A 110,345-nucleotide genomic window follows, 5' to 3' on the forward strand; every position below is an offset into this window, starting at 1 on the left:
GCACCGTCTTCGATGGCCAGTTCCTTGTAGGAACCAAGCGCCTCGCCGACATCGGTGAACTCGACGCCGGTTGCGCCCTGGTAGTCGATATCGGTGCCGGCGGCGACGAGTTCGAGCGCCTTGCCGAGTTCGCCGGGGCCGATCTGTTCGCCCGGCGCATTCGCGATGTCCATGATGTTGCCGGCAAGCGCGCCGCGGTCAGCGGAACCGGCTTTCTGGATCGCGAGGATCATCAGCGCCGCGGCATCGTAGCTCTCACCCTGGTAGGGGCCGCTTCCCGTGACGCCCGCCGCTGCGGCCATCTCGGCGTATTTGCCTGCCGCGTCGGACTCGGAACCAGCGGCGGTGCCGAACACCTTGGCGGCGTCGAGGCCCGGCAGGTCGAGCAGCGAGTCGCCGATCATGCCGTCGCCAAGCGCGAACGTGTCGAATGCGCCGGTGTCGATAGCGGCCTGCATGATGCCACGGCCACCCTGGTCGACATAGCCGAGAACCGCGAGGGCGTCGCCGCCGGCAGACGCCAGAGCGCCGACATCAGCCGAGTAGTCGCCCTTGCCGTCCTCATGGGGAACGGAAATCGTGACTTCGCCGCCAATCGCCTCGAAGGCGGCCTTGAAGGCATCGGACAGGCCCTTGCCGTAGTCGTTGTTGGTGTAGGTGATGGCGATCGACTTGATGCCCTGCTCCATCGCAACATCGGCGAGGACCTCGCCCTGACGGGCATCGGACGGCGCAGTGCGGAAGAACAGGCCATTGTCATCGATCGTCGAAAGCGCCGGCGAGGTCGCGGACGGCGAAATGAGCAACACGCCATTCGGAATGGCGACATTGTTCGCCACGGCGGTGGTCACGCCCGAGCAATCCGGGCCCATCAGCGAGACAACGCCGTCGGAGGTGATGAGGCGCTCGGCAGCGGCGGACGCGGCGGCTGCATCGATGCAGGTGGAGTCGGCACGCACTGCGGTGACCGTCTCACCATCGAGGAACTTGCCGGAATCGGAAGCCTCCTTCATCGCGATTTCCGCGCCGGCGGCCATGTCGGGCGTCAGCGATTCGATCGGCCCGGTGAAACCGAGGATGACGCCCATTTTCACTTCGGCCTGAGCGGTCGCGGACAGAGCCAGAATGCTTGCCGCGGCAAGAAGAGTCTTTCTCATTGTAATATTACTCCCTAACTTTCGCAGTTCCGGCGGTGCGGTGGTTCCGCAACCTTTGCCCGGAAAGCTGACGGGTTTTAAAGCCTACTCCGCAAGCGCGCGCAAGCGGTTTGGAGGCCTGCGGTTAAGTGTCAGGATTAACGCGGCGCCGCCGGTTCGCTGGTGAACTCGAAATCGGGCAAGGAGTTGAGCGCCTGTGTCAGGGCCTCGCCCCAACTGGTCGAAATCGTCTGGTAATAGGGGTCGTCCGCGGTGATGCGCTCACTTTTGCCAAGGCGAAAGCTGCCGGCCTCGTAGACCTGCAAATCGAGCGGCAGGCCAACCGACAGGTTGGCCTTGACGGTGGAATCGAAGGACACGAGAAGCAGCTTGGCGGCGTCCTCGAAGGAGAGATCCGGATCATAGGCGCGAACGAGGATCGGGCGGCCGTATTTGGTCTCGCCGATCTGGAAATACGGCGTGTCGCCATTGGCCTCGATGAAATTGCCTTCCGGGTAGATCATGAACAGGCGCGGTTCAGACCCGCGGATCTGGCCGCCGAGGATCAGCGTGGCGTTGAAGGACGAATCGGCCGTCTGGCCGGTCATCGCATTCGCCTGGATAACCTCGCGCAGCGTCTCACCGACCTGACGCGCGGTCTGGAACATGGACGGCGTTTCGAGGATCGAGGGATTTCGGTCCTGCGGCGCCTTGGACCGCTCGTCGAGCAGGCTGACCACCGACTGCGTCGTGGCCAGATTGCCCGCCGTCATGAGCATCAGCACACGCTCGCCCGGGACTGACCAGGAAAACATCTTCCGAAAAATGGAGACGTTGTCGACGCCCGCATTAGTGCGGGTGTCGGACATGAAGACAAGGCCTTTCGAAAGGCGCAGGCCGACGCAATAGGTCATGTGGCAGGTTCCAGCCCGAATCGACTGAAATCTATTGCTGCACCTGCAGACTTACAACCATGCTTTCATCGCCATGCCCAAGTCTCATGCCCGAAACGGGCGCAGCCTCGAAATAATCGAGGCCCGTGGCGACGCGAACATAGCGTTCGTCGGGCGAAATTCCGTTGGAGATATCGAACCCGACCCAACCCACTCCGTCGATATGCGCCTCTGCCCAGGCGTGGCTGGCGTCCTGGTCGATGCGATCGTCCATCAACAGATATCCGCTGACATAGCGCGCGGGATATCCCATGGAGCGCGCCGCCGCGATGAAGATATGAGCGTGGTCCTGACAGACGCCGTGCCCCGCATCGAGCGATTCTTCCGCCGTGGTGGCGGAATGCGACGTGCCGATCTCGTAGGTCACGGTCTCCGCGATCGTGGACGACAGGGCGTGCAGCCGTTCGATATCACCCTCGAAATCGCCGCCGGCCGCCTTGACCAGCTTGCGCACATTGTTGCCGGCGCGCGTCAGCGGCGTCGGCCGCATGAACAGCCAGAGCGGCGCAAAGCCGCCATGCGTTCCGATGATGCCGGACATGTCCGTGGTCTCGACCACGCCGTTGCAGCGGATGGTTACTTCGGTTCGCCCGTCATCGAAGCCGATCAGCGACACGTGATTGTTGTGCTGGTCGTCATACTCCAGCTGCTTGGTGCCGCCATCGATGTCGATGTCCCACTCCACGATCTTCTGGCCGGCGCGCGATTTGGGCGTCAGGCGCAGTTGCTGGAGCGCATAGTGGACCGGCTCCTCGTAGTAATATCGGGTCGTATGGGAGATCGTCAGCCGCATGGTCTATCCGTAAAAACGGTAATCCTGCTCGATCTGTCCGGCCAGCGCGTTGTTGTCACGGATGAACTCCTCCAGAAATTCGTGCAATCCCTGCTCGAATATCGTTTCGATCGTATGCCCGCGCAGACGCCCCAGGACCTCGTCCGCCTTGACGTGACACTCTTCGCGCACGCCGTAATCCTCGGCGAGATAGGCCAGGTTGTCGACGATCTTCGTATAGCAGAAGACGAGCGAGCGCGGCAGGCGGCGGTCGCTTATCAGGAACTCTGCGATACCGCGCGAATTGATGTCTCCGCCATGCAGCCAGCGATAGGCGCGTTGCGCGGAGACGGATCGCAGGATCGTTTCCCACTGCACATTGTCGAGCGACGAGCCGACATGCATGACCGAGGGCAGCAGGACGTAGTATTTCACGTCCAGAATGCGGGCGGTGTTGTCGGCGCGTTCCAGGAACGTGCCGATACGGGCGAAGTCGTAAATGTCGTTGCGCAGCATCGTGCCATGAAGCGCGGCGCGCACGAGCGCGCTCTGCTGGCGGATGAGGCCAAGGACTTCGGGCAATTCGCGATCGCGAACGGGGCGGGCCAGCGCGTCTTTCAGCGTCAGCCAGCATTCGTTGGTCGCTTCCCAGACCTCCCGCGTCAGCGCGGTGCGCACGAGGCGGGCATTGTTGCGCGATGCTTCGATCACCGAAATGACGCTCGACGGGTTGGTCTTGTCGCGCAGTAGGTAGTCGGTGACGGTCGAGGAGTCGGCCGTATCGTGGCGTTCGAGAAAACCTGTCTGCACACCCGCCGTCTGGATGACGGACATCCATTCGTCCTCGGCGGCCGCCGAGCGGGTCAGCGCGATTCGAAAACCCGCCTCCAAGAGGCGCGCATTGTTTTCGCTGCGCTCCAGGTAGCGGAACATCCAGTACAGTCCGCCAGCGGTCTTACCGAGCATGCTCTCCCTACTCCTCCAACACCCAGGTGTCCTTGGTGCCGCCCCCCTGGCTCGAATTGACGACCAGCGAGCCCTTCTTGAGCGCCACGCGGGTCAACCCGCCGGGCGTGATGTTGATGCCGAGCGGCGATACCAGCACGAAGGGCCGGAGATCGACGTGGCGCGGCGCCAGCCCCTTCTTGGTCAGGATCGGAACCGTCGAGAGAGACAATGTCGGCTGGGCGATATAGTTGCCCGGTTTTGCCTTGAGTTTGTCGCGGAACGCCGCGATCTCGCGTTTCGAGGCCGCCGGACCGACCAGCATGCCGTAGCCGCCCGAACCGTGAACCTCTTTCACGACGAGTTCGTGGAGATGTTCGAGCACATAGGCCAGCGAATCCTCGTCGGAACAGCGCCAGGTCGGCACGTTCTTCAGGATTGCGCTCTCGCCGGTGTAGAACTCGACGATATCGGGCATGTAGGAATAGATCGCCTTGTCGTCGGCGATGCCGGTGCCCGGCGCATTGGCGATGGTGATTCCGCCGGAGCGGTAGACATCCATGATGCCAGGCACGCCGAGAAGCGACTGCGGATTGAAATTCAGCGGATCGAGGAAATCGTCGTCGATGCGTCGATAGATGACGTCGATCGGGGTGTAGCCGCGCGTGGTACGCATCGCGATGCGCCCGTCGATCACGCGCAGATCGTGCCCCTCGACGAGCTCCGCGCCCATCTGGTCGGCGAGGAAGGCGTGTTCGAAATAGGCCGAATTGTGGATGCCGGGCGTCAGGACGGCGATTACCGGCTTGCCGGAACAGGCCGGCGGTGCGCAGGCCGCCAACGAGCGGCGCAGGTTTTTCGGGTAGTCGCTGACCGGCTGGACCCGGATACGGGAGAACAGTTCCGGGAACATCTGCAGCATCGATTCCCGGTTTTCCAGCATGTAGGAGACGCCGGACGGCGTGCGTGCATTGTCTTCCAGCACGTAGAACTGGTCCTCGCCGGTACGCACGATGTCCGTGCCGACGATGTGGGTGTAGATATTCGCCGGCGGCGCGACACCGATCATCTTCGGCAGGAACGCGTCGTTCTGGGCGATCAGTTCGGCCGGAACGCGCCCGGCACGCAGGATCTCCTGGCGGTGATAGATATCGTAGAGAAAGGCGTTGATGGCGCGCACACGCTGCTCGATGCCGCGCGACAGGCGCGCCCATTCGCGCCCCGAAATAATTCGCGGCACGATGTCGAAGGGGATCAGCCGCTCGGCAGCCTCTTCCTGACCGTAAACGTTGAAGGTGATGCCGGTCCGGCGGAAAAACGTCTCAGCTTCCCGGGACTTGTGATGCAGCCGAGTCGGGTCTTCGGCTACAAACCAGTCGTGATATTCGCCATAGGGTGATCGCGCATTGTCGTCACCGAGCAGCATCTCATCGAAGATACTTTCCGCTTTATCCATTCTTCCAAGACTATGTTTTTGCGCATAATACGCAAGTGGGCATCTGCATGGCCAACGGGCAAGGCGCAAAAAAGGTTGCGTAAATTATCGGCAAACCGCTCGTTTGCGCGCCAGAGTGTGGAGGCAGCACACCGAAAGGCACCCGGCGAAACGGGTCCCGCAAACAGGAGGACTTCATGATCTGCGAAATCGTCACCTTTCCGTCGCCGGCAGGCGCGAGCCGGGAGGCGGTCATCGAGGATGCACGCCATGTCGTGGCCCGTTGGCAGGCCGAAAAGGAATTGGTTCGCAAGCACTTCGTATGGAGCGACGACCGCACCACGCTGAAGGGTATCTATTTCTGGACCTCGCGCGCCGCCGCCGAAGCGGCCCATAGCGAAGAGTGGCTGCAGCAGGCGGAAAAGCGCATCGGCACGCGCCCCACGATCGACTATTTCGACGCCTTCATGATCATCGACAACGCGGCGGGCACGGTGACGGAATATCCGGAGGACGGCGCGGGCGCGTGAAACACCTCGGCCGGCGACGCCTTATGCGGCCTGCTGGCAGGCGAGGCAGAGGCCGCGCATCTCGACGGTCGTTTTGCGCGGCTTGAAACCGGCATTTCGCGTGATGGTGTCGAGCGCGCCGGCAAGGGATTCGTCGGTAATTTCGGCGACGGAGCCGCAATTATCGCAGATCGCAAAGGCGACGGTCGCGTGGCCTTCGCAGCCGGGATGGGTGCAGGCCACGAAGGCGTTCAGGCTTTCGAGGCGATGGACAATGCCGAGATCAAGCAGCTTTTCGAGCGCGCGGTAGACCTGAAGCGGCGCGCGCAGGCCCTCGCCGTTGAGGCGGTCGAGAATGTTGTAGGCGGTGAGCGGTCCGTCCGCCGTCTCCAGCGCACCGAAGACAAGCGCCTGATTGCGCGTCAGATCCGGCTTGTCGCCATGATGGTGATGGTGTCCGCTCATTTTCCGCCGCCCCCACGCGTCGCCAGTGTCGCGATCGGCGTCAGGCCCAGGATGAACAGGACCATTGCCGCGACCACGATCGTCGGTCCGGACGGCGTATCCCATTTCAACGAGCCGAACAAACCGCCGATGACCGCAAGGATGCCGAAGACCGCCGAAAGCGCGGCCATCTGTTCGGGTCCGGATGCAAAACGACGGGCCGTGGCGGCCGGCACGATCAGCAGCGCGGTGATCAGCAATACGCCGACGATCTTCATGGCGATCGCCACGACGATCGCCAGCAACAGCATGAAAACCAGATTGGCGCGCGCCGGGTGCATGCCCTCGGCGGCGGCCAGTTCCGGACTGACGGTCGCGGCGAAAAGCGGTTTCCAGATCACGGCCAGCACCGCGAGGACGAACGCCCCGCCGGCATAGATCGCGGCGATGTCCGACCGGGAAACGGCGAGGATGTCGCCGAAGAGCAGCCCCATCAGGTCGATGCGCACCCATGTCATGAAGGCGAGCGCGACGAGTCCGAGCGCCAGCGCCGAGTGCGACAGCAGGCCGAGCAGCGCGTCGGAGGACAGGCCGGCGCGGCGCTGCAGCCACAGAAGCGACAGCGCGACGAGGACAGAGACGACGAAGACCGCGAGCGTGACGTCGATTTCGAGCAGGAAGGCCATGGCGACGCCGAGCAGCGCGGCGTGCGAGAGCGTATCGCCGAAATAGGCGAGCCGCCGCCAGACGATGAAGCAGCCGAGCGGACCCGTGACCAGCGCAACGCCGGCCCCGGCGACAATCGCGCGGACGAAGAAATCATCGAGCATCGGATGCATTTCCTTCATCGCCCGGCTTCGCGTCGCCGTGATCATGCTCGCCGTCGTGATGGTGGTGGCCGTCATCGGGATGGCAATGCGCTGTCACCGTGCCGTCGGAATGGCGGACCCGCCCGTCGGGCAGATGGGTGTGGTCGTGATGGTGCTGGTAAACGGCGAGTTGGGACGCGCCGCGCGCGCCGAACAACTGCCGGTATTCGGCGCTTTCGGCGACGACCTGGGGCGTTCCGTGGCAGCAGACATGCCCATTGAGACAAATCACGCGGTCGGTGGCCGCCATGACGACGTGGAGGTCGTGCGAGATCATCAGGATGCCGCAATGAAGATTGGTGCGGATACTGGAAATCAGTTCGTAAAGCGCGATCTCGCCCGAGAAATCGACACCCTGCACCGGCTCGTCGAGAACCAGCAGGTCGGGCCGCCGCGCGACGGCGCGGGCGAGCATCGTGCGCTGGAATTCGCCGCCCGACAGGTTGCGGATCTCGGCTCTGGCAAGATGGGCGATGCCGGTGCTTTCGAGGGCGGATGCCTTTTCCTCCGCCGTCAGCGGATTGGTGAGCGACAGGAACCGGTCAACGGTCAGCGGCAGTGTCCAGTCGACCGCCAGTTTCTGCGGCACATAGCCGACCTTCAGCCGCGGGGCGCGCCATGCCGTTCCCTCGCTGGGCGCGATGATGCCGAGCGCCATGCGGGCGGTGGTCGATTTGCCGGACCCGTTCGGACCGATCAGCGTAACGATTTCGCCACGCTCCACTTCGAGGTCGATATCGCGCACCAGCCAGCGTCCGGCGCGTTCCACGCCGGCCTCCTGAAGGCGAACCAGGGTTTGCGGTGACTGCAACACGATCGTCTTTCCGTTCGGTCTCTCGTTTCGCCCGGCTTGACGCGCTCGTCAATCTCAGGGTAACGGATATTACGATGTAATGATATAACATCACGCAAACAAGTACCAACCCCGAACTGGATCATCCGATGAAAACCCGCCAGACCCTCCTGCTCGCCTCCGTTGTCCTGCCGGCACTGGCCGTATCCGCCCAAGCCGACGTGAAGGTGATCGCCTCGATCAAACCGGTTCACTCCCTGGTCGCCGCCATCATGGAAGGCGCCGGAGAGCCGTCGCTCATCGTCGAGGGAGCCGGATCTCCCCATACCTACAGCCTGAAGCCGTCGCAGGCCTCCGCCCTCCAGGATGCCGACCTGATCTTCTGGATCGGCGAGGATCTGGAACCCTTCCTCGAAAAGCCGATCGAGACCATCGGCGGCGATGCGAAAGCTGTCGAACTGTTCCATGCGCACGGCTTGGAGACGCTCGATTTCCGCGCCGGCGGCTCGTTCGAGAAACATGTGCATGACGACGACGATCATGATGACGATGACGATCACAACCATGCCGACGATCATGACGATGACGACCATGATGACCATGCAGACGACGATCACGACCATGGGTCCGTCGATATGCATCTGTGGCTCGACCCGATGAACGCGAAAGCGATGGCGCACGAGATCGCGGAAGCGCTGGCCGAGGCCGATCCGGACAATGCAGCGCTCTACGAGAAGAACGAGGCCGCGCTCGAAGATCGCCTCGACGCCTTGACGACGGAGATCGAGGCGCAACTCGAACCGGTCAAGGACAAGGGCTTCATCGTTTTCCACGACGGTTACCAGTATTTCGAACACCGCTTCGGGCTCTCGGCGGCCGGATCGATCACCGTGTCGCCGGAAGTGATGCCGGGCGCAGACCGGCTTCGCGATATCCGCGAGAAGGTGCAGGAACTGAATGCCACCTGTGTCTTCGGCGAACCGCAGTTCGAGCCGAAACTGGTGTCGGTCGTCACCGAAGGCACCGATGCGCGTTCCGGCACGCTCGATCCGCTTGGCGCCGCCATCGAGGCCGGACCGGATCTCTACTTCGAGGTGATCCGCGGTCTCGCCACGTCGTTCAGCACCTGCCTTTCCGACGCGTCCTGATACGGCGCACACGCCGGTTCCGTCGAAGAGCGGTGGCGCCTCCGCCTCGCGCGCACCGCTCTTTGACGCCGACGGGCCCGGCAGACGGCACTCGCAGTCGCCGCACAATTGCGATATGCCACCGGTCTAATCCGGCGGCATGCCGGCTCGAGATACAGAGGCGAGAATGGCGGAACCGGTTGTCCTTAACCCCCAAGATACAGTTGCGATCCTGACTGCAAGGGCCGCAGCGGGCGATACGCCGCTCGGCACCGGATCGCCGCTGGAGGCGATGGTGCCGACCGGTCACAAGATCGCGCGGCGCGACATTGCCGAGGGCGAGGCGATCATCAAGTTCGGCCAGATCATCGGCTATGCGACCGCGCCGATCGCGGCCGGGCAGCATGTCCATACGCAAAATTGCGCAATCGGCGCGCACGACCAGGACTACAAGGCCGGCGCGGACCTCGACCAGGCGCGCGCCGCCATACCCGCGATCGCACCGCGCAGCTTTTCGGGCTATCGGCGCGCCGACGGCAGTGCGGGGACCCGCAATTTCATCGCGCTGTGCGCGACCGTGAACTGCTCGGCCACGGTGGTGCGCCGGGCAGCCGATATTCTCAACAACGATCCCCTGCTCGCGGACTATCCCGAAATCGACGGCGTGGTCGCCTTCAGCCACGGCACCGGCTGCGGCATGGCCTCGGAAGGACCCGGCTGGGAAAATCTCCAGCGTGTGCTCTGGGGCCACGCCACTCACCCCAATGTCGGCGCGGCGATCTTCGTCGGTCTCGGCTGCGAGATGATGCAGGTCGCGCGGATGCGCCAGCGCTTCGGCGCGGACGGCCAGGAGCGTTTTCACGGCCTGACGATCCAGGAAATCGGCGGCACGACGAAGACCGTCGAGACGATCGTCGCGAAAGTGCGCGAATTGCTGCCCGAGGTGAACCGCGTCCGGCGCGAGACGATCCCGGCATCGGCGCTGCGCGTGGCGCTGCAATGCGGCGGATCGGACGGCATGTCCGGCATCACCGCCAACCCTGCGCTCGGCGTGGCGAGCGACATGCTGGCCGGGCTCGGCGCCAGCGCGGTGCTGGCGGAAACGCCCGAAATCTACGGCGCGGAGCAATTGCTGCTGCGCCGCGCCGCCGATGGCGAAACGGCGGACAAGCTGATCGAGCGCATCCGCTGGTGGGAACGCTACACCGAGATGAATGGCGGCTCGATGGACAACAACCCGTCGCCGGGCAACAAGGCCGGCGGGCTGACGACGATCCTCGAAAAGTCGCTCGGCGCGGCGGCCAAGGGCGGCGCGACCCCGCTGACCGACGTGCTGATGTATGGCGAGAGCGTGACCAAGCCGGGGCTGAACTTCATGGATTCGCCGGGCTACGACCCGGTCTCGGTGACCGGCCAGATCGCCAGCGGCTGCCAGGTCGTCGTCTTCACGACCGGGCGCGGTTCGGCCTTCGGATCGAAACCCGCGCCGACGATCAAGCTGGCGACCAACAGCCGGCTCTATGAGACGATGCGCGACGACATGGACATCGATTGCGGCGAGGTCATCGACAAGGGCGTGTCCGTCGCCGCCAAGGGCGAGGAGATCCTCGACGCGATCCTGGCGGTCGCATCCGGGACGAAAACCAAGAGCGAGGCCCTCGGTCTCGGCGACAACGAATTCGTGCCCTGGCAGATCGGCTGCGTGATGTAGATAGCGGCCCGCCGAAGGGGCGTCTGGGGCCTCGAACCGACTGGAATCCCCGGCCGGGCGCATGTTATCCAGTGCCGACGAACGGGACGAATCAATGCCAAACCTGAAGAACGGATTTTTCCTGCCGCTGCTCCTGCTCGCCGGCTGCAGTTCGACCACCGACGGACCGAGCGAGGGACCGACGCTGAAACAGGCCGCGATGGTGCGGATCGTCGATACGGTGCCGGAGAAGACGGAACGCTTCTCCAACCTCTCGTCGACGGTCTGCCGCGACAAGGCCCAACCCGTCCCCGCGACGCGCGACGGCGCGCTTCTGCTCCTTAAGCTGCGGGCGCTCCAGAACGGTTACCTCACCATCCACAGCGTCACCGTCGGCCGCGTCGAAGGCTCGCTCGCCGACGATTGCGCGGGCGGAATCCAGGCACGCGGCATCGGATACACGGCCGCCAAATAGTCCTGTTGCGCTCGATTGACGGGCTTTGACCCGGATCAAATATCCGGGCAGCCTGGCGCGATATCATTTCGGACACGCTGTCATTTTTGGAGAAGTCCATGTCCGATGCGGTCCAGATCGTCTGTCCGTCCTGCAGCGCGGTGAACCGCGTCAAGGCGGACAAGCCGGCCGAAAAGGCGAAATGCGGCGTCTGCCACGCGCCACTCTTCACCGGGCATCCGGTGGAGGCGAAGGGCGGGATGTTCGACAAGCAGATCGCCCGCAGTTCCATTCCGGTCGTCGTCGATGTCTGGGCGCCGTGGTGCGGCCCGTGCCGGATGATGGCGCCCGCCTTCGAGCAGGCCGCGCGCGATCTGGAACCGCGCGTGCGTTTCCTCAAGCTGAATTCCGACGAGGAACAGGCGGTGGCGGGACGGCTCGGCATTCGCGGTATCCCGACGCTGCTGCTCTATCGCGGCGGCCGCGAAATCGCGCGGCAGTCCGGCGCGATGACGGCGGGCCAGATTACCGGATGGATCAACCAGAAGCTGCGATAGTGCATTGTTCACCCGTCGTGCCCAATCCCGGCCATTTTGATGGTCGAGAAAGGTGCAATCTCGACATGGCGACAGCGCCGTTGTCGCCGGGGCCCACAACAGACACACGTCGCGCATGATACAGTTTCGGATCCTCCTGCTTCTCGCGTCGATCGCGCTGGCCGTTCCGGCGACAGCCGACGATACGCCCCCTGTCGAAGGCCCCGGACAGGAAGCACCTGAGCAAGGCCCCGACCTCCGCCAACCGACCGCTGCCGAGAAAGCGCGGATGGACGCGCTCGACCGGTCGATGCGTGACGCCTTCGAGGCGGGTGACTTCGCTTCGGCCGGAGCTGCGGCACGCGACCTGCTGGCCCTCGAAGAGGCGACATGGGGCCCGCGCCATTCCTGGACGGCGGGCACGCATCTGTTTCTCGGGCAAGTGGCCGAGGAGACCGGCGATCTCGACGGCGCCGCCACCGAATACCGGGCGGGTCTGAACATCGCACGGCAGCGCCTTGGCGCGGACGATCCGCTGACGCTGCGGTTCACCGAAGCGCTCGGCTATGTCGGGTTCTTCACCGGCGTCAATGCGCTTCAGCAGGGCGACCTTACGCTGGCGGAACGCAGCCTTTCCGAAGCGCTGTCGTTCAACGAACGGGCGGCGGGCCGTGACAGCGAAATCGCGCTCTACAATCTCGATGCGCTGTCGCTCGTGCTGGCGGACCAGGACAGGCCGGCGGAGGCGCTGCCGCTGCGCCAGCGTGCCTTCGATCTTCAATCACGCATGGCCGGTCCCGACGACGCCACGACACTCAATTTCGGCGAACAGCTCGCCCTGCTCCTGAGAAAAAGCGGCCGGATCGATGACTCCATCGCGCTCTACGAGGATATCGCAAGGCGGCGCGAACAGGCCCTTGGGCGCGACGCTCCGGAGACGCTGATCACGCTGAACGATCTGGCCGTCGCGCTCAACACGGCAGGGCGCTACGCGGAAGCGCTCGCCCTCGACCGCGAGGTCGCCGAGACACGCGCCGAAGTGCTCGGAGCGGACGACCCCGAAACGCTCCGCTCACGCGCCAATATGGCCTCGACACTTTCGAATCTCGGGCGTTACGAGGAAGCCGCCACGATCCATCGGGCGGTGCTGGACCGGCGGATCGACACGCTCGGCGCGGCGCATGAGAGTTCGCTGCACAGCATGAGCCAACTCGGCCTTGCGCTTTCCGCTCTGGGCCGGCTGAGCGAGGCGGAGGCGCTGCAGCGCGACGCCCTGGCCGGGTACCGGGACGTTCGCGGCCCGCGCGCGCCGGAAACGCTGGACGCCCAGCACAACCTGGCGACGACGCTCGACGCCCAAGGACGTTATGACGAGGCCGAACCCCTGTTCCGTGCCACGCTGGATGCGCGGGAGACCGTGCTCGGCAGCAGCGACAGGGAGACTTTGTCGACGGCGGGCAATCTCGCCCTCCTGCTGGCGCGAACCGGCCGCGTCGACGAGGCCATACAGCATCAGAAATCGGTGCTGGCGCTCTCCACGAAATCGCTTGGAAAAGCGCATCCCGAGACACTGACAGCGGCGGGCAACCTGGCCGCGAGCTACCTGCGCGCGGACGATCCCGCTGCCGCCGAACCGCTCAACCGCGAGGTGCTGAGCCTGGCCGAGGCGACATTCGGGCCGGACAACACCTTCACCCTGACCGCGCGCAACAATCTCGCGGTGACGCTGTCCTATCTGGGCGATACCGCCGCCGCGGCCGCGCAATATGATGCAGTGCTCGAAACCCGACGCCGGCAGCTCCCTGCCGATCATCCGCATTTGCTGACCAGCCTCTTCAATGCGGGCGTCGGGCACTACAAGCAAGGCGAGACGAGCATCGGCGCGACCCTGCTCGCACAGGCCGCGCGGGAACGCGAAGCGGTGCTGGGCCCGCTCAATCGCGAAACGCTGCTCAGCTACGCGACGCTTTCGGCCGCGCGGCTGGCGAACGGCGAACCGGGTCTGGCACTTGCCGCGGCGCGAAAGGCGCTTGCGGGCGAACGGGACGTGTTGAGCGCGCGGGCAGGCGCGGCGGGTAGCGGCCGCGAGACGGCGGCGGAAAGCTCAGCCAAGGCCGGCGCAATGGTCGCCTTCGCGGCACATGCGCTCGCACAGGACCGGGCAAACACCGAGAACGCGGAAAAATTGCGCGCGGAAGCCTTCGCGGCCATCCAGTCGCGCAGCATGGACGGCGCGGCGGAAGCGATGGCGCGCGCGCAGGCCCGCATTGCCGCCGGGCGCGCAGGGCTCAAGGGCGAAGTGTCCGACTGGGACGCGGCGCGCGCCGAACGCGACCAGATCGACGTGCAGCTCGCATCCGCGGGGATGCTCGGCGATGCCGCCCTGCGCCGGCAATTGTTCAAGGCGCGCGACGCGGCCGACGACAGGGTGCAGGCAAGCGAAAGCCGCATCCGCAGCGACTTCCCCGATTTTTACGACCTCGTCGCCCCGCCGCCGCTCGAACTCTCCGAAGTCCAGGACCTTCTCGGACCGACCGAGGCGCTGGTGCTGCTGTTTCCCGGACAAGGCAACGAGACCGGGCTGGCGTGGGCTGTCACGCGAGACGGCGCGGCGTGGGCATCGCTTCAACTGACCGCCGACGAGATATCCCGGATGATCGCGACGCTGCACGCGCAACTGGATGGCGGCAGCGGGACGCGGGCCGCCGCATCGCGTCAGAAACGACGCGTGCCCGGCTATGACCGGGCGATGGCCCACAGGCTCTACGAGGCGCTGTTCGGCGCGGAGGAAATTGCCGCGCTGATCGATGGCAAGGAAGACTGGATCGTCTCGCCGCAGGGTTCGCTTCTGAGCCTGCCGCTGAATGCGCTGGTTACAGAACCACCCAGCGGCGACAATACGGAACCGGAAGACCTCCGCCGGACATCATGGCTCGGTCTGGAACACTCGATTTCCATCCTGCCGACGCTTTCCATGTTGCGCAGCGAACGCGCCGACAAGGAAGCCGTGCAGCCTTCGAGCGGCACGCTGTTCGCGCTTGGCGATCCGGAGTTTTCCGGTTCGGCGGACGCTTCGCTGCCGGACGCCCGCCTTACGCTGCGCGCCGCTCCCGACAGCCGGGCGGCCGGAGTGAACTCGCTGGCGCGCCTGCCCGGCACGCGCGCCGAGGTGGAGACACTCGCCGATCTCTACGGACCGGAGAAAAGCACCGTGCTGCTCGGCGGGGCCGCAAGCGAGGCGCGGCTGCGCGCGGAAGCGGAAAACGGCAGGTTGGAACAGGCCGACACGATCCTGCTTGCGACCCACGGATTGATCGCCGGCACCTTCGGCACGCTGGCGGAACCCGCCCTCGCCCTGACACCGCCGGATACGCCGGAAGGCCCGTTGAATGACGGATTGCTGACCGCATCGGAGGCGGCACAGCTGAGGCTTTCGGCGGACTGGGTGATCCTGTCGGCCTGCGACACGGCGGCCGGCGGAACGCCTGACGCCGGCGGCCTGACCGGTCTGGCGCGCGGCTTCTTCTACGCCGGGGCGCAGAGCCTTTTGGTTTCCTACTGGAAGGTTCAGGACAACGCGACGGCACGGCTGACGACCGGAACCCTGGCGGCGATGCGCGACGGACAGACACGCGCGCAGGCTTTCCGCTCGGCCATGCGGAACATCGTGGAGGACACCGGACAGGACGGCGGCCGCCTGTCATTCGCCCATCCCTCGGCCTGGGCGCCGTTTCAGATCATCGGGATAGACCGGGAGCCGCCCCAGGACTGAGGCGGCGCGGACCCCGACAGCCTGCTGTCCCTCGCATTGCGCAGAATAAAAATGTTGCGCGCGCCCCCTGAAACGGGGGGACGTCTCCGAAGCCGAAATAGCCGACGATCCACCCCGGTTTCGAGCTGATGCGAAAACGCGCGCGCAAGCATATGGGAAGTTCTTGGAGCGCGGTTCGAATAATGAAACCCGAGTAAGATCGCGCGATACAAAGTGTAACGCGCGAGATACGATATGCGCGCCTGCCCTATGCGCATTCACTCGAACTTATTGTAATTTCTAATCTATTTTCCGCTCAGCTACTCTGCGGCAACTTGCCGAGCACATCGATAGAAAACATACTGACGAATATTTTAAGTGATTCGCATCGTTGGATGCTTGGGGATGACGGGCCGAAAAGTATGACAATTCCAGCTGGATTGCCGCGCTGCAATTTCTTCGAAGAAAACTGCGTACGCATTCGGTCCGCGCAAACGGACTACGACCTGATCAAGGCCTTCAAGGACATCCTTCCCGGATACGGGCTCGAAACCTTTCTCTTCTCCAGCTTCGTATTCGGCGACGTGACAGGCGAAACCGTTCGCTTCGGAATCAACAACTGGGATGCCGAGCTCTTTTACCGCTATTGCCGTAACGGAGCGATCCGGAGAAATTCGCTTCTTCAGCAATTGCGCATGGCAGTCGTCCCGCAGATGACAAGGCAGTTCATCATCGCCGAAGCGGAAGAGAACGAAGACTACAAAGAGGTTCACCTGTCGCTGGTCAGCGCGGGATATGACAGGATCGCATATTTCCCCGTGCGCAGCAGCGACGGTTCGGCCGGCGGCGTGCGGTTCAGCGGCGAGCGGGAGACGCTGGCCGATTGCGAGATGATGCAGCTCAGCTATCTCGCCCAGCAGGCCTTCGAGATCCATGCGAACGACGTCACCATCCACACCACGGACCGAAGCATCCTGACGGATCGCGAGAAACAGTGCCTGATTCTCATTTCGGCGGGTCTGTCGGCCAGCGAGATCGGCGAAGCGCTCGACATCTCGTCGCATACGGTCAACTACCATACGTCGAACATGTGCAAGAAACTCGGCGCACGGAACAAGACCCACGCCTTGGCCATCGCGATCAAGGCCGGCTACATCTCCATCTGACCCCGACCGCGCAGACAGCACAAAGGCGCTGATCTTCCTTTTGCGCGGAGAATGATCCGAATTTTCCCGCACATTCGTCGCGACCTAGCCGAAAGTGTAACGCTGCGGCAGGATTCGCGGTTGAATTCGTAGTCCGATTTGTCGCCTTGTGCGTAGTCTGACTCCTGGTGGAGAGACTCATGACGACGGATCTTGTGGAAGAGCTCGCACTTCACGCGGCTGAAATGAAGCCGCTTGGTTTGCCGATCGAAGCCTATCTGGAACTGCCGGCGCGCGTGATCGAGGTAAGCGCGTCCGATTTCGATCCTCATGCGGCTTACGACGATCACGTGGAAATCGTCACCCGATGCGAGGGTTGCGGGCGGCCTGTCGCCTATGTGGGAAAGGTCGAGGACGGATGCATCATCGCCGAAGGCGAACTCGACCACGCGCCGCCGCTGGCCGAGACCTGCGGATCGCATCCAGCCCGCGAGATGTCGGCATTCCGGAAGCTCGTTTTCACGGTGGCGGACGCGGTGCGGCACTGACCGACAGCCTTGCATGTCTGCGCGCCGGAAGAGGCGACCCTGGTCGTTCCGATACCGGAAACAAGATCAAGGTCGCCTTCCAGGCATTTGACCGCCAGACACAGGCTACGACGGGAACACGCCTTCGATTGTGACGATCAGGCCGATGGCCACCCGCTGATCGCCTTGACCTCGAGATATTCCTCGAACCCCCAAGGCCCGCCTTCGCGGCCGTTGCCGGACTGTTTGTAGCCGCCGAAGGGGCTTCCAGAGGGGCGGTTGGCTCCATTGAGCTGAACCATGCCCGCCCGCAATTTCCGGGCGACACGCATCGCGCGTTCCTCGTCAAGCGACTGGACGTAAGCCGCAAGACCGTAGGGCGTGTCATTGGCGATCTTCACCGCATCGTCCTCGCTGTCGAACGGCATCATCACCAGCACCGGACCGAAAATCTCCTCACGCGCGATCGTCATGTCGTTGGTCACGTCGGCGAATACAGTCGGTCGCGCGAAGAAACCGCGATTGAACCCTTCCGGCCGACCCGGGCCGCCGGCGACCAGCCGGGCGCCTTCCCTGATACCCGTGTCAATCAGGCTCTGGACCTTGTCGTACTGGGCCTTCGAGGCAAGCGGACCGATATGGCGCCCCTCTTCGGACGGGTTGCCGACGGACGTCTTGGCGGCGATTTCGGCGGCGATCCCGACCGCTTTTTCATAGGCCGATCGCTCGACGAGCATGCGCGTGGGCGCATTGCAGGATTGACCGGTATTCAGGAAGCATTGGCGAACGCCACGCTTGACCGCGTCGGCCAGCGCATCGTCGTCGAAGACGATGTTCGGCGATTTTCCGCCCAGTTCAAGCGACACGCGCTTGACCGTGTCAGCCGCGGCCTTCTGCACCGCAATCCCGGCGCGGGCCGATCCCGTAAAGGACATCATGTCGATGTCCGGATGGCTCGACATCGCCGCACCCACACCGGCCCCATCACCGTTGACGAGGTTGAACACGCCCGCTGGGAAGCCGGCCTCGTCAATCATTTCGGCGAGAAGCATCGACGACAGGGGCGAGATTTCCGATGGCTTCAGCACGACGGCGCAGCCGGCCAGGAGCGCCGGAACGACCTTCAAGGCGACCTGGTTCATCGGCCAGTTCCATGGCGTGATCAGCCCGCACACACCGACCGGTTCATGAACGATCCACTCCTGCGGATTGCGCTCGTCGAGCGCATGCTCGTAATCGTAGCTGGCGGCCGTCCGGGTAAACGCCTTGATGTGGCCGAGACCCGCCATGGCCTGGCCGTTGAGCGCCAGCGAGATCGGCGCTCCCATCTCTTTGGAGATCGCCTCTGCCATATCGTCGATCCGCGCCTCGTAAACCGAACGCAGCTTTTTCATCAAGTCGATCCGTTCGGACAGCGGCGTCGTGCTCCAGCCTTCGAATGCACGGCGCGCCGCCGCGACGGCGCGATCGACCTCCTCGGCGTCCCCAAGCGAAATGACGGCGAAGGCCTGTTCATCGGACGGATTGACCACTTCGAGCTGGCGGGCATCGGCGGGCGCGCTCCACGCGCCGTCAATGTAGAATTCGAGCTTCTCAAGCACTGTTGCGATCCTTTCGTGTGTGTCGGTACGGCCGGTCAGCGCGTCTGCGCCAGAAGGGCCTCGTCCTCGTCGCCAAACCACAGCGACAACGCCAGGAGACGTTTGAAGTAGGCGCCGAGCGGGGTTTCGCTCGCCATTCCGATTGCGCCATGCATCTGCATGGCTTCCTGCGAAACCGCCCAGGCCGAGCGGATGACGATGTATCGGCATTTGTCGACGAGCGCCTCGTCGGCGCCCCCTGCCCCATTGTCCACGGCGGCCGAAGCAAGTGCCGCCATCGTCTCGGCCTTCGTCAAGGCGATCTCCATGTCGATGAAGCGATGACGCAATGCCTGAAAATCCGACAGCACCTGGCCGAACTGGCGGCGCATACCGAGATATTCGCGTGTCGCGGTCACCATTGCGCGCATCGCGCCCACCGCCTCGGCGCAGAGTGCTGCGCACAGCATGTTGCGCATTTCGCGCAGGGCGGCATCGGCTTCCTTGCCGAAAAGCAGAATGCTCTCGTCGGAAAGCGCAAGCGCGGTCATGTCGAGATCAGCCGCCGGCGTTCCGTCGATGAGGTCATAAGGGCGCAGCGCGTCGGAGAAAGCATCGCGGCCAAGCACCACGAGCGCGGTCGCCCCGGATTCCGTGGTTGCCGGCACGAACAACCAGTCGGCCTGTGCGGCAAATGGGATCATGCGTTTGCAAATGTCGATTTCCCAGCGCTCGCCAACGTGTCGGAGGCGCGTTTCGAAATCGCGCGAGGCCGGCAGGGCATCGGTTTCGTGCATGGCGAGCGTCGCCAGCGCCGACCCTTCGTTCAGCCCCGCGGCGATCTCGTCGAGACGCGGGCCGCTACCCTCGATCGTGTTGAGAAAGCGCCCGATCGCGGCCCATGAGACTGCGAAGGGTGTCGCGAGCCCCGCTTCGCCGAGACGGTCGCAGACGAGGCTTGCCAACCGGGCACCGCCATAGCCGCCCCTGGATGCGGGCAGCAATGCCTCGAACAGACCGAGCTCCTTCAACACCGCAGATACGGCGGACCAGTCCGCCTGCCCGAGATCGCCAAGCGCGCGCCCGACCATGTCCTCGAACATGTCCAGCGTATCGTCGGGTTCGAACAGGACAGGCAGGCCGTCGCCCGCGTCAATTTCGGCTGCGAGACTCATCCGAGGATTCCCTTGGCGGCAATGTTGCGCTGGATTTCGTTCGAGCCCGCATAGATCGTCGTCTTGCGCATGTTGCAGTAGTTCTCCGCCGCATAGTGATGCGGTTTGTTCGACGCGGTGCCCCGCGGATTGAACGCCAGCGCCCGCGAACCGAGCGCCCGCGTCTGCAGTTCCGAAATCGTCTGCTGGATCTCGGAGCTTATGATCTTGAGCACCGGCGCCTGCAGCGCGTTCTCGCGCCCGGCAGCGACCTCGCGCAGGAAACGCAGATTGGTCATGTCGACGGCCAGCAACTCGGCCTCGAGCGCCTCGAGCCGCAGCTTGAAGCCGGGATCGTCGAGAACCGGCCGGCCACCGCGCATCGTTTCCGCGGCCATTGCCTTGAGCCGCGCCAGTTCGCGCTTGCAAAAACCCATGCCGCCGAAATTCAGCCGCTCGTGCTCCAAGAGATACTTTGCATAGGTCCAGCCCTTGCCTTCCTCGCCGACCCGGTTTTCGACCGGCACCTCGACACCCTCGAACCAGACCTCGTTGATCTCGTGCTTGCCGTCGAGCGTGATGATCGGGCGTATCGTGATGCCCTGCGATCTCAGATCGATCAGCAGAAAGGTGATGCCGTTTTGCCGCTTGTCCTCTTTCGAGGTCCGCACCAGGCAGAAGATCCAGTCCGCCTCATGCGCAGAGGTCGTCCAGACTTTCTGGCCATCGACAATGTATCGGTCGCCCTCAAGAACAGCCCGCGTCTTCAGCGAGGCCAGATCCGAGCCCGAGCCGGGCTCCGAATAGCCCTGGCACCAGAAGTCATCGAGCCGGGCAATCCGCGGCAGGTAATGCGCCGTCTGTCGGTCGTCGCCATATTTCATGATGACCGGCGCGACCATCTTCAGCCCGAAAGGCACGAGTTCCGGCGCGCCGGCGCGCGCGCATTCATCCTCGAAAATATACCGTTCCACCGGGGAAAAGCCCGGACCTCCATGCTCTTCCGGCCAGCTATACGCCGCCCAACCGCGCTCGTGCAGGATCCGGGTCCAGGTTTCGACATCCGCGCGGCCCGGATGCAGACCACCCATGAGTTTCGAGGCGATCTCGGACGGCAGGTTGGCGGCCACAAATGCCCGCACTTCCTGTCGGAACGACATCTCCTCGGCGGTGAAGAGCGCGCGCATGCCGTCGGACGCAAATTGCGACATGGCTCAGCGTCCCGTGAAACGAGGCGCGCGCTTTTCGATGAAATGCGCGACACCTTCCTTGAAATCCTCGCTCTGCACACTCAGCGCCATCTCGTGATTGGCGGTGATCGTTGCTTCGGCGAGGGTCTGGAACGGCACCTCGTATTGTTGACGCTTGATGACGCCCATGGCGCGCGGCGAAACCATGTCCACCAGATCGCGCAGATAGGCCATGGTCGCCTCCTCGAGTTCCTCGGGCGGGTAGATCCGGTTGACGAGACCCATGCGGTAGGCCTCCGGCGCGTGGAATTTCCGCGCGGACAACAGGAGCTCCAGCGCGTTAACGTGGCCGACGAGCAGCGGAAGCATCCAGCTCAACCCGTGTTCGGCGATCAGCCCCCGCCGGGCGAACGACGTCGAGAACGCGGCATTGTCGGCGGAAAAGCGGATATCGCAGTAGAGCGCGTGAACGAGACCAATCCCCGCCGCCGCACCGTTGAGCATGGCGACGATCGGCTTTTCGATTGCCGGATAGAAGGAATAGCGCGTCTGCCAGTCGGGGCGCCTGTTCATGTCGAACGGACGCATCCATTCTTCTGCGCGGATGTCATTGGGGTCGAGTTCCGCGAGCTCCTCCATGTCGGCCCCGGCGCAGAAGGCCCGTCCCTCGCCGGTCAGGAGGATGGCGCGAACATCGTCGTCGCCCGCCGCCGACTCCATCGCCAGGCGCACTTCGCGCTCCATTGTCGCCGTCCAGGCGTTCATCCGTTCCGGCCGGTTCAGCGTGATCCGGGCGATCTTGTCCTCGACCGCGTATTTGATGTGCTCATAGGCCATGGATTAACCTTTCACGATCGCCTGCAGGCGTTCTTTCGCGAACTCGCCGCGCGGACGGGCGAGATAGTCTTTCGTCTCGTCGCGATCCTGCAGCCAACCGATCCAGCGATCGAAGACCTTGCCCATCCGGGCCGGTTCGACGCCGAGCTGTTTCATCGCGACGCCGCCATTGACGGATTCACGATACTCGGCGATCAGCCCGTCGCGCATGACGAAGCGGGACATGCCGTCGATGACAACCTTGTTGCCCTTGAATTTCGGAATGTCCGACGAAAAGCTCGAAAGCGACCACGCATAGCCAATATCGCCATCGATGACGCCGTCGAACATCTCCCAGCGATAATCCTCGCCGGCATCGCGGTGAAACAGGTTCTGCATCATGTGGGCGATCTGGTCACGGCCCTGATGCACACCGTAGATGTAGTCGTAATACACGCCGTCGGGCGTGAAGCATTCGGCAAAGCGCTGACCGTCACCGCTTTCGGCCGCCAAGGTGAACCTGGCGAGAAACCGGTTGAATTCGCTGCTGTCCATTGTCTTATCCATAATCCAGATTCATGTCGCGAAGGCGCATTCGATCGACCTTGCCGGTCGCATTCCGGGGCAAGGCGTCGAGCACACGAACGGCGCGTGGAACTTTGTAACGGGCGAGATTTGCGCCCCATTCGGCGATCATCGCCTCCGGGTCGACGAGCTTTCCGTTTTCGGGAACAACGTAAGCGATGATGCGTTCGCCGAGCCGTTCATCGGGCTCACCGATCGCCGCCACTTCGAGCACGCCCTCCATACGGTGGGCCATCTCCTCGATTTCGCGGGGGTAGACGTTGTAGCCGCCGGAGATGATCATCTCTTTCTTGCGATCGACGACGTAGAGAAATCCATCCTCGTCGAGCAACCCGACATCACCGGTATGCAACCGACCATCGCGAAAGGCTTCCGCCGTCAAATCGGGACGACGGTAATAGCCTTTCGCGAGGCCGGGAGATGTCACGGCGATCTCGCCCCGCTCGCCGACGGGCAGTTCATTTCCGGCTTCGTCCACGATATCGACGCGAACGCCCCAATAAGGTCTACCTGAGGAGCCGGCCCGACGTTCCTCGTCGAAAATGCGAACCCCGCAAACGGACGGCGAGGCCTCGGTCATGCCGTAGCCCTCAGAGATCGGCACGCCGAACCTCTCTTCGAAACGCACGTGCACCTCTTCGGGCAGCGCCTGGCCGCCGGAAACGCAGGCCCGCCAGGACGACAGGTCGATGCCTTCCGGCAGTTCGGCCTTGCCGAGCGTCCAGTACATCGTCGGAACACCCATGAAGATGGTGATCCGGTGGCGCGACATCGCCTCGAATGTCTCGACCGGATCGAAACGCGGGCTCAGCACGATCGACGCGCCGGTCATCAGGAAAGTGGTGAAGAGGCAGGTGTGGCCAAACACGTGGCTCATGGGCAGGACGCCGTAGCCACGGTCTTCCGGCGTCAGCCGCAAGAGGTCGAGCGCGAAGGCCTGGGAATTCCAGAACAGATTGTGGTGGCTCAGCTCGACGCCCTTCGGCCGCCCGGTCGAGCCGGACGAATACAGGATGACCGCTGTATCGGTCGGCGCGCAGGGCGCGCACTCGACCACAGGCCCGGTCGTCGAGACGATGCCGCCGTCATCCGCTTCGATATCGAAGACCGGACAAGGCGGGGTCTGCCCGCCGAAATAGACATGCGCGCCCCGCGAGACGACCGCTGCGGGTTCGCAATCGGCGAGAATCGTGGTGATTTCCGCATCGGCGAGCAAGGGATTGAGCGGCACCGGAATCGCGCCGATGCGCATCGCCCCCTGATAGGCGACGACCCAGGCCACCGAGTTCGGCAGGATCACCGCCACCCGGTCTCCAGCTTGAACACCGCTGGCTGTCAGTTGCGCGGCACACCCCGAGACAAGCGCATCGAGTTCGCTGTAGCTGATCTCCCGGTCTCCCTCGATCAGGGCAACGGCATCCGGACGGAGGCGCGCATGATGACGGATGGAATTGGCCATGCTGGTCATCGATGCGCCTCCGTACCGTTGCCGTCCTTCCGCCCGAAAAGGCCACGAGACAGGTCAGCCAACCAGGGATAGAGCCCGCGGGGCAGGAAGATGACCACGATGACCAGTCCGACGCCGTAGATGATCAGCCGGTAGGTCTCAGCGACGCGAAGCACTTCCGGCAAGGCGACCGTGAGCGCAGCGCCAACCAGCGGACCGAACAGCGTGCCGCTGCCACCGAGAATGACGGCAAGGATCGCGTTCAGGGAATGGTCCACGGAGAATGGCGCCGGGCTGATAAAGGCCTGGTAGTGGGCATAGAGCGCACCGGCGAAACCGGCCAGCGACGCGCTGAACACGAAGGAGAACAGCTTGTAGCGCCAGCAGGCGACACCAGCGGCTTCGGCCAAAGTCTCGTTCTGGCGGATCGCCTGAAGGACGAGTCCAACCCGAGAGCGCACCACGGCCACCACCAGAAGCATCACCAGCGCGAGAGCTGCGAGAACCAGATAGTAGTAGGTGTTCCGTCGCAAGAAGTTCAGTTCGAAATCGCCGATGACGATCGGTTCCGGCGCGGGAATGCCGGGCAGGCCGGATTCGCCGCCGGTGACCGGAATCCAGTTCACCAGCACGATGAAGATCACCATGTTCATCGCCAGCGTGACGATGGCGAAATAGTGCCCTTTCAAGGATCACTCCGAGCAGCGCGCCCGCGACCATCGCCAGCGCCATGGACGGGAAAAGTCCGATGCCGAGCGATTGTATGAAGAAGAAGGTCAGGTAGCCCCCGAACATCGCTACGCTGCCGTGAGCGAAATGCGCGATACCGAGGATACCGAAGATGATCGTGAGCCCCAACGCGACCAGCGTATAGATGCTGCCAATCACCAAACCGTTGAAGAGCTGTTGAATGAGGTCAACAAGCATGACGCGCTCCGGGATGGTGTGGCGCGACATATGTCGCGCCACTGTTCTGAGACCGGTTGAACACCGGGCCTGTTACTTTCTGATCGTCTGGAAGTAAGCCGAATAGCCGGCCGCATCCGAGGGAAGCTTGGTCTTGAACTCCCAGTCACCGTCATGGAACTGGAAGGCGCCGTTGGAGATGTAGGCCTGACCCTTCGGGTCGAACATTTGACCGTCCACCGGCAGGTATTCCAGGACGACTTCCGAAGGCACCGTCAGATTACGCAGTGCTTCCTTGACGGCCCCGAGTTCGGTGGTGCCGGCATTTTCCAGCGCATGCTTCAGGACCCAGACCTGGTCATGGGCGAACGCGCTGTTGGGGGTCGGATATCCGTAGCGGCATGCTGACGGGCAAAGCCGCGAACATTCTCGCCCGCCTGTTCGGATCGGGCGAAGCTGCCGCGACCAACGCCGCGGTCGGTGGTGCTGCGGGCGGTGGGGCGGTCGCCGCTTCCGAAGCCGCGCCGGAAGGATGGGAAGCGACGGCTGGAGTGGGCGGAGGCCTTGCGGCGGGCGGGATTGCTGCGGGTACGATTGTCGGCGGCACGCGATTGGCGAAGGCGGGCGGGCGCGTTATCAAAGATGCTGCCGCGCCATTGACCGAGGGCGGGCGTACACGCCTTGCTGGCGAGCGATTCCGCGACAACGCCTCCGATTTCTATGCTTTGCGCGAGAGCCTCGATGATGGGGCGCCAGAGCTTGTCCCCGGATCTGACCCGACGACTTTTCAGGCCACTGGCGACATGGGTGTTGGCGCAATGGAACGCGGGGCTGCGGCGCGCAATCCTGACCTGTTCGGAGACCGTCGCGCCACGCAGAACGCGGCCCGAGTGCAAGCGATCATTGCCCTCCAGTCCGAAGGCGCTCCGGAGACCGTAGCCGCAGCCGTTCGCCAGCAGATCAAACAGATCGACGATGCGGCCCAGGCGATGGTTGATGATGCCGCTACCGCAGCCCGAGGAAGCGCGGAACGTGTCGGGCAGGGTGCAACGCCGGAAACTGCCGGCACGACGCTCCGGAGCGCGCTGGAGGACGCCAGAGCCACTGCCAAGGCCACCGAGCGGAAATTGTGGAATGCCGTTGATCCTGACGGGTCTCTCGCTCTACCGGCGACCAATGCCAAGACTCGGGCCGCCCAGCTTGTCACGGACATGCCCGCCTCGGCAAAGACGCCTTCGGGTGAGGAAAAGGCGATCTACGACACGCTTGCTCAATATGACGACGTGGTTCCGTTCTCGGAAGTCACCGCTCTTGATAGCCGCCTGAAGGCCGAGATGCGCGCCGAGCGGCTTGCGAACGGCGAAAGCCCTGCCTATCGTAGAATGTCGATACTGAAGGGCGAATTTGAAAAAGACCTTGAAACGGCCATCGCCGGCAAGGTCGCGGACGAAGCCCGGGCAGTGAAGTCCGGCGCCATCGATGCCGAGCAGACTGTCATCGCTCGGCTGTGGCACGAATTCGAAAGTTGGCGGACTCAACGTGAAGCAACGGCCCGGCAAGTTGGTGGAACGAGTGCTCCAGGAACTGGACGAAGCGGAACATCAACCGTTTCTGGCTCATATCGAACAGAAGGCCAAACGCGAAGCCGATTTGGAAATGCTCCGCGCGATCCGCGACTATCGGCAGATGCTGCAAACTTCGACCAAGCCGCCCTCGAACGACTGAACGCAGCGCGGACGGCGACCCGAGAACGCGTTGAGACGTTCGACAATCGCACGCTTGGTCCGCTTCGTCGTCGCCCGTCCACAGTCTCCAATTACGACATGCCCGCGTCTGCGGTTCCCGAGAAGGTATTCGTCGCTGGGCCCAAGGGAGCGGAGACGGTCCAGACCTTCCGAAACGCCGTTGGTGATCAGGAGGCGCTGGACGCGCTTCAGGGCTTCGCGGTTGACCGCCTCAGGAATACCGCCTTGCGAGCGGACGGCACACTCGACCCGCTAAAGGTCAAGGCGTTCAGGACTCGTTATTCCGAAGCCCTTCGTGCCTTCCCGGAACTGGACGCCAAGTTCGCCGACGCCGCATCCGCCTCGCAGGTCATGGACGACGCCATCCGCCAGCAAAGGCAGACGGTTGCCGAAGCCGAGAAAGGCGTCCTCGGGAAGATCATGAGCGTCGAAGATCCTGCTGACGTGACCCGTTCTGTCGGAAGCATCTTCTCGGCACAGGACAGTGCCCAGCGGATGCTGAAACTACGCAATGCCATTGGCGGGGATGCAGAAGCCAAACGCGGGCTTCGCAAGGCCGTTGTCGACCACATGACGGATAGGTTCGTCAGGAACACTGAGGCCGGCACGTCCGGCGTCGGCACGGTCAAATCGGATGGCTTTCAGAACTTCGTAAAGACCAATCGTGCGGCCCTTCGGAATGCTGGTTTTTCCGACGCCGAGATCGCCACCATGACCAGGATCGCGGATGACCTTCAGCGGGCCAATCGCTCGATCGCATCGGTCAAGAATCCCGGGTCGAATACTGCGCAGGATACGCTTGCGGTTCAGAAGAACGACAAGGGCGCAACACTGCTTGCAAAAGTCATCAGCAGCCTCGCGGCCCCGGGCGCAGGCGGCACGGCTGGCTATGTTCTTGCCGGCGGCGGGACCGCTGGCGCAGTGGCGGCCGGTGCCGGCGCGATTGGTGCCGGTGTCCTTGCGGAATTGCGCCGACAGGGCTTGGAGGCAATCGATGACATTGTGACAGATGCGCTACTCAATCCGGATCGGGCGCGCGTTCTGCTGCGCAATGTCAGCACGCCTCAGCAGGAAGAATTGGCGATCAAGGAATTGGCACGCCTGTTCCGCAGGTCATCGGTACCAGCCGCCGCCATATCGACATCCGGCGATCCGCCTGAATCCGTCAGCGCGGCCGCCGAGAGGGCGCAGCAGATCCTCCTCGGCGGATCTGTCAGTGCTAGAAATCACCGTTAGACCGAATGGAACCGGAGCGGCAGAACAATAATGCGCCCACAATCGCCCCAGATTGCCCCCAGAGCCGCGCGACGGGTTTCCGAGTCCCGAAGCGCGGCCAGAGAAAACGCCCGTCCTGAGAGTCATATGAACGAAACAGGGCACTTGAAATCAATCAGGAGAAACCATGGCTAAGCAAGGCGGCGCAAGACCGGGAGCAGGACGGAAAAAAGGCTCCCCGAATGTGAAATCTGCGGAGGTGATAGCATCTGCCATGGAGGCGGGGATCACACCGGTGGAGTACATGCTTGGCATCATGCGTGATGAGACAAAGGACGCGAAGGATCGTGCATGGGCGGCGGAGAAGGCCGCGCCCTTCGTTCATCCGCGTCCGGCGCCTGTTCCCCGCACGGTCGAGATCGACCTGCCAGACATCGCGACGACAGAGGGCATTAAGCAGGCGATTGCACAGATCGCGGCGGAAGTCGCCGCCGGGAATTTGGCTCCGACAGAAGCGCAATCCCTAGTCGCGATCATCAATGCACAGAAGGACGCGATCACGACAGGCGAAATCCTTGAACGCCTTGAACGCCTGGAACAACAGAAAGGGCTATCGAAATGGCCACGATCAGCAGCATAGAAACCCGGCTACAGCGCCTTGAGCGCAAAACGGACACCGGCAATCCGTATGCACATATGACCGACGAGGAACTGGAAGCGCGGCTCGCGGACTTAACCCGCGGCATGTTCGAAAGTATCGGCCAAGGTGATCAGGATGCAGGCTACGCGATGTTCCGGGATTGGTGCGAGCAGCCCACGCCTCAGACGCTCGAGGAATTCCTCGGCGCTACGTCCAGGCTCTCGACAGGGATGCCGAGCAAGTTCGACTCCCCGCTGATTGAATTCATGGCGGAGCATTGCGCGGATTGAAATCTGCTCGGTGTTTGCTCCGGGCAGAGACAGGCTATAGAAATGGCAATCGGATAGAACGCTATTCGTTGGGAAAAGGCAGGACGTAACCAAGATCTTGGCAACGACGGGTTACAGCTTCTCCAGCGTCAGTCATCGCATTCTGATCGCCAATTCCGATGTTGTGATCACCGGGACAAAGCTCCCCTAAATCCTCGTGGAGCCATCGAATCATCTCGGTCGCAATTCCCGCTCGCTGATAATCGTCGTCGACGAAAATCCCAGTTAGCTTTGCAGGCAACGGCGCAGTCCTCGTGTCGATTTCTCTGAGTCCGGTAGTAGTAACCTCTCCGATTTGATTTCCGTTGTAAAATGCGGTTGCATTGCAACCATCCAAGTCGATGAATATTTTTCTGCCTTTCTTGTCGGTATACTCAACCATGTCGGACACAATCCCCTCCTCATTAGGCCGAGCGCTTCGCAGTCTCAAGCGCGTGATGGTAACGCCAGAGTTGATTATTGCTCTGACGGTCGCCGTTGTCTGTGGTGCCATTTCGGCCAAAGCGGCCAATCTGCATATCATTGACGGGGACACATTGACGATAGGCGACGCAACCTATCGCTTGCATGGTATCGACGCTCCAGAAGCCGGCCAGAAGTGCAACGGTCCGTCAAAGCCATGGCCATGCGGAAAGCTCGTGACCGAAGAGCTGATCAGGCTCACGGAGGGCAAAGAGGTCCGTTGCAATAATCGCGGCATGGATGATTATGACCGCGTGCTTGCTGTCTGCACCGCCGGCGATATCGAGCTCAATGACACTCTCGTGCGCCGCGGCTTCGCCTGGGCCTTCATCAAGTTCTCAGATGACTATGTGGCTGCCGCGAAGGAAGCGCGCGAAGCCAAGCGAGGTATCTGGATCGCGCCGACACAAACCGCATGGGATTACCGTGCGGAGCGGTGGGAAGTGGCCGCGCAGCAAGCGCCCGAGGGCTGTCCGATCAAGGGCAACATCTCGAAGAACGGCCATATCTATCACGCGCCCTGGTCGCCTTGGTACACTCGCACAAAGGTCTCACTGGAAAAGGGCGAGCGGTGGTTCTGCTCAGAACGCGAGGCGCTGGACGCCGGTTGGCGGGCGCCAATGTGGGGGCGGTGAGATTGGGATTTGATACAAAGAACCGCGCTTGGTTTGCGTTCGGAATTTTCTTTGGCAGTGTCACTGCGGTCAATGCTGGGCCTGATGCAACCACAAACCGGTTTTTGAACGATACGCCTTCCATGCTCGATTGGGGAATGCTGAGGCTCGAACAGGCCCTTAAGAAGGAAAGCGGGTTGGAAAAGAACCTATCGGTCACGTTTGATTGGGATAGGAATCTGATCGTTGTTTCAACTCATAGATTTTCCAGCGGTGAGGATAATTTCGAAGTTGAGAGGCTGTGCAAAGCATGGATCAACGATAAGCGCATAGAAGCCGGCGTATTGCCCATAGGGGAAGTCTACCCGCGCCTTCAGTTTTCCTATTTCGTCAGATATTTTTCCCACATCGGCTTCAATCGCACGATTGAGGGCGTCGACGAGGACGAAGCGCTCAAGGAACTCGACAAGAAGCTATTCTTGCAGTTCGACAGCTGGATAAGGGATTCCGAGGGAACCGGCTACTCGGCCGACCTCCGGTGCACGGGGTATCTGTTATCCAACCGCTATTCTTTTGAGAAACTCAACTAACGAGCGGTCGGCCATCCTTCCCAGCATCGACGGTATCAATATAGGGGTGTTCCGGCAGCCTAGCCATCACGTCGACGCGCGTTGCTAATACCAATTTCAGAGGCGGTTGACCGGCGTCGCCAACGCAACACTACCTTGATTTTCGTGCTCCCATCTGATCCTTTTTTGCGGACTGCGGTTTGGGGGAACGCCTGCATGTGGAAGTGGATCTTGGCGCTGCTGTGTCTCTTAGGCGCCGGGTATGCGAGTTACGTGTATTTTATGGGAGGCTTCCACACCATGCCAATCCTGCCGGAGAGATCCTTTCCGCTTTCGTACAAGAGCGGCTTTCGGGCGATCCTTGTGGGCATGGACGATGAAAGAGCCTACAGGAAGTATCTCGCGTACTCTGCGAACGACGTTCCTTCCTGGTACAAGGAATCTTGGTCAGTGTGCCGCGCTCCGACTGAAGAAGAACAGCGACAGCTCGAAAACGCGATCAACATAGGTCCGGGCGGCAGGTGGGATGCTGTGTGCGAGATCAGCGCTGACGGCGACATTTTCGTAAGAGGCTGGATTGCATCTGTACCCAAGCTGTAGGTTTGCGCCGAAGCTATCCATATCCGCGACACTCGCCATAGGCTCCATAAGACTCCGCACAGAGCCGTCTAGGCTTTCCGGGTTGCATGACCGCTCAACGCTAGATGCGCGTCCTGAGGCAATCTGGGGTGATTGCGGGGCGTTTTTCCGCAAATGCCGTTATTCTCATAGAATTGTTTCGTCCTTCGGGGAGCGCGGCTTTCTCCTTCGACCCGCTTTCGTCTTCGCGGCGGACGACTTCTCTGATGCGATTCGCTCTCGTCTATTGCGATCGCGGGCCTTCTCGACCTGGAGAAATCCGTCCATCATTTCAGAACGGGCACGAGTTTCATGGGTCATCTGTCCCAATATCCTCGCCGCAGCCATTCGGACGGCCCCGCCCAACATAATTTCAAACCCGTCATAGAATTCGTCGCCTGTTATCTGAGGCTTCAGATTGAATATCTTCGAAATCTCGTGCGCATCTGGCCACCGGCCACAGACGCGTTGGACTTCCTGAAACGATGAAACAACATCATCACATTGAAGGACGATCGCGTCGGGCTCGCCTGCTCCCCTGGCTACTCGAAGCAGATTTGCCATGAGCTTTTTCAGAGGTTGCTCAATCCGCTTTAACGCATACTGGCAATCGATATCGGACTGATCATTCTCGGCGGCAAGCCGTAGGTGGCTGACAGGTCTCTTCGGTTCATCTGGCATGTTTGGTCCCCGATGCTCGCGGGGATTGCATCATGGACGCCCCAAAAAGGCCAGATCGATACCTTTACATCCGTCGCGGGAATATCGTCCAGACGCGTTCTTGCCCTCGCTGGAGAATCGGTCGACAATCCAACTCGCCATGATACCGAACCTCTCCACTAAACAACGTAACGCGCTGGACATGCTAAACCGCGCCGAGTGGATCAACCGCGGCGAATTCAGCGGGAAGCGCATTGGGGAAAAGACGATCGAGGCTCTCGTCAGTCTCGGCCTAGCTGAGGAGATTCCTTCGAATAGCCGGATAGCTCGATACAAGATTACCGAAGAAGGCAGGGACGAAGCGCTACGCAAACCGGCCGAGGCTCTAAAGCAGTCAGCCGGACTAACGATGGTGCAGCCCCTGGTTTCAGCAGTCCCGCCTCTGCTCGAACCCAAGGATTGATGCGGGACTCTCAGGACAGTGCCACAGCGCCGTTTCGCCTTTCCATGATGCTGACACCAGTCAGCGCCAAACGCGCGTCCTGAGGCGATTGAGGGGCTAGCGCTGAATGACGGCGAAGCCATTCTTGCGCGCTTCTGACAACAAGACGTCAAATCCGTCTATCGCGCGCTCTTCGTGGAAGTCTGGATCTACCTCTTTCCAACCCGTGGGATACTCGGCCTCAAAGCGGTCGATATCCGTTACGATGGCGAAGCGCTTCACCTCGGAGCTGAAGTCGGAGGTCGTCTGAACGAATTTCTTCACAGTCTCCATTCTGCTACTCCTTCAGATACCCATGTCCGACAAGCCACTCCTTGATAATGCGCCGGATCGTCTCCGACTGGTTCGGCTTATCGTCCTGATCTACCCCTACCTTCTCCAGAGCCTCGATTATCTCAGGCTCCATCCGGACCGCTACGCGCGGATTCACGCCGGTGGCCGGCCGTCCTCGTTTTTTTTGTGGGACATTAATTGACATAATAATTTCTGTGTGACATAAAATACAGGCCGAAGCAAGAGGTGCAACTCCTGCGACGGCCCTAACCGAAACGACGATCTCTGGAGGATCATCGAATGGCTACAGCCAACATATCCGCGCACGAAGCCGGCGCAACAGACGACCTCTCCATATCGGAACTGGCCACAATAGATTTCGATCCTTGGCCCGTCTCGCCCGACAAGTGGCAGCCGCCGACGAATGAGCAATGGTGCAACGCGATCAATCCGACGCTGACCGCAGCGCGAGTGGCGTTTGTCTCGATGCACAAATCCAAGGATCAGCTTGTCGGGATCGTAAGCGAATTGGAGAAAGATGGCGTGGATGTTCTCGACAGTATTCAGCACGCACAGGCCTTCATCGATCCGATAAAATCGGTCTTGGATGCCGCATATGCGCGGATGCTGATTGCGTCCGCAGCGGCGATTGAAGAGGAAGGCGGGGACACAGCGCGATGACCGTCATTCCATTCAACCAAAAGCACAAGACATTTCACGCCGAGATGGTCTTGTTTGAAGGGCGCAAGCGCCGTCAGTGGGCGGTTGTCGAGCGCGGCCCGGACGGCACCGAAACAGCGTGGCCGGTTTATCGAGGCAAGAAGTCCGAAGCGATCTGGATGGCCGGTGTGTACCGGGAAAACGAGGCGCGCGAACGCGAGACCCAGGCACGGCTAGACCGCGAACCGCTTTGGCAGATGATTTCGGCAATGGACGCTGAAACCCGCGTGACGCTGACGAGATTGCTCAACATCTACGAACTGCGAGAGGATTCCGCGTCCGCCAAAGCCTGATCAATATGGGCGCGGTTTTTTTCCTCCATCCGTCCGCGCCTATCCGGCCCCTTCGGCATCGCCCCTGCCGGAGGGGTTTTCTATTGCCGAAATTGGCGCGACAATCCCCTGCATGATCAAAGCCCCGCGACATGACGGCGATTGGCCGGATCGCGCCCTCGAATGCGAGGAAGCGATGGAGGACGCGTTCCTCGATGTGTTCGATCGCCTCCAGGTGGCCGGCATGACACCGGAACAGGCAGCGGGCGAATTGATCGAAGCCGCCGCCAATCCTGATCATCCTTTCGCGCATGATCTTCGCCAGATAGCAGCATGGGCGAAACAGGCGGGATGGCGTGCCACAGAGGTCGGAAATGGAATCGTGAGCCTTGCCGAGAACAACAGGCGCTCGGTCGAAGCAAACCGGGAGACGGAACGGCAAATCAGGCTCGCATGGGAACGGCCGAACTAGCGTCCCGGATAAGCTCCCGGCTTCACCTTGCACCATTCGGGGTCATCGGCCGTCACGTCGCGGATTGCGGTCCGTAGCGCCTGAGAAAGCCGCTGGATCGCTTTGTAGTCATCGCTGAGAGGCGAGAGGGCGATTAAGTAGGGTGCAAGCCTGTGATGCGCGTCGGTGGCATCTTGGACGAATTGGAGTCGGTCGATCTCTGTGAGGGATTTGCGGCGGGCGGCGCGATTGGACATCGGATCTCCCGATCCGCGGTATGTGTCGCCGCAATGCCGATATCCGCGATCCTGCGTATTCTGGCAAGCCGCGAGAGGTGCCCGATCAGATCGCCCCTACTTCATGCCTAGCTTTCGGCGTGCCTCTTGTAGTGCGGTCTCGGTGGAGACATCCCCGCGCTTGCTACCGCCGCGAAGAGACGGCTTTGGCGTCGGCGGCTCCATGATGCGTTCCAGATCTTCGGGAAGGAAGAACATCGCCTTCCCGATCTGACGATAAGCCCCGATCTCGCGCGCCCGCCTGCGCAATTCGCGTTCGCTGACTTTGATGCCTTTCTCCGCGAGGCGCTTCACGACATCGGCCGGGGATATGTAGTCGGGTAGGTTCATGGACGTTGATCTCAGGGCTATCGCTCAAAGCGTAGCGGGATCAGCGCATTCTTTCCAGAACCATGGCGGCAGTTCCTGTGATCCAGCCAACCGCCGCCAAGAGATCAAGGATGGCGTTGCATTGAGGCAACAAGCCTCGACCATTTGCACCCTCAGAAAGCGTCCAAGCGATACACAGAAGTGGGAATGATAGTGGGAGCGCTCGAAGCGCAAGCCAAAAAACGTAGTGAATTCAATGTCAAATGGAATAACTGTGGTGCCCGGGGGCGGATTTGAACCACCGACACGCGGATTTTCAATCCGCTGCTCTACCCCTGAGCTACCCGGGCAATCACTTCACATAAGGTCGTGAAGGCACGATCCGGGGCGGTGCCGCCGGAAAGTGCGCGGGTTATAGCATGTGATTTTGCGCTGGCAAGCGCCAATTTCCCGTTCCGTGCGTCACGCGGCACGCGCGCTCAGGTGCGGTCGGCCGGCGGCTCGGGCGCGTCGGGCGTCGCCCCTTCCCCGTCGTCGAATTCCTCGACGATCCCGAGGAAGCGGCGGAAGAATTTCTCCATGTTGTCGAGGCCGCGATCGAACTCCTCCTCGCTCGGCATGGCGAGGGTCCGGTCAACCCGCTCTTCCAGCTTTGCGATCCTGTCTTCCAGCCGGTCGAGCGCGTCCTGGAAAGCGGCGCGTTCGTCGGCTGCGAGCTTGCAGACGAGCTGGCCGTTCCTTTCCGCGCAGATCGACATCTCGCCGGTCGCGGTGTCCATGCGGACATAGCCCTTTTCCGTCTTTTCCATGACATAGCGGCCGGCATCGGCGGCGGCCGGGCCGGAAGCGGACAGGATGGCGACAAGGACAGCTGCGCTCACGGCAAAGCCGCGGAACCGTTCGATCATCGGACGAAACCTCTCAATAGCGGGCCGCCTGCGGGCAGCCGGGATGACACTGCGAATGCCAAGCGATTCCGCACAAATTGCGACAGGGCGCAAGAAAGCTGTCCGTTTCGCGGCGGGCGGACTTTCGCGAGACGTCCACGCGGATTATGCAAACGTCATGGACAGGATCATCTACAAGATCGCGACGAAGGCGCAGTGGGCGGAAGCCGAACGGGCGGGCTCGTTTGCCGGCGCGCCGGTCGATCACGCCGACGGCTACATCCATTTCTCCACCGCCGCCCAGGCAAAGGAAACCGCGGCGAAGCACTTTGCCGGACAGGACGACCTGCTGCTGGTGGCCGTCGACACGGATGGCATGGGCGAGGCGCTGAAATGGGAGGTCTCGCGCGGCGGCGCGCTGTTCCCGCATCTCTATGCGCCGCTTTCGCTTTCGGCGGTCGTCTGGGTGAAGGCGTTGCCGATCGGCCCTGACGGCGCGCATGATTTTCCGGAGATGGACGGATGAGCGCCGGGGGCCTGTTCGAAGGCGCAGGGCGCTGGCTGGCCTTCCGCCTGGAGCCGGAGGCGGCGCACCGCATGGCGATCGCCGGGCTGAAGAGCGGGCTTTCGCCGGTGCGCGCGATCCGGCCCAATCCGAAGCTGGGCGTCCTGACGGCGGGGCTGGCCTTTCCGAATCCGGTCGGCGTCGCCGCCGGTTTCGACAAGGATGCGGAAGTGCCGGACGAACTGATCGCCACCGGTTTCGGCTTTGCCGAGGTGGGCACGACGACGCCAAAGCCGCAGCCGGGCAATCCGCAGCCGCGCGTCTTCCGGCTGCCGGGCGACCGCGCCGTGATCAACCGTCTGGGTTTCAACAATGAAGGCCACGACGCCGCGTTTCGACGGCTGGAGTCGCGGCGCGGACGTGGCATCGTGGGCGTCAATATCGGCGCCAACAAGGATGCCGAGGACCGTATCGCGGACTACGTGACCGGCCTGCGGCGCTTCTACACGCTGGCCGACTATTTCACGGTCAACATCTCGTCGCCCAACACGCCGGGCCTGCGCGACCTGCAGGGCCGCGCGCAGCTTGCCGAGCTGCTGTCACGGATCGGCGAGGCGCGGCAGGCGGAAGAGGAAACCCACAAACGGCGGGTGCCGGTGCTGCTCAAGATCGCGCCGGACATCACCGAGGACGGTCTGGACGACATCGTCGCCGAGGTTCTCGACAAGACGCTCGACGGGATGATCGTCTCCAACACGACGCTTTCCCGCACCGGGATCGCGCGCGATCCGGGGGAAGCCGGCGGATTGTCGGGCCGGCCGGTCTTCGAGCGGTCGACGATCGTGCTGGCAAAAACGCGCGAAAGGCTCGGCCCGGACCTGACGCTGATCGGCGTCGGCGGGGTCGATAGCGCCGAGTCGGCGCTCGCCAAGATCGAGGCCGGCGCGGATCTCGTGCAGCTCTATACCGGCATGATCTATCGCGGGCCGGGGATTGCGAACGAGATTGTTCGCGGGTTGTCAGCCGAGTTGGATCGGCGCGGCGCAGCGGGGATATCGCAATTGCGCGATGGCCGGATGAAGGAATGGGCGGACACGCCGATGCCGGGGTGATCGAGTGCGTTGGGCGATGAGTACGTTCGCCATGCGGATCAGGCGGCGATTGATCGGTTTGCACCCAAACTGACCTACGCCGCCACTTTCGCAGACATCTGCTTCCGTCACATAATTAAAATACGCGCCATAATCACACCGAGCAGAGCAATGCTCTCCAGTGATCCTATTTAGCACACAATTTGCGGCAAGAACGACTTTTTCTACTGAGTCACGAGGGCTTTGTAAAACCCAAAGATGGGAGATCATGCTTGCAAAGAGAGGCAAATTTGAGAGTAATTCTGACGCTTGATCTGGAATTTGATATAGACGCATGTTTAGTTTTTGCCACTTCATCAAGTGATTTGCTGCTCGCTACTCTTTAAGATTTACCTTTCTAGCGACTTAGTTTAAATCCAATATAGCGCCCGGCTCTAAGCAATGGAATGTCCATCGGTAGGGAATTGTCTAATGTCCATTGACCAAAATGAAATTGAAAGCCAAAAACGCAACGAAGCATTACGGCACGCGCAAGAAACGCAAGACTACATTAGCCGTAACCGGGAGCAACAGCGTCGCGATGGACAAAAGTTAGAAGAGGCCGGCAGAAAAGCCGGTCAAGGATGGTCTTCGGGCCGTTCGAGCGGGGGCAAAACACGACGACCAAAAAGACCGTTAGACCCAGGTATGTTAGTGGGTGCCGTCGCTGCTGGTGGAGCGCTCTGGGGCTCTCTGGAATTCTTTGAGTTGGCGGAGTGGTGGTATGCTCTAATTCCCGCAGCAATCGCGGGGGCTCTGGGGTGGAAGTTTTGGAAACCCATAGTTGCAATTGTCTTGCTCGCAGTAGTGGGAGCTATCGCTTATGGCGCGCTGGGTGCTTCACAGTAGTTCCAATTCGACCGACCGACAGAGGAACCGCGCGTCGCCGAGACACCTTCGAGACAGACCGCCGGCACCGATAGGGTTACATTAGTCACGGCGCGACAGTGTTGGAGCACCTCAAATCACTGCTCAAGCCATAGTCGCTTATCTCTACCAGAAGACAGCCTTCCAGCCTCCAATTGCGTCTTCTTCTCGGGCAGCTGACCATCCGCTGTCGAGGATAGAATACCGAGTCCCGTTACGGGGGCATACGCACAAAACAGAAGCTGCTTTAGCGCGCACCAAGCTTGCTTACCCATAGATTGGGTTTTTAAATCATGACTGCTACGGCCTTCACTTACCGCATCGAATGTGTACCAAAAAGAATCAGGTTCAAATGTGAGGTGCGTCCGAATAGCGGCCTTTGGTGGAAACCTCAAAAGTAATTCACTTAACACCCCCTCACCCCGAGGAAGACGTTGAGGGCGAACCAGGGGCCGTGATTGCCGAAGAGCGAGGACCAGCGCAAACAGGAGCGCGATCATCAGGTTGCGTAAGCGGGCGCAGGCAACCTTTATGAGCTAAAATTCTGAAAGCTACCTGGGCCGCTTGCGAAGTGGTTTGTTCTTAATAAATCGAACCAGATTGCTCAGCGTTCGCGGATAAACATCAACAGCATGCGAATGAAGAGGTCCAAATCGCTCTTGCTCCTTCACAAAGGCCGCACGCAGGGACTTGTTTTGCTTGTGAGGCGCGCGTTTGAATTTGCTATCAATTGGCGAATTCGCTGGTAGTTCAACGTCACAAGATTGAGCTATCTCGCCAACAATCCGTTCGGGATTCTTCGCCAGGTCCTCGTAGGTGACGAGAAACGGAACAATGTCGTTTCGTGCAAAATATTCTGTCCAGAAAGTATGGGCATGGCACACACCTCTGAGCGCAAAATCAACATCTCCCGGACTGGTTTCTACCTGCCTTCCCACAGGCTTATCAGGCTGATGTGCAAACCAGTCATCGTTTTTTGCTGCCAGCGCCAGCGAGACCGCTTGGCCCAACGCGTCGGCGCGTTGCAGCCAGATATAGCGGATATCCGGGAACCAGCGATTCAAATCAACATGATTGAGTAGCCGGCTCATGTGACTTGGGAAAAGCTTAATGGCCGCCACCCCGTTTTCCGTTTCCCAGTGGCGAGCAACATCGGCGAAAAATCTCTGCGTATCGAAACCTGATTCGCGCATTGCCGATTGCACATATGAACCACGCGGCCACAAATACTCCTGTGGCGTGCCCAGTCGTTTGGTGGATGCAATCAAATCACACAGGTGATTTGATCCTGTCCTGTAGAAAGTCGAAATTATCAGGAGTTTTTCGGGCGGCGCCCAATCAGCAGGCGGATCAGATCTCATCGTCATTTTTCACCGATGATTCGTGTTCAATCCAACCAACCTTCAATCCTTTACCGGTATCAAAGTATTTTTTGTCAATGAGGGCCCTGGCCCTTCGCCGCGCGTCATCCTGCCCGTTCAGGTAGCGTGTTACCAGCATTCGAATCATCACAGTCGTTGAAGACAAAGGCGCCAAGAGGCTGATATTGTCGATCTGAAGACGGCGTGTTTTCTTACTTTTCGGCTCCGACAGCTTTACTATCGCCCTCATAAAGCTGTCGACCTGATCGTTGTCGATGGCTGGCAGGCTGTCGCAAGCCGTGTTCAGCGGGCCTGATCCGTCGTTCCAAACATATGGCAGTCGCGTACGCGGGTGCACGCCGTAGGCCACAAATTGTGCACCAAGGCCCAGAATATCCACATCACTGTATCCGGCCGAGATGATCGGCTCCGCGCATCGGTAGATCATGGCAACGCGATCGGGCCTGCCCCACCGTATGAGCGGTGTTGAACCCAGATGGGATTCGGCCAGAGCGATCACCTATTTTGTGCGCGTTTCTTCACCGGAATCAATATCAACGGCCGCAACCGAATTGCCACAGGCACAGCCGATACTCGATCCGGCGTAATCTTTGCTCCAATCGGCGATGTCGCTTTCATCGGGCTGCTGCCAACAAAATCGGCGCCAATTATCGGTGGCGGCAGGATGTTTGCTGCCTTTTTGCACCGGGATCGGGTTAAATCCGTTCTCCACCAAACGGGTGAGGTTTTCCCCGGACAGGCGTATGCCTTCTCCGTGACTGCTCATTCCTGACCCCATCCATCAATATTGCTGTCAGGTGTCCATTGGATGGGTCCATCGATGCGCGGTGCGAAAGTAAGCCCCCAACACCCCGACCTTATGCTCTGGTAGATTTCGCGCTGAGCCCGCCTTCGTGCGTATTTTTTGCCAAAGACCACACGGCTGGCAAACTGAGCTAACAACACGCTGCGTGATGCCAATACCAGCGGAAGAAAATTGTCATCAAGCTTCAGCTCGAAGCCGGAAAACCGGTCACGAAACATTTCCCTGGCAACCAGATCCATGAATGCCAATGTTTCGCGGTTACCGATCTGCGGGAGGTTGCTCAACGGCAGCGTATGCGGAGCGTGACCGCGCAACCATTTATACTCCTCACCTGTGTCTGGGTGTACACCGTAGGCGTTGCAACTGGTCATCAGTCCCAACACATCGACTTGCGGCAGTCTTATCGATAAAACCGGCTCTCGCGCTGCATAAATGGCAGAAAAACGCGGCGGCCGCCCCTGTCGCAACAACGGCGTCCCGCCACAAATCGACTCGACAATGCGGAGAAGCCTTTCGTTAAGGCGCTCGCATTCGGTGTCGATATCAATAACAACAACAAACCGCCCGGTTGGCAGTCCAAGCCCGCAGTCACCGTGTGTTTTCATCACACGTTCAACATCTTCCAACCGCGGGCGCATCCAGCAATATCTGTCTCGCGGCAACTCCGGATGGCTGTCTTTGCGACCTCGTACAACGGTGTTGATACTGTATCCATTATCGAACACCTGGCGAGCGTAGGTCGCAAAATGATTGTCCGCCAAACTGGCAACTCCGGAACCGAGAACCCAGAAAACATCCCCATATGCAGAGGACCCCACCAACACGCCAAGTCCCAACAGTTCCCCCGCGCTTGGGCGAAAGAGCACAACCGTCAGCAACGCAATGAAGTGCCGGCCACGGCAATCAACCTGACCTCACACCACCGCCGCTGGCAGATCGAGGGCCGGCAAATGCTTGACGCAGCGTTAGCCTTTTTAGCGCGGCTGGTCCATGTCACACAAATGTCATAAAAGGATTTTTTTGGCTGTTTTTGCCGCCGCAGCACTTTCGATGCCCGGTTTAGCGCCAGTCGCTACCGTGCAGGATGACCAAGTCCATACCCTGTGCCGTAATGGCCTCACGGATGTCGCCCTGCGCACTCATGTGACAACTTTCGATGCCGACGCCCATCCGTCCACCTTGGCACGCAAAGTAGCCGCTGGCGGACCTAAATAAAAGGCCTCGCCCTCACCCAAACACCGTCCGCGCCTTTCTCGGCAAATTCGCCAGAAGCGTCAGCCCTCGCGCACCGAGAAACGCATTCAGCGCGAACCACAGGCCGTGATTGCCGAAGACGGGGACCAGCGCAAACAGGAGCGCGATCATCAGCGCCAGCGAGGCGAGCATCATGTTGCGCATGTCGCGCGACCAGGTCGCGCCGATATAGACGCCGTCCATCTGGAAGGCGAGCACGCCCATGATCGCGGTCAGCGCCGCCCAGGGCAGGTAGGTCCGGGCGGTCTCGCGCACGCCGGGCGCGGTGGTCATGATGTCGATCATCGATCCACCAAAGGCAAGGACGACGATGGTGGTGAAACCGGCGAGCAGGAAGCCCCAGATCATGGTCAGCTTCACCGCGCGCCAGAAGGCCGGCCGGTAATTGGCGCCGATGGCGCGGCCGACGATCTGTTCGGCCGCCGTGGCGAAGCCGTCGAGATAATAACCCGCGATCATGAAGAAGTTCATCAGGATGGCGTTGGCCGCGAGCGTCACCGCGCCAAACTGCGCGCCGGTGCGGGTGAACAGCGAAAAACCGGCCAGCAGCGCGAAGGAGCGGATCATGATATCGCGATTGACGGAAACGAGCCGCAGGAACGCGTCCCGTTCGAAGACATGCGCCCATGACGGCGCGGGCTTGCCCGCGAAACCACGCCAGATCCACCAGAAACCGACGGCGGCGGCGGTCGCTTCGCCGAGGATCGTGCCGAGCGCCACGCCCTCGATGGCCCATCCGAGCACGAGGCCGAACCAGATCGAGCCAGCGATGTTGATGCCGTTGAGGAGGGTCTGCAGCAGAAGGGCCGGGACAGCCCTGCCCTGCCCCAGCAACAGGCCCAGAACGGAATAGTTGATAAGGGTAAAGGGCGCGGCGATCATGCGGATGGTGACATAGGTCCGCGTTGCCTCGGACACGCCCTCGCCGGGGTTCATCAACACGATGCCGAGTTCGCGGATCGGCAGGGCCAGCAGGAGAAGGCCGATCCCGAGCATTGCGGCGAGGATGATCGCGCGCCAGAACACGGCCTGCTGCTCGACATCGTCGCCGCGCCCGACCGCCTGGGCGACGAAGCCGGTGGTGCCCGAGCGGAGGAAATTCAGCGTGGTGAAGACGATGTCGAAGATGATCGCGCCGACCGCGAGCCCCCCGATCAGCGCGGCGTCGCCGAACTGACCGATCACCGCCGTGTCGACGATGCCGAGGATCGGCGTCGTCAGGAACGCAAGCGTCATCGGCACCGCGATGGTGAAAACCATTCGGTTCGTCACCTCGAAGGGACGCGTTTCGGATTGCGGGCTGGCAGTCATGGGCAGGATTCGCGAAAGCGCTTCAGGCGGGGCCGGATTGGCTTGATTGCTTTTTCGCCGGAACGCAATAGGTCTGACAAGCCATGCGCCTGCCAATCGTCCACAATCCCGCCTATGACGCGAAATTCTCGCCGAACCATCGGTTTCCGATGAGCAAGTACCGGTTGCTCGCCGACGCCATCATGGCGGAAGGACTGGCCGGACCCCGCGATTTCCACGTTTCCGCGCCCGCGCCCAAGGCCTGGGTGAAGCTGGCGCATGACCCGGCCTATGTGGACCAGGTCTACGCCTTCAACGTGCCGCGCGAGATCGAGAAGGCGATTGGCTTCGACGTGACCGAGCGTACCGCGATCCGCGCGCAATGCGCGACCGCCGGCACGGTGATGGCCGCGCGCCTTGCGCTCGAACACGGCATCGCCTGCAACACGGCGGGCGGCAGCCACCATGCGGGGCGGATGCATGGCGCCGGTTTCTGCACCTTCAACGATGTGGGCGTGGCGGCGGATCTGCTGCTGGCAGACGGGGAGATTTCGTCCGCGCTGGTGCTCGATCTCGACGTGCATCAGGGCGACGGCACGGCGGACATCTTCGCCGGCGACAACCGTGTGTTCACGGCGTCCGTGCATGCGGAGCGGAACTATCCGCATGTCAAACAGACCTCGGACTACGATCTCGGCCTGCCGGACGGCATGGAGGATTTCGCCTATCTCAAGACGCTGGCGCTGGTGCTGGAGGAATTGCGGGAGAAGATCTCGCCGGACATCGTCTTCTACAATGCCGGCGTCGACGTGCATGCCGAAGACCGGCTAGGCCGGCTGGCGCTGACCGACCGGGGCATCGAGCAGCGTGAACGCATGGTGTTCTCGCATTTCCGCCAGCGCGGCATCCCGGTGTGCGGCGTCATCGGCGGCGGCTATTCGCGCGATGTCGAGTCGATCGCGCTGCGCCACGTCATCCTGTACCGTGTCGCCAGCGAGTTCGTGTTCTGAGCCTGGCCGAAACGCGTCACCTCCCCGGCGATTATCTGGACACGCCCATGGCGGCGGCATAGCGTGAAGCCCCGCCAACGAAAGAGCCCGCATGCCAGAATTTCTTGATGGCGCCGTCTTCAGCGGCATTCTGACGATCGTGATCGTGATCCTGCAGCGGGCGCGGGCCGGAAGGCCCAGCCTGTCCGCGTGGAAGCTGCTCGCCATCGGCATCGTGGCAGCCTTCGTTATCCCTTGGGCGATCAAGCTTTCGGCGATGGCATGGCGGGAAGTCTCCTTCCTGCGCGCCCTGCCCGAGGTGAATTTCGACCAGGTTTTCATCGGATCCTTCGTGGCGGTGCTGGTGCTCTCCCTCAGCCATCGTCCGGGCAAGCGGCCGCGCGTGCCGCTGTGGGGGGCGCTTGTGGCCGGCGTGGCTTTCGCCTTTTTGCTTCCGCCGTTTCTTTATCTCGTCTCCGGCAGCTATCAGCGCTCGTCGCTTCGCGCCGACCTCAACCATTGCACGCAAGGCATGACGGGCGAGGTCCAGCCACGCAGCGTCGTCAATATCTGCGACGAACCGATCGCCGTGGGGCTTTGCATGCCGGGCGAGACCAATCCCGCGCCCTGTGATCAAACCAAGATCCTTGAGACGGGCGAGAGCGCGACATTCGATCCCGGCGAAGCGCGGCTGTCGTCATTGCCGTCCAACCTCAACGGCCTCACCGTTGTCGCCTGCCGCCCGCCGGCAAGGCCCTCGCGCATGCAGACGACCATGGGGCGCGGCTATGAAGGCGTGTGCCTGCCGCCCGCCTGACCGTTGCGAAGACGCGGCCCTAGCCGCTGAGACCCATCACCCAGAATTTGCGGCCGTCGCGATTGCTGGCGACACCGACGCCTAGCTTGCGGAAGTCGGCGACCAGCATGTTTTCCAGATGTTTCGGGGAGTCCCGGAAAGCCTCGAACATCGAGGCCGGATCGTGCTGGCCCTCGGCGACGTTTTCGGCCGCCGGCAAATCGATGTTCCACCTCTTCATGCGCCGGGCGAAATTGTCGTGCGACATGCGGCCCTTGCGCGCCATGTATTCCGCATGCTCGCGCGCCTGGCGGCCAAGCCTGCCGTCGGAACGCAGGCGCGGCTTGCCATCGGCGACGCGGAGCCTGTTGACGCTTGCCAGCACCTTCCCCGTGACGACCTCGCTTTCGCCGGCACCGAGCGACAGGTCGAGCAGGCCCGACGTCGTGCAGCCCGACAACAGCCCCGAGGACAATGCCCCAAGAATGACGACACGCCGCTCGATCATCAGTTGCGCCGGTAATTGAGCACGCGAAGAAGCACGAAGACCGGCACCACGATCATGGCGCCGAGGATCAGCCAGTCGCCGAAGCGACCGAGCGCGGCCCAGCCCTTCTCCCAGAGGTTTACGGCGAAGTCGCGGAACGCATAGACGATGTCGAGCGGATAGATGTTGAAGACGTTCATCGCCATGCCGACAAGTATCGACACGACGATCAGCTTGATGATCGTCCGGGCGACGGTGTCGCCGAGGAACCGGTTGACAGTCATGTGGTGCGCTCCCGCTGGCCTCGGCGTGTCAGCTAGGCGCAAATTGGGGCACTTGCAAGGCTTTGCCAATCGCAGCCGGCCCATTCCCACGGCCTCGGCGTCCGGCCCCTTTCATTGGCAGATTCTTCTCGCGAACGGCCTGGTCGGGGCGATCCATTTCGCGCTCTTCCTGGCCGGCCACAACAAAAGATGCTTCATTTTCGCCGAAAACACGGCATGATGGTCCCGATTTCAGTCGGGGGACGGGTCAGGGGACGAGGCGGTGCAGGACTTCACGTCGAGAACGATCGCGATGGAGGCCGTCCGTACGGTCCCCGATCTCGACTCCGACCTCCTTCTCGGCTTCCTCGACAGCATCGACCGGCAGGAGCCGGTGCCCGCCGCCTATCACGACAAGGTTCCGATCTGGCGGTACCGGCTGGACGCCAATCTGCCGCCCGGCGCCTCCCCGCTTCCCGGAGTCGATCTCTCACCGGCGTCCGAGGTCAACCACGTTGTCGTGTCGGACGACCATATCGGCGTGTGTTGCCGGAACGCGGGCCACTCCATGGTCGTGGTCGCTCCGACCGACATCATCCCGGCGACGATGCGAAGCCGCGGGCTCGAGCCCCCGAGCCCGGCAGAAACCCGCCTCGCCGCGCTTCTGCTCGCCGGAAAGTCGCTTTCCGAAGCCGCGGAGACCGACGGGCTCGCCTATGAAACGCGACGCAACCAGTTCAAGTCCCTGGCAAACAAGATGCGCCTGTCGCGCCAGCAGGACGTCGTGCGCGTTCTGCTGCAGGATGCGCTGCTGGCGCTGATGCCGGCGATCGCCACCTCGCAGGAGCACGAATATCTGCATGATTACGCCGACCGCTTCCTGCCCGACGGCGTGCGCGTATCAATCCTGAGCCAGCGCAACGGGCCGCCCGCGCGCATTCTCGATTACGGACCGCTGACCGGGCGGCCGGTCATCGTGCTTCACCCGATGATCTTCCCGGACATCGCGCATGACAATCTGGCCTTCGCGACGGCGAACGATATCCGCGTGATCCTGCCGCTGCGGCCAGGTCTGCTGGAACGGGACGCCCCGCGAAAAGACCACGCGTCCCACCGCAAGGAGGCGCTGACCTGTGTCGAGACCGCGTGGAAGCAGATGTGCGGCGTACCGGCGCCGATCCTCGCGCTCGTCTCCAGCGGCGCGCTCGCGACAACCTTCGCCGCGAAGCATCCGGACAAGACAGCGTCGATCACCTATGCGGCAACCTGCTACTCGGCCGGTCACTACAAGCCGAGCACCGCCTATTTCGGCGCCAGCGTCGCCGAACTGGCGCTGCGCAGCGAGCCGATCCTTACGAAGACGATGGCGATGCTGAAACAGCAATTCGCACCGAGAGAGCGGTTCGAACCCGCCATAAAACGGATCTTTTCGGGCAGCACGCCCGACACGGACATCCTGGCGCGCGAGTTTTCCGCACCGCATCACGGCGCGCGCATCATGCAGGCGGTCCTCAATTCCGAGAACAGCATCCGCCAGGACTATTTCAACCAGGTGCATTTCGACTGGGCGTCGGTGCGAAAGCTGCAGACGCCGGTGCGGTTCGTTCACGGCGAAGCGGATTCCATCCACTCGTCGAAGGACATGGAACGGCTCTACGAGATGGCAGGCGAGCCGCCGAGAACCAAGGTGGCCGGCGTCGGCCACCTGTTCCAGTATGATCATCTCGATGCGCTGATCGCGGGCACACTGGATCAATAGAGGTCAGCGCCGCCGCAGGCCGGCCTCTCTCACCGCAGCACTGCCAGTGCGTTGAAACGCCGATGGCAAATTGAGGCGGGAAGCGTTGAATTTACACCTGGAAGACCGGACCGCCGACCTGATTGCGATCAAGAAACGACCATGCGCGCGGGCAGGCGTCGCGGCAATTGAAAAGCGCAATCGCCTGATCTAACCTCATCGCAATGGCAGGAAACCGATTCACTGTTTCGACACGGCCTGAACCACCAGACGATTTCAGCCGGGAATGACGATTGTCACGCCGGACACGGGGAAGAGAATGAAGAAAACCGAAACCACGAAGAAAAGCTACAGCAGGCCGACCCTTTCGAAGTCCCCGCTGTCCCTGCAGGCATCCACCGCAGTCAACCCCGGCGGATCCAGCCCTACCTGACTTCAGCACTGAAAAGGCCGGCGAGTGTCATCGCCAGAGGAATGGCGAGACATTGTGATCGTCGGGGCCGGTATTGCCGGCCTCTATTGCTGCTGGCGGCTGCTGGAGGCGGGCGTATCGCCGGACCGGATCGGTTTTTTCGAAGCAGCTGACCGAACAGGCGGGCGAATCCTCGGGGCGACATGGCCGGGCGATCCGGCCTGCAAGGCCGAAATGGGTGCCCATTTCCTGAATTCGGGGCATGCGCTCAGCAACGCGCTCGCCGCCGATCTGGGGCTGGAGACCGAACCGGCCATCGTGTTTCGCGACCACAACATCGTGCATTTGCGGGGCTGCTCACGCACGCGCCGGCAGATCAGCCGCGCCTGGTTTCGCAAGCCATTCGACTACCGGGTCAGCCGCTATCTGCAACGGCGTGGAATCCGAAAACTGCTCGAAAAGGCTGTCCGGGCAAGCCGGAGAGCCGGTCACGAGCGGGACCGCGAGTTGCGGTTCGACCCACCGTATGACCAGTTGCCGCTCAACGAGGCGTTCTCCCGGTTTTTGACCGACGAGGAACTGCGACTGCTGGCCGATCGGCTGGGCTACTCGTTCCTCCATGAGCAACTCCATGGCAATGCGACGCTCGCATGGATGGCCGACGGGCTCTTCGGCGTGAGGATGTCCTGGCCTTCCTCCGGAATGTCGGCGCTGACGGACGCCTTGAGAGCGGCGATAGAAGCCCATGGCATGCCGATCCGGCTCGGCCACCGGCTTTCACGTGTGACAGCGGGCAAGGACGGAAACAGCGCAAGTCTCGAATTCGCCAGTCCAGGCGGGATGCGAACAATCGAAGCCGGAAGCGCCGTCCTCGCACTGCCGCCCCATGCCCTGAAACAGGTCGAAGGCCTCGGCAATGACAACACCATGGCCGCGCTGTTCGGCGCGGTCGCCGAATGGCCGATCGCAACCGCGGCGGTCGTCTATCCCGCCCCCTGGTGGATCGAGGCGGGATTTGCGGAAGGACGCATATCGACGGACCTCGCCGTCGGCCAGATCGGGATCGCCCGCCGCCACGGGCCCGCAACCGGTTCGCAACACGCCGCGCTGGAAATCTACGCGGAAGGCGAAAGAAGCGGCTTCTGGCGCACACTGCTTCGAGCCGGCGAGAACGGACAATGGCTGGGAAAGGATCATGCGGCGACCAGGGAAATCCACCGTCAGATCCTGGCGGTCTTCGATGGACGCCTGACCCGCAATCCGCCGCCACCCGTCGATGCCGTCGTGCAAGACTGGCGGGCCGATCCCTTCGGCGGCGCTTTCCATCTCTGGCGACACGGCAGTACGCCGGAGAGCGCTATAGAAAGGGCCCGCGATCCGGTTCCGGGCATGCCGCTGTCCATTTGCGGAGAAGCCTGGTCGTTGCAACAGGGCTGGATCGAGGGCGCGCTTCAAACAGCGGAACAAGTCCTTGTCAGAAAGTACAGCCTGGCGCCCTACGGCACCGCCGAGGCACCGGCCTAGAACGCTCCGGGACCATTCGACCAAAGCGCAGCCTATTCCAGCATCGCCTCCAGCGTCTCCAGACGGTCGGCCTCGTGTGGGGGCTTGTCCCATCTGAGGCGGGATATGCGCGGGAAGCGCATGGCGACGCCGGATTTGTGGCGGGTCGAGCGGTTCAGCCCCTCGAAGGCGACCTCCAGCACGAGGCCGTGGTCCGGTTCGGCGCGCACGGACCGGACGGGGCCGAAGCGCTCGACCGTGTTGTCGCGGACGAATTTGTCGATCTGTTTCAGTTCCTCGTCGGTGAAGCCGAAATAGGCCTTGCCGACGGGCACGAGTTGCGCGTCGTCGGCGGGTCCGGTCCAGACGCCAAACGTATAGTCGGAGTAGAAGCTCGACCGCTTGCCGTGACCGCGCTGGGCATACATCAGCACGGCATCGACCAGCCGCGGATCGCGCTTCCACTTGAACCACGGCCCCTTCGGACGGCCCGGCACATAGGCCGAGTCGCGGCGCTTGAGCATGAGACCTTCGATCACCGGATCGGGCGGCGCGTTGCGCTTCTCGGCGACTTCGGCCCAGCCTTCGAAGGGGACCAACGGCGACAGGTCGAACCGGTCGGACGGCAGCGCCGCGACGAAACGCTCCAGCCGCTCGCGGCGGCGCTCGAAGGGCAGCGGGCGCAAATCCTCGCCGCTATCCTGCAACAGGTCGTAAGCGCGCAGGATCGCGGGATATTGTTTCTGCAATTTCGCGGGGACGGTCTTGCGGTTCAGCCGCTGCTGGAGATCGGAAAAGGTGCCGGCACGGATCGCGCCGTCCTCGAAATGACCGACCAGCAATTCGCCGTCGATCGCCCCGTCGAATTCCATCGCCGCCAGGAGGTCGGGAAAGGCGCCGGAAATGTCGTCGCCGGTACGCGAATAGATACGGCGCTGATCCCGTTCCGCCGTCGCCTGGACGCGGATGCCGTCCCATTTCCATTCGGCGAGATAATCCGCCGGATCGAGCCGGGACAGTTCGTCCAGATCGGTCGGATTGGCCAGCATGACCGGGCGAAACGGCGCTGCGGCGAGGTTTTCGGGCTTTTCCGCCTTGCCGTCGAGCCAGTCGAACAGCGGCAGGTAGGGCGGCGCGAGCCCGTGCCAGAGTTCCTCGATCTCGGTCACGTCCTTTGCGCCGTAATCAGCGAGCGCCTGTTTCATCAGCCGCGACGACACGCCGATGCGCATGCCGCCGGTGATCAGCTTCAACAGTGCATAGCGACCAGAGGCATCCAGATCGTCGAGCCATCGCTCCACCAGCTTCGGCCCGTCCGAGCGAGAGGCCTGCTGGAGAGTTTCGACGATGGCCGAAAGGCGCAGGTCTGCTTCCGGGTTCTCAACCTCCGCCGCCGGCCAGATCAGCGACACCGTCTCGGCCAGATCGCCGACGAAATCGTAGGAATAGCCGAAAAGCACCTCGTCGACGCGCTCGGCTACCAGCGCCCGGATCATCGCCGGCTTGACCGACAGGATATCGAGATCGCGGGTGATCGCCGCAATGGCGTAACCGCGGTCCGGATCCGGCGTCGCGGCGAGGTAGTCGGTCAAGAGCTTCAGCTTGGCGTTGCGCGAAGGCGTCAGCACCAGCCGGTCGAGGAGGTCGGCAAATGATTTCAAGGCCTTGCGCCTCCGGTTCCTGAAAGCCCGCTATACTCCGCTTGCGCGCCGCGAGAATCCGATAAATATGGAACGAAGATCGGTGGCCATACCGGTTCCCGTTTTTCGCCTACAGACCTGGAACGCAACATGCGATTAATCAGACCATAAATATGGAACTCAATGAAACCGAATTGAGTGTGCTGGCCAAGTTCCATGAGATGCTCGCTCCTGCTTTTGATTCGGGAGACGAGTATCAAGTCATTGGCAGGACCGAAAATCCAACCGGCTTCATGACAGACTTACGCGCACGAACGGGTCGCGCACCCGGCGACCAAAAAATCTTTGAGGACTTGCCCAGCGCTATCACGGCAGGAAATATTACGGTCGGCTTTCTGGTCTATCACGATGGCACGATAGTCACGGCGATCGAAGGATATATCGCCGATGAGAACGAAAACTGGGAAGAAAAGGGCGGCGGCATAGAATGGTTGAGCGACGTATAGTCGCTCTGCGTTCCCCGATCTTTCACCTAATCCGCAAAAGCCTTCAAAGCTGCGGGATCAGTTCCAGGATCTCGAAATAGGTCGGGTCCGGCTCGGTCATGCCGCGCTCGTCGATGGAGACGAGGAACAGCCTTTCGCCCGAGCGCAACACACGGCCGACCTTGTTGCCGAAATTGTCGTTTTCGGCATTGGCCGGATGGGCCGGGTCGTATTGCTGCTCCGACTGGCCGTCGATCCAGGTTCGGCCGGCAAAACCTGTCTGTCCGTTCTTGAGGGGCACGGTCTCGGCATGCAGGTGCTCGCCGCTCGTCTTGTCGATGACCAGGCCGCCGCCCGGCGCTCTCGTCACGGAGCAGGTGTGGGTGCCGACGCGGCGCGCGCCCTCTTCGAGGAACCCGTACCAGAACACGTCGCAGCGATAGGGCCCGGTCGGAAACGAGCCGAGATCGTCGGACTTGACCCGACCGTCGAGCAGCGCCTCGACGGTGTCGGCCTGGCCGTTGACGGACAGGCCTTTCTTCTTGAGCTCGTCGAGCGTCGCCTTGACCTGCGCCGGCAGATTGGACAACTGCGTCGCGTCCTGCGGCGAGAAGGGCTCTATCGGATCGGTAACCGCCTCCAGCGCACCGCCGAGTTCGGTCTTGCCGGTCTCCTTGTCGTAGACGCAGATATGCTGCGCCCCGGTTGCGGCGTCTGTCAGAAGCGCGACGCCGAAACTTGCCATCCCCGTCGGATCAACACGGATGCCGGCGACCTTCATGCGCGGCGCGGCCATCGCCACGCAGGCGCTCTCCACCTCGGCGCGGAATTGCTCCCAGGCATCGGGGCTGGACCCGACCGCGTGACGGCCGGAAATCACCAGAAGCGCGAGGCAAAGGGGTGCGACGATTCGTAAGAGGCGGGATGGCGATATCATTCGGCTTCGTCCTCATATCCGACGATGTTGAGCGGTTTCGCTCTTATCTGGTTCAGTTCGCACCAGCGCACAAGCGCTTCCTCGCGGCCATGGGTGACCCAGACCTCCTGCGGGCCGATCTCGCGGATCGTTCCGGTCAGTTCGTCCCAGTCGCAATGATCCGACAGGATCAGCGGCAGTTCGACGCCGCGCTGGCGCGTGCGCTGACGCACCCGCATCCAGCCGGAGGCAAAGCAGGAGATCGGATCAGGAAAGCGCCGCGCCCAGCGGTCGGCGAAGGCGGAGGGCGGGCCGATGACGATGGCCCCGGCGAACTGGTCCTTCGCCTGTTTTTCTATCGTCGCGGGCGCAAGCGGGCCGAGATCGACGCCACGGCTCACGTAATAGTCGCACAGTTTCTGCATCGCGCCGTGGATATAGATCGTCTCGCCATATCCCTCCTCGCGCAGGAGGGCGATGACACGTTGCGCCTTGCCGAGCGCATAGGCGCCGACAAGATGGGCGCTCGCCGGGAACTGCGCGACGCTTTTCAGGAGCTTGCCGATTTCCTCGCGGTCGTCCGGGTGGCGGAAGACCGGCAGGCCGAATGTCGCCTCGGTGATGAAGACATCGCATTTGACCGGCTCGAATGCCGCGCAGGTGGGATCGCGGCGGCGCTTGTAGTCGCCCGAGGCGACGATGCGCGTGCCGTCATTTTCGACCGCGATCTGCGCCGCGCCGAGCACATGGCCGGCGGGATGCCAGCTGACAGTCACACCGTTGATATCGAGAACCTCGCCATAGCCGGCCTCCTGCGTCGCGCCGGCGAACCCTTCGCCGTAGCGGATGCCCATGATGTCAAGCGTCTCGCGCGTCGCCATCACATGGGCATGGCCCGGACGGGCATGGTCGGCATGGCCATGGGTGACCAGCGCGCGCTCGACGGGCCGAACGGGGTCGATATAAAAATCGCCCGGCGGGCAGTAGAGGCCTTTCGGCGTCGGTCGGAGAAGGTCCTCGAAGCGCATGCGAACAAGATAGACGCCTTTTCGGCGCGGAGAAGACCTGCAGTTTCCGATTGTATTTTTCCGCGGCCGGCAACATATGCCGTCATCACCTTTTTTCGGACCCCAACGACAATGACAAATCAGAGTTCGGGCAGCCTGACCGCCGACCGGCGCGCAGAGTTCGCCCGTTCCTATGCAGGCGCCGGAGACTTCGACGCCGCTGCCGACATCATGGCACAGGCGCTGGAGCTTGCGCCGGAGCACCTGCCTTTTCTCTCCCTGATGGGCGAATGGCTCGACAAGGCTGGCCGCGCCGCCGATGCCGCAGACACGTGGGCACAGATGCTGCGGCTGGACGCGGATGATCGTTTCGGCGCGCAGTTGAGGCTCGCCAGCCTCGGCCTGACAGAAACGCCGGACACTCCGCCCGTCGCCTATGTGGAAAGCCTGTTCGACGATTTCGCGCCGCGCTTCGAGACCTCGCTGGTCGAGCGGCTGGACTACCACGCACCGCAATTGCTGACCGAGGCCATTGCCGGGGCGCTCGGGACCGGACGCATGAGCGTCCGCCATGCGATCGACCTGGGCTGCGGCACTGGGCTGATGGGCGAACATCTTCGCAAGTCCGCCAGTTTCCTCGAAGGCATCGACCTGTCGGCGGGGATGCTGAAACGCGCCCGCTCGAAACGGATCTACGACCGCCTCGACAAGGGCGATGTCGCCGACATGGCGTTCGCGGAGACCGATCCGGGACGCGCCGACCTCGCGGTTGCGGCGGATGTCTACATCTATCTCGGCGACCTCGCCCCCGCCTTCGCTCTTGCCGCCCGGCTTCTCGAGGCGAACGGCCTGTTCGCCTTCACCGTTGAGGCGCATGACGGTCCGGAGGACTTCATGGTGCGGCCGTCGCTACGCTATGCACACTCGCAAGCCTATGTGAGTCGCGCGCTCGTCGCCGCGGGATTCGAGGTCGCGACGCTCGACCGGGTTTTCCTGCGCATGGACGGCGCGAAGCGTATCGAAGGGCATCTCGTGGTGGCGCGAAAAGCCGCCCCAATCACTGTCCTCCCGGACGCCGCCATGGCGGATCGGACGGAGACCGTGAGGGACGACGAGTACGCCCTGCGCAGCCGGCGGAAATTAACGTAAACAAGCCGTGAACAGATTCGATAGAATTTTATCGATTATGTGAAGAAAACGTGAACGTTTCGCTTGGCGATGCGACCCCGCGGCTCTAGTCTTGGCTCTTGTGAGCATCGCGACACCTCCCCCCGCGTCGTCATCCGACGGCATCGACCTGCCAGCGCCCTTTATCGACTGGTTCGCCTCGAAGGGCTGGCGGCCGCGCGCGCATCAGCTCGACCTGCTGGAAAAGGCCGAGGCGGGACGCTCGGCGCTTCTGATCGCGCCCACTGGAGCCGGCAAGACGCTGGCCGGGTTCCTGCCGACGCTGGTCGATCTGGCGCGGCGCGGAAAGGCGAAGCCCGGCACACGCAAGCCAGGCGTCCACACGCTCTACATCTCTCCGCTCAAGGCGCTCGCCGTCGATATCCATCGCAATCTCTCGACGCCGGTGGAGGAAATGGCCCTGCCCGTCGAGATCGAGACGCGGACCGGCGATACGCCGCAGTCGCGCCGGCAGCGCCAGAAGCTCAACCCGCCGGACATATTGCTGACGACGCCGGAGCAACTCGCGCTCCTCCTCTCGCACAAGGACGCCGAGCGCTTCTTTTCCGATTTGCGCCATGTCGTGCTGGACGAATTGCACTCGCTGGTCACCTCGAAGCGCGGTCACATGCTGGCGCTCGGGCTCGCCCGGCTGCACCGGCTCTGCCCCGGCCTGAAAGCGATCGGACTGTCGGCGACCGTGTCCGAACCGGACCTGTTGCGGCAGTGGCTGGTGCCGCAGCGCGAAGGCGGCGAAATGGCCGACCTTATCACCGTGGCCGGCGGGGCGAAGCCGGACATCACGATTCTGAAATCGAAGGAACGGGTGCCGTGGAGCGGCCATTCGGCGCGCTACACCATGGCGGAAGTCTACGAGGCGATCCGCGAGCACAAGACCACGCTGCTCTTCGTCAACACGCGCTCGCAGTCGGAACTGCTGTTCCAGGAACTCTGGCGGATCAACGAGGACAATCTGCCGATCGCGCTGCATCACGGATCGCTCGACGTCAGCCAGCGGCGCAAGGTCGAGCAGGCGATGCAGGGCAACGCGCTGCGCGCCATCGTCGCCACCTCGACGCTCGATCTCGGCATCGACTGGGGCGATGTCGATCTCGTCGTCCATGTCGGCTCGCCGAAAGGGGCGTCGCGCCTCGCGCAGCGGATCGGGCGGGCCAATCACCGCATGGACGAGGCGTCGAAGGCCATCCTGGTGCCGGCGAACCGTTTCGAGGTGATGGAGTGCCAGGCCGCGCTCGACGCGAATTATCTCGGCGCGCAGGACACGCCGCCGCTGGCGGATGGTGCGCTCGACGTGCTGTGCCAGCACATTCTCGGCACCGCCTGCGCCGAACCTTTCCGCGCCGACGACCTCTATGCGGAGATCACGGCGGCCGCGCCCTATGCCGGTCTTCCGCGTGCGACCTTCGACCAGGCGGTGCAGTTCGTCGCCCATGGCGGATACGCGCTACAGAGCTACGAGCGCTATGCCCGCATCCGGTTGACGCAGGACGGCACATGGCGCGTTTCACACCCCTCCGTCGCGCAGCAATACCGGCTCAATTGCGGGACGATCATCGAAGCGCCGATGCTCAACATCAGGCTGACCCGGCAGCGCAAGGGCGGACCTTTGCGCGGGGGGCCGGTTCTCGGCAAGATCGAGGAGGGCTTCATCGAGGCGCTGGCGCCGGGCGACACGTTTCTGTTTGCCGGCAAGGTGCTGCGCTTCGAGGGCATCCACGAAAACGACTGCATCGTCTCCAAGGCGAGTGACCTCAATGCCAAGGTACCGGCCTATGCGGGCGGCAAGTTCCCGACCACGACTTACCTCTCCGAACAGGTGCGCAAGATGCTGGCCGATCCGTCCGGCTGGGGCCGGTTGCCGCGCCAGGTGTCCGACTGGCTGGCGATCCAGAAGGCGAAATCGCTGGTGCCGGGACCGGAGCAATTGCTGGTCGAGACCTTTCCGCGCGGCAACCGCTTCTACATGGTCGCCTATCCCTTCGAGGGACGGCTGGCGCACCAGACGCTGTGCATGCTTCTGACGCGCCGGCTGGAGCGCGCCAAGGCCCGGCCGCTCGGCTTCGTGGCGTCCGACTATGCAGTCGCAATCTGGGGCCTGCGCGACATGGGGCAGATGCTGCGGCGGAGCGAGTTGTCTCTTTCCGGCCTGTTCGACGAAGACATGCTGGGCGACGACCTCGAAGCCTGGCTGGATGAATCCTACCTGCTCAAGCGCACCTTCCGGGCGTGCGCCACGATTGCCGGGCTGATCGAGAAGCGCCATCCCGGAAAGGAGAAATCCGGGCGGCAGATGACGGTGTCCGCGGACCTGATCTACGACGTGCTGCGAACGCATGAGCCGGACCACATCCTGCTTCAGGCGACCCGCAACGATGCGCGCACCGGCCTGCTCGACATCGGTCGCCTCGGCGACATGCTGTCTCGCATCAGGGGGCGAATCGTGCATAAGGATCTGGAGATGATCTCGCCGCTCGCCGTTCCGGTCATGCTCGAAATCGGCAAGGAAACGGTTCACGGCGGCGAGACGAGCGACGCGCTGATGGCGGAAGCGGCGGACGACCTGATCCGCGACGCGATCGGCGCGGATATCTAAGAAGGGCAGCATGCGGGCGGCACTGAAGACGGTGGAGCAGGTGACGGCGGGCGAAGCGCTGGCGATCGATTATGCGGAATCGGAAGTGCTGCTCGATCCGGCCGGTGCAGCCTATTTCGCCGATGACCGCCTTCTCGTCGTTTCCGACATGCACCTGGAAAAGGGCTCATCGTTTGCGCGCCGGCGGGTCTTCCTGCCGCCCTACGACACGGCGGCGACGCTGGCGCGACTGGCCGCAATGGCGGCGAAATACAATCCGTCGACGATCGTCAGCCTCGGCGATGCCTTCCATGACGACGAGGCGAGCGAACGGCTCGGCGCCGACGCCATCGCCGCGATCCGCGCCATCGCATCCGGCCGCGATCTGGTCTGGGTGACCGGCAATCACGACCCCTCGCCGCCGGAAGGCGTGCCGGGCGTTTCGGTGGAGATGCTGGCGTTCGGGCAAACGATCTTCAGGCATATCGCGGAGCGTGACGAAACCGGACACGAGGTCAGCGGCCATCTTCACCCCTGCGCGCGGCTGGCGCGCGAAGGACGGGCGGTGCGCCGTGCCTGTTTCGCCTCGGACGGGGTGCGGCTCGTCATGCCGAGTTTCGGGGTCTTTACGGGCGGTCTCAATGTCCGCGACGCGGCCTATGACGGGCTTTTCGACGCCTCGCGTTTTCGCGCCTACATGCTGGGGACCGACCGGGTCTATGCGGTCGGGCCGAAAGGCCTGATCGGCGACTGAACTACATCGCGGAGTAGGTCGCGCCGAAGGCGGCGATCATCGTGCCCATGGAGAGCACCGTCAAAAGCACGCGCAGCCGGCCGAACCAGTCCGGCATGCCCTTCGTTCCGGCGGCGCGGCTGTCCCACCAGCCGGTCGCAGCGAAGGCGGCGGCAAGGACCGCGAAGGACCACGGCTCGCCCATGAAGAAGGAAAACCAGCCGATCAGCGACGGCCCCGCGGCCAGTACGAGCGCCTCGCTTTCCTTGCGCCCGCCATCCCCGTTCGCAATGGCGAGACCCCAGCGTATGCCGCCGACGAAAGACAGGACGATGGCCGCATAGAGCTTGAGCGCGTCGATGAGGGTGCCGACGGCGGCCGCGCCTCCCTCGGCATATTGCGAGATAAGCCCCGGATCGGCGAGCAGCAGCGAGGTGAAGATTGCGAAAGGCACGAAGCCCAGCAGCGCAAGCATCGTCGCCGTACGCTCGACGCTTACTTCCTTGCGTTCTTCCTGCATGGGATCCCCTCTCGTGATCCGCGGCAAGCGTCAGTCCTTGCGGAACATGACCCTTCCAAGCCAGCCGACGAGGAAGGCCAGCGCCACTGAGGCCATACCATACAGCAATGACCGGTTCTGCGCTGCCTCGTAGATTTGGAATTCCACGCCCGCCTTGCGGATGTCGAGACTCGACTGGGTCTGTGCGACCAGCACGCCCTGCCGGAACAGATAGGCGCGCGCCGTGTGACGGCCGAGCGGCACATTGGCCGGCAGGCGCAATTGCGCGCGGAACAGCGACTGGGAGATAAAGCGGACGCCGGCCGGAAACTCCTCATACAGATTGCCCTCTTCCTTCAGCCGGCGCAGCGCCTGCGTGAAATCGAGAACATCCGCCTCGTCGGCCGTATCGGGCTCGTAACTGCGCAGGCGGATCTGCTCGACGCCCAGCGACAAGCGCGCCATGGTGCCGAGATCGGTGATGTCCTGCGGCGGGCGGGTCGAGGCGATCAGGAAAGATTCCGGGACATTGATGAAAGCCTGGGAATCGACGTTCATCCAGATGCCGAGGACGCGTTCCTTGCGCCGGGTCACCAGGTTCGATGTCGGGCCTTCAAGGATCACCGCGACATCGTAGCGACCCTGCCGCTGGATCAGCGGATCGATGTTGTCCACGGCGCCGAAGATCGTCAGTTCGACGCCCGAAAAATCGGAGGTGATCGCGATGATCTCAGTCGACAGGCCGATCTCGATGCGTTCGGGCAGTTCCGCACCCGAGGCGGCCTGCGGCGAGGGTTCGACCGAAGGCGCGACCGGCTCCGGCGCGGGCTTGGGATCCGGTTCCTGCGCCGAAACCGCCAGCGGCAAGAACGCCAGCAGAAAAACAAGCGATGCGGCAGCGGCTCTCACAGCAAGAACTCCCGCGACACCGAGTAGATCTCGTCGGGGACGACGAAGAGCGCGTAGCCGAGGCGCAACGCCACCAGAAGGACGAGCCCGGCCAGAAGCGCGCGCAGCTGCTCGCCGCGCAGGCGCTGGCCGACCTTGGCGCCATATTGCGCGCCGACGACGCTCCCCATCATCAGCAGGAGCGCGAGCACCACATCGACGGTCCGGTTGGTGGTCGCATGCACGACGGTCGTGTAGGCCGCGACGAAGATGATCTGGAAGAGCGAAGTCCCAATGACGACATTGGTCGGCACCTTGAGCAGGTAGATCATGGCCGGGACCATGATGAAGCCGCCGCCGACGCCCATGATCGAGGCAAGCACGCCGATCATCGTTCCGAGCCCGAGCACCGGAATGACGCTGACATAGAGCTTGGAAGCCTTGAAGCGCATTTTGAAGGGCAGCTTGTGGATCCACATATGCGCGCCCGGCCGGCGCAGGCTGACCGAGCCGCCGGCGCGCGAGCGCATCATGGCGCGGACGCTTTCCAGCATCATCAGGCCGCCGACCGTGCCGAGGAACACGACGTAGAGAACGGAAACGATCAGGTCGAGCTGGCCCAGCGTGCGCAAGAGCGAGAAAACCCAGACGCCGATGGACGAACCGACGATGCCGCCGATGAGCAGCATGAAGCCGAGCTTGATATCGACTGTGCCGCGCTTGAAATGCGACAGCACGCCGGACACGGACGACGCCACGACCTGGTTGGCGCCAGTGGCAACCGCGACGGCGGGCGGAATGTTGTAGAAGATCAGGAGCGGCGTGATCAGAAAGCCGCCGCCGACGCCGAACATGCCCGAAAGAAAACCAACGGCAGCCCCCATGCCGAGCAGCACGAAAATGTTCACAGACATTTCCGCGATCGGCAAGTAAAGCGCCACCTGTTTTTCCTCCAATCAGCGAACCGGCATGAATTGTTCATGCGCCTCACGGTAAGCAGAGTCAAACCCGCCCCGCAGGATTTTTACCCTGCCCGCAACGCGAAGGGGCGGCACATCCGTACCGCCCCTTTCACATGCTGTCGGCCGATGCCGTGCGTCAGGATTGCCTGTTGAGTTCCAACAGCTTGTCGACAAGAGCGCGATCGACTTCACCGGTCGGCAGCAGGTCGTTGGCCTTCTGGAATTCGATGATCGCATTGCGCGTCTTGCCGCCCATGATGCCATCGGCGGGACCGGCATCGAAGCCGTTGTTGTTGAGGATCGCCTGGATGTTGCGGATGGCCTTCTTCATGTTGTCGTCGGATACCGGCGCGGAGGCGGTCATCTCGCCGCCTGTCGTCCATGCGTCCGGCACGTCCACCACATTGGCCGCGAAATCGGCGTCCCTGACCTTCCAGAGCTCGACGGCGGCGCGCGCCGTTTCGAGCTGGTCGGGACGCATGTAGCCGGCAACCTCGTCGCGCTTGGCTTCGGCGTCCTTGTCGCCGGCCTTGGCCGCCAGAGCCAGCCACTTGTAGGATTCGGCGAGATCCTGCGGGACGCCCTCGCCCCGCGCAGACAGGATGCCGAGATTGACCTGGCTGTCCTTGACGCCGCGATCGGCCGCTTCGAGGAACCAGCGTCCCGCCGACGCCATGTCGGGCGTACCGTCGATGCCCGTCGCATACAGCACGGCCAGATTGTGCATGGCGCTGACATTGCCCTGCTCGGCGGCGCGTTGATACCAGTCTTTCGCCGTCGCGGCGTCGCGTTCGACGCCAAGGCCCTTCTCATAGGCATTGCCGATACGATACTGAGCGGGCGCATAGCCAAGTTCGGCGGACATCTCGTACCATTTCGCCGCGCCGGCCATGTCGCCGCCCGGTGCGCCGGGGCCGTCACCCATCAGGCGGTTGCCGATCGTGAACAGCGCCTTGGGATCGCCCGCGGCCGCTGCTTCGCGCAGGGCAACCGGTCCGATCGCTTCGGGAATATCGGCGAGCGCGACCTGTTCGATCGTCCCTTCATCCGCGACTTCGGCGGTTTCGGTTTCGATGGGCCGGTCGACGGCATCCTGGGTCGCCACGTTTGCGGTTTCCACCGCCATCGTCTCGTCCACATCACCGGCCGAAGCGGCTTCGCCCCCCGTATTGGCGCCGATGACGCGCGGCTCGGCCGGAACCGTGGCGGCCGTTTCGTCAGCGGCGATTTCGGATGCGGGCGCGGTCATTTCCGCAGGAGGCTCGACAGCGGCAGCGGGCTCAGCGTCCTGCATTTGCGTCACTTCGGCGGGTGCACCACCGCGATCGACCAGATATCCCCGTACAAGCGGGAAGGCCATGAGCGCGAGCAGGATCGCGGCGGCTCCGATCATCAGCGGACGGCGGCTCGAGGCAAGCAAGCCGCGCCCTGCCGACGTCCCGGATTCATTCTTCACCTTGCCCTTATCGAGGACGGAGGCATCGTCGGCGGCAGCACGGGCGGCGCGACGGGCGGCGGCGATGAAATCGGACTTGCCGGTATCGTCGGCCGGCTCGACATTGGCTTTCGGCGTCGGGCCGGCTCGTTCGGCGCGCACGCGCTTCATGATCTCGGCGAGATCCGGCGTGCCGGAGCCCGGTTCCAGCGGCTGATCGCCGATTTCGGAATCGATGTCGGCCTTGCCGCTCGCGCTGAAAACGACCGGTTCGTTTCCGGGTTTGGGCGTCGGGGCTTCCTTCTTTCCGGACCGGCGCATCGCGCCACGCAAACCGCTCAGGAGACCCTTGCGAGGCTTTGAATCGGGATCGACCATGATCTCGACTTCACCGGAAGCGTTCGCGGATCCGGTTTCCTCCATCACGGCGCGCGCAGCCATGGCGGCCGCCTCGGCCGGGGAAACGCCCTCGCGCTTGACCGGGTTCTTGCGCATTCCACGCGACGGCGACTGCTCGCTCGCGGCATAATCGACAGGCGGCGCATCCTCGATATGGGCCTTCGGCTGCTCGGGCGCGGGTTCATCAGACGGCTTCGGGCCAAACAGCGGGGGTTTGTCCGCCGGCGGCGGCTGGTCGCCCGCGCGCAGGCTCGCCTCAAGGCCGGCGATGCGCTCGGCGACCTTGACCAGCGTATCGTGGATCGCCTCGAAAGTGCGCGTGTTGCGGTCGTCGGAGTTACGCGCCAGTTCCTCAAGGGCACGCAGATCGCCGGCAAGCTGGGCCAGCATCGACTTCTGCTCGTCGGACGCACCGGACGAGAACTTGGCGACGACTTCCTCGGCGGCTTCGCGGGCAACGGCAATCATGTCCTCGCGGCCGGTCGCCAATTGTTCGCTAATCGCCGTCAGGCGTGGCGCGAGATCGGCCAGCGACGCCTGGTCGGGCATCGGCGACGTGACCGCGGAGAGTTTTTCCGAAAGCGCGGCGATCTGCGCTTCGAGGCCTTCCATCGCCCGCGTGTCGGGCTGGGCCGGCGCACCCGACGACAATCCGTCGCCGCTCGTCAGCATCTGGGCGATTTCCTCGATGCGGCGTTCCATGTGATCGAAAGTCGGCACGGCGGCGCCGTCGCGCTCGTTGTCCTCGATGCGCCGAGCGAGTTCTTCCATGCGCTGATCGAGCGACTCGAACATGCGCTGGCCTTTTTCGTTCGCCGTGCGGTGATGCGAGTCGAGGCGATGGGCGATGTCCTCGAAACGAGCGTTCAACTGCTCGATCGCACCGTCCGGAACGCCGGCGACGGTCCCGCCGCCAGTCCCGATCCTGCGAGCGAGTTCGTCGAGCCGCTCGGTGACCGCCTCGAGAGCCTCGTTCTGCGGCGATGCCGTCGCGGTCGATTCATGCAGGGCATCCAGCCGTGCCGCGATTTCCGACAGGTAGCGTTCGACGTCGCCGGCCTGCGATCCGGCGGCGCGTTCCTCGACCTGACGCGCAAGCGACGACAGGCGTGCCTCGATGCGATCGAACGGGGTCGTGTCGAATTCCGGCGGGGCGTTGGAAACGGAGACCGACACGATCGCGCGCGTGATCTCGTCCAGCCGTTCCTCGATGGCGTTGAGGTGATCCGGCGAGAGAGAGGCGTTCTGGGCCGAAAGGCTTTCGACGGCTCCGGCGAGCGAACGCATCTGATCTTCCATCGCGGCAATCGCACGGGTGTCCGGCAAGCCGTGCAGCGCACTTCCAAGTTCACCGATGCGGTCCGCTATGGCGTTCAGGTCCTCGCGGGAGCCGATGCGATTCGGCAGTTCGCCGATTTCGTTCTCGATGACCGACCAGCGGTCGGCCATGTCGCGCAGCGTGTCCTCGCGGGCGAGCGCTGCGACATGCGCCTTCAGTTCTTCCACCTCGGCACGCAACGCGCCGGTGTTGCCGTTCTCGACGCGCGAGGCGACAACGCCGAGTTCGCGCGTCAGGCGTCCGAATCCATCGGCGAGATCGTCGCGCGAAACCGTCGCGCCCTGACGGTTGAGAGACTTCAGCTCTTCGCGGATCGAGGCGAATTGCGATGCGATTGTCGATGACATCTCGCGATTGAGCGCTTCGCGCATGACTGCGAGTTCCGCCTGCAGCCCGCCCTGATCGGGCGCGGCGACCGCGTGGCGGACCGGCGGCGCGTCGCGATAGGAGGTGTCGGGCCGTTCGCGCCGCGCGAGCGCTTCCTGGCGGGCGCGTATAGCGGATATGTCGTCATCGCGATGCGGGAGACCACGACCGGCGCGCTCGATGCCCATTCGTCTTTCGAGATTGGACAAGGCTTCGTCGAGCTTGTCGAGAGTCATGTTTGCGGAACGCCGGGAAGCGGTATCCTGTCCGGGATGCATGTTCCTGTCGTGCATGTTTCGCCCATTTCTCGCGGCGCCCGCTGCACTGCCAACTCTGCGGTCATTCCCGTGGCAGCCGTCGCCTTGAACTTATTTGTCCCCGAAAACCGAGCGCGCACACCCGATACACAACCACGCCGCGATCTTTCATCGTTAACGTTTTTCAAATCACGGTAAACAAGCGGTTAACCGAGGTTAATTTCATGAAAATCGCATTCGACGATCTGCGGATCACTTGCAGACCATAGAACGCCAAAGTTGCGTGGATCTGTTGCTGTAACAGCGAGGTAACGTTGCGTTACCTTCACTTGTGAGCCTTTTGCGGCCTACACTTGGAGTTGGGATGGGATGTCATTGCAACCGGCGGTCGCTTTCCGGCGATGCCGGCCTCTATCGCACGGCTTCCATCGCAATGACTGCCGAAACGAATGTCAGAAATAAACCGTAAAGCGGGGGCGAAGGTCGAGCATTATGAACAGCAACATAAAAGTCGAATCACTCGCCGAGCACGAACCGGTCTATCGGATCGGGGAACTCTCGAAGGAATTCGATGTTACGTTACGCACGTTACGTTTCTACGAGGACAAGGGCCTTCTGAAGCCGCGACGGATCGGCAATACGCGCCTCTACTCGCGCGGCGACCGGACACGGCTCCGGCTGATCCTGCTTGGCAAGCGCGTCGGCCTGTCGCTTCTCGACGTCAAGGAAATCCTCGACCTCTACGACCCGAACGGCGACAACAGCCGCCAGCTCACGGTCGCGCTCGAAAAGGGCGAGGAGCAGATGGAAATCCTGCAGAAGCAGCGTGAGGAAATCGACGCGGCGATCGCGGAACTCGACGAGACCATCACGACCGTGCGCGGCATGGTCTCCGCCAAGGACTGACCGCCGCTTCCACCGCGCCTACCAGTCACCATAGGAAGCGGCCCGTATGGGGCATCGGGCCGCCTTCTCAACGACCCCGGCATCCGCGAGGATCGCCGGGGTTTTTCGTTTCCGCCCGGAAAATCGCCTCAAATCGACCTTTTTTCGAGCGATGTGATGCCTTGGAATCGATGCTCCATCGCGAAATCCGTCCGATTTCAAAATTTTGACGTTTACGGAAACGTCAAAATTTGATAGCCACGCCTCGATCATGTTCCGCGCGGCGCCGCCACGCGTTGAGACAGACTTTCGGAGGAAGACATGCCCGCCTACCGCGCACCGGTCGAAGACACTTTGTTCGTGCTGAACGACGTCCTCAAATACGAGCGTTACGACAACCTCCCGGGCTTCGCCGACGCCTCGCCCGACATCGTCGAGGCGGTGTTGCGCGAAGCGGGCCGCATGGCGGAGGAAGTATTCTTTCCCCTCAACCAGTCGGGCGACCAGGAAGGCTGCACGCGCAGCGAGGACGGCGCGGTGACGACGCCGAAAGGCTTCAAGGATGCCTTCGAGCAATACAAGAAAGCCGGCTGGATGGGCCTCGCCTTCGATCCGGAGTATGGCGGACAGGGCCTGCCCTACACGCTGCATTCGGCGATCGGCGAGTATTTCTCGTCGGCCAACATGGCGTTCGCGATGTATCCGGGCCTGACCCAGGGCGCGATGGCAGCGATCCACGTGCACGGCTCCGACGCGCAGAAGCAGAAATTCCTGCCAACGATGGTCGAGGGCCGCTGGACCGGCACGATGAACCTGACCGAGCCGCATTGCGGCACCGATCTGGGCCTGCTGCGCACCAAGGCGGTTCCGCAGGAGGACGGTTCCTACAAGATTTCCGGCCAGAAGATCTTCATCTCGGCCGGCGAACACGACATGAGCGAGAATATCATCCACCTCGTGCTCGCCCGCATCGAGGGCGCGCCGGAAGGCACCAAGGGCATCTCGCTGTTCATCGTGCCGAAATTCATGGTCGGCGATGACGGCTCTCTCGGCGAGCGCAACGGCGTCGTGTGCGGTTCCATCGAGGAAAAGATGGGCATCCACGCCAACTCGACCTGCGTGATGAATTACGACGATGCGACCGGCTACCTGATCGGCGAGGAGAACAAGGGGCTGCGCGCCATGTTCACCATGATGAACGAGGCGCGCCTCGGTGTCGGCCTGCAGGGTTTGTCGATCGCTGAAATCGCCTATCAGAACGCCGCGGCCTATGCGAAGGACCGCATCCAGGGCCGCGCCCTCACCGGACCGGCGGCGCCCGACAAGAAGGCGGACCCGATCATCGTCCATCCGGACGTGCGCCGGAACCTGATGACGATGCGCGCTTTCAACGAGGCAGGGCGCGCCTTCCTGCTTTGGGCGGCGCTGAAATCCGACGTCGCGCATCGCGCGGAAGACGCAAGCGAACGCGAGCTGTCGGAGGAAATGATGGGCCTCATGACCCCGGTCATCAAGGGCGTCCTGACCGACAAGGGCTTCGAGCACGCGGTGATGGCGCAGCAGGTCTTTGGCGGCCACGGCTATATCGAGGAACACGGCATGAGCCAGTATGTGCGCGATGCGCGCATCGCCATGATCTACGAGGGCGCCAACGGCATCCAGGCGCTCGACCTCGTCGGCCGCAAGCTGCCGGCCAATGGCGGCCGCGCGGTACAGGCTTTTTTCAAGGAGGTTGGCGAGTTCTGCGAGGAGAACCGCGGCGACGAGACGCTTTCGTTCTTCACCAAGCACCTCAAGAAAGGGTTGAACGACCTGCAGGCGGCAACCATGTGGTTCGTGCAGAACGCCATGGCCAAGCCCGACAATGCGGGCGCCGGAAGCCACGACTACATGCATCTCTTCGGCCTCGTCGCGCTCGGCTACATGTGGGCCTTGCAGGCGAAGACAGCGCAGGAGAAGCTGGCTGACGGCGACGACCGCAAGGCGTTCCTCGAGGCCAAGCTGACGACGGCGCGCTACTTCATGGAACGCGTCATGCCGGAAAGCTCGGCGCATCTGGCTCGCATTTCGGCCGGTGCGGACTCGATGATGGAACTGGCCGAAGAGGCATTCTAAGGTCGATCGAAGACACGCATAACGGGAGGAACGAATGGCCAGCAATCCGGCGGATATTCTCGGCATGCCGAAGCCATCCTGGGCGACGGAAGACGTCGTCATGCTCCAGGAGATGGCGACACGTTTCATGACCGACGAAATCCTCCCGAAATACGAGAATTTCGAGAAGGCGGAGATCTTCGACCGCGAGAGCTGGGAAAAGGCTGGCGCGAACGGACTTCTCTGCGCGTCGATGCCGGAAGAGTATGGCGGCGCAGGCGGCACCTACGCGCATGAGACGGCAATCCTCGAAGCGATCAGCCATGTCGGCGTCGACGGCTTCGGCATCCCGCTGCACAACTCCATCGTCGCGCCCTACATCGCGCATTACGGCTCCGAGGAGCAGAAGCAGCGCTGGCTGCCGAAGCTCGCGACTGGCGAACTGATCGGCGCGATCGCGATGACCGAGCCCGGCGCGGGGTCCGACCTGCAGGGCGTGAAGACCTCGGCAAAGAAGGACGGCAACCACTACGTCCTCAACGGCTCGAAGACCTTCATCACCAATGGCCAGCTCGCCAACCTGATCATCGTCGTCACCAAGACCGATCCGACTGCGGGCGCGAAAGGCACCTCGCTGATCATCGTCGAGACCGATGACGCGGACGGTTTCGAGCGCGGCCGCAACCTCGACAAGATCGGGCTGAAATCGAACGATACGTCGGAACTGTTCTTCAACGATGTGCGCGTACCGACCTCCAATCTCCTCGGCCACGAGGAAGGGCTCGGCTTCGTCCAGCTGATGCAGCAACTGCCGCAGGAACGGCTCCAGATCGGCGGCTCGGCAATCGCCATGTGCGAACGGGCGCTGGCCGTCACGATCGACTATGTCAAGGACCGCAAGGCTTTCGGCAAGGCGGTGATCGAATTCCAGAATACGCAGTTCACGCTGGCCGAACTGAAGACCGAGGCGACCGTCGGGCGCACCTTCTACAATTTCTGCGTCGGTGAACATCTCGAAGGCCGGCTGACCCCGGAACTCGCTTCGATGGCGAAGTACTGGCTTTCCGATCTGCAGGGAAAGATCACCGACGCCTGCCTGCAACTGCATGGCGGTTACGGTTACATGAACGAGTATCCGATCGCCCGGATGTTTCGCGACGCGCGCGTGCAGCGCATCTATGGCGGCACCAACGAGATCATGAAACTGCTGATCGCCAGGAGCCTTTGAGATGGTCGATTTCACCCTCCACTGCTTCACCGAATCCGGCAATGCCTACAAGGCGGCCTTGATGCTGGAACTGTGCGGCGCCGACTGGGAGCCGCATCGCGTCGCCTTCTTTTCGGGTGAAACGCGCAGGCCGGAGTTCCGCGATCTGAACGAGATGGGCGAGGTGCCGGTGCTGATCGACCACACGCGCCGTCCCGACCTCGTCATCAGCCAGTCGGGCGTGATCCTCTATCATCTTGGCGAACATTTCGGGCAATTCATGCCGGAATCCGAGGACGAGAAGCGCGAGGTCATGCGCTGGATCCTGTGGGACAACCACAAGCTGACCAGCTACTCGGCGACCTACCGCTTCCTGCGCATCTTCGCGGGCAAGGGCGACACGCCGGAAGCCGAGTTTCTCTATTCGCGGGCGCGCAGCGCCTGGCGCGTTCTCGACGAGCATCTGGCGGACCGCGACTGGGTGGCCGCCGACCGCCCGACGATCGCCGACTTCTCGCTTGCCGGCTACCTGTTCTGGCCGGCGCAGATCGGCATGGTCACCGACGACTTCCCGGCGATACCGCGCTGGCTCGACCGGCTGCGCCGCCTGAAGGGCTTCAAGCTGCCGGAAGACCTGATGCCGTCCGGGCAGGAACAAGACACCGCGACGGCCTGAGCCGCGCGCAGGAAACAAGGAGACGACAATGGCTGACGCATTCATCTACGACGCGGTGCGCACGCCGCGCGGGCGCGGCAAGAAGGACGGGAGCCTGCACGAAGTGCCGACGCCGCGCCTTGCCGCGAAAGTTCTCGAGGCGCTGCGCGAGCGCAACGGCCTCGACACGAAGAAGGTCGATGACGTGATCCTCGGCTGCGTGGACCCGGTCTACGAAGCGGGCGGCGACATCGCGCGCGCGGCCGTCTTCGAGGCCGGTTACGCGACCGAGGCGCCCGGTCTGCAGATTAACCGCTTTTGTGCCTCCGGCCTCGACGCCATCAATTTCGGCGCGGCGAAGATCGCGCAGGGCGCCGACGACATCGTCATCGCGGGCGGCGTCGAATCCATGTCGCGCGTCGGTATGGGCGCGTCGGGCGGCGCCTGGTACATGGACCCGTCGGTCAACATCCCGGCCTATTTCATGCCGCAGGGCGTTTCGGCCGACCTGATTGCCACCAAATACGGGTTCAGCCGCGACGACGTCGATGCCTATGCGGTGGAAAGCCAGAAACGCTCGGCGGAAAGCTGGGACAAGGGCCATTTCGCCAAGACCGTCATCCCCGTGAAGGACCAGAACGGCCTGACCATTCTCGACCGTGACGAGCACATGCGCCCCGGCACCGACATGCAGTCGCTGGCGAGCCTCAACCCGTCCTTCGTCATGCCCGGCCAGATGGGCGGCTTCGAGGCTGTCGGCATCGCCGGCCATCCGGAGGTCGAGGCGATCGACTATGTCCACCATGCCGGCAACTCGTCGGGTATCGTCGATGGCGCGGCGGGCGTGTTGCTCGGCTCGAAGCGCGGCGGCAAGTCCATGGGGCTCGAACCGCGCGCTAAGATCAAGGCCTTCGCCAATATTGGCTCCGACCCGACACTGATGCTGACCGGCCCGGTCGACGTGACCGAGAAGCTTCTCAAGAAGGCGAAGATGTCGATCGACGACATCGACCTGTTCGAGCTGAACGAGGCCTTCGCGGCGGTCGTGCTGCGCTACATGCAGGCGTTCGAGATCGACCATTCGAAGATGAACGTCGCCGGCGGCGCCATCGCCATGGGCCACCCGCTCGGCGCGACCGGTGCGATGATCCTCGGCACCGTGCTCGACGAGCTGGAGCGCCGCGACCTCAACACCGCCCTGGTGACGTTGTGCATCGGCGCGGGCATGGGCACGGCCACGATTATCGAGCGGGTATGACATCCATGTACCAGCCGGATTTCTTTCAGGAGAACGACCGCGACAGGCTGGCCGCGCTTGCCCGCGAGATCCAGTTCGGCTGCATCGTCACCGGCGAGGGCGCCAGCCTCAACGCGACCCACGCACCCTGTGTCATACGGCAGGACGGCGACGATCTCTTCGTCGAGTTCCACGTCGCCAAAGGCAACCGGCACTGGCAGATCGATCCTGACGCGCCGACCGTCGCGATCTTCCAGGGCGACCAGTCCTACATCCATCCGGGCTGGTATCCGACAAAGGCCGAGACCGGCAAGGTGGTGCCGACCTGGACCTATGTCACGGTGCACATGCACGGCCGATTGGAGCCGATCACCGATGCGGGCGAACTCGAGCGCCATCTGGTCGATCTGACGGCGCACAATGAAGAGAGCCAGCCGGAGCCCTGGGCGGTCTCCGACGCCCCGCGGCCCTATACGGAACGGATGATGGCGGCGATCGTCGGGATGCGGCTGCGCGTCGAGCGCGCCGAAGGGGCGCTGAAGCTCAACCAGCACAAGAGTGAGCCGGACCGGACAGGCGTGATCGCCGGCCTGCGCGAATCCGGCCCCCTCGCCGCGCGAGTCGCCGACCGCATGGACAGGGCCGGACGCGGCCCCGGAGACCTGGCGTGACCGGCCTGCAATCCAAAGGCGGGACGGCACTGGTGCTCGTCGATGTGCAGAAGGCCTTCCTCGAATGGGAAGCCGCCGGCATGCGGCGTAACAATCCTCAGGCCGTCGACAACATCGCGCGCCTTCTCGCCGCCTTCCGGCGCGAGGGTATGGCGGTTTTCCATATCCGCCACGCCTCGCGCGAGGCGGGTTCGGCGCTGCGTCCGGAAAAGCCCGGCTACGAGCCGATCGACCAGGCGCGCGAGCGCGGCGGCGAAGCGGTCATCGTCAAGCACGTCAATTCGAGCTTCATCGGTACAGATCTGGAAACGCGCCTGCGTGCGCTCGGTATCGAGACGGTCGTGATTTGCGGCATCACCACCAATCACTGCGTCGAGACCACGACGCGGATGGCCGGCAATCTCGGCTTCGACGCTCGGCTCGTTTCGGATGCCTGCTACACATTCGACCGTACCGGCCATAACGGCCGCCACGAAACCGCCGAAGACATTCACGCGATGACGCTGTCCAATCTGGACGGCGAGTTCGCGACGATCGAAACCACCGACAGCCTGCTGGCCGCGCTCGACACAGGCGTTGCGGCATGACGGGGTACAGCATGCATAGAAGGGCGATCGCGCCTTGGCCGGGACGGCTGCAGGCCTCAGGCGGCGATATTCACCGCCGAGATCGCCGCTGCGCTGACCTGCGGCAAGGCCTCGACGGCGGGGGGCGCGAACCAGTAGCCTTGGAACAGCGTCACGCCAGCAGCCTTCAACATCAGGAACTCGGCCTCGCTTTCGACGCCCTCGGCGAGAAGCGCGATATCGAGTTCCCGGCAGATGCCGGCGAGACCGGCGACGATCGCCTGACGGGCGCGGCTGGCATGGATGTCGCGAACGAGATGCATGTCGAGCTTGATCAGGTCGGGCTGGAAATCGGCGAGCAGCGCGAGGCCGGAAAAACCGGCGCCGAAATCGTCGATCGCCGTGACGAAGCCCTGCTTGCGGTACTCCGCGATGATGGCGCGCAGGTGAGCGGTGTCGTGGACGATCTCGTTTTCGGTGAACTCGAACATGATCGCGGTTTGCGGAAAATGGCAGCGCCGCGCGGCCGACAGCGTCTTGCGCAGGCAGGCGGCGGGTTCATAGACCGCGTTGGGCAGGAAGTTGATCGACAGGCGCGGCGTGTTCTCCTTCGGAAAGAGCCGCGACGGCAGCTCGACGGCCTTGACGCGGCAGGCCTGGTCGAAGCGGTAGCGCTGCTCGGGGCCGACGCGCGACAGGATTTCGCCCGCGCCTTCGCCGGCGGTGCCCCGGATCAGCGCCTCATAGCCCCAGACGATGCTTTCGGACGTTTCGACGATCGGCTGAAACGCCATCGTGAAATCAAAGCCAAGCGGCTCGCCGGACCGGCAACCCTCGCAGGTGTCAGCCATCTCTCAGTTCCCGTTCAAGCGACAAGATTGCACTGAAAAAATTGAAAAAGCCTGAAATACCGCGCCGAAGCGGACGCGGAAACGTTCAAAGGAGAAATCCATGACCTACACAAACTTCACCGTCGAAACCGACGCCGACGGCATCGCGCTCGTCACCTGGGACATGCCCGACAAGTCGATGAACGTCTTCACCGAGGAGGTGATGGACGAGATCGACGCGATCATCGACGCGGTGGTCGCCGACGACGCGATCAAGGGCGCGGTCTTCACGTCGGGCAAGAAGGATTCCTTCTCCGGCGGCGCGGACATCACCATGCTCAAGAAGATGTTCGACATCATTCAGACCGAGAAGGCGAAGGACCCGCAAAAGGCGGTGCAGATGCTGTTTGACGGCGCCGGCCGGATGAGCTGGCTGTGGCGCAAGCTGGAAACCTGCGGCAAGCCCTGGGTCTCGGCGATCAACGGCACCTGCATGGGCGGCGCGTTCGAACTGTCGCTCGCCTGCCACGGCCGGATCGCGGCCGACAGCCCGGCGGTCAAGATGGCCCTGCCCGAGGTCAAGATCGGCATTTTCCCCGGCGCGGGTGGCACCCAGCGCGTGCCGCGCCTGACCAACCAGCAGGACGCGGTGCAGATGATGACGCAGGGCTCCAGCCTGACGCCGTCGCGCGCCAAGGCGATGGGGCTGATCCATGACGTCGTGCCGCCGAAGAAGCTGATCGCGGCCGCAAAGGCGATGATCGCGGCCGGCCTGAAGCCGGTGCAGCCCTGGGACGAGAAGGGCTTCAAGCTGCCCGGCGGCAAGATCTACACGCCGGCCGGCGCCAATCTGTGGCCGGCGGCTTCCGCGATCCTGCGCCGCGAGACCAACATGAACTATCCTGGCGCAGCGGCGATCTTAAAATGCGTCTATGAGGGCCTTCAGGTGCCCTTCGACACCGCATTGAAGATCGAGCAGCGCTATTTCGCCCATGTCCTGCAAACGACAGAGGCCGGATCGATGATCCGCTCGCTATTCGTCTCGCTGCAGGAACTCAACAAGGGCGCGCGCCGCCCGGATGGCGTCAAGCCGACCAGGTTCAAGAAGATCGGCATCCTCGGCGCGGGCTTCATGGGCGCGGGCATCGCCTATGTGACGGCGAAGGCCGGCATTCCCGTGGTGTTGCTCGACCGAACGATGGAGGCCGCCGAGAAGGGCAAGGCGCATTCCGAGGGCCTCGTCACCAAGGCGATGCAGAAGGGCCGCGCGACGGCAGAGGAGAAGGAAAAGCTCCTGTCGCTCATCACGCCGACGACCGACTATGCCGAGATCGAGGGCGCGGACCTGATCATAGAAGCGGTGTTCGAGGACTCGGAGGTCAAGAAAACCGCCACCGAACAGGGCGAAGCCCAGCTCAAGCCGTCGGGCATCTTCGCCTCCAACACCTCGACCATTCCGATCACCGCGCTGGCGAAGAATTCAAAGCGGCCGAAGAACTTCATCGGCATCCATTTCTTCTCGCCGGTGGACCGGATGATGCTGGTCGAGATCATCATGGGCAAGCGTACCGGCGACAAGGCGCTAGCAGTGGCGATGGACTATGTCCGCGCCATCAAGAAGACGCCGATCGTCGTCAACGACACGCGCGGCTTCTACGTCAATCGCTGCGTGCTGCGCTACATGAACGAGGCGTTCCAGATGCTGATCGAGGGCGTGCCGCCGGCAATGATCGAGAACGCAGCCAAGATGGCCGGCATGCCTGTCGGCCCGCTGGCGCTGACCGACGAGACGGCGATCGATCTCGCCCAGAAGATCATGAAGCAAACCATCCGTGATCTCGGCGAAAAGGCTGTCGATCCGGAGCAGGTGAAGCTGATCGACACGATGGTCGACACGCATGGCCGCCACGGCCGCAAGAACGGCAAGGGCTTCTACGACTATCCGGCGAAACCCGCCAAGAAGCACCTGTGGCCCGATCTGAAGACGCTCTACCCGCAGCAGGATGCGGACTCGATCGACTTCGAGGAACTGAAGCAGCGCTTCCTCGCCGTCATCGCGCTGGAAGCGGCCCGCGTGATGGAGGAAGGCATCGTCACCGACCCGCGCGAGGCGGATGTCGGCTCCATCCTCGCCTTCGGCTTCGCGCCCTATACGGGCGGCACGCTCTCCTACATCGACGGCATGGGCGTGGCGGAGTTCGTCGCGCTGGCCGAGAAGCTCCGCCGTAAATATGGCAAGCAGTTCAAGGTGCCGAAACTGTTGAAGGAAATGGCCGACAATGGCGAGACCTTCTACACGCGGTTCGATCCGTATGCGCAGATGGATGAGGCGGCGTAAGCAAGTTAGCTGACTGAGTTAGCGAGACCCCGGGGTGAGAGCTCCGGGGTTTTTTGTTGCCAGTTACACGATGAAACACTGACAAGATAATCGGCGCGGGGGCTGACGCTATCGGCGAATTTGCCGAAAAAAGCGCGGACGGAGTTTAGTTAAGGGAGTGAGGAGCGGCTCGTCCGCTAGCGGCAGTTTTGCGCCCTCAAATCGGCCTGAGAGGCCAATTTGAGGGTTTCCTGACAGCGGTCATTTCCAGACCGTTTGGAGATCGGTTCAGAACTTGACCTTGACCCCTGCATTCGCGGCGTAATCCCAGGAGTTGTTGTCATACACGCTCGCGTTCGCGCCCGTGAAAACGGTTGTCTGGGAATTGAGTTTCAGTTCCGAGCTGACGCCGAGCTTGCCGCCGAACACGTTGCGCTGTTCCGCGCTTGAGATCGTGAAGTCCGTGCCCTGCAACGAGGCGTTCAGGGCGGAATCGCCCATATTGTAGGTATCGAGGATCGTTCCCGTTACCGAATAGCTGGCCGTCTGCCCGTTGGCGAACTGGTGCCGATTGGTGATCTTCAGTTCCATCGCGGCCTGCAGGGCATCGACCGAGCGGTTGCCGTAAGTGATGTTCTGCGATGAGCCCTGCTCGGCGTAACCATCGAACGACCCATACGTGTAGCGCAGCACGCTCTTCGGGGTCAGCACCCAGCCCGGCGCCACCTCGTAGTCGCCCGAAACGGCGATTTCCGGCGATGCGAACCAGCCATCATAGGTGCCGGTCGCCGTCTCGGCGCCGGTATTGATTTCGCGTTCCGACGTCGAGAAGATCCCGCCCGCGATCAGGGACGCATCGAAATAACGGCCACCGGCGTCATGGCGGAGATAGAGGCCGCCGAACGCGGTGTTTCCGGTGACTTTCGAGCTGTTGTCATTCGTCTGGTTGCGCATCGCGCCGATGCCGCCCATCGCGCCGAAGCGGGTCTGACCGACAACATGATCAATACCGAAGGAAACGCCGTAATGGGCGGCGTTGGTGTCGGTGCCGTCGTCGAAGCTCTGGCCGCCGAAACCGCGCAGCCAAACGAGGTTTCCGCCAGGCGCGACAGCGAGGCCTTCGCCAACCACCTTCGCCATGGCTTGTTCGGCATCGGACTCGGCCGCCTCCTCGGCATATCCGAGCGCGCTGTCCGGGCCTGTCCGCTCATCGACCGGTCCGTCGCGATCGATGTCGAGGGACAGGATGTCGGTCATGACCATGCCAACGGTGGAGGTGATCGTCTGGGTGGTCGAGAAGGCGGACGCCATGCTGGTCGTCGTGTCGACCACGTCGATCGTGCCCGAAGCCGTATCGGGATCGGTGTAGATGACGGACTGCCGGTTGTTGTTCAGTTCAACCGTATTGCTGCCGGTCAGATACTCCGCGACCGGGATGGAATAGCTGCCCGAGCCGAAGGCCGTCGTGTTGCCCGTGGTGCTGTTGAAATCCACCAGACCGCTGAATGCCGCGGTGGGCAGGATGTTCAACCGGTTGCCGCCCGCATCGTAGCGGATCGAGGCGGTGCCGCCGGAGATGGTTCCGGTGTTGGTGACCTCGTTGCCACTGCCGGCCAGCACGATGCCGTATTGAGTTCCCGAAATCGAACCGGCATTGGCGAGCGTCGCGCCCTCCATCGTCACGGCGTCGGCAACGCCCGATATCGAACCGTTCACCGCCAGGGTTCCGCCGGTCATGCCGAAGACGCCGCCCACGAAGCTGGATGTGTCGATCGAGAGCAGGCCGTCCTCGATCAGGACGTCGCCGGCATACTCCGAACAGTCGCCGGTGAGGCTGGTCGTTCCCGAGAGCACCTTCAGCGTGCCCGTGCCGGTGACGTCCGACGCCAGCACATAGTCGGAGTCGGTGTGATTGAAGACAATCGTTCCGTCGCCCTCGCCGAAGACGATTTTGGGGGAGGTGATCGTTCCGCCACCGATGGCGGCATCGCCTGCCGCCGCGCCGATATTCAGCGTGCCGACCCCGCCCGAAGTCGTCGCAATGCGCAATTCATTGTCGACGGTGAGCGCCGCGCCATCCGAAACGGTGACGACTGCAGTACCGCCATAGGCGACATAGACATTGCCGAGATAGTTGATCGAGGGAACAGCATAGGCATGCGCCGTGGTGCCTGCGCCCGTCAAGATGAGTTCGCCGGTCGAATCGGTATCCATGCCCACACCGATGGTGGCCGAAGTGACCGAAGCCGCGTCGGAGACGGTGACCGAGCCGTTGCCGCCCCCGCCGCCGCCTTCGTCGCCGCCGATATAGATGCGCCTGGTCGTGTCCCACGTGGTGCCCGGTCCGGTGACAGTCATGGTCGTCGCCTCGGGTCCGCCGCCGCCGATATAGCCGCCGTCGCTGTAGAAATCGACGCCGTCGGAAACGGTGATCTCGCCGCCGCTGAAGTAGACCCAGCTTTTGGATTCGTCGTCGTTCTCATCGCCGATCGTCACGCTCGTGCCGTTGCCGGTGAACAGCATCGTGGCGCCGGTGACGCCATAGACACCGCCGGCAACGGTGGCGGTGGCGCCATCGGAAATGGTCAGGTCTGCCGTCGTATCGCCGCCCCTGGCAAGGTCGACACCGCCCCGTTCCGTCCAGGTCGTCCCGTACCGGTGACCGTCAGCGATCCGCTGCCCGTGCCGTCGGCAACGTAGTTCCAGCCGCCGATGGCAGTGCCGTTGGTGTCAAGCGACCCGCGATTGTCGACGGTGACGTTCGCCGTGCCCTTATAGCCGATCAGGAAGTCGCCGACCCTCAGGCTTGAGTCGTCGCCCGAAACCGTCACGGTCATGCTGCTGCCGCTTTCCATGGTGGTCCAGGCGCGACTGAGGTCAACCATGCCGCCATTGGAGATCTGCAGCGTGGCCGAACCGGAATAGCCGAGGAAGGTTACGCCGTCCCCGTTCCCGCTTGCCGTCCACTTGGAGCCATTTCCGGAAACAGCCACCGTCCCGGATGTGCCGGTCTGGTGGCCAACGGTCGACGACGTGCCAGGGCCGGTATTCAGAACGGCTCCGTTCAGGATGTTGACCGTGCCGATATCGCCCGTCAGGTCGCCGACGACGAAGTTGTCGTAGTTCTCCGTGCCGGTCACGTTGTGGGTTTCGCCGCCCGGCTGGCCGACGATGAGGTCATCGGCAAGGACCGGTTGCCAGCCAAGAACGGTGGAGGAGATCAGCGCCGTGACGCCGGACAGGAGCACGGATACCGAAGGGCGAACAATCCGGCGCTTTTCCGCGTATTTGCTCGGCTGCGGCGTTAAGCCGCCGGCTTTCCCCCAATAATTCGTCATTGCGCGTCCCCAAACGATTCTCATGATCGACATGTTGTCGCCGGTGGGGGCGGGATTTGTACACTATTAGACTTAATAGGATCGGTGGTTTCAGGTGAGGGAATGGGCTTTTGGGTTGGGCAGGATGACTTCGATCTTCGCGGGGTGAGCGAGAAATCGGAGTTGATTCATCGGGCGAACGCGTTTTGCGAGTCGATCGGCAGCAAGAATTTCAGCTACATGCTGCTGAACCCGCCACGGAACGCTTTGCTCAAGACCGATCCGGTGATCACGAATTGCCCGACCGAGTGGCTTGTCCGCTATGCCGAGCGAGACTACCAGTTTCACGACCCGCTCGCGAAGATCTGCAGCCGGTCGCGCCTGCCGTTTCGCTGGGGGCACCGGGAATTCTTAAAACTGTTGAATAAAGCGGAACGCGCTGTGCTGCATGAGGCCCGGGATTTCGGCCTCGTCGAAGGCTATGTCGTTCCGATCTCCGGACCCGAAGGCGATATGGGCGGATTGTCATTCTGCGTCGATTCGTCGGGCAGCGTCGCCGATATGGTTTCGGAATCCGCCGCGCGGATCCAGCTTTTTGCGGCGGAGTTTCACGCGGCAGCGATTCGCGTCCTCTTCGACAAGGTTCCAACAAAGGCGGTGACCCTGACACCGCGGGAACGGGAAGTCTTGAGCTGGGCCGCCGACGGTCTTTCAAGCGAAGCCACGGCCGACCGGATAGGGCTGACCACGCCGACAGTGAATTACCACATCGCCAATTGTTGCCAAAAGCTTGGAGCCTCCAACAAGATGCATGCGGTTGCCATGGCTCTGCGGCAAGGTCTTATCTAAGAGCTGGTTTCGACAGTCATTCCACGCGCGCAGGCTCAGGCGGGCCGTTTCGGCTTCTTGCCCTTGTATTTCTGCTTCTCTCCGCGATCCGTCGCCGGGCCTTTCTGTTTGTTGCCTGGCTTGCCGCCCTTCTTGAATTTCGGCTTCGCGTCCCCGGGGGGCGCATCCCTTGGCTTTTCTTGCCTCGGCCTGCCGCCCGCCTCGCCGGCCGGGGCGATCATGATGCCCTTCTCGACACTCTCGGGCTGGCTGATGCGCTCCGCGAAGCTCTCGGCCTTGTCGGCTGAGATTTCGAAACGGGTTTCGGCGGGATCGATCCGGATCGCGCCGACATCGCGCTTGGTCACGCCGCCGGCGTTGCAGATCATCGGCAGCAGGAATTTCGGGTCGGCGCGGTGTTTGCGGCCGAGCGAGATGGTGAACCAGACGCCGCCCTGCATGTCCGGGCGCGGCTCGCGGACCCTTGGCTGGTCTTCGCCGGATTTCCTGTCACGGGCAGAGCGCTTGTCGCGCAAGGCTTCGGCGGGAAGCGGCCACAACTCCTCGGGAACGGGATGGGCGGCCATCTGCTGGCGCAGGAACGCCGCCGCGATACGCTCGGGCCCCGCCCGCTCCAGCAGCTCGGCGACGAATTCCGCCTCGGTCTCGTCGGGCTCGGCGGCCGAGGCGGCGGCATCGAGTATCCGTCGGCGGTAGCGCGCCTCGATATCGGCAATGCCGGGGGCGGCGCGCACGGTCGCCGTCAGCTTCGCCATAGCGAGCACGCGATGCGCCGCGCCGCGCCTGTGTTCCGGCACGATGAGCACGCAGACGCCCTTTCGGCCCGCGCGGCCGGTCCGGCCGGAGCGGTGCAGCAGGGTCTCCGGGTTGCTCGGCACGTCGGCATGGACCACGAGGTCGAGGTTCGGCAGGTCGATGCCGCGCGCCGCGACATCGGTCGCCACGCAGACACGGGCGCGCCCGTCGCGCATGGATTGCAGCGCGTTCGAGCGCTCTGATTGCGCCATCTCGCCCGACAACGAGACCACCGAGAAGCCGCGATTGGCGAGGCGCGCCGTGAGATGGCGCACCGCTTCGCGGGTGTGGCAGAACACCAGCGCGCTCGTCGAGTCGGTGTCCAGCAGCGCGTTGATGATGGCGTGTTCGCGCTCGTCGCGGCGCACCAGCATCAACTGGTATTCGATATCCGCGTGCTGTTCGGTGGATGCTGTCGTTTCGATGCGCACCGCATCCGTCTGCACGGTTCTGGCCAGTTCGGCGATGCCGCGCCGTACGGTCGCCGAAAACAGCAATGTACGACGCTCCTGCGGCGCCGCGCCGAGGATGAATTCCAGATCGTCGCGAAAGCCGAGGTCCAGCATCTCGTCGGCCTCGTCGAGCACCACGGCGCGGATGGCGCTCAGGTCCAGCGCGCCGCGCGTGATGTGGTCACGCAGACGCCCGGGCGTGCCGACGACGAGATGCGCACCCCGCCCCAGCGCGCGGCGTTCGTTGCGCATGTCCATGCCGCCCACGCAGGTCGCGATCTTCACCTGTGCCGCTGCGTAGAGCCAGTCGAGCTCCCGCTGGACCTGGATGGCGAGCTCGCGCGTCGGCGCGATGATCAGGCCGAGCGGCGCGGCGGCCATGTCGAAGCGTTCGGCGCTGCCCAGCAGGGTCGAGGCGATCGCGATGCCGAAGGCGACCGTCTTGCCCGAGCCGGTCTGCGCCGAGACCAGCAGATCGGCCTCGCCATGGTCTCCACTCGTCATCGCCAACTGGACCGGCGTCAGCTGGCTGTAGCCTTTCGCCGTCAGGGCGGAGGCAAGGGCCGGATGGATGGCGGCGAAGGGGGATGTGCGGTTCTGGTCGGCACTCAACGTCATGGTCACTTTCTCTGAAAGGCGCGGAGTATCACGTTGTGTGCGCTTTGGGCAGCGATTGTTTGGGGGAATCGCGCCACAAGGAGGCCGGGCAGATGGCGGCCTTTGGCTGGTTCTCACTGTGCAAAGTCGTGCTGCGAACTACTGTGGCCTCGGTCGCCATGGTTCCCTTCTGCGAATCATGCATATGATTACGTAACGAGTTCTCTTTTTGAGTGATCTATGTCCGACACATCGTTCCGCTGGCTACACCTGTCCGATCTACACTTCGGTATGAAAGGACAGGCACCACTCTGGTCCAATCTCAAGCATCATCTGTACGATGATCTTCCATTACTGTTTCAACAATCGGGTCCATGGGATTTAGTGATATTTTCCGGAGACATCGTTCAGAAAGGAGCCCCCGAGGAATTTCATGGTGCAACCTGTGCACTAAAGGAACTGTATGGCAAAATCGCAGACCTGAACTGTTACCCTAAATTCATCGCGGTTCCGGGCAACCACGATCTCGTCCGACCTGACGAGAAAGATATGTCCGCCATGTTGCTTAAAGATTGGCACAGTCGGCCGGAGGTACGGGAACAATTCCTTACTGAACCGTCGAGTCCTTATCGCAAAACGGTCAAGAGCTCGCTGGCAAATTATCAGGCGTGGTATGAGAGCCTTTCTGACGCAGGGATACCGTTACTCGAAACGACCTTTGGTTTCCTCCCCGGCGATCAGGTGGGATGCATTGAGCGAAATGGGAAACAGCTCGGTATTGTCGGCCTGAACTCGACTTGGTTGCAACTAAATAAGGATTCTAAGCTCGGTGATCTACACGTTGACCATCTACAGCTTTCGACGATACTGCCGGATGCCGAAGGCTGGTGTAGAGACAATGACTTCAACTTGCTTATCACCCATCAACCAGTCGAATGGTTGAGCGAGAGGAACTTGGCCACTTGGAAGAAGGAGATTGCGCCGCCCGGACGGTTCGATCTCCATCTCTTCGGCCACATGCACGAACCGCTGTCGAGCAGCCTGTCAATCATGGGCTCATCCGCAGTCACAATCTTCCAGTCGCCTTCGCTTTTTGGTCTCGAGCATTTGGCTGATGGGAGTTCCCAACGGATACATGGATATAGCGCCGGCGCGCTGTCGAATTCTGGCAGCGATCGTCAACTTAGGATCTGGCCTCGGACGTACATGGTATCGAAGGCAGGTCAGGGAAGAATGACGCCGAACCACGAGTTCATCTTGGACGACAATGTCAGTACGATCACATCACTACCAAGAAAGATCGCTACAAAATCGACGAGTGCCATATTCGCATCACCCATCAGCAGCACGGCTCTCAATCCGAAAGCGGAAGAATTCGTTGCGACGTCTTCGACAGAGCCACAGGAGGTGTTGGGCAGATTTCGGCACCACTTGCTACCCCCCGGGCCCCACGCCTTCGTAAGAAAAGTTGAGCAAGATACTGCCGTTAGAGCGCTGGACAACCGCTGTCTTTGGATCGTGGCAGACTGGGGACTTAGAGTCCGACTCGAAACTCATGCTGACCGGGCCAGTCGTCGTGTGAGCAGCATGACGGATGCGGCGTAGAGGAAGACCTCGGCGGAGGCGATGGTGCCTTCGAAATCCTTGGCCAGCCGTCGGTTGCGACTGATCCAGGCGAATGTGCGTTCGACCACCCAGCGGCGCGGCAGGACGTGGAAGCCGATCTGGTTGGCGATCTTCTTGACCACCTCGATGGCGATGCATGTTGCATCCTTGACCCTCTGGGCGCCATAGGCGCTGTCGGCGAAGGTGATTTCGACGAAAGGGAAGGATCGTCGTGACGCCTTGAGCAGCGGGACGGCACCGTCACGATCCTGAATGTCGGCCGGATGCGCCTGGATGACCAAGGCCCGGCCATCGGTATCGACCATGGCGTGGCGCTTGCGCCCTTTGATCTTCTTGCCAGCGTCAAAGCCCCTGGGGCCGCCGGCCTCGACGGTCTTGACGCTTTGGCTGTCGATCACCGCCGCCGAGGGACTGGCCTCACGTCCGGTCCGTTCTCGATCGGTCATGACAAGGTGGTGATTGATTGTCTGGAACAGACCTTCGCGGCGGAAGCGCAGGAACCAGCCATAGACCGTCGTCATCGGCGGGAAGTCCTTGGGCAGAAGCCGCCAGGCGATGCCACCCCGCAGCACATAGAAGATGGCGTTCATGATCTCGCGCATCGGCCATTGACGCGGCCGGCCGGTCCTTGCCGGCGCCGGCATGAAAGGGGCGAGAATTTCCCATTCCGCATCACTCAGATCGCTTCCATAACGCAGATGATCGCGGCTATGCTGCCGCCGGGTGGCCGAGCCAGATCTCTCCCGCCGGCGTCAGCGCCACGCTTCGGCGCGTGCGATGAAACAGCTGCACGCCGAGCGCGTCTTCCAGCGCGCGGATCGCCATGCTCAGCGGCGGCTGGGTCATGTGCAGCCGTTCGGCTGCCCGGCCGAAATGCAGCTCCTCTGCGAGCGTCACGAACTGCCTGATCTGGCGAAGATCGATATCGGCAACCATTGATATATTTTCCAGATTTATTGCGACTGTCTTATATATTTTACAGCCGCTCCGTCAAAACCTACCCTGCCCTGGCCGGCCGCCGGGAGAATCAAGGATGCAGCAAGAAGCGGGAAAATCGCGGGACAGAACGATCGCGGGGATCGCGATGATGTGCGCCGGTGTCGCCTGCCTCAGCGCGAACGACGCGCTCGCGAAGTTCCTGCTCGCGGACTATTCGCCGTTGCAGATCCTGTTCCTGCGCAACGTCATTGCCCTGCCCTTCGCCATCGCACTCACGGTCCGGATGGGCGGGACCGGCGCGCTGCGCTCCCGCAAGCCCGCCGCGCATTTTCTGCGCGGCTTCCTCTGGATCGTGGCGACGATCATGTTCTTCACCAGCTTCATCCGTCTGGACCTCGCCGAGGCGACCGCGCTCATCTTCGTCGCGCCGCTGTTCATCACGGCCATGTCCGCGCTTTTCCTGCGTGAGCGGGTCGGCCCCCGCCGGTGGCTCGCCGTCTGCGCCGGGTTTCTCGGCGTGCTGATCGTCATTCGCCCGGGGACCGCGGCGTTCCAGACGGTCTCCCTGCTGCCGGTATCGACCGCCTTCATCTACGCCCTGCTGATGCTGAGCGCCCGTTGGGTCGACACGCGCGAAAGCGTCTGGACGATGCTGCTTTATCTGACGGGCGCCAGCGCGCTTCTCAGCGCAATCGTCGCGCCCTTCGTCTGGAGCCCGATCAGCACGGACGACCTCCTGTTCTTCGCGGCGATCGCCCTGTTCGGGACGGCGGGCATGACGATGATGACGCAGGCGTTTCGTCTTGCGCCGGCCGCGATCGTCGCGCCGCTGGACTATACCGGCCTTGTCTGGGCGACAACCTTCGGATGGCTGATCTGGAGTGAAATTCCCGACGGGCCGACCTTTCTCGGCGCGGCCGTCATCATCGCCAGCGGCCTGTACGTCATCTGGCGCGAACGCGGCCACAAGAGGCCGTGACCGGAGCTCCGGCCTGACGGCCGGAACCCCGATTTCTCAAGGACCGCGCATCGCTCGCGGACGAGCGGAAGGGCGCGGGCGGCTGTCCTCAGAGCGCCGCGCAGGCTTCCTCGACAGCTTCCTTCGTGACCTTGACGATCGTGTCCGCCTCGTCCTCGGAGAGGCAGAGCGGCGGTGCGAAGCCGATGATGTCGCCTTCCGGCATGGCGCGGGCGATGACGCCGCGTTTCAGCATGGCGGCCACGACGACCGGACCGAGCTTGCCGGCGGGCTCGAAGAAGGTGCGGTTCGCCTTGTCGGCGACCAGTTCGACGGCGCACAGCATCCCCTCGCCGCGGACCTCGCCGACATTCGGATGTTCGCCGACCGCCTCGGTCATCTTCGCGTTCAGATAGGCACCCACATTGCCGGCGTTCGCGACGAGACCCATCTCGTCGATCAGCTTGAGATTGGCCACAGCCGCCGCCGCGCCGATCGGGTGCGCCGAATAGGTCCAGCCGTGACCGATGGCGCCGAATGTGTCGGTCCCCTGCTCCAGAACGCTCCAGAGCTTTTCGGAAACGATCGAACCGGAAAGCGGCGCATAGGCCGAGGTCAGCCCCTTGGCGATGGTGATGATGTCCGGCTCGATGCCGTAATGGGCGGAACCGAACATCGTGCCGAGGCGGCCGAAGCCGGTCACGACCTCGTCGGCGATCAGCAGCACGTCATGCTTTTTCAGGACGGCCTGGATCTTCTCCCAGTAGCCGGCGGGCGGCGGCACGATGCCGCCTGTGCCGAGCACCGGCTCGCCGATGAAAGCGGCGACCGTTTCCGGGCCTTCCCGCTCGATCAGCGCGTCGAGTTCGGCGGCGCAATGGTCGGAGAACTCCTCCTCGCTCATCGCATCGTCCTTGCGGCGGTAGTAATAGGGCGCCTCGGTGTGGACGACCTGCGGCAGCGGCAGGTCGAACTGCTTGTGGAACAGGCCGAGCCCGGTCAGCGAGCCGGTCATCAGGCCGGACCCGTGATAGCCGCGCCAGCGCGAGATGATCTTCTTCTTCTCGGGACGGCCGAGGACATTGTTGTAGTACCAGACCAGCTTGACGTTGGTCTCGTTGGCGTCCGACCCGCCGAGACCATAATAGACGCGGCTCATATTTGCCGGCGCGCGGTCGATGATCATCTTCGACAGGGTGATGGAAGCTTCCGTGCCGTGGCCGACATAGGAGTGGTAATAGGCGAGTTCCCTGGCCTGCGCCGCGATGGCTTCGGCGACCTCCTGGCGGCCATAACCGATATTGACGCAGTAGAGACCGGCGAACCCGTCGAGCAGGCGATTGCCGTCACGATCCTCGATGAAGACGCCCTCGCCACCGGTGACGATTCGGTTCGGCATCTCGCCGCGGGCGAACTGCGCCAGGTGGGTCGAAGGATGGAAGAAGTGTTCCCGGTCCCACTGTTCCAGAAGATCGTTTCTCAGCATGGTCTCATTCCTTTTTCACGTTCCGGTTTCATGCCCAGTCGCGGCACACATATTTGACTTCGGTGAAGGCCTCCATCCCGATCCGCGATCCTTCGCGGCCGAGACCGGACTGCTTCATCCCGCCGAAGGGGATCGGCGCACCAGTGACCTTGGTGCGGTTGACGGCCACCATGCCGAATTGCAGCGCGCGTGAGGCGCGGTAAATGCGGCGCGGGTCCTGGGTGTGGAGATAAGCGACAAGGCCGTATTCGGTTTCGTTAGCGCGGCGCAGCGCCTCCGCCTCGCCGTCGAAGGCGCAAACGGCGGCGACCGGTCCGAAGGTCTCCTCGTGCATGATAAGGGCGTCCGCCGGCACATCGACCAATATGGTCGGTTCGAAGAAAAGCGGCCCGGCGGCGTGACGCTTGCCGCCGGCCAGAAGCTTCGCGCCCTTGGAAAGCGCATCGGCGACGTGTTCCTCCTGCTTTCTCACGGTGGCTTCGTTCATCAGCGGGCCGATATCCGGGTCCTCCGCGCCGCGACCGACGGAAAGGGCCTTCGTGCGTTCGGCGAATGCCTTGCAGAACGCGTCATGGATCGGACGTTCGACGAAGAAGCGGTTGGCGCCCAGGCAGTCCTGTCCGGAGGTGGCGAACTTCGCCTTCACCGCCTCGTCGACGGCCTGGTCGAGATCGGCGTCGGCGAAAACGAGGAAGGGCGCATGGCCGCCCAGTTCGAGAACGAGGCGCTTCACCGTGTCGGCGCCCTGGCGGTAGAGCAGCTTGCCGATTTCGGTAGACCCGGTGAAGGACAGGGCCCGCACCCGTTTGTCCGCCATCCATGCGCCGACGATCTCGGGCGCATCGCCGGTGACAACGTTGAAGACGCCGGCCGGAAGCCCGGCGCGTTCGCCGAGTTCCGCCAAGGCGAGCGCCGAGAGCGGCGTCTCGATCGACGGATGGACGATCACCGTGCAGCCGGCGGCAAGCGCCGCCGCGGCCTTGCGGGTGATCATGGCCGACGGGAAGTTCCACGGCGTGACGAGGGCGGCGACGCCCAGCGGTTCGCGCCAGACCTCCACCTCGGCATCGCCCAGATGCGAGGTCACGCCCTCGATGTTCGGACGCTTGGCCTCCTCGGCATAGAATTCCACGAAGGAGGCCGCGTAGTCGATCTCGCCCCGGGATTCGGAAATCGGCTTGCCCTGCTCCGCCGTCATGAGGACGGCGAGGTCTTCGCGGTTCTCGATCATCAGATCGAACCAGCGCCGGAGGTTCTTCGACCTTTCCTGCGGCAGCAGGCCCGCCCAGGCTGGAAAGGCCCCATCCGCCACATCGACAGCCGCCGTCGCGCCATCCGCATCGATCCGCGCGACTTCCGCCAGCAACGCGCCATCCGCCGGATCGGTCACCGGCACGGAGACGCCGTCGCGGCCGGCAGTCCACTGCCCGCCGACATAGGCGAGCGACCGCATCAGGCGGCGGTCGGCGAGGTCAAGCGGCGAATCGGTTCGTTTGGCGGGGTCGGCCATGGCGCGGCTCCTTCGGGTTAGGCGCCAAGCCTATCAGCCTGCCCGGCGAGGAAGCCTCCGAAGCCGGAAACGGAGCAAGAGGATTTTTCTTTTTATCGGCCGCGAAACAGCGGAATTCACTCCCCGGCGCCCAGCAGCAATTCGAGCGGCAGCGTGCCCGGGGCCTTCACCTCCTTGGTGACGATGTAGGTGAAATAGCGCGCCATGGCCGCCTTGCGCTCCAGCATGTCGTCGATCAGCCGCTGGTAGGAATCGATGTCTCGCGCGACCACCTGCATCAGGTAGTCGTAGCCGCCGCCGAGCGCCCAGCAGGCGACGATCTCGTCATAGCGGGTGACCGCGGTCTCGAAGGCCTGAAAGTCTTCCGTGCGATGGCTTTCCAGTTCCACCAGAACAAAGACAACTACATGCGACGCAACGGATTTCAGGGATATGCCAGCCCGGTATCCCTCGATGATGCCGGCCTTTTCGAGCCGTTTCAGGCGGTCCCAGCAGGGGGTCGGTGACAGGTTGATCCGGCGCGCCAGCTCGGTCTTGGAGATACGCCCCTCGCGCGACAGGATGGAGAGAATCCTGATATCCCTTTCGTCGAGCTTGAGCATCGCGCCGTTCCTGTTTCGCCGGGTGCCGGACGGCATGTCCGGTGTCGGGATTCATACGCGGCGATGCCGCCCGGCGACAAGCGCCGTGTCGGATTTCGTCAACAATACGGGGACGTTGCGGCGCGGAAAATTTTCTTGACGATCCAGACGCGGTGCCGCCTGTTTGCGCGTCAGGCAGATACGACAAGCGGAGAGCGGGCATGGCCGAACCGAGACGCGATTTCACGCCGGAGGAATACCGGCAGCGCATCGAGCGAATCCGATCCGTCATGGCGGAGAAGGGCCTCGACCTGCTCGTGATCTCCGATCCCTCGAACATGCACTACGTCACCGGCTATGACGGCTGGTCGTTCTACACGCACCAGGCGGCGCTGCTTGCGATGGAGGGCGATCCCGTCTGGTGGGGGCGCGGCATCGACGCCCTCGGCGCAAAGCGCACCGTGACGATGGATGACGAGAACATCGTCGGCTACGAGGATAGCTACGTCCAGAACCCCGAAAAGCATCCGATGGAAACCCTCGCCGCGCTGCTCAAGGAACGCGGCTGGGACAAGGGCCGGATTGGCGTGGAGCTGGACAATTACTATTACTCGGCCGCCGCGCATCAATCGCTGACGAGCAACCTGCCCGAGGCGCAATTCGCCGACACGACGGGTCTCGTCAACTGGCAGCGCGCGATCAAGAGCGAAAAGGAACTCGAATACATGCGCCGGGCCGCGCGCATCGTCGAGGCGATGCACAAGGCGATCGTCGAGAAGGCGGAGCCCGGCATGCCGAAGAACGAGCTGGTGGCCGAAATCTACCGGACGGGCATTATGGGGGCTGACGGCCATTGGGGCGACTACACGGCCATCGTGCCGATGGCGCCATCGGGCATGGACGCCACAGCGCCGCACCTGACCTGGGATGACTATCCGCTCCAGAACAACGAGAGCACCTTCTTCGAGATCGCCGGCGCGCATCTGCGTTACCAGTGCCCGCAGTCGCGCACGCTGTTCATCGGCAAGCCGCCGCAAAAGTATCTCGATGCGGAAAAAGCGGTGCTGGAAGCGGTCGAGGCGGGGCTCGAACAAGCAAAGCCCGGCAATCGCTGCGAGGACATCGCAAACGCCTTCAACGCGACGCTGAACAAGTTCGGCTTCGTCAAGGACAATCGCTGCGGTTACGCCATTGGCGTATCCTACCCGCCCGACTGGGGCGAGCGCACGATGAGCTTCCGGCGCGGCGACAAATCGGTTCTGAAGCCGGGCATGACGTTCCACTTCATGCCCGCGCTCTGGCTGGACGATGGCGGGCTGGAGATCACCGAGCCGATCCTGATCACCGAAACCGGCGTCGAATGCTTGTGCACGACGCCGCGCGAACTCTTCGTGAAGGGCTGAGACCGTGACTGCCAATCCGATCGTGCCAACGATTCCGTTCGACGATGACGGCGCGCATCACGGCTTCCTGCGCCTGCCCTACAGCCGCGACGATTCCGCCTGGGGCTCGGTGATGGTCCCGATTACCGTCATCAAGAACGGCGACGGGCCGACGGCGCTGATGACCGGCGCCAATCACGGCGACGAATATGAAGGCCCCATCGCGCTGCAGGAACTGGCGGCGACGCTCAAGCCGGAGGAGATTACCGGCCGCGTCATCATCGTGCCGTTCTTCAACTATCCGGCTTTTCGCGCGGGAACGCGCACGTCGCCGATCGACAGGGGCAATCTCAACCGGCTCTTTCCGGGGCGGCCCGGCGGCACCGTGACCGAGAAGATCGCGGACTATTTCACCACCGTTCTGGTGCCGCATGCGGATATCGTTCTTGATTTCCACTCCGGCGGAAAGACGCTCGACTTCCTGCCGTTTGCCGCCGCCCATGTCCTCGACGACGCGATGCAGCAGCATGCCTGCGTGGCGGCGATGGAAGCGTTCAACGCGCCTTATTCAATGACCATGCGCGAGATCGACAATGTCGGCATGTACGACACGACGGTCGAAGACCAGGGCAAGGTGTTCGTGACGACGGAACTCGGCGGCGGCGGCACGGCGACCGCGAAGTCCGTCGCGATCGCGCGCAAGGGCGCGCGCAACGTGCTGATCCATGCCGGCATTCTTTCCGGGGAACTGGAAACGGGACTGAGCATCGAACTCGACATGACGCATGACGACTGTTTCGTCTTCGCGAGTGATGACGGGATGATCGAGCCATGCGCCGATCTCGGCGATACGCTGGACGCCGGCGATTGCCTCGCCCGGATCTGGCCGGTCGACCGAAGCGGCAAGCCGCCGCTCGAATATCGCGCCAGACGCGGCGGCCTGCTCACCGCGCGCCACTTCCCTGGTCTCGTCAAGGCCGGGGACTGTCTCGCGGTGATCGCCGACGTCAAATCCTAATGCGCTGACCCCGAAAGCGCGGCCCTGCGCATGGCTTCCGGTGTCGTTCCGGTCCAGCCGTGGAAGGCGCGTGCGAAGGAATTCGGATCGTCATAGCCGAGAAGGTAGGAGATTTCCGAACTCGTATGCGCCGTGTTGCGCAGATAGTCCGTCGCCAGTCTTGTCCGCAAGGCGATCAGTTCCGCCTGATAGCTGGTGCCCGCCTCGCCGAGCTTTCGCTGCAGGCTGCGCGCACTGAGGCCGAGCCTCGGCGCGACATCGCCGATCGCGGTTCGCCCGGAGGGCAATGCGGCCATCAAGGCGGCGCGGAGCCGGTCGGCGAGCGGCGCCTCTCGCGTCATCTCCTCAAGGCGCATGCGCAGTTCCGGCTGGAAGACCGCATACATGGCCGGATTGACGCTGAGAAACGGGCGCGCCGCATCGCGGGCGGAAAAGACCAGCCGGTTGCGATCCGCCTTTCGGACCCTCACGCCGAAGTAAGCGTCATAGGGGCCGGCAGGCGGCGGTTCGGTCATCTCGACACGCAACGGCTCGATATCCGCCCGCGTCGCAAGGCGCGCGAGGGAAACGAGGAAGACAAGCTCGGTTGCGACGAATTCGGAGGGCAGGTGCAGTCCGTCCTCCGCCGCGTAGGTGTCGCTCAGCGCGTCATCGTTCGCGGCGACATCGAGCGTGAGCGGCCCGAGCAGCGGCTTGAAGACGGAAAGGCGCTGCATCGCGACCTTGAGATCGGGACTGCAGAACGCGGCGAAGAGCGGCGGGCTGAAGGAGTCCGACGGTACCGACCGGCCCAGCGCAAGCCCCGGCGCCGGATCGTCGATCATCGCCATCAGCGTGCGCCAAAGACGGAAGAAACTCTCCGGATCGAGCGCAGGACGCTCGCGGCGGAAAAGATCGGCGGGCAGCGCCGCGGCCCGCAGCAGATCGTTCGGATCGATCCCGAGCGGATCGAGCAGCGCCGCCCAGCCGACATCGATGGCGAAGGGCCGCGTCACGAAACCTGACTCATGACGAGCTTGTCGAAGATGCGGTCGCTGACGAGCCACCGCAGGAAGATCAGAGGCTTCGCCATCGCGCCGGCCGCATAGCGGGTGCGCGGCCGACGAGCGGTCATCGCCTCGACGACGACATCGCTGATGACGCTCGGCGGCGAACCGCTTCCGCCCGAATAGGATTCCTCACTTGCCTTGCGCATCTTCTCGGCCAATGCGGCATAGGCGCTGTTTTCCTTCAGGGCGAAACGCTCGGTCAGGGCGTCGGCAAAGCCGGTGCGAATGATGCCCGGTTCGACGATGACGACATCAATGCCGAAATCCTTCAGTTCGAGGCGCAGGCAGTCAGACCAGCCTTCAAGGGCATATTTCGTGGCGTGATACCACGCGCCGAGCGGCGTGAAGATCTTCCCGCCCATGGAGGAAATGTTGACGATCAGCCCCTTGTTCCTGTCGCGCATCGCCGGGATCAGGAGCTGGGTCAGCCGCGCAAGGCCGAACAGATTGACTTCGAACTGGTAGCGCGCCGTATCGATCGGCGTGTCCTCGACCGGGCCGTACTGGCCATAGCCGGCATTGTTGACGAGAACATCGACGCCACCACGCTCTTCAAGGATGCGGTTGACGGCGGCCTCGACCTGATCGTTCTTCGTGATGTCCATGGCGAGAACGATCGCGCCGCGCGCGGCGAGATCGTCCATCTTGCCGACGCTGCGGGCGGCGGCATAAACCGTGTAGCCTTCCTCGAGGAGGCGGCTTGCGATGTCCTTGCCCATGCCCGAGGACGCACCGGTGACGAGGACCGTTTCGTATTTGCGTGTCATATCTCAGCGCTCCGATTGGATCGATAGCGCCGAGATAGGGCGTAAATCACGCCATTGCACTCGCAGATCGCGCCAATCCGCTTGCGGAAGACGCCAAGAGCAAGATCAGGCCGCGCGGCTTTTGCGGTTGCGGCGCCATTTCGGACGGCTGGACGGGCGTTCCTGCGCACCCGCCGCCTGTTCGCCGGTCGCAGCCTTGCCGCGATGCGGGCGCTTGCGGTTCTGGTTGTCGGACTTGCGCGCCTCACCGGGATTGCCCTGCGGGCGCGCGTTGCCGGAGCCGCGATTGCCTCCGCCATTGCCGCCGCGACCGCGGCCTTCCTTGCGGCTGCCGGCGCCAAAGCCCGGATGCTCGCCGCTGGCGACCGAAATGGTTATACCGGTCAGCTTCTCGATGTCGCGAAGCATCTTGGTTTCGTCCTCGGCGCAGAAGGAAACCGCCCTGCCCTCGGCGCCGGCGCGCGCGGTGCGGCCGATGCGGTGGACATAGCTTTCGGGGACCTGCGGCAGGTCGTAATTGTAGACGTGGCTGACGCCCGGAATGTCGATGCCGCGTGCGGCGACGTCGGTCGCGACGAGAATGCGGGTGTCTCCGCTCTTGAAGTCGCGAATGGCGCGATCACGCTGGCCCTGGCTCTTGTTGCCGTGGATCGACGCGGCCGAGAAACCGTTGGCGACGAGGTGCTTCATCAGCTTTTCGGCGCCGTGCTTGGTGCGCGCGAAGACGAGCGAGAGATCGTCGGCGCGTTCGGAGAGCTGTTTCTTCAGCAGATCGGTCTTGCCGCGCTGGGAAACAAAATGCACCGACTGGTCGATCTTGTCGGCGGCCTTGCCGGGCGGCGTCACCTCGATGCGGACCGGATCGTTCAGATAGGTCTTCGACAGGCTTTCGATCTCCTTGGGCATCGTCGCAGAGAAGAGCAGCGTCTGGCGCTCCTTCGGCAGAACCTTGGCGATCTGGCGAAGCGAATGGATGAAACCGAGATCAAGCATCTGGTCGGCCTCGTCGAGGACGAGGAAGTGGGTCTGGGCCAGGATCACGGCTTTGCGCTCCATCAGGTCGATGAGGCGGCCCGGCGTGGCGACGATGATATCCTTGCCGCGATGAAGATCACGGATCTGGACGTTGATCGACTGGCCGCCGACGACGGTGGCGATCTGGAGCTTCGACCGTTTGACGAAGCCGCGAAGGTTTGCGGTGATCTGGTTGGCGAGTTCGCGGGTCGGGGCGAGGATCAGCGCACGCGCGCTTTTCGGAAAGGGCTTCTGCGGATCGGCGAGAAGCTTCTCGATCAGCGGCAGGCCGAAGGCGGCCGTCTTGCCGGTGCCGGTCTGGGCGAGGCCCATGATGTCGTGGCCTGCGAGCACGGCCGGGATCGCAGCTTCCTGGATCGGCGTCGGCGAGGTGTAACCCGCGGCCTCGACGGAGTGGAGAATACGTTCGGAAAGTCCGAGTTTGGAAAAGTCAGTCAAAGTCATGCCTTTCGTGGCATTGGCGCGCGGAGTTGCCCACGCACATGCAAAAACACACGCGTCCCGTCCGCCTTACGCGGATGGGCGCGTCATGAGGTTTGCGATCCAACTGCTATCCCGGACCGAAGTGTCCTGTGGATCAGCGGATCGTCAGCACCCCGCGTGAAATGGGAACCTGTTGGAAAATCCGGCGCCTGGTTTTGCGGCCGGAAGGAAATGCGTTTTGCACCTGACGAACAGAAATGTCGTTGAGACGGTACGGGCTGCTCACGCGGCAGCCAAATCGCTTTCACATACGGCATATCGGCTTTGTGCACTGCAATGTCAAGCGACACGAGACGTGGCTTGCCGGTTCCCGGCGAATCTTATATTCAACCATTTAGTTGACAATAAAATCAGAGAAGGTTATTCAACCAAATGGGTGAACATTCGCAGGAGCATCGCCTTTCGGAAATCCTGAAGGCGGTGAGCGACCAGACCCGGCGGTCCCTTCTCACCACTCTGGTGCAGGAGGGACCGCTTCGGGTGACGGAACTGGCCGGGCGTTACGACATGTCACTGAACGCGGTTTCAAAGCACATCAAAGTGCTGGAGGCCGCCGGACTGGTGACGCGCAAGACGCTCGGGCGGGTGCATCTGATCGAGGCCGATCTCGATCCGGTGCATGCGGTCGATGACTGGTTCGGGCAACTCCGCTCGATCTGGGAGCTACGGCTGGAGCGCCTTGGTGAGTTGCTCGAAGAAGGAAACGATCGAGATGAGTGAACTGTCCCTGACCCTAAAGAAAACGATCCCCGCCCCCGTCGAAAAGGTTTTCGATGCCTGGCTGGACGGCGCGATGCTGGCGAAATTCATGATGCCCGCGGCGGGCATGACCGTGCCGAAAGCCGAGGCCGACGGCCACGAGGGCGGGCGTTTCGAAATCATCATGGCAGCCGGCGACCAGGAAATCCCGCATTCCGGCACCTATCTCGAAGTGACACCGCACAGCCGCATCCGCTTCACCTGGGAATCGCCGCATTCCATCGATGGCTCCGTCGTGACGCTCGACTTCACGCCGGCCGGAAACAAGTCGACCGAGGTGGAACTCACGCAGGTGAAGTTCGCCAGCGAGGAGGCGCGCGACAATCACAAGGGCGGCTGGACAGCGATCCTCGAAAAGCTGGGCGAGGTCGCCGGCTGACCGAGCATGCGGCCGGGCGCCCGTCCCCCGTCCGGCACATAACCCGAGGCGCGTTCACCCCTTGCGGGAGGGCGACGCCAAAGGTATTTATTCCTGAAATCATCAGGAAGCGCCATGCTCTCCCACAAGCGAATCTGGGCCGCCATCGACGCGCTCGCCGAACGAAACGACCTTTCGCCATCCGGGCTGGCGAAGCGCGCGGGGCTCGATTCCACCACCTTCAACAAGTCGAAGCGGTTTGCCGCCGATGGACGGCCGCGCTGGCCCTCGACGGAATCGCTCGCCAAGATCATGGAGGCCACCGGCTCGTCGCTGGACGTGTTCATGGGGCTGGTGCGCGGTGACAGCGCGCCCGCCGACACCGAACCGGCCTCCCCGATGCCGCATCCACGTGCCATCGCGCTCAGCGAAGTGCCGATCATCGGCATGGCGCAGGCCGGCGCAGGCGGTTATTTCGACGATGCGGGATTTCCGGCCGGACAGGGCTGGGACATGGTGGCCTTTCCCGGCGCGGACCTCGAGGACGACGCCTATGCGCTTGAAATCACCGGCGACTCCATGCTCCCGCTCTATCGCGAGGGCGACACGATCATTGTATCACCGACAGCACAGGTCCGGCGCGGAGACAGGGTGGTCGTCAAGACGCGCGGCGGGGAAGTGATGGCGAAGACGCTGCTGCGCCAATCCTCGCTGATGGTCGAACTGGAGTCGGCCAACCCGGCCCATCCGCCGCGAAAACTGCCGGCCGCCGATGTCGAGTTTATGGCGCGGATCATCTGGGCGAGCCAATAGCCGAAGACGGGATTTGCATCGCGGCGCGATCGAACCCATCTCGACTGCATGACCTCAATTGAAACAGCCGGATAATCGAATGGCCAAGCCAGTCACAGTCACGATCTCACACGAACTCGGACGCGAGGAAGCCCATCGCCGGATCGACGAAGGATTCGGAAAAGTCGCGGACGGTCTCGGCTTCGCCCTGAAGCTCGACCAGCACTGGGAAGGCGACACGCTCGCCTTTGAGGCGCGCGCCATGGGCCAGGTCATCAATGGCACGGTCGATGTCGCCGAGGACAATGTCGTCATCACGGTCGTGCTGCCCCTGTTCCTCGCCGGACTGGCGGAGCGCATCAAGGGCAATCTCGAAAAGGAAAGCACGCTGCTGCTTGAAAAGAAGTAGCGGTCAGGCCTGTTCGAGCGCCAGTTCTCCGGCCAGCGCCTTGTTGACGAGGGCGACAGTGTTGGAAATGCCGTAGAGAGCCGCAAACGAGCCGAAGCGCGGGCCGCGCTCCTGCCCGAGCAGGACCTGGTACAACATCTGGAACCAGTCGCCGGTGACCGCAGGGCCGCCGTCGGGACCTTTTTTCGACGGATCCTGGTAGCGCTCGAAACCGCGTGCGACATCGAGGGCGGCATCCTGGATCGCCGCGCCGTCGGCGTCCGCCGGTAGCGCTTCGAACGCCGCGACCAGCCTGGTCAGCGCCTCGCGTTCCGTATCGTCGGGCGCGCGGAACGTCTTGGTCGGTTTGACGAAGTCGTCGAAGTAGCGGATCGCGTAGCCGACCAGTTCGTCGAGCTTCGGATGGGTCTCCGCGGTCACGCCCGGCGCATAGCGCGAGATGAAGCCCCACAGCACGTCCTTGTCGTGTGCGTTCGATGCACTGACGAGGTTGAGCAGCATGGAGAACGGCACCGGCATGTCGGCCGCCGGCGGTTGCCCGGAATGGATGTGCCAGACCGGATTGTTAAGCCGGCCCGCCTCGTCCTGCCGCCCATAGGCGCCGAGGAACGAGAAATACTCGTCGACCGCCTTGGGAATGACGTCGAAATAGAGGCGCTTGGCGGTGCGCGGCTTCTGGAACATGTAGAGCGCGAGGCTCTCGGTCGGCGCGTAGGTCAGCCATTCGTCGATGGTCAGGCCGTTGCCGCGCGACTTGGAGATCTTCTCGCCGTTCTGGTCCAGGAAGAGTTCGTAGACGTAGTGCTCCGGCGGACGGCCGCCGAGTGCGGAGCAAATGCGGTCATAGACCGGCATGTTGGGGCCGTGATCCTTGCCGAACATCTCGAAATCGACGCCGAGCGCGGCCCAGCGGGCGCCGAAATCCGGCTTCCACTGCAGCTTGACCTGGCCGCCGGTGATGGATTGCGTCACCTCCTCGTCGTCCTCGTCCACATAGGTGATCGTGCCGGCCCCGGCATCGACAGCCTTCATCGGCACGTAGAGCACCCGGCCGGTCTTCGGCGAGATCGGCAGGAAAGGCGAATAGGTCGCGCGGCGCTCCTCGCCGAGCGTCGGCAGCATGATGTCCATGACCGCGTCATAGCGCTCGGCGACGCGCTGGATGATCGCGTCGAAACGGCCCGATTTGTAGTATTCGGTCGCGCTTGCGAACTCGTAGTCGAAGCCGAACGTGTCGAGGAAACGGCGCAGCATCGCGTTGTTGTGATGGCCGAAACTCTCGAAATCGCCGCCGAACGGGTTCGGCACCGCAGTCAGCGGCTTGTGAAGATGCGGCTCCAGGAAGGACCGGTCCGGCACGTTGTCCGGAATCTTGCGCATGCCGTCCATGTCGTCGGAGAAGCAGAGAAGCTTGGTGGCAACCTTGTCCTCCGTCAGCACGCGGAAGGCGGTGCGGACCATGGTCGTGCGGGCCACCTCGCCGAAAGTGCCGATATGCGGCAGGCCGGACGGGCCGTAACCGGTCTCGAACAGGACGACATCGGGAAATCCGGACTTCTCGTAGCGTTTGACGATCTTGCGCGCTTCCTCGAAAGGCCAGGCCTTGGTCTTGCCGGCGGCTTCCAGAAGCTCCGGTGAAAATTCGAGTTGGGGCAAGGCCGGATTGGCGCTCATTTCTTTTTCGTCCTGATCGTCGGGTGGTTTCACGGTCCGCGGTAAGCACCGCGCGGCCATTTGTCCGCCTGCCTTTACAGTCTCCGGCTTGCGAAGCCAAGCATGCGCGACTACCTGTTGGCCCGACACGCCACGGGGAATTCGATGAGCACACTCTCTCAACCAGAAGCGCTGGCCTTTATCATGGTCACGATGGCCGCCGCCGACACGACGCTTTCCGAGCGCGAACTCGCGCGGATCGGCAACACGGTCGACACGCTGCCGATCTTCGACGGTTTCACGCGCGACCAGCTCGTCGAAGCCGCCAATCGCTGCACGGCGATCATCAACGAGCCATCGGGGCTCGACCAGATTCTCGCCATGGTCAAATCGAGCCTGCCGGAGCGTCTCTACGACACGGCCTATGCGGTGGCTGTGGAAATCGCCTCGGCGGACCTGCATGCCGAGCAGGAGGAACTGCGGTTCCTGCAGATCCTTCGAGACGAACTGGATCTGGACAACCTCGTCTCCGCGGCCATCGAGCGTTCCGCCCGGGCGCGCTTCCGCCTGCCCTGACGCGGAATTGACTTGCTGTTGATGCGCCGCCGTCCGATCAGGGACCGGCGCATCACGAAAGCACGATAGGGCGATGGAAATTTCCGAAGCAACCATCCGGCTGGCAGCCTTCCTGACGATTTTCATTTCGATGGCGATCTTCGAATTGTGGTCGCCGCGCCTCGAACGCGAGGAGATGAAAGGCGCTTGGAAATCCAAGCGCTGGTTCACCAACCTTTCGGTCGTCGTGCTGTCGTCGGTGGCGCTGAGGATCATCTTTCCCGCCGCGGCGGTCGGTACCGCGATCTTCGCGCAGGAAAAAGGCTGGGGCCTGTTTCCCGCCTTGGGCATGCCGCCGCTCGTTGCCGGCATTCTCGCCTTCGTCATTCTCGATTTCGCCGTTTGGCTGGAGCATGTCGCCAGCCACAAGATTCCGATCCTGTGGCGCATCCACCGCATGCACCATGCCGATAACGGGTTCGACGTGACGACGGCGTTGCGCTTCCATCCGATCGAGATCGTGCTGTCGATGTTCTGGAAGGCGGGCATCGTGATCGCGCTCGGCGCGCCGGTGCTCTCCGTGCTGCTTTTCGAGATCGTGCTGAACGGGACGGCGATGTTCAACCATTCCAACATCAACCTGCCGCAGCCGATCGACCGATGGCTGCGCAGGGCGATCGTCACGCCGGACATGCACCGCGTGCATCACTCGTCGACGCCGCGCGAGACCGATTCCAATTACGGTTTCAACTTCCCGTTCTGGGACCGATTGTTCGGCACCTACATCGCGCAACCGAAGCTGGGGCACGAGGGCATGGAAATCGGACTGAAGGAATATCGCGGGCCGATGTCAGCCGGATTGCTCTGGGCTTTGCGCCTGCCCTTCGTCCGACGGTAGCGTCGGCGCGCCGATTCCGTCGGCGTAGGGATCGAGCGGGAAATAGCGCTGGTAGATTTCGCGGTAGACGCCTTTTTCCTCGATAGCGTTGAGCGCGGCGTTCAGCGCCGTCATGACCGGCGCGCTGTCCTTGCGCATGACGATGGCCATGCCGGGGCCAAGGTAGCGATCCGACAGGAACGGCCCGGATACGAAGCTGCAGCACGATCCCGCGCTCAACGAGGCAAGCCAGAACGACAGCGCCACGCCATCGCCGAACACCAGCTCGACTTCTTCCCTTTGCAGCGCCGTGTAGGCCGCCGCCTCGTCCTGGACCTCGACCGGCACGGCTTCGCGGAACCAGGATTTCAACATCTCGGCATGGGCGCTTCCCGCCACCACCGCGACCTTCCGGTCGCGCGCGAGCGAGTACATGTCAGTCGTCGGCGCCCTGAAATCGGATCGCGCGACGAAACGCGCCGGAAACTTGAAATAGGGCCGGGAGACGACGCGATTGGCGCGCAATTGCGTGCTGATGCCGTGGCCGGCGATGATCGCCTCGCCGCGCAGTCCGTCCAGCGCGAGGTCGAGCTCCTCCCAGGGCATCGCCTGGATTTCGCATTTTGCCTCGATGCCGAGTTCGGCGCAGATCGCCCTTACGATCTCGACATTGAAACCGGTCGGGCGGCGCTGCGGATCAGCGAAATTGAAGGGCGGAAAATCAAGCGTGGTCAGAAAACGCAGCCGTAAGAGACCCGTCAGATCCGTCGGCGCGATACGGCTGTTCGGATCGGACAGGCGCGGCGGATCGCCCGCGCCGGCCGGCATGACGGCCGCAAGGACGAGAACGAGGGCTGCGACAGCTCTGGACACGACGGAATAGCGCATGCCTTCGCTTATCGGAACCGGCCGCGGCGTTCCAGAGGGTTTTGGCGCCTTCTCTCGAAAGTTGCCGCGCTTGCAAAACTCGCGCGCACCGATAGTGTTTGCAGTTGCGGAGAATGGGGTTGGGTTTTGTGAGTTCCGCAGGGGCGACGGATACTGCCGGAGGATCGACTTCCGGAACGACGGGGCAACCGGCAAGGCCGGATGTCATGCTGAAGCACGAGCCGGTTACAGGCCTGCTCGATCAGGCGCGTGCCCTGACACGCAAACGCCCGGGAAAACCCGCCGACAACGAAAACCGCTACTGCGAGACAATCGCATTCCTTTCCGATCACGCCTATCCCGCCTCCTATCTGTCGCGCGCGAGCCGGATGGCGATCCGAAACGACACGACCGGCGTCGAGGAGTTGCTGGCCAGCGGACTGATCACGGAGGAAATCTACTACCGCACCCTGGCGGAGCACACAGGGCTGGAATTCATCGCGCCGGACACGATTATCGAGATCCTGAATCGCGACGAGCCTGCCCACGCGGGGACTCTCGTGTCTCCGACCGGCTGGTGCCGGCTGGCCGACGGCACCGTGCGGGCGGTGGTCGCGCCCTCGCCGGGGTCGGCGCTGATCACGGACAAGCTGCTCCGCAAAAAACGCAAGGCCGACACGCGCATCGCGATCACGGTGCCCTCTGCGCTTCGAAAGGCATCGATCGGACGGATGCGCCTGAGGCTTGCCGAGGAAGCGGGATTTCGGCTCTCGAACGACATGCCCGCCGCCTCGGCGAAACATGGCGCCAGCGCCTGGCACGGGTTCGTGCTGGCGGCGCTGATCTCGGCCGTGACAACAGGACTGACACTCTCGCCGGCGATTGCGATCCTCGCCGTGCATGTCGGCGCTTCGCTGTTTTTTCTGTCCAGCATCGTACTGCGTCTGGCTGCCGCGATCGGCTACGAACGGGTAGAGCCGAGACCGCTGGCGAAATTCAAGAATTCCGAACGCCCGGTCTATACGGTGATCGTTGCGCTCTATCGCGAGGCGCCGGTCGTCGATGACCTGATCACCTCGCTGAAGCAGCTGAACTGGCCGCGAAGCAAACTCGAAATCAAGCTGGTCTGCGAGGACGATGACGACCAGACGCTGGCGGCGCTGGATCGTCAGAAGCTCGACCGCCGTTTCGAGGTGATTGCGGTGCCGCGCATCGGGCCTCGAACGAAACCCAAGGCGTTGAATCACGCCCTGCCTTTCTGCACCGGTTCGCTGGTGACGCTTTTCGACGCGGAGGACCGGCCTCATCCGGACCAGATGGAGGAAGCCTGGCAGATCTTCCGGCGCGCGCCGAACCGCGTTGCGGCCTTGCAGGCTCCGCTGGTCATCGCCAATCCACGGCGCAACTGGATCGCTGGGCTGTTCCATGTCGAATATGCGGCGCAGTTCCGCGCGCTCCTGCCGTTCCTGACACGGCACGGCCTTCCGGTGCCGCTTGGCGGCACGTCCACCCATTTCCGAAGGACCGCGCTGGAGCGCTGCGGTGCCTGGGACCCGCACAATGTGACCGAGGACGCCGATCTTGGCTTCCGGCTCTGGCGCGCCGGCTTCCGCATCGGGACGATCACGCGCCCGACGCTGGAAGACGCGGCGTACAAGCCGTCGATCTGGCTGCGCCAGCGCACGCGATGGATCAAGGGCTGGCTCCAGACCTGGATCGTCAATACGAGGCTCGGCGCGTTGCGGTCGCGGCGGATGCCGATCGCGGGAACACTGATCCTGCACGCCCTTCTGGCCGGAACCGTCATCTGCTCGCTGTTCTTTCCGATGACGCTCCTCATGATCGCCGGCGTCGCCGCGTGGGGCGTGTTCCAGGGCGACGTCCCGATCGCCTGGTCATGGCTCGCGGCCGCCGACTGGGCGAACATCCTGCTCGCCTTCGGCGTGCACGCCGCGCTCGGACTGCGCGCGGTCGACGGCCCGGAAAAGGGGCTTGCGCTGAAGGTCCTGCCGGCGCTGCCGGCCTACTGGCTGTTGATGTCTCTCGCGGGCTGGCGGGCGGCGGTGCAGTATTACCGCAATCCGTTTCTCTGGGAGAAAACCCCGCACGCGCCGCACGACCCGAATGGCGTCCGGCATCGTATCTGACGTCTCGCAAAGACACGGACTGGGAATCTAAGGCTGCAAACCTCCTGAAAGCGGATTTGAAGCGAAAGGGCGTGACCTACGCCGGGTTGGTCGAGGAACTGTCAGAGATCGGTGTTGACGAGAAAGAGGCCAACGTAAAGAATAAGCTCTCTCGGGGTAAGTTCACAGCGGCGTTTTTCCTGCAATGTCTAGCGGCAATAGATACACAGACATTGCACCTTACCTGATCGCTGTAATCGGTGTCGCTCTTGTCGGGCTGGTTTACCTTTCATACGCAGTATCAAAGGGCTACGAGCGCGCCGATCAGCGTCATCAATCGGAGATAGCCCAGTACGCCACCCAGCAGCAACATCAGCAAGAATGTCTCGCGTCCAGCGTGGCGATTGATGATTTCAGACAATGCCTTGCCGCCTATGAAGGCACCAGCCGCGAACACGATCGCGCCGAGCAAAATCTGAACGCCCAAAGGGAGATGGCGTATTGGGCCGAGGGTATGCTGTGGGCCACGTGGGCAAGCGTAATCATCACCGCAATCGGTGTGGTGTATGTCGCTCTAACTCTTAAAGAAACGCAGGAGGCCGTGCGCGCTGCTGACGACGCCGTAAAAGCGACGTTTGACGTGGGAACCGCTCAAATCCGAGCGCATTTGATCGTGAGCGATGTGGTAGCTGAATACGGCGCTCACTCGGAGTACGGGCGATATATTTCTGTGACGGTGTCCATTCGAAATGTTGGGCAAACTCCAGCGATTCACGTCGATTCTTATGTGCACATTACCGAAGGCATTTTCGTCGACGAAAATGGCCAAGCGCTCAAAGACAAGTGGACACCTGTCCCATCCAGTTTGTCGATCCGACCCGATCAATATCGGGAAATCCCGCCGGGAGAGAAGCGCGAAATTTATCGCGCGACAATCACCGCCGATGAGTTCTGGACTATTCAGAACCTCGATTGTCTTTCTTGCCGCATAGCGATTCAAGTCAAGTACGACGCTATTGTCAGTGAACGGCGGTGGATTTTGCAAGAGCGGTTTGACCTCAGAGAACACGCCGAAGACACTCGCATCGGCGCTTATCGGGTTCACCCCAATCAGGCATAAAGCCGCGCCCACCGCCGCGCGCCACCTCACGGCCTAGCCCCGCGCTTGGTGCGTTTGCTACCGAATGCCGTTCCTCTGGGAGAAAACCCCGCACGCGCCGCACGACCCGGATGGCGTGCGGCATCGTATCTGACATCTCGCAAATCGTCCCGCGCTCCCCATATTGACGAGCGAAACCGCGACCCTGGCACCGGACGAAAAAGAGCCCATGCAACGTCTCGCAACCCTCGTCGAATCGCAGCGCTTCGAGCAGGCGATCGTCATCCTGATCATCATCAATGCCGTCAGTCTCGGCCTGGAAACCTCGTCCGCCGTCATGGTGCAGGCGGGCGGGCTGATCATGGCGGTCGACCGGATCATCCTTGGCGTCTTCGTCGTCGAACTGATCGCGCGGTTCGCCGTCTACAGGGGTGCGTTCTTCAGGAGCCCGTGGCGCATCTTCGATCTCTTCGTGGTCGGGATCGCGTTGATCCCCTCGGCCGGCGCGTTCTCCGTGCTGCGGGCGCTGCGTATACTGCGCGTGATGCGGCTGATCAGCGTCGTGCCGTCGCTGCGCCGCGTGATCGGCGGATTGCTGGCCGCGCTGCCGGGAATGGGCTCGATCATGATGCTGCTCGGCCTGTTCTTCTACGTCTTCTCCGTGATGGCGACGAAGCTGTTCGGCGCGACCTTTCCGGAATGGTTCGGCTCGATCGCCGCCTCGGCCTATTCCCTGTTCCAGATCATGACGCTGGAAAGCTGGTCGATGGGCATCGTCCGCCCGGTGATGGATGTCTATCCATGGGCCTGGGCGTTCTTCATCCCCTTCATTCTCTGCACCACCTTCACGGTGCTGAACCTCTTCATCGGCGTCATCGTCTCGGCGATGCAAAAGGAGCATGACGAGGAGGCCGCCTCGGACCGGGCGACGCTGCATTACGACCAGACCGCGATCCTGTCGGAACTCGGCAAACTCAGGGAAGAGATCAAGGCGTTGCGCGCGGAGCGCACCTCACAATGAGCGGAAGTGCTTGGAGAGCTTCAGGCCCTGGGCCTGGTAGTTGGACTTGAGATCGATGCCGTAGAGATGGTCCGGGCGCTTTTCCATGCGCTCGTAAACGAGGCGTCCGACCGTCTGGCCATCCTCAAGGACAAAGGGCACCTCGTGGCTGCGCACCTCCAGCACGGCGCGACTGCCCGTGCCGCCCGCCTCACTGTGGCCGAAGCCGGGATCGAAGAACCCCGCATAATGGACGCGGAATTCGCCGACCAGCGGATCGAAGGGCGTCATCTCGGCGGCGTAGTCCGGCGGGACGTGTACGGCCTCGCGGCTGACGAGAATGTAGAATTCGTCCGGGTCGAGGATCAGTTCCTTGCGGTCGCGCACATAGAGCGGCTCCCAGAAATCCAGAACGTCGAGCGCGCCGCGCTTGTCGACATCGACCACTGCCGTGTGATGCTTGCCGCGATAGCCGACGAGGCCCTGCTTGTCGCCGGACAGATCGACCGAGACGGCAATGCCGGCCTGAGTGACGATCGGATTGTCGCCGGCGACCAGCGTTTCTGTTTCATGCAGCGCCGACAGATCATCCGCGCCCAGGATCGTGTTGGCGGAGCGGAAACGGACCTGCGACAGGCGCGAGCCGGTGCGCACCACGATCGGGAAGGTGCGCGGACTGACCTCCAGATAGATCGGACCGCGATAGCCGGCCGGGATCTTGTCGAACTCGACGCCGTGGTCGGTCATGACGCGGGTGAAGATATCGAGCCGGCCGGTGGAACTCTTGGGATTGGCCGATGCGGCGATACCGTCGGACAGCGCCAGTTCTTCCAGAAGCGGCACGATGTAGACGCAGCCGGTCTCCAGCACCGCGCCCACCTCGAGATCGATCTCGTGCAGCTTCAGCTGTTCGAGCTTGTCGACCACCTTGAAGTCACGCCCCGGCATAAAGCTCGCGCGCACCCGATAGGCTTTCGCGCCAAGCCGCAGGTCGAGGCTGGCCGGCTGGATCTGGTCAGGATCGAGGGCCCGGTCGGATTTGAGTGCAGACGCCTCGAACAGGGCGCGTATGGCACTGTCGGGCAGGATTCCGCCGGTCATCTGTCGAGGTTCCCCATCATGGCGCGCACCATTCCCGAGCGGATTTGTTGACGCAAGCACCGCGAAGCCTTATGGACAGCTTTCGTTCGTGGTGATTTGGCCGGTCGGCTTGCAGCCACGTTAAACAACTCGCTAAAAGGCCGCGCGGCACGTCAGAAGACGTGGTTCAACCGGTTTTGCGGCGACGCATGCCGGTTTTTTTGTATGGAGACTCCAGATGGCTTCTGACTGGTCGAAATTTTCCGCCGCAACGCAGATGGTGCATGGCGGCACGTTGCGCTCGCAGTTCGGCGAGACATCGGAGGCCATGTATCTGACGCAGGGGTTCGTCTACGACAGCGCCGAAGCCGCCGAGGCCCGCTTCAAGGGCGAGGAAGAGGGCTTCATCTATTCGCGCTACGCAAACCCGACCAACGAGATGTTCGAGCAGCGCATGTGCCTGCTGGAAGGCGCGGAAGCGGCGCGCTCGACCGCCTCAGGCATGGCCGCGGTTGCCTCAGCATTGCTTTGCCAGGTGAAGGCCGGCGACCACGTGGTCGCGGCGCGCGCGCTTTTCGGCTCCTGCCGCTGGATCGTCGAGACGCTGATGCCGAAATACGGGGTCGAGACGACGCTGGTCGACGGCACGGACCCGAACGCCTGGGAGCAGGCGGTGAAGAAGAACACCAAGGTGCTGTTCTTCGAAAGCCCGACAAATCCGACGCTGGAAGTCATCGACATCGAGCACGTGGTCGCCGTCGCACGCTCGGTCGGCGCGAAGGTGGTGATCGACAATGTCTTCGCCACGCCGATCTACCAGAAGCCGATGGAACTGGGCGTCGATATCGTCGTCTATTCGACCACCAAGCACATTGACGGCCAGGGCCGGTGTCTCGGCGGCGTGGTGCTGGCGAGCGAGGAATGGATCGACGAGAACCTGCACGACTATTACCGCCACACCGGTCCGTCGATGAGCCCGTTCAACGCCTGGGTGATGCTCAAAGGGCTGGAGACGCTGCCGCTGCGCGTGAAGAACCAGACCGCGAATGCCGGCAAGGTCGCCGACTTCCTGGCGTCGCGCTCTGAAGTGAAGCGCGTGATCTATCCGGGACGGCCGGACCACCCGCAGGCCAACATCATTCCCAAGCAGATGAAGGGCGGCTCGACGCTGGTCTGTTTCGAGCTGAAGGGCGGCAAGAAAGAAGCCTTTGCCTTCGAAAACGCGCTCGGGATCGTTAGCATCTCCAACAATCTCGGCGACGCCAAGAGCCTGATCACCCATCCGGCGACGACCACGCACAAGAACCTGTCGCCAGAAGCGCGCGAGGAACTCGGCATTTCGGACGGCACGCTGCGACTTTCCATCGGGCTGGAGGATGCCGACGACCTGATGAACGATATCGACGGGGCGCTGGCGGCGGCTAGATGATTTCAGGCTTGGAGCAGACGCTCCAAGCCATCCCACCAGGAGTGGATTGGCGGATTGTCTCTCGGATCCTCCAACCCGGCCTCGGCAAGCGAATAGCTGTTCCTTCCGAAATTGCAGGGCGCGCAGGTAACGACAAGGTTCTCCAAGTTGTTATCGCCGCCATATGCATGTGGCAGTACATGATCGTATTGCAGCCACATGGCTTGCAAGGCTGCGTGCTGTTCGTTGTTTCGCTGCCCCCACTTTAGGGCATCTGGATACAGCTTCTTCAGAGCGACGCGAATCTCCGAGCGAACCGCCGGGATGTGACAAAATCGGCAATGGTAACCGTCCCGAAGGCGCAATTCTTCTTTTTGCGCATTCGAAGGCATACGTTGCGGTTGAACGGCGATTGGATGGCGCTTTCGAGATGCAACGACCGAGGTGTCAATTGTGACATAAGGACTTCGAGCACCCCAAATCGACTCAGTCCATTCTCGGATGACGGGCATGTCAGCTAGCTCGATCAGCTCGTAGGATAGCTTTGTCCGTCCGACCAGGTGTGCCGACAAGGCAGCGTCCAAATATCTCGCCGCGTCAAACAGTTCCGGTATCGGCTCACGGAAACAACGCTTCATTCAGATTTGCTCCTGATCAGCCGCAGCGCCCCCGCACCAGCCGTTCGAAGATCGCCAGCGCTTGAGGAATGATCGCGTCGGGGAAATCGTAGTCCGGATTGTGCAATTGCGGTTGATCCTCGCCCGCGCCGAGCACGAAGAAGGCGGAGGGCGCGGCGGAGGAGAACAGGCCGAAATCCTCCGACCAGCGGAACGGGCCATCGACCTCGCCACAGGCGACACCGGCCTCCGCGCAGGCTTCGCGCACCATGGCAGTCGCCTCAGCGTCGTTGAAACAGGCGGCGAAACGCTCCGACGTTTCGATATCGACCTCAAGCCCGGCGGCTTTCGCGGCCGCGTTGGCGCATTCGCGCGCGACGGCCATCAGCCTTTCCTGCAATTCGTCCGTGCGCGCCCGCAGCGTCGCCATGATCCACGCCTCCCCCGGCGCGATGCCGAAGGCGGCCTCTCCGAGACGGGCATGCGACAGCGTCACGAGCGCGTCGCCGGGTGCGATGCCGAGTTCCTCGGGCAGGTTCGGCAAGCGCGTCACGAGGTCCGACATCGCGTTGGCGGGACTGCGGCCATCTTCCGGATGGGCGGCATGGGAAGTCCAGCCTGTCAGATGGATCTGCATGCCTTCGGAGGCGAAACAGAACGAGCCCTCGCGGATCGCCGCCTCGCCCGGCTTCATGCCGGGAAGGTTGTGCAGCCCGAAAGCAAAATCCGGCCGGATCTGTTCGAAACGGGGATCGTCGAGGACGCCCCGCGCGCCGACGCCGGTTTCCTCGGCGGGCTGATAAAGCAGGACGACGCGGCCGCGCGCCGGCCGTTCGGTTTGCAACCGCCGCGCCATTCCGCACATGATCGCCATGTGCCCGTCATGGCCGCACATGTGACCGTTGCCCTCGATCTGCGAACGCCAGTCCGGCGACCCGGTCTCGTGGATGGGCAGGGCGTCGAGTTCGCAGCGCAGGAGGACCGTCGGCCCCGGCGTTCCGCTGTCGAAGATGCCGGCCACGCCGTAACCGCCGAGGCCCTCGATCACCTCGTCGGCGCCGCAGTCGCGCAGCCAGACGCTCATGCGCGCCGCCGTCCTCTCCTCCTCGCCGGAGATTTCCGGCATGCGGTGCAGGTCTCGGCGCAGCGCGGTCAGTTCGGCGATCAGATCGTAATTCTCAAGCATCGTCTTTCCCGGTCAGGCTCAAAACGCGTTTCGTCATAACGATGCGCGACAGCGCCGTGTAGAGGCAAATCGCCGCGAAGACCCAGGCAAGGACGGGAAACCAGCCGGGAAAGAGGCAGGCGGCGACAAAGACGGCGATGGTTTCGGTCGCCTCTGCGAGGCCCGTCGTGAAGAACAGCGATTTCTCGCCACGCTGGTCGGTCGTCATGCCATGCTTCTCGGCCATGATGGCGAAGGCGAGGAAGCTCGCGCCGTTGACATAGAAGGAGAAGATCAGCGCCGCGCCCGCGATCGCATTGGCGGCCGGGTCGGCGATGACGAAGCCGAGCGGGATGATACCGTAGACCGCGAAATCGAGGACGATGTCGAGGAAACCGCCGAAATCGGTCTTGCCGTTGACGCGGGCGACCGCGCCATCGAGGCCGTCGCAGAGTCGGCTCGCCAGAAGGACGATCATGCCGGCGAGATACCATTGCAGGGCGATCAATCCCGCCGCGGCAACTCCGAGAAGAAGGGCCGTGACTGTCACGGTATTGGCGGTTGCCCCGGTTCGCGCAATCGCACGGCCCGCAGCATCGATCAGCGGCTGTATCCTCTCGCGCACTGCACCATCGAGCATGTCACTTTTCCTCGGTCTCCGGCGGGTGACTTAATCGCCCATTCCGCCGATGTCATGCCACGATCCTTCATATCCGTTCACGCAAGCGTGTGTGCGGCGGGATGCGCCTTCTCATGACGGGGATCATCAGCTAAATCTCGCGCATGTACCGAGAAACGACAGACGGCGTCGAGATCATCGTCGAACCGCATTATCTGGACGAGGAGTCCGAGCCGGACGAGCATCGCTTCGTGTGGGCCTATACCGTCGTGATCGCCAACGGGTCCGATCATCGCGTCCAGCTCGAGACGCGCTACTGGCACATTACGAACGCCATCGGCCAGGTCGAGGAAGTCGAAGGGCCGGGGGTTGTCGGGGAGCATCCCGTCCTCTCGCCGGGCGACAGCTACCAGTACACGTCGGGCTGTCCGCTCAACACGCCGTCCGGTACGATGGTCGGCCACTACGTCCTGCGGCGCGACGATGGAACGCGATTCAAGGCGCATATTCCGGCCTTCTCGCTCGACATTCCCGATCCGGCGCGGCGCCTCAATTGAGCGCGGTCCTCGATCTCAGGCCGGTTATCCTCGTCACGGGCATCCTGCTGACGACGCTCGGCGCGGCGATGCTGATCCCGGCGCTGGTCGACATGGTCGCGGGCAATCCCGACTGGCAGGTCTTCGCCGGGTCCTCGGCGGCAACAACGCTGGTCGGCGTGGCCTTCTTTACCGCGACGCGCGGCCTCTCGCGCAGCCTTTCGACGCGGCAGGCGATGCTGATGACGGTGGTTGTCTGGCTGGCGCTGGTGACGGCGGGCGCCCTTCCCTTCCGGTGGTCCGGCATCACGCCGACCTTCACCGACGCCTTCTTCGAGGCGATGTCCGGGCTGACCACGACGGGGGCGACCGTCATCACCGGTCTCGATCACGCGCCGCCGGGCATCCTCCTGTGGCGCGGCATGCTGCAATGGCTGGGTGGTCTGGGGATCATCGTTATGGCGGTGGCGGTGCTACCGATGCTGCAGATCGGCGGCATGCAGGTGTTCAAGGCCGAGGCGTTCGAGACGCCGGAAAAGATCCTGCCGCGCGCGACGCAGATTTCGGGCTCCATGACGCTGGTATTCGTCGCCTTCACCGCGCTGTGCGCGGCGGCCTATCTCATCGCCGGGATGCGGCCGGACGATGCGCTGATCCACGCCATGACCACGGTGGCGACCGGCGGGTTCTCTACGCGCGACGCCTCGCTCGGCTTCTACCAGGACCCGTCGATCGAATGGATCGCGATCCTGTTCATGATCACGGGGTCCATACCCTTCCTGCTTTATGTGCAAGTGTTGCAGGGCCGCCCGCTTTCGCTGTGGCGGGACCAGCAGGTGCGCACCTTTCTCGCCGTTCTCGGCGTTCTGATCCTGCTCGGCTGGATCGTCGCCGACCATTCGCTGGCCGGCTTCACGCGGGAATCGGATTCCTTCCGCGCGGCGGTCTTCAACACGGTCTCGGTGATGACCGGCACCGGCTACGCCTCCGCCGATTACGGGTTGTGGGGGGCGCAGTCGATCTCGTTCTTCTTCATCATCATGTTCATAGGCGGCTGCGCCGGATCGACCTCCTGCGGCATCAAGATCTTCCGTTTCCAGGTGCTGTTCGCGGAGGTCCGGGTGCGGCTCGCCAAGGTGCTTTATCCGCACGGTGTCTTCGTGAAGCGCTTCAACGGGCGGCCGCTCGACGACCGCGTTCCGCTCGCGGTGACGACCTTCATCTTTCTCTATCTTGCAGCCTTCATCGTGCTGTCCATCGCGTTGCGGCTGACCGGCCTCGATTTCCTGACGGCGATCTCGGGCGCGGGCTCGGCGATCTCCAATGTCGGGCCCGGTCTCGGGTCGATCATCGGGCCAGCGGGCACCTACCAGCCGCTCAACGACACGGCGAAATGGCTGCTGTCCTTCGGCATGCTTCTCGGGCGGCTGGAACTGTTCACCGTGCTGGTGCTTTTCCTGCCGCGTTTCTGGCGAAGCTAGTGCATTTCAGGTTGCAATAGAATCAGAATGCGCTGCCTCTCGCCTTCGGCTCGAACGCGCATTCCGATGCTGATGTTTCAACCAGGACCTGAATTGCACTAGGACGCTTCCGGCTTTCGGCCGACGATGAAGACGGCCTTGCCCTTGCCGGGCTTCCAGTCGTGTTCGATGGCAAAACCGGCGCGCTCGAAACTGGCTCGCAACT

At 62.8% G+C, this 110,345-nt stretch carries 110 protein-coding genes, 1 tRNA gene, 2 pseudogenes and 1 riboswitch (2 of these 114 only partly in view); of the genes and pseudogenes, 56 read left to right on the top strand and 57 right to left on the bottom strand.

Annotated elements, in window-relative coordinates:
• The 5 genes from ACQK2M_RS22140 to ACQK2M_RS22160 form a co-directional block, all read right to left on the bottom strand.
• On the bottom strand, nucleotides 1–1,157 hold the 5' portion of the coding sequence (locus ACQK2M_RS22140; RefSeq protein ID WP_425419601.1) for an ABC transporter substrate-binding protein. The gene continues 25 nt to the left of window position 1, outside the view; 1,157 of the gene's 1,182 nt are visible here — the first part of the coding sequence; its start codon is at nucleotides 1,155–1,157; the stop codon falls past the left edge of the window.
• A 137-nt stretch (nucleotides 1,158–1,294) separates the two neighbouring features.
• Nucleotides 1,295–2,050, bottom strand: a complete 756-nt coding sequence (locus ACQK2M_RS22145) for a peptidase (protein WP_425419602.1) — start codon at nucleotides 2,048–2,050, stop codon at nucleotides 1,295–1,297.
• A 31-nt stretch (nucleotides 2,051–2,081) separates the two neighbouring features.
• Nucleotides 2,082–2,882 (bottom strand): transglutaminase family protein, encoded by an 801-nt coding sequence (locus ACQK2M_RS22150; RefSeq protein WP_425419603.1) that lies wholly within the window; start codon nucleotides 2,880–2,882, stop codon nucleotides 2,082–2,084.
• A gap of 3 nt (nucleotides 2,883–2,885) precedes the next feature.
• Nucleotides 2,886–3,827 (bottom strand): alpha-E domain-containing protein, encoded by a 942-nt coding sequence (locus ACQK2M_RS22155; RefSeq protein WP_223476382.1) that lies wholly within the window; start codon nucleotides 3,825–3,827, stop codon nucleotides 2,886–2,888.
• Between the two features lie 7 nt (nucleotides 3,828–3,834).
• Complete coding sequence (locus ACQK2M_RS22160) at nucleotides 3,835–5,262, bottom strand: circularly permuted type 2 ATP-grasp protein (protein ID WP_223476383.1); 1,428 nt, start codon at nucleotides 5,260–5,262, stop codon at nucleotides 3,835–3,837.
• A 176-nt stretch (nucleotides 5,263–5,438) separates the two neighbouring features.
• Here ACQK2M_RS22160 and ACQK2M_RS22165 point away from each other — a divergent pair, with 176 nt between their 5' ends.
• Nucleotides 5,439–5,771 (top strand): hypothetical protein, encoded by a 333-nt coding sequence (locus ACQK2M_RS22165; RefSeq protein ID WP_425419604.1) that lies wholly within the window; start codon nucleotides 5,439–5,441, stop codon nucleotides 5,769–5,771.
• A 21-nt stretch (nucleotides 5,772–5,792) separates the two neighbouring features.
• Here the strand turns inward: ACQK2M_RS22165 and ACQK2M_RS22170 are convergent, their stop codons facing one another.
• Genes ACQK2M_RS22170 through ACQK2M_RS22180 form a run of 3 tightly spaced genes read right to left on the bottom strand, consistent with a single transcriptional unit; the run spans nucleotide 5,793 to nucleotide 7,877 of the window.
• Complete coding sequence (locus ACQK2M_RS22170) at nucleotides 5,793–6,215, bottom strand: Fur family transcriptional regulator (RefSeq protein ID WP_425419605.1); 423 nt, start codon at nucleotides 6,213–6,215, stop codon at nucleotides 5,793–5,795.
• On the bottom strand, nucleotides 6,212–7,084 hold the full coding sequence (locus ACQK2M_RS22175; RefSeq protein ID WP_425420112.1) for a metal ABC transporter permease: 873 nt from the start codon (nucleotides 7,082–7,084) through the stop codon (nucleotides 6,212–6,214). Before ACQK2M_RS22175 ends, ACQK2M_RS22170 begins: the two co-directional genes overlap by 4 nt.
• Nucleotides 7,014–7,877 (bottom strand): ATP-binding cassette domain-containing protein, encoded by an 864-nt coding sequence (locus ACQK2M_RS22180; protein ID WP_425419606.1) that lies wholly within the window; start codon nucleotides 7,875–7,877, stop codon nucleotides 7,014–7,016. The genes ACQK2M_RS22175 and ACQK2M_RS22180 overlap by 71 nt, the downstream gene beginning before the upstream one ends.
• Before the next feature lie 128 nt (nucleotides 7,878–8,005).
• Here ACQK2M_RS22180 and znuA point away from each other — a divergent pair, with 128 nt between their 5' ends.
• From znuA to ACQK2M_RS22215, 7 genes are all read left to right on the top strand, one after another.
• A complete protein-coding gene (gene znuA / locus ACQK2M_RS22185; RefSeq protein ID WP_425419607.1) occupies nucleotides 8,006–9,004 on the top strand; it encodes a zinc ABC transporter substrate-binding protein ZnuA in 999 nt (332 codons plus the stop codon).
• Between the two features lie 166 nt (nucleotides 9,005–9,170).
• The gene (locus ACQK2M_RS22190) at nucleotides 9,171–10,694 is read left to right on the top strand and encodes a UxaA family hydrolase (RefSeq protein ID WP_425419608.1); all 1,524 of its coding nucleotides are present in this window, start codon (nucleotides 9,171–9,173) and stop codon (nucleotides 10,692–10,694) included.
• Nucleotides 10,695–10,788: 94 nt separating this feature from the next.
• Nucleotides 10,789–11,148 (top strand): hypothetical protein, encoded by a 360-nt coding sequence (locus ACQK2M_RS22195; RefSeq protein ID WP_223476390.1) that lies wholly within the window; start codon nucleotides 10,789–10,791, stop codon nucleotides 11,146–11,148.
• Nucleotides 11,149–11,246: 98 nt separating this feature from the next.
• Complete coding sequence (gene trxC / locus ACQK2M_RS22200; RefSeq protein WP_425419609.1) at nucleotides 11,247–11,684, top strand: thioredoxin TrxC; 438 nt, start codon at nucleotides 11,247–11,249, stop codon at nucleotides 11,682–11,684.
• Between the two features lie 115 nt (nucleotides 11,685–11,799).
• Nucleotides 11,800–15,435 carry a tetratricopeptide repeat protein gene (locus ACQK2M_RS22205; protein WP_425419610.1) on the top strand — a complete coding sequence of 1,212 codons (3,636 nt, stop codon included), beginning with the start codon at nucleotides 11,800–11,802 and terminating at the stop codon, nucleotides 15,433–15,435.
• 401 nt (nucleotides 15,436–15,836) lie between these two features.
• Nucleotides 15,837–16,580 carry a helix-turn-helix transcriptional regulator gene (locus ACQK2M_RS22210; protein ID WP_223476395.1) on the top strand — a complete coding sequence of 248 codons (744 nt, stop codon included), beginning with the start codon at nucleotides 15,837–15,839 and terminating at the stop codon, nucleotides 16,578–16,580.
• Nucleotides 16,581–16,759: 179 nt separating this feature from the next.
• Entirely contained in the window at nucleotides 16,760–17,107 is a 348-nt protein-coding gene (locus tag ACQK2M_RS22215; RefSeq protein WP_425419611.1) for a hypothetical protein, read from the top strand.
• Nucleotides 17,108–17,244: 137 nt separating this feature from the next.
• On the opposite strand, the gene ACQK2M_RS22220 is transcribed toward ACQK2M_RS22215, so the two are convergent.
• The 7 genes and pseudogenes from ACQK2M_RS22220 to ACQK2M_RS22250 form a co-directional block, all read right to left on the bottom strand.
• A complete protein-coding gene (locus ACQK2M_RS22220; protein WP_425419612.1) occupies nucleotides 17,245–18,687 on the bottom strand; it encodes an aldehyde dehydrogenase family protein in 1,443 nt (480 codons plus the stop codon).
• A gap of 35 nt (nucleotides 18,688–18,722) precedes the next feature.
• Nucleotides 18,723–19,841, bottom strand: coding sequence for an acyl-CoA dehydrogenase (locus ACQK2M_RS22225; RefSeq protein WP_425419613.1), 1,119 nt, complete (start codon nucleotides 19,839–19,841; stop codon nucleotides 18,723–18,725).
• A complete protein-coding gene (locus tag ACQK2M_RS22230) occupies nucleotides 19,838–21,031 on the bottom strand; it encodes an acyl-CoA dehydrogenase family protein (RefSeq protein ID WP_425419614.1) in 1,194 nt (397 codons plus the stop codon). Before ACQK2M_RS22230 ends, ACQK2M_RS22225 begins: the two co-directional genes overlap by 4 nt.
• Nucleotides 21,032–21,034: 3 nt before the next feature.
• A complete protein-coding gene (locus tag ACQK2M_RS22235) occupies nucleotides 21,035–21,847 on the bottom strand; it encodes an enoyl-CoA hydratase (protein WP_425419615.1) in 813 nt (270 codons plus the stop codon).
• Between the two features lie 3 nt (nucleotides 21,848–21,850).
• The gene (locus tag ACQK2M_RS22240) at nucleotides 21,851–22,381 is read right to left on the bottom strand and encodes a nuclear transport factor 2 family protein (RefSeq protein WP_425419616.1); all 531 of its coding nucleotides are present in this window, start codon (nucleotides 22,379–22,381) and stop codon (nucleotides 21,851–21,853) included.
• A gap of 4 nt (nucleotides 22,382–22,385) precedes the next feature.
• Nucleotides 22,386–23,879 (bottom strand): class I adenylate-forming enzyme family protein, encoded by a 1,494-nt coding sequence (locus ACQK2M_RS22245; RefSeq protein ID WP_425419617.1) that lies wholly within the window; start codon nucleotides 23,877–23,879, stop codon nucleotides 22,386–22,388.
• A pseudogene (locus tag ACQK2M_RS22250) lies at nucleotides 23,876–24,716 on the bottom strand (branched-chain amino acid ABC transporter permease). Before ACQK2M_RS22250 ends, ACQK2M_RS22245 begins: the two are co-directional and overlap by 4 nt.
• On the opposite strand from ACQK2M_RS22250, the gene ACQK2M_RS22255 reads away from it, so the two are divergent.
• Entirely contained in the window at nucleotides 24,618–24,845 is a 228-nt protein-coding gene (locus ACQK2M_RS22255; protein WP_425420132.1) for a hypothetical protein, read from the top strand. The pseudogene ACQK2M_RS22250 and the gene ACQK2M_RS22255 sit on opposite strands and share 99 nt — an antisense overlap.
• A 12-nt stretch (nucleotides 24,846–24,857) precedes the next feature.
• Here ACQK2M_RS22255 and ACQK2M_RS22260 read toward each other — a convergent pair whose 3' ends face one another.
• Complete coding sequence (locus ACQK2M_RS22260; RefSeq protein ID WP_425419618.1) at nucleotides 24,858–24,992, bottom strand: hypothetical protein; 135 nt, start codon at nucleotides 24,990–24,992, stop codon at nucleotides 24,858–24,860.
• A gap of 383 nt (nucleotides 24,993–25,375) precedes the next feature.
• Between ACQK2M_RS22260 and ACQK2M_RS22265 the strand changes: the two genes are divergently transcribed.
• The 3 genes from ACQK2M_RS22265 (at nucleotide 25,376) to ACQK2M_RS22275 (ending at nucleotide 28,654) form a co-directional block, all read left to right on the top strand.
• Nucleotides 25,376–27,745: a hypothetical protein gene (locus ACQK2M_RS22265; protein ID WP_425419619.1), complete on the top strand. Its 2,370-nt coding sequence runs from the start codon at nucleotides 25,376–25,378 to the stop codon at nucleotides 27,743–27,745.
• Nucleotides 27,746–27,911: 166 nt separating this feature from the next.
• Complete coding sequence (locus ACQK2M_RS22270; RefSeq protein ID WP_425419620.1) at nucleotides 27,912–28,364, top strand: hypothetical protein; 453 nt, start codon at nucleotides 27,912–27,914, stop codon at nucleotides 28,362–28,364.
• Nucleotides 28,343–28,654 carry a hypothetical protein gene (locus tag ACQK2M_RS22275; RefSeq protein WP_425419621.1) on the top strand — a complete coding sequence of 104 codons (312 nt, stop codon included), beginning with the start codon at nucleotides 28,343–28,345 and terminating at the stop codon, nucleotides 28,652–28,654. Before ACQK2M_RS22270 ends, ACQK2M_RS22275 begins: the two co-directional genes overlap by 22 nt.
• Before the next feature lie 61 nt (nucleotides 28,655–28,715).
• Here the strand turns inward: ACQK2M_RS22275 and ACQK2M_RS22280 are convergent, their stop codons facing one another.
• Nucleotides 28,716–29,075, bottom strand: a complete 360-nt coding sequence (locus tag ACQK2M_RS22280; RefSeq protein WP_425419622.1) for a GNAT family N-acetyltransferase — start codon at nucleotides 29,073–29,075, stop codon at nucleotides 28,716–28,718.
• Between ACQK2M_RS22280 and ACQK2M_RS22285 the strand changes: the two genes are divergently transcribed.
• The 3 genes from ACQK2M_RS22285 to ACQK2M_RS22295 all read left to right on the top strand — a co-directional run bounded on the left by ACQK2M_RS22285 (nucleotide 29,074) and on the right by ACQK2M_RS22295 (nucleotide 30,938).
• Nucleotides 29,074–29,790: a thermonuclease family protein gene (locus tag ACQK2M_RS22285; protein WP_425419623.1), complete on the top strand. Its 717-nt coding sequence runs from the start codon at nucleotides 29,074–29,076 to the stop codon at nucleotides 29,788–29,790. The two genes, ACQK2M_RS22280 and ACQK2M_RS22285, sit on opposite strands and share 2 nt — an antisense overlap.
• A gap of 2 nt (nucleotides 29,791–29,792) precedes the next feature.
• The gene (locus tag ACQK2M_RS22290) at nucleotides 29,793–30,359 is read left to right on the top strand and encodes a hypothetical protein (RefSeq protein ID WP_425419624.1); all 567 of its coding nucleotides are present in this window, start codon (nucleotides 29,793–29,795) and stop codon (nucleotides 30,357–30,359) included.
• A gap of 195 nt (nucleotides 30,360–30,554) precedes the next feature.
• Nucleotides 30,555–30,938, top strand: a complete 384-nt coding sequence (locus ACQK2M_RS22295; protein ID WP_425419625.1) for a hypothetical protein — start codon at nucleotides 30,555–30,557, stop codon at nucleotides 30,936–30,938.
• A gap of 165 nt (nucleotides 30,939–31,103) precedes the next feature.
• Here ACQK2M_RS22295 and ACQK2M_RS22300 read toward each other — a convergent pair whose 3' ends face one another.
• Nucleotides 31,104–31,637, bottom strand: coding sequence for a hypothetical protein (locus ACQK2M_RS22300; RefSeq protein WP_425419626.1), 534 nt, complete (start codon nucleotides 31,635–31,637; stop codon nucleotides 31,104–31,106).
• A 100-nt stretch (nucleotides 31,638–31,737) separates the two neighbouring features.
• Between ACQK2M_RS22300 and ACQK2M_RS22305 the strand changes: the two genes are divergently transcribed.
• The gene (locus ACQK2M_RS22305) at nucleotides 31,738–32,079 is read left to right on the top strand and encodes a hypothetical protein (protein ID WP_425419627.1); all 342 of its coding nucleotides are present in this window, start codon (nucleotides 31,738–31,740) and stop codon (nucleotides 32,077–32,079) included.
• Between the two features lie 96 nt (nucleotides 32,080–32,175).
• Here ACQK2M_RS22305 and ACQK2M_RS22310 read toward each other — a convergent pair whose 3' ends face one another.
• Nucleotides 32,176–32,391, bottom strand: coding sequence for a hypothetical protein (locus ACQK2M_RS22310; RefSeq protein WP_425419628.1), 216 nt, complete (start codon nucleotides 32,389–32,391; stop codon nucleotides 32,176–32,178).
• A gap of 4 nt (nucleotides 32,392–32,395) precedes the next feature.
• On the bottom strand, nucleotides 32,396–32,524 hold the full coding sequence (locus ACQK2M_RS22315; protein WP_425419629.1) for a hypothetical protein: 129 nt from the start codon (nucleotides 32,522–32,524) through the stop codon (nucleotides 32,396–32,398).
• A 167-nt stretch (nucleotides 32,525–32,691) separates the two neighbouring features.
• Between ACQK2M_RS22315 and ACQK2M_RS22320 the strand changes: the two genes are divergently transcribed.
• From ACQK2M_RS22320 to ACQK2M_RS22330, 3 genes are all read left to right on the top strand, one after another.
• Nucleotides 32,692–33,072 carry a hypothetical protein gene (locus ACQK2M_RS22320; protein WP_425419630.1) on the top strand — a complete coding sequence of 127 codons (381 nt, stop codon included), beginning with the start codon at nucleotides 32,692–32,694 and terminating at the stop codon, nucleotides 33,070–33,072.
• Nucleotides 33,069–33,404, top strand: a complete 336-nt coding sequence (locus ACQK2M_RS22325; protein ID WP_425419631.1) for a hypothetical protein — start codon at nucleotides 33,069–33,071, stop codon at nucleotides 33,402–33,404. The genes ACQK2M_RS22320 and ACQK2M_RS22325 overlap by 4 nt, the downstream gene beginning before the upstream one ends.
• 112 nt (nucleotides 33,405–33,516) lie before the next feature.
• Nucleotides 33,517–33,855, top strand: a complete 339-nt coding sequence (locus ACQK2M_RS22330; RefSeq protein ID WP_425419632.1) for a hypothetical protein — start codon at nucleotides 33,517–33,519, stop codon at nucleotides 33,853–33,855.
• On the opposite strand, the gene ACQK2M_RS22335 is transcribed toward ACQK2M_RS22330, so the two are convergent.
• The 4 genes from ACQK2M_RS22335 to ACQK2M_RS22350 form a co-directional block, all read right to left on the bottom strand.
• Complete coding sequence (locus ACQK2M_RS22335) at nucleotides 33,852–34,091, bottom strand: hypothetical protein (RefSeq protein WP_425419633.1); 240 nt, start codon at nucleotides 34,089–34,091, stop codon at nucleotides 33,852–33,854. The genes ACQK2M_RS22330 and ACQK2M_RS22335 overlap by 4 nt on opposite strands.
• A 96-nt stretch (nucleotides 34,092–34,187) precedes the next feature.
• Nucleotides 34,188–34,460 carry a hypothetical protein gene (locus tag ACQK2M_RS22340; RefSeq protein WP_425419634.1) on the bottom strand — a complete coding sequence of 91 codons (273 nt, stop codon included), beginning with the start codon at nucleotides 34,458–34,460 and terminating at the stop codon, nucleotides 34,188–34,190.
• 254 nt (nucleotides 34,461–34,714) lie between these two features.
• A tRNA-Phe gene (locus tag ACQK2M_RS22345) sits at nucleotides 34,715–34,789 on the bottom strand.
• A gap of 129 nt (nucleotides 34,790–34,918) precedes the next feature.
• Complete coding sequence (locus ACQK2M_RS22350; RefSeq protein WP_425419635.1) at nucleotides 34,919–35,347, bottom strand: hypothetical protein; 429 nt, start codon at nucleotides 35,345–35,347, stop codon at nucleotides 34,919–34,921.
• Between the two features lie 157 nt (nucleotides 35,348–35,504).
• On the opposite strand from ACQK2M_RS22350, the gene ACQK2M_RS22355 reads away from it, so the two are divergent.
• The 3 genes from ACQK2M_RS22355 to ACQK2M_RS22365 all read left to right on the top strand — a co-directional run bounded on the left by ACQK2M_RS22355 (nucleotide 35,505) and on the right by ACQK2M_RS22365 (nucleotide 37,810).
• Complete coding sequence (locus ACQK2M_RS22355) at nucleotides 35,505–35,852, top strand: DUF952 domain-containing protein (protein WP_425420113.1); 348 nt, start codon at nucleotides 35,505–35,507, stop codon at nucleotides 35,850–35,852.
• Nucleotides 35,849–36,943: a quinone-dependent dihydroorotate dehydrogenase gene (locus tag ACQK2M_RS22360; RefSeq protein WP_425419636.1), complete on the top strand. Its 1,095-nt coding sequence runs from the start codon at nucleotides 35,849–35,851 to the stop codon at nucleotides 36,941–36,943. The genes ACQK2M_RS22355 and ACQK2M_RS22360 overlap by 4 nt, the downstream gene beginning before the upstream one ends.
• Nucleotides 36,944–37,393: 450 nt before the next feature.
• The gene (locus ACQK2M_RS22365; protein ID WP_425419637.1) at nucleotides 37,394–37,810 is read left to right on the top strand and encodes a hypothetical protein; all 417 of its coding nucleotides are present in this window, start codon (nucleotides 37,394–37,396) and stop codon (nucleotides 37,808–37,810) included.
• A gap of 569 nt (nucleotides 37,811–38,379) precedes the next feature.
• Here ACQK2M_RS22365 and ACQK2M_RS22370 read toward each other — a convergent pair.
• From ACQK2M_RS22370 to ACQK2M_RS22390, 5 genes are all read right to left on the bottom strand, one after another.
• Nucleotides 38,380–39,189 carry a Stf0 family sulfotransferase gene (locus ACQK2M_RS22370; RefSeq protein WP_425419638.1) on the bottom strand — a complete coding sequence of 270 codons (810 nt, stop codon included), beginning with the start codon at nucleotides 39,187–39,189 and terminating at the stop codon, nucleotides 38,380–38,382.
• Entirely contained in the window at nucleotides 39,179–39,709 is a 531-nt protein-coding gene (locus tag ACQK2M_RS22375) for a hypothetical protein (RefSeq protein WP_425419639.1), read from the bottom strand. Before ACQK2M_RS22375 ends, ACQK2M_RS22370 begins: the two co-directional genes overlap by 11 nt.
• Nucleotides 39,710–39,976, bottom strand: coding sequence for a bifunctional DNA primase/polymerase (locus tag ACQK2M_RS22380; protein ID WP_425419640.1), 267 nt, complete (start codon nucleotides 39,974–39,976; stop codon nucleotides 39,710–39,712).
• Complete coding sequence (locus ACQK2M_RS22385) at nucleotides 39,973–40,776, bottom strand: hypothetical protein (protein ID WP_425419641.1); 804 nt, start codon at nucleotides 40,774–40,776, stop codon at nucleotides 39,973–39,975. Before ACQK2M_RS22385 ends, ACQK2M_RS22380 begins: the two co-directional genes overlap by 4 nt.
• Before the next feature lie 466 nt (nucleotides 40,777–41,242).
• Nucleotides 41,243–42,580: an MATE family efflux transporter gene (locus tag ACQK2M_RS22390; protein ID WP_425419642.1), complete on the bottom strand. Its 1,338-nt coding sequence runs from the start codon at nucleotides 42,578–42,580 to the stop codon at nucleotides 41,243–41,245.
• An 83-nt stretch (nucleotides 42,581–42,663) separates the two neighbouring features.
• Between ACQK2M_RS22390 and ACQK2M_RS22395 the strand changes: the two genes are divergently transcribed.
• Both ACQK2M_RS22395 and ACQK2M_RS22400 read left to right on the top strand, forming a co-directional pair.
• On the top strand, nucleotides 42,664–43,569 hold the full coding sequence (locus ACQK2M_RS22395; protein WP_425419643.1) for a histone deacetylase family protein: 906 nt from the start codon (nucleotides 42,664–42,666) through the stop codon (nucleotides 43,567–43,569).
• Nucleotides 43,570–43,660: 91 nt separating this feature from the next.
• Nucleotides 43,661–44,365, top strand: coding sequence for a hypothetical protein (locus ACQK2M_RS22400; protein ID WP_425419644.1), 705 nt, complete (start codon nucleotides 43,661–43,663; stop codon nucleotides 44,363–44,365).
• A gap of 19 nt (nucleotides 44,366–44,384) precedes the next feature.
• Here ACQK2M_RS22400 and ACQK2M_RS22405 read toward each other — a convergent pair whose 3' ends face one another.
• On the bottom strand, nucleotides 44,385–44,852 hold the full coding sequence (locus ACQK2M_RS22405) for a CAP domain-containing protein (protein WP_425419645.1): 468 nt from the start codon (nucleotides 44,850–44,852) through the stop codon (nucleotides 44,385–44,387).
• Nucleotides 44,852–45,115: a DUF6460 domain-containing protein gene (locus ACQK2M_RS22410; RefSeq protein ID WP_223476419.1), complete on the bottom strand. Its 264-nt coding sequence runs from the start codon at nucleotides 45,113–45,115 to the stop codon at nucleotides 44,852–44,854. Before ACQK2M_RS22410 ends, ACQK2M_RS22405 begins: the two co-directional genes overlap by 1 nt.
• Nucleotides 45,116–45,377: 262 nt before the next feature.
• Between ACQK2M_RS22410 and ACQK2M_RS22415 the strand changes: the two genes are divergently transcribed.
• Together ACQK2M_RS22415 and ACQK2M_RS22420 are read left to right on the top strand one after the other, a co-directional pair.
• A complete protein-coding gene (locus ACQK2M_RS22415) occupies nucleotides 45,378–46,853 on the top strand; it encodes a hypothetical protein (protein WP_425419646.1) in 1,476 nt (491 codons plus the stop codon).
• Nucleotides 46,854–47,319: 466 nt separating this feature from the next.
• The gene (locus ACQK2M_RS22420; protein ID WP_425419647.1) at nucleotides 47,320–48,768 is read left to right on the top strand and encodes a flavin monoamine oxidase family protein; all 1,449 of its coding nucleotides are present in this window, start codon (nucleotides 47,320–47,322) and stop codon (nucleotides 48,766–48,768) included.
• A gap of 32 nt (nucleotides 48,769–48,800) precedes the next feature.
• Here ACQK2M_RS22420 and ACQK2M_RS22425 read toward each other — a convergent pair whose 3' ends face one another.
• Nucleotides 48,801–50,408: a cisplatin damage response ATP-dependent DNA ligase gene (locus tag ACQK2M_RS22425; RefSeq protein ID WP_425419648.1), complete on the bottom strand. Its 1,608-nt coding sequence runs from the start codon at nucleotides 50,406–50,408 to the stop codon at nucleotides 48,801–48,803.
• A 152-nt stretch (nucleotides 50,409–50,560) separates the two neighbouring features.
• On the opposite strand from ACQK2M_RS22425, the gene ACQK2M_RS22430 reads away from it, so the two are divergent.
• The gene (locus tag ACQK2M_RS22430; protein WP_425419649.1) at nucleotides 50,561–50,893 is read left to right on the top strand and encodes a hypothetical protein; all 333 of its coding nucleotides are present in this window, start codon (nucleotides 50,561–50,563) and stop codon (nucleotides 50,891–50,893) included.
• A 43-nt stretch (nucleotides 50,894–50,936) separates the two neighbouring features.
• Here the strand turns inward: ACQK2M_RS22430 and ACQK2M_RS22435 are convergent, their stop codons facing one another.
• Together ACQK2M_RS22435 and ACQK2M_RS22440 are read right to left on the bottom strand one after the other, a co-directional pair.
• Nucleotides 50,937–51,809, bottom strand: coding sequence for a hypothetical protein (locus tag ACQK2M_RS22435; protein WP_425419650.1), 873 nt, complete (start codon nucleotides 51,807–51,809; stop codon nucleotides 50,937–50,939).
• Nucleotides 51,806–52,816: a ligase-associated DNA damage response exonuclease gene (locus tag ACQK2M_RS22440; RefSeq protein ID WP_425419651.1), complete on the bottom strand. Its 1,011-nt coding sequence runs from the start codon at nucleotides 52,814–52,816 to the stop codon at nucleotides 51,806–51,808. Before ACQK2M_RS22440 ends, ACQK2M_RS22435 begins: the two co-directional genes overlap by 4 nt.
• 111 nt (nucleotides 52,817–52,927) lie before the next feature.
• Here ACQK2M_RS22440 and ACQK2M_RS22445 point away from each other — a divergent pair, with 111 nt between their 5' ends.
• The 3 genes from ACQK2M_RS22445 (at nucleotide 52,928) to pdeM (ending at nucleotide 57,309) form a co-directional block, all read left to right on the top strand.
• On the top strand, nucleotides 52,928–53,944 hold the full coding sequence (locus ACQK2M_RS22445; protein WP_425419652.1) for a methyltransferase domain-containing protein: 1,017 nt from the start codon (nucleotides 52,928–52,930) through the stop codon (nucleotides 53,942–53,944).
• 106 nt (nucleotides 53,945–54,050) lie between these two features.
• Nucleotides 54,051–56,576, top strand: a complete 2,526-nt coding sequence (locus tag ACQK2M_RS22450) for a ligase-associated DNA damage response DEXH box helicase (protein WP_425420114.1) — start codon at nucleotides 54,051–54,053, stop codon at nucleotides 56,574–56,576.
• A 31-nt stretch (nucleotides 56,577–56,607) separates the two neighbouring features.
• Nucleotides 56,608–57,309, top strand: coding sequence for a ligase-associated DNA damage response endonuclease PdeM (pdeM, locus tag ACQK2M_RS22455; RefSeq protein WP_425420115.1), 702 nt, complete (start codon nucleotides 56,608–56,610; stop codon nucleotides 57,307–57,309).
• A gap of 1 nt (nucleotide 57,310) precedes the next feature.
• On the opposite strand, the gene ACQK2M_RS22460 is transcribed toward pdeM, so the two are convergent.
• The 4 genes from ACQK2M_RS22460 to ACQK2M_RS22475 form a co-directional block, all read right to left on the bottom strand.
• A complete protein-coding gene (locus ACQK2M_RS22460; protein WP_425419653.1) occupies nucleotides 57,311–57,808 on the bottom strand; it encodes a DUF3429 domain-containing protein in 498 nt (165 codons plus the stop codon).
• Between the two features lie 30 nt (nucleotides 57,809–57,838).
• On the bottom strand, nucleotides 57,839–58,696 hold the full coding sequence (locus ACQK2M_RS22465) for a TIGR02186 family protein (protein WP_425419654.1): 858 nt from the start codon (nucleotides 58,694–58,696) through the stop codon (nucleotides 57,839–57,841).
• Nucleotides 58,693–59,616 (bottom strand): sulfite exporter TauE/SafE family protein, encoded by a 924-nt coding sequence (locus ACQK2M_RS22470; RefSeq protein WP_223476429.1) that lies wholly within the window; start codon nucleotides 59,614–59,616, stop codon nucleotides 58,693–58,695. Before ACQK2M_RS22470 ends, ACQK2M_RS22465 begins: the two co-directional genes overlap by 4 nt.
• A gap of 157 nt (nucleotides 59,617–59,773) precedes the next feature.
• Nucleotides 59,774–63,412 (bottom strand): peptidoglycan-binding protein, encoded by a 3,639-nt coding sequence (locus ACQK2M_RS22475; RefSeq protein WP_425419655.1) that lies wholly within the window; start codon nucleotides 63,410–63,412, stop codon nucleotides 59,774–59,776.
• Between the two features lie 513 nt (nucleotides 63,413–63,925).
• On the opposite strand from ACQK2M_RS22475, the gene ACQK2M_RS22480 reads away from it, so the two are divergent.
• From ACQK2M_RS22480 to ACQK2M_RS22510, 7 genes are all read left to right on the top strand, one after another.
• A complete protein-coding gene (locus ACQK2M_RS22480) occupies nucleotides 63,926–64,339 on the top strand; it encodes a MerR family transcriptional regulator (protein ID WP_425419656.1) in 414 nt (137 codons plus the stop codon).
• A 300-nt stretch (nucleotides 64,340–64,639) separates the two neighbouring features.
• A complete protein-coding gene (locus ACQK2M_RS22485; RefSeq protein ID WP_425419657.1) occupies nucleotides 64,640–66,433 on the top strand; it encodes an acyl-CoA dehydrogenase C-terminal domain-containing protein in 1,794 nt (597 codons plus the stop codon).
• A 34-nt stretch (nucleotides 66,434–66,467) separates the two neighbouring features.
• Nucleotides 66,468–67,640 (top strand): acyl-CoA dehydrogenase family protein, encoded by a 1,173-nt coding sequence (locus tag ACQK2M_RS22490; protein WP_425419658.1) that lies wholly within the window; start codon nucleotides 66,468–66,470, stop codon nucleotides 67,638–67,640.
• A gap of 1 nt (nucleotide 67,641) precedes the next feature.
• A complete protein-coding gene (locus ACQK2M_RS22495) occupies nucleotides 67,642–68,295 on the top strand; it encodes a glutathione S-transferase family protein (RefSeq protein ID WP_425419659.1) in 654 nt (217 codons plus the stop codon).
• A gap of 28 nt (nucleotides 68,296–68,323) precedes the next feature.
• Nucleotides 68,324–69,532 (top strand): acetyl-CoA C-acetyltransferase, encoded by a 1,209-nt coding sequence (locus ACQK2M_RS22500; RefSeq protein WP_425419660.1) that lies wholly within the window; start codon nucleotides 68,324–68,326, stop codon nucleotides 69,530–69,532.
• Nucleotides 69,529–70,182 carry an FMN-binding negative transcriptional regulator gene (locus tag ACQK2M_RS22505; RefSeq protein ID WP_425419661.1) on the top strand — a complete coding sequence of 218 codons (654 nt, stop codon included), beginning with the start codon at nucleotides 69,529–69,531 and terminating at the stop codon, nucleotides 70,180–70,182. The genes ACQK2M_RS22500 and ACQK2M_RS22505 overlap by 4 nt, the downstream gene beginning before the upstream one ends.
• Nucleotides 70,179–70,769 (top strand): cysteine hydrolase family protein, encoded by a 591-nt coding sequence (locus ACQK2M_RS22510; protein ID WP_425419662.1) that lies wholly within the window; start codon nucleotides 70,179–70,181, stop codon nucleotides 70,767–70,769. Before ACQK2M_RS22505 ends, ACQK2M_RS22510 begins: the two co-directional genes overlap by 4 nt.
• A gap of 56 nt (nucleotides 70,770–70,825) precedes the next feature.
• On the opposite strand, the gene ACQK2M_RS22515 is transcribed toward ACQK2M_RS22510, so the two are convergent.
• Nucleotides 70,826–71,599, bottom strand: coding sequence for an EAL domain-containing protein (locus ACQK2M_RS22515; protein WP_425419663.1), 774 nt, complete (start codon nucleotides 71,597–71,599; stop codon nucleotides 70,826–70,828).
• 100 nt (nucleotides 71,600–71,699) lie between these two features.
• Between ACQK2M_RS22515 and ACQK2M_RS22520 the strand changes: the two genes are divergently transcribed.
• Nucleotides 71,700–73,916 (top strand): 3-hydroxyacyl-CoA dehydrogenase NAD-binding domain-containing protein, encoded by a 2,217-nt coding sequence (locus tag ACQK2M_RS22520; RefSeq protein WP_425419664.1) that lies wholly within the window; start codon nucleotides 71,700–71,702, stop codon nucleotides 73,914–73,916.
• A 267-nt stretch (nucleotides 73,917–74,183) separates the two neighbouring features.
• On the opposite strand, the gene ACQK2M_RS22525 is transcribed toward ACQK2M_RS22520, so the two are convergent.
• Together ACQK2M_RS22525 and ACQK2M_RS22530 are read right to left on the bottom strand one after the other, a co-directional pair.
• Nucleotides 74,184–76,418, bottom strand: a complete 2,235-nt coding sequence (locus tag ACQK2M_RS22525) for an autotransporter domain-containing protein (RefSeq protein WP_425419665.1) — start codon at nucleotides 76,416–76,418, stop codon at nucleotides 74,184–74,186.
• Nucleotides 76,419–76,480: 62 nt separating this feature from the next.
• Nucleotides 76,481–77,233: a hypothetical protein gene (locus ACQK2M_RS22530; protein ID WP_425419666.1), complete on the bottom strand. Its 753-nt coding sequence runs from the start codon at nucleotides 77,231–77,233 to the stop codon at nucleotides 76,481–76,483.
• A gap of 84 nt (nucleotides 77,234–77,317) precedes the next feature.
• On the opposite strand from ACQK2M_RS22530, the gene ACQK2M_RS22535 reads away from it, so the two are divergent.
• Nucleotides 77,318–78,061 carry a helix-turn-helix transcriptional regulator gene (locus ACQK2M_RS22535; protein WP_425419667.1) on the top strand — a complete coding sequence of 248 codons (744 nt, stop codon included), beginning with the start codon at nucleotides 77,318–77,320 and terminating at the stop codon, nucleotides 78,059–78,061.
• Nucleotides 78,062–78,096: 35 nt separating this feature from the next.
• On the opposite strand, the gene ACQK2M_RS22540 is transcribed toward ACQK2M_RS22535, so the two are convergent.
• Nucleotides 78,097–79,926, bottom strand: a complete 1,830-nt coding sequence (locus tag ACQK2M_RS22540) for a DEAD/DEAH box helicase (protein ID WP_425419668.1) — start codon at nucleotides 79,924–79,926, stop codon at nucleotides 78,097–78,099.
• 219 nt (nucleotides 79,927–80,145) lie between these two features.
• Between ACQK2M_RS22540 and ACQK2M_RS22545 the strand changes: the two genes are divergently transcribed.
• Entirely contained in the window at nucleotides 80,146–81,510 is a 1,365-nt protein-coding gene (locus tag ACQK2M_RS22545) for a metallophosphoesterase (RefSeq protein WP_425419669.1), read from the top strand.
• Here ACQK2M_RS22545 and ACQK2M_RS22550 read toward each other — a convergent pair.
• Together ACQK2M_RS22550 and ACQK2M_RS22555 are read right to left on the bottom strand one after the other, a co-directional pair.
• A complete protein-coding gene (locus tag ACQK2M_RS22550; protein ID WP_425420116.1) occupies nucleotides 81,459–82,229 on the bottom strand; it encodes an IS5 family transposase in 771 nt (256 codons plus the stop codon). The genes ACQK2M_RS22545 and ACQK2M_RS22550 overlap by 52 nt on opposite strands.
• Before the next feature lie 25 nt (nucleotides 82,230–82,254).
• Nucleotides 82,255–82,455, bottom strand: a pseudogene (locus ACQK2M_RS22555) (LysR family transcriptional regulator); the annotation flags it as partial.
• A 109-nt stretch (nucleotides 82,456–82,564) separates the two neighbouring features.
• Here ACQK2M_RS22555 and ACQK2M_RS22560 point away from each other — a divergent pair.
• Nucleotides 82,565–83,449 (top strand): DMT family transporter, encoded by an 885-nt coding sequence (locus ACQK2M_RS22560; RefSeq protein WP_425419670.1) that lies wholly within the window; start codon nucleotides 82,565–82,567, stop codon nucleotides 83,447–83,449.
• An 88-nt stretch (nucleotides 83,450–83,537) separates the two neighbouring features.
• On the opposite strand, the gene ACQK2M_RS22565 is transcribed toward ACQK2M_RS22560, so the two are convergent.
• The 3 genes from ACQK2M_RS22565 to ACQK2M_RS22575 form a co-directional block, all read right to left on the bottom strand.
• A complete protein-coding gene (locus tag ACQK2M_RS22565; RefSeq protein ID WP_425419671.1) occupies nucleotides 83,538–84,914 on the bottom strand; it encodes an aspartate aminotransferase family protein in 1,377 nt (458 codons plus the stop codon).
• A 28-nt stretch (nucleotides 84,915–84,942) separates the two neighbouring features.
• Complete coding sequence (locus ACQK2M_RS22570) at nucleotides 84,943–86,424, bottom strand: NAD-dependent succinate-semialdehyde dehydrogenase (RefSeq protein ID WP_425419672.1); 1,482 nt, start codon at nucleotides 86,422–86,424, stop codon at nucleotides 84,943–84,945.
• 116 nt (nucleotides 86,425–86,540) lie between these two features.
• Complete coding sequence (locus ACQK2M_RS22575; protein WP_223476450.1) at nucleotides 86,541–87,026, bottom strand: Lrp/AsnC family transcriptional regulator; 486 nt, start codon at nucleotides 87,024–87,026, stop codon at nucleotides 86,541–86,543.
• A gap of 200 nt (nucleotides 87,027–87,226) precedes the next feature.
• Here ACQK2M_RS22575 and doeA point away from each other — a divergent pair, with 200 nt between their 5' ends.
• Both doeA and doeB read left to right on the top strand, forming a co-directional pair.
• On the top strand, nucleotides 87,227–88,408 hold the full coding sequence (doeA, locus tag ACQK2M_RS22580) for an ectoine hydrolase DoeA (protein WP_425419673.1): 1,182 nt from the start codon (nucleotides 87,227–87,229) through the stop codon (nucleotides 88,406–88,408).
• 4 nt (nucleotides 88,409–88,412) lie between these two features.
• Nucleotides 88,413–89,405 carry a N(2)-acetyl-L-2,4-diaminobutanoate deacetylase DoeB gene (doeB, locus tag ACQK2M_RS22585; protein ID WP_425419674.1) on the top strand — a complete coding sequence of 331 codons (993 nt, stop codon included), beginning with the start codon at nucleotides 88,413–88,415 and terminating at the stop codon, nucleotides 89,403–89,405.
• Here the strand turns inward: doeB and ACQK2M_RS22590 are convergent.
• The 3 genes from ACQK2M_RS22590 to ACQK2M_RS22600 form a co-directional block, all read right to left on the bottom strand.
• A complete protein-coding gene (locus ACQK2M_RS22590; protein WP_425419675.1) occupies nucleotides 89,402–90,400 on the bottom strand; it encodes an AraC family transcriptional regulator ligand-binding domain-containing protein in 999 nt (332 codons plus the stop codon). The two genes, doeB and ACQK2M_RS22590, sit on opposite strands and share 4 nt — an antisense overlap.
• On the bottom strand, nucleotides 90,397–91,221 hold the full coding sequence (locus ACQK2M_RS22595) for an oxidoreductase (RefSeq protein WP_425419676.1): 825 nt from the start codon (nucleotides 91,219–91,221) through the stop codon (nucleotides 90,397–90,399). Before ACQK2M_RS22595 ends, ACQK2M_RS22590 begins: the two co-directional genes overlap by 4 nt.
• A 105-nt stretch (nucleotides 91,222–91,326) precedes the next feature.
• Nucleotides 91,327–92,694, bottom strand: coding sequence for a DEAD/DEAH box helicase (locus ACQK2M_RS22600; protein WP_425420117.1), 1,368 nt, complete (start codon nucleotides 92,692–92,694; stop codon nucleotides 91,327–91,329).
• Nucleotides 92,695–93,111: 417 nt separating this feature from the next.
• On the opposite strand from ACQK2M_RS22600, the gene ACQK2M_RS22605 reads away from it, so the two are divergent.
• The 4 genes from ACQK2M_RS22605 (at nucleotide 93,112) to ACQK2M_RS22620 (ending at nucleotide 95,057) form a co-directional block, all read left to right on the top strand.
• Entirely contained in the window at nucleotides 93,112–93,459 is a 348-nt protein-coding gene (locus tag ACQK2M_RS22605; protein WP_223476455.1) for an ArsR/SmtB family transcription factor, read from the top strand.
• Nucleotides 93,452–93,877 carry an SRPBCC family protein gene (locus ACQK2M_RS22610; protein WP_425419677.1) on the top strand — a complete coding sequence of 142 codons (426 nt, stop codon included), beginning with the start codon at nucleotides 93,452–93,454 and terminating at the stop codon, nucleotides 93,875–93,877. The genes ACQK2M_RS22605 and ACQK2M_RS22610 overlap by 8 nt, the downstream gene beginning before the upstream one ends.
• 114 nt (nucleotides 93,878–93,991) lie before the next feature.
• A complete protein-coding gene (locus tag ACQK2M_RS22615; RefSeq protein ID WP_223476457.1) occupies nucleotides 93,992–94,669 on the top strand; it encodes a S24 family peptidase in 678 nt (225 codons plus the stop codon).
• Between the two features lie 79 nt (nucleotides 94,670–94,748).
• A complete protein-coding gene (locus ACQK2M_RS22620) occupies nucleotides 94,749–95,057 on the top strand; it encodes a polyhydroxyalkanoic acid system family protein (RefSeq protein ID WP_425419678.1) in 309 nt (102 codons plus the stop codon).
• 3 nt (nucleotides 95,058–95,060) lie between these two features.
• On the opposite strand, the gene ACQK2M_RS22625 is transcribed toward ACQK2M_RS22620, so the two are convergent.
• Nucleotides 95,061–96,731, bottom strand: a complete 1,671-nt coding sequence (locus ACQK2M_RS22625; RefSeq protein WP_425419679.1) for a lysine--tRNA ligase — start codon at nucleotides 96,729–96,731, stop codon at nucleotides 95,061–95,063.
• Between the two features lie 144 nt (nucleotides 96,732–96,875).
• On the opposite strand from ACQK2M_RS22625, the gene ACQK2M_RS22630 reads away from it, so the two are divergent.
• Together ACQK2M_RS22630 and ACQK2M_RS22635 are read left to right on the top strand one after the other, a co-directional pair.
• A complete protein-coding gene (locus ACQK2M_RS22630) occupies nucleotides 96,876–97,286 on the top strand; it encodes a tellurite resistance TerB family protein (protein WP_223476460.1) in 411 nt (136 codons plus the stop codon).
• A gap of 73 nt (nucleotides 97,287–97,359) precedes the next feature.
• On the top strand, nucleotides 97,360–98,163 hold the full coding sequence (locus ACQK2M_RS22635; protein WP_425419680.1) for a sterol desaturase family protein: 804 nt from the start codon (nucleotides 97,360–97,362) through the stop codon (nucleotides 98,161–98,163).
• Here the strand turns inward: ACQK2M_RS22635 and ACQK2M_RS22640 are convergent.
• The gene (locus ACQK2M_RS22640) at nucleotides 98,116–99,030 is read right to left on the bottom strand and encodes a transporter substrate-binding domain-containing protein (protein ID WP_425419681.1); all 915 of its coding nucleotides are present in this window, start codon (nucleotides 99,028–99,030) and stop codon (nucleotides 98,116–98,118) included. The genes ACQK2M_RS22635 and ACQK2M_RS22640 overlap by 48 nt on opposite strands.
• 206 nt (nucleotides 99,031–99,236) lie before the next feature.
• On the opposite strand from ACQK2M_RS22640, the gene ACQK2M_RS22645 reads away from it, so the two are divergent.
• The 4 genes from ACQK2M_RS22645 to ACQK2M_RS22660 all read left to right on the top strand — a co-directional run bounded on the left by ACQK2M_RS22645 (nucleotide 99,237) and on the right by ACQK2M_RS22660 (nucleotide 103,255).
• On the top strand, nucleotides 99,237–101,156 hold the full coding sequence (locus ACQK2M_RS22645) for a glycosyltransferase (protein WP_425419682.1): 1,920 nt from the start codon (nucleotides 99,237–99,239) through the stop codon (nucleotides 101,154–101,156).
• Between the two features lie 71 nt (nucleotides 101,157–101,227).
• Nucleotides 101,228–101,383 (top strand): DUF6471 domain-containing protein, encoded by a 156-nt coding sequence (locus ACQK2M_RS22650; RefSeq protein WP_425419683.1) that lies wholly within the window; start codon nucleotides 101,228–101,230, stop codon nucleotides 101,381–101,383.
• Nucleotides 101,341–102,255 carry a hypothetical protein gene (locus ACQK2M_RS22655; protein ID WP_425419684.1) on the top strand — a complete coding sequence of 305 codons (915 nt, stop codon included), beginning with the start codon at nucleotides 101,341–101,343 and terminating at the stop codon, nucleotides 102,253–102,255. The genes ACQK2M_RS22650 and ACQK2M_RS22655 overlap by 43 nt, the downstream gene beginning before the upstream one ends.
• A gap of 208 nt (nucleotides 102,256–102,463) precedes the next feature.
• The gene (locus ACQK2M_RS22660; protein ID WP_425419685.1) at nucleotides 102,464–103,255 is read left to right on the top strand and encodes an ion transporter; all 792 of its coding nucleotides are present in this window, start codon (nucleotides 102,464–102,466) and stop codon (nucleotides 103,253–103,255) included.
• Here ACQK2M_RS22660 and ACQK2M_RS22665 read toward each other — a convergent pair.
• Nucleotides 103,247–104,335 (bottom strand): 2'-deoxycytidine 5'-triphosphate deaminase, encoded by a 1,089-nt coding sequence (locus tag ACQK2M_RS22665; RefSeq protein WP_425419686.1) that lies wholly within the window; start codon nucleotides 104,333–104,335, stop codon nucleotides 103,247–103,249. The genes ACQK2M_RS22660 and ACQK2M_RS22665 overlap by 9 nt on opposite strands.
• Before the next feature lie 78 nt (nucleotides 104,336–104,413).
• Nucleotides 104,414–104,491: riboswitch (SAM riboswitch) on the top strand.
• A 61-nt stretch (nucleotides 104,492–104,552) separates the two neighbouring features.
• Here ACQK2M_RS22665 and ACQK2M_RS22670 point away from each other — a divergent pair.
• Nucleotides 104,553–105,743 (top strand): O-succinylhomoserine sulfhydrylase, encoded by a 1,191-nt coding sequence (locus ACQK2M_RS22670; RefSeq protein WP_425419687.1) that lies wholly within the window; start codon nucleotides 104,553–104,555, stop codon nucleotides 105,741–105,743.
• 2 nt (nucleotides 105,744–105,745) lie between these two features.
• Here ACQK2M_RS22670 and ACQK2M_RS22675 read toward each other — a convergent pair whose 3' ends face one another.
• The 3 genes from ACQK2M_RS22675 to ACQK2M_RS22685 are packed head-to-tail and all read right to left on the bottom strand — an operon-like array spanning nucleotide 105,746 to nucleotide 108,144.
• Complete coding sequence (locus tag ACQK2M_RS22675) at nucleotides 105,746–106,360, bottom strand: HNH endonuclease (RefSeq protein WP_425419688.1); 615 nt, start codon at nucleotides 106,358–106,360, stop codon at nucleotides 105,746–105,748.
• 16 nt (nucleotides 106,361–106,376) lie between these two features.
• Complete coding sequence (locus ACQK2M_RS22680) at nucleotides 106,377–107,525, bottom strand: amidohydrolase (RefSeq protein WP_425419689.1); 1,149 nt, start codon at nucleotides 107,523–107,525, stop codon at nucleotides 106,377–106,379.
• Nucleotides 107,518–108,144 (bottom strand): CDP-alcohol phosphatidyltransferase family protein, encoded by a 627-nt coding sequence (locus ACQK2M_RS22685; RefSeq protein ID WP_425419690.1) that lies wholly within the window; start codon nucleotides 108,142–108,144, stop codon nucleotides 107,518–107,520. Before ACQK2M_RS22685 ends, ACQK2M_RS22680 begins: the two co-directional genes overlap by 8 nt.
• A gap of 143 nt (nucleotides 108,145–108,287) precedes the next feature.
• Between ACQK2M_RS22685 and apaG the strand changes: the two genes are divergently transcribed.
• Entirely contained in the window at nucleotides 108,288–108,680 is a 393-nt protein-coding gene (gene apaG / locus ACQK2M_RS22690; protein ID WP_425419691.1) for a Co2+/Mg2+ efflux protein ApaG, read from the top strand.
• Nucleotides 108,677–110,140: a TrkH family potassium uptake protein gene (locus ACQK2M_RS22695; protein WP_425419692.1), complete on the top strand. Its 1,464-nt coding sequence runs from the start codon at nucleotides 108,677–108,679 to the stop codon at nucleotides 110,138–110,140. Before apaG ends, ACQK2M_RS22695 begins: the two co-directional genes overlap by 4 nt.
• Nucleotides 110,141–110,238: 98 nt before the next feature.
• On the opposite strand, the gene ACQK2M_RS22700 is transcribed toward ACQK2M_RS22695, so the two are convergent.
• Nucleotides 110,239–110,345 carry the 3' portion of a class I SAM-dependent methyltransferase gene (locus ACQK2M_RS22700; RefSeq protein ID WP_425419693.1) on the bottom strand. Its footprint extends 523 nt past the window's final position, so only the last 107 of its 630 coding nucleotides appear in the window; its start codon lies off the right edge, out of view; the stop codon is at nucleotides 110,239–110,241.

The organism is Oricola indica (assembly GCF_965227485.1).
Taxonomy (GTDB): domain Bacteria; phylum Pseudomonadota; class Alphaproteobacteria; order Rhizobiales; family Rhizobiaceae; genus Oricola; species Oricola indica.

What these genes read in the sequence shown, in the direction of transcription:
- ACQK2M_RS22145 (WP_425419602.1), bottom strand. Translation starts at nt 2,050, where the DNA reads ATGACCTATTGCGTCGGCCTGCGCCTTTCGAAAGGCCTTGTCTTCATG.
- ACQK2M_RS22150 (WP_425419603.1), bottom strand. Translation starts at nt 2,882, where the DNA reads ATGCGGCTGACGATCTCCCATACGACCCGATATTACTACGAGGAGCCG.
- ACQK2M_RS22155 (WP_223476382.1), bottom strand. Translation starts at nt 3,827, where the DNA reads ATGCTCGGTAAGACCGCTGGCGGACTGTACTGGATGTTCCGCTACCTG.
- ACQK2M_RS22160 (WP_223476383.1), bottom strand. Translation starts at nt 5,262, where the DNA reads ATGGATAAAGCGGAAAGTATCTTCGATGAGATGCTGCTCGGTGACGAC.
- ACQK2M_RS22165 (WP_425419604.1), top strand. Translation starts at nt 5,439, where the DNA reads ATGATCTGCGAAATCGTCACCTTTCCGTCGCCGGCAGGCGCGAGCCGG.
- ACQK2M_RS22170 (WP_425419605.1), bottom strand. Translation starts at nt 6,215, where the DNA reads ATGAGCGGACACCATCACCATCATGGCGACAAGCCGGATCTGACGCGC.
- znuA (WP_425419607.1), top strand. Translation starts at nt 8,006, where the DNA reads ATGAAAACCCGCCAGACCCTCCTGCTCGCCTCCGTTGTCCTGCCGGCA.
- ACQK2M_RS22190 (WP_425419608.1), top strand. Translation starts at nt 9,171, where the DNA reads ATGGCGGAACCGGTTGTCCTTAACCCCCAAGATACAGTTGCGATCCTG.
- ACQK2M_RS22195 (WP_223476390.1), top strand. Translation starts at nt 10,789, where the DNA reads ATGCCAAACCTGAAGAACGGATTTTTCCTGCCGCTGCTCCTGCTCGCC.
- trxC (WP_425419609.1), top strand. Translation starts at nt 11,247, where the DNA reads ATGTCCGATGCGGTCCAGATCGTCTGTCCGTCCTGCAGCGCGGTGAAC.
- ACQK2M_RS22205 (WP_425419610.1), top strand. Translation starts at nt 11,800, where the DNA reads ATGATACAGTTTCGGATCCTCCTGCTTCTCGCGTCGATCGCGCTGGCC.
- ACQK2M_RS22210 (WP_223476395.1), top strand. Translation starts at nt 15,837, where the DNA reads ATGACAATTCCAGCTGGATTGCCGCGCTGCAATTTCTTCGAAGAAAAC.
- ACQK2M_RS22215 (WP_425419611.1), top strand. Translation starts at nt 16,760, where the DNA reads ATGACGACGGATCTTGTGGAAGAGCTCGCACTTCACGCGGCTGAAATG.
- ACQK2M_RS22225 (WP_425419613.1), bottom strand. Translation starts at nt 19,841, where the DNA reads ATGAGTCTCGCAGCCGAAATTGACGCGGGCGACGGCCTGCCTGTCCTG.
- ACQK2M_RS22230 (WP_425419614.1), bottom strand. Translation starts at nt 21,031, where the DNA reads ATGTCGCAATTTGCGTCCGACGGCATGCGCGCGCTCTTCACCGCCGAG.
- ACQK2M_RS22235 (WP_425419615.1), bottom strand. Translation starts at nt 21,847, where the DNA reads ATGGCCTATGAGCACATCAAATACGCGGTCGAGGACAAGATCGCCCGG.
- ACQK2M_RS22240 (WP_425419616.1), bottom strand. Translation starts at nt 22,381, where the DNA reads ATGGACAGCAGCGAATTCAACCGGTTTCTCGCCAGGTTCACCTTGGCG.
- ACQK2M_RS22245 (WP_425419617.1), bottom strand. Translation starts at nt 23,879, where the DNA reads ATGACCAGCATGGCCAATTCCATCCGTCATCATGCGCGCCTCCGTCCG.
- ACQK2M_RS22260 (WP_425419618.1), bottom strand. Translation starts at nt 24,992, where the DNA reads ATGTTCGACCCGAAGGGTCAGGCCTACATCTCCAACGGCGCCTTCCAG.
- ACQK2M_RS22270 (WP_425419620.1), top strand. Translation starts at nt 27,912, where the DNA reads ATGGCTAAGCAAGGCGGCGCAAGACCGGGAGCAGGACGGAAAAAAGGC.
- ACQK2M_RS22275 (WP_425419621.1), top strand. Translation starts at nt 28,343, where the DNA reads ATGGCCACGATCAGCAGCATAGAAACCCGGCTACAGCGCCTTGAGCGC.
- ACQK2M_RS22285 (WP_425419623.1), top strand. Translation starts at nt 29,074, where the DNA reads ATGTCGGACACAATCCCCTCCTCATTAGGCCGAGCGCTTCGCAGTCTC.
- ACQK2M_RS22280 (WP_425419622.1), bottom strand. Translation starts at nt 29,075, where the DNA reads ATGGTTGAGTATACCGACAAGAAAGGCAGAAAAATATTCATCGACTTG.
- ACQK2M_RS22295 (WP_425419625.1), top strand. Translation starts at nt 30,555, where the DNA reads ATGTGGAAGTGGATCTTGGCGCTGCTGTGTCTCTTAGGCGCCGGGTAT.
- ACQK2M_RS22300 (WP_425419626.1), bottom strand. Translation starts at nt 31,637, where the DNA reads ATGCCAGATGAACCGAAGAGACCTGTCAGCCACCTACGGCTTGCCGCC.
- ACQK2M_RS22310 (WP_425419628.1), bottom strand. Translation starts at nt 32,391, where the DNA reads ATGGAGACTGTGAAGAAATTCGTTCAGACGACCTCCGACTTCAGCTCC.
- ACQK2M_RS22315 (WP_425419629.1), bottom strand. Translation starts at nt 32,524, where the DNA reads ATGGAGCCTGAGATAATCGAGGCTCTGGAGAAGGTAGGGGTAGATCAG.
- ACQK2M_RS22320 (WP_425419630.1), top strand. Translation starts at nt 32,692, where the DNA reads ATGGCTACAGCCAACATATCCGCGCACGAAGCCGGCGCAACAGACGAC.
- ACQK2M_RS22325 (WP_425419631.1), top strand. Translation starts at nt 33,069, where the DNA reads ATGACCGTCATTCCATTCAACCAAAAGCACAAGACATTTCACGCCGAG.
- ACQK2M_RS22330 (WP_425419632.1), top strand. Translation starts at nt 33,517, where the DNA reads ATGATCAAAGCCCCGCGACATGACGGCGATTGGCCGGATCGCGCCCTC.
- ACQK2M_RS22335 (WP_425419633.1), bottom strand. Translation starts at nt 34,091, where the DNA reads ATGTCCAATCGCGCCGCCCGCCGCAAATCCCTCACAGAGATCGACCGA.
- ACQK2M_RS22340 (WP_425419634.1), bottom strand. Translation starts at nt 34,460, where the DNA reads ATGAACCTACCCGACTACATATCCCCGGCCGATGTCGTGAAGCGCCTC.
- ACQK2M_RS22350 (WP_425419635.1), bottom strand. Translation starts at nt 35,347, where the DNA reads ATGATCGAACGGTTCCGCGGCTTTGCCGTGAGCGCAGCTGTCCTTGTC.
- ACQK2M_RS22355 (WP_425420113.1), top strand. Translation starts at nt 35,505, where the DNA reads ATGGACAGGATCATCTACAAGATCGCGACGAAGGCGCAGTGGGCGGAA.
- ACQK2M_RS22360 (WP_425419636.1), top strand. Translation starts at nt 35,849, where the DNA reads ATGAGCGCCGGGGGCCTGTTCGAAGGCGCAGGGCGCTGGCTGGCCTTC.
- ACQK2M_RS22365 (WP_425419637.1), top strand. Translation starts at nt 37,394, where the DNA reads ATGTCCATTGACCAAAATGAAATTGAAAGCCAAAAACGCAACGAAGCA.
- ACQK2M_RS22370 (WP_425419638.1), bottom strand. Translation starts at nt 39,189, where the DNA reads ATGAGATCTGATCCGCCTGCTGATTGGGCGCCGCCCGAAAAACTCCTG.
- ACQK2M_RS22380 (WP_425419640.1), bottom strand. Translation starts at nt 39,976, where the DNA reads ATGAGCAGTCACGGAGAAGGCATACGCCTGTCCGGGGAAAACCTCACC.
- ACQK2M_RS22390 (WP_425419642.1), bottom strand. Translation starts at nt 42,580, where the DNA reads ATGACTGCCAGCCCGCAATCCGAAACGCGTCCCTTCGAGGTGACGAAC.
- ACQK2M_RS22395 (WP_425419643.1), top strand. Translation starts at nt 42,664, where the DNA reads ATGCGCCTGCCAATCGTCCACAATCCCGCCTATGACGCGAAATTCTCG.
- ACQK2M_RS22400 (WP_425419644.1), top strand. Translation starts at nt 43,661, where the DNA reads ATGCCAGAATTTCTTGATGGCGCCGTCTTCAGCGGCATTCTGACGATC.
- ACQK2M_RS22405 (WP_425419645.1), bottom strand. Translation starts at nt 44,852, where the DNA reads ATGATCGAGCGGCGTGTCGTCATTCTTGGGGCATTGTCCTCGGGGCTG.
- ACQK2M_RS22410 (WP_223476419.1), bottom strand. Translation starts at nt 45,115, where the DNA reads ATGACTGTCAACCGGTTCCTCGGCGACACCGTCGCCCGGACGATCATC.
- ACQK2M_RS22430 (WP_425419649.1), top strand. Translation starts at nt 50,561, where the DNA reads ATGGAACTCAATGAAACCGAATTGAGTGTGCTGGCCAAGTTCCATGAG.
- ACQK2M_RS22435 (WP_425419650.1), bottom strand. Translation starts at nt 51,809, where the DNA reads ATGATATCGCCATCCCGCCTCTTACGAATCGTCGCACCCCTTTGCCTC.
- ACQK2M_RS22440 (WP_425419651.1), bottom strand. Translation starts at nt 52,816, where the DNA reads ATGCGCTTCGAGGACCTTCTCCGACCGACGCCGAAAGGCCTCTACTGC.
- ACQK2M_RS22445 (WP_425419652.1), top strand. Translation starts at nt 52,928, where the DNA reads ATGACAAATCAGAGTTCGGGCAGCCTGACCGCCGACCGGCGCGCAGAG.
- ACQK2M_RS22460 (WP_425419653.1), bottom strand. Translation starts at nt 57,808, where the DNA reads ATGCAGGAAGAACGCAAGGAAGTAAGCGTCGAGCGTACGGCGACGATG.
- ACQK2M_RS22475 (WP_425419655.1), bottom strand. Translation starts at nt 63,412, where the DNA reads ATGACTCTCGACAAGCTCGACGAAGCCTTGTCCAATCTCGAAAGACGA.
- ACQK2M_RS22480 (WP_425419656.1), top strand. Translation starts at nt 63,926, where the DNA reads ATGAACAGCAACATAAAAGTCGAATCACTCGCCGAGCACGAACCGGTC.
- ACQK2M_RS22485 (WP_425419657.1), top strand. Translation starts at nt 64,640, where the DNA reads ATGCCCGCCTACCGCGCACCGGTCGAAGACACTTTGTTCGTGCTGAAC.
- ACQK2M_RS22490 (WP_425419658.1), top strand. Translation starts at nt 66,468, where the DNA reads ATGGCCAGCAATCCGGCGGATATTCTCGGCATGCCGAAGCCATCCTGG.
- ACQK2M_RS22495 (WP_425419659.1), top strand. Translation starts at nt 67,642, where the DNA reads ATGGTCGATTTCACCCTCCACTGCTTCACCGAATCCGGCAATGCCTAC.
- ACQK2M_RS22500 (WP_425419660.1), top strand. Translation starts at nt 68,324, where the DNA reads ATGGCTGACGCATTCATCTACGACGCGGTGCGCACGCCGCGCGGGCGC.
- ACQK2M_RS22505 (WP_425419661.1), top strand. Translation starts at nt 69,529, where the DNA reads ATGACATCCATGTACCAGCCGGATTTCTTTCAGGAGAACGACCGCGAC.
- ACQK2M_RS22515 (WP_425419663.1), bottom strand. Translation starts at nt 71,599, where the DNA reads ATGGCTGACACCTGCGAGGGTTGCCGGTCCGGCGAGCCGCTTGGCTTT.
- ACQK2M_RS22520 (WP_425419664.1), top strand. Translation starts at nt 71,700, where the DNA reads ATGACCTACACAAACTTCACCGTCGAAACCGACGCCGACGGCATCGCG.
- ACQK2M_RS22525 (WP_425419665.1), bottom strand. Translation starts at nt 76,418, where the DNA reads ATGCTGTTCACCGGCAACGGCACGAGCGTGACGATCGGCGATGAGAAC.
- ACQK2M_RS22530 (WP_425419666.1), bottom strand. Translation starts at nt 77,233, where the DNA reads ATGACGAATTATTGGGGGAAAGCCGGCGGCTTAACGCCGCAGCCGAGC.
- ACQK2M_RS22540 (WP_425419668.1), bottom strand. Translation starts at nt 79,926, where the DNA reads ATGACGTTGAGTGCCGACCAGAACCGCACATCCCCCTTCGCCGCCATC.
- ACQK2M_RS22545 (WP_425419669.1), top strand. Translation starts at nt 80,146, where the DNA reads ATGTCCGACACATCGTTCCGCTGGCTACACCTGTCCGATCTACACTTC.
- ACQK2M_RS22560 (WP_425419670.1), top strand. Translation starts at nt 82,565, where the DNA reads ATGCAGCAAGAAGCGGGAAAATCGCGGGACAGAACGATCGCGGGGATC.
- ACQK2M_RS22565 (WP_425419671.1), bottom strand. Translation starts at nt 84,914, where the DNA reads ATGCTGAGAAACGATCTTCTGGAACAGTGGGACCGGGAACACTTCTTC.
- ACQK2M_RS22570 (WP_425419672.1), bottom strand. Translation starts at nt 86,424, where the DNA reads ATGGCCGACCCCGCCAAACGAACCGATTCGCCGCTTGACCTCGCCGAC.
- ACQK2M_RS22575 (WP_223476450.1), bottom strand. Translation starts at nt 87,026, where the DNA reads ATGCTCAAGCTCGACGAAAGGGATATCAGGATTCTCTCCATCCTGTCG.
- doeA (WP_425419673.1), top strand. Translation starts at nt 87,227, where the DNA reads ATGGCCGAACCGAGACGCGATTTCACGCCGGAGGAATACCGGCAGCGC.
- ACQK2M_RS22595 (WP_425419676.1), bottom strand. Translation starts at nt 91,221, where the DNA reads ATGACACGCAAATACGAAACGGTCCTCGTCACCGGTGCGTCCTCGGGC.
- ACQK2M_RS22605 (WP_223476455.1), top strand. Translation starts at nt 93,112, where the DNA reads ATGGGTGAACATTCGCAGGAGCATCGCCTTTCGGAAATCCTGAAGGCG.
- ACQK2M_RS22610 (WP_425419677.1), top strand. Translation starts at nt 93,452, where the DNA reads ATGAGTGAACTGTCCCTGACCCTAAAGAAAACGATCCCCGCCCCCGTC.
- ACQK2M_RS22615 (WP_223476457.1), top strand. Translation starts at nt 93,992, where the DNA reads ATGCTCTCCCACAAGCGAATCTGGGCCGCCATCGACGCGCTCGCCGAA.
- ACQK2M_RS22620 (WP_425419678.1), top strand. Translation starts at nt 94,749, where the DNA reads ATGGCCAAGCCAGTCACAGTCACGATCTCACACGAACTCGGACGCGAG.
- ACQK2M_RS22625 (WP_425419679.1), bottom strand. Translation starts at nt 96,731, where the DNA reads ATGAGCGCCAATCCGGCCTTGCCCCAACTCGAATTTTCACCGGAGCTT.
- ACQK2M_RS22630 (WP_223476460.1), top strand. Translation starts at nt 96,876, where the DNA reads ATGAGCACACTCTCTCAACCAGAAGCGCTGGCCTTTATCATGGTCACG.
- ACQK2M_RS22635 (WP_425419680.1), top strand. Translation starts at nt 97,360, where the DNA reads ATGGAAATTTCCGAAGCAACCATCCGGCTGGCAGCCTTCCTGACGATT.
- ACQK2M_RS22640 (WP_425419681.1), bottom strand. Translation starts at nt 99,030, where the DNA reads ATGCGCTATTCCGTCGTGTCCAGAGCTGTCGCAGCCCTCGTTCTCGTC.
- ACQK2M_RS22645 (WP_425419682.1), top strand. Translation starts at nt 99,237, where the DNA reads ATGCTGAAGCACGAGCCGGTTACAGGCCTGCTCGATCAGGCGCGTGCC.
- ACQK2M_RS22655 (WP_425419684.1), top strand. Translation starts at nt 101,341, where the DNA reads ATGTCTAGCGGCAATAGATACACAGACATTGCACCTTACCTGATCGCT.
- ACQK2M_RS22660 (WP_425419685.1), top strand. Translation starts at nt 102,464, where the DNA reads ATGCAACGTCTCGCAACCCTCGTCGAATCGCAGCGCTTCGAGCAGGCG.
- ACQK2M_RS22665 (WP_425419686.1), bottom strand. Translation starts at nt 104,335, where the DNA reads ATGACCGGCGGAATCCTGCCCGACAGTGCCATACGCGCCCTGTTCGAG.
- ACQK2M_RS22670 (WP_425419687.1), top strand. Translation starts at nt 104,553, where the DNA reads ATGGCTTCTGACTGGTCGAAATTTTCCGCCGCAACGCAGATGGTGCAT.
- ACQK2M_RS22675 (WP_425419688.1), bottom strand. Translation starts at nt 106,360, where the DNA reads ATGAAGCGTTGTTTCCGTGAGCCGATACCGGAACTGTTTGACGCGGCG.
- ACQK2M_RS22680 (WP_425419689.1), bottom strand. Translation starts at nt 107,525, where the DNA reads ATGCTTGAGAATTACGATCTGATCGCCGAACTGACCGCGCTGCGCCGA.
- ACQK2M_RS22685 (WP_425419690.1), bottom strand. Translation starts at nt 108,144, where the DNA reads ATGCTCGATGGTGCAGTGCGCGAGAGGATACAGCCGCTGATCGATGCT.
- apaG (WP_425419691.1), top strand. Translation starts at nt 108,288, where the DNA reads ATGTACCGAGAAACGACAGACGGCGTCGAGATCATCGTCGAACCGCAT.